Below are 113,410 nucleotides of genomic sequence, written 5' to 3' on the forward strand. Positions count from 1 at the left end.
GCTCTGGGCCAGCGCGGGGAGGGGCATGAATGCGGCGATACAGCAAAGCACCACCATCTGTCGAAGCGCGTAAGTCATACCGGTCCTCCAATCTCGACGGCCGATTCACTGCCGCCAACCTCAAGATGAAGTGATGTTATTCATGTCTTGCTGCTTTGACCGAGGGTCTCTGCCCCCGTGATTTCCCCGGCGTTCAATCCCTTGGAAAAGGAAGGCCGGCACGCAATGCACATCAGAAAAATCGTAACCCTATGGAATTGGACTATAAACGGCAGCGGCGAAAAATTGCAAATGCCAATTGGTAACGATTCCGGAATCCATCAAAACGTCACAGAGGGCATCAGCTCTCGACGATCTCGTCTCTGCCGGGTTGCAGAGCGGCGAGTTCGGCCCAGTCGAGTTCCTGTTCCAGCATGTGAAAGACATCATCGTCAATCTCGTCGGCGCGGCGCATCGCTGCCAATCTTCGGCGTTTCGCGACGATGACGTTGCGGCGCTGCTTGTCGAGCCTGCTGACCTCGCGCGGGTGTTTTCCGTCAGCGGCGATTTGGCGCTCGGAGGTGTAGACGTCGCGCAGGATGCGGGTGGATTTGTCCTCGCCGCCGGCGAGTTCGGCAAGGGCCGCATCGATCAACGTGACGCGGGCTCTGGCGAGGTCGCGGTCCAGGGAGGTGTCCGGGTCGAATTTCAGGTAACGGATCAGTGGCCCGAGCGTCAGGCCCTGGACGATGAGCGTGCCGAGAACGACGGCGAGCGCGCTGAGCAGGATGATATCGCGATCGGGAAAATCGATCGGCAAAGCGAGCGCAGTTGCCAGCGTGACGAGGCCGCGCATGCCGCACCAGCCGGCAAGCAGGCTGGTGGCGAAGGTCGGAACGGCTTGTGTCGTGCGTCCGCGCGCGGCGAGAAAGTTGATGACGCGGTTATAGAAGAGCACCCAGGCCAGGCGGACGACGATGACGGTGACGAAGACCATGGCGGCGAAGGTGATCGCGAAATTCAGGCGGCCGGGATCGAGGTCGAGGACGATCTGGCGGGCCTGCAGGCCCATCAGCAGGAAAGCGAGGACGTTGAGCAGAAAGACCGCGGCTTCCCAGACCGAATAGGAATGAATGCGGTGGCGGGCCGTCTGCCGCTCGGGCATGTAACGGGCGATCACCATCGCATAGACGACGATCGCCAGAATTGCCGAAAGATGCAGCCGCTCGGCGATGATCCACGTGCCGAAAGTGGCGACGAATTCGAGCAAAGTGCCGCCGAGCGTGCCGGCGAGCCTCAGGCCGACGACCATGTAGAGACGGCCCAGGAGATAACCGAGGATGAGGCCGCCAGGCACGGCGAGCGCCAGCTCCGCCAGGGCGCCGGCGAAGAAGGTGGGGCTTGCGGCGGCTGCCACCGCGGCGCTGAAGATCAGCAGCGCGACGGCGTCGTTCAGGAGGCTTTCGCCCTTCAGGATCACATAGGTCTGGCGCGGCAGGGTGAAGCGGTCGAGCATGGCGGTGGCGGCCGCCGCATCCGGCGGCGCGACGATGGCGCCGAGTGCGACGGCTGCGGCAAGCGGCAGGCCGGCCATCGTCACGCTGACGGTAGCGACGGCTGCGGCCGTCACGATCACGGCGATGGCGGCGAGCGAGAACAGCGGCAGCCAGTTGCGTCTCAATGTCCTCGGCGGCAAATCGTAGGCGGCGTCGAAGAGCACGGGCGCGATCAGCAGCGCCAGCGCAAGTTCGGGATCGATCGCGACTTCGGGCGCCCAGGGCACGGCCGCAACGATGACGCCAGCGATCGCCAGCATTGTCGGATAGGGAATCCGGAACTTCCTGGAGAATTGCAGAAAGACGATCGCCACCAGCAGCAGCGTCAGCATGCTTTCGAAGAACGCCATCGAGCTCCCCAATGCGCGCCTCCGGCGGAGGCTGTTCCTGCCACAGAATTAGGGCGGAGCTGGGCTGCGGCTACCGACTGGTGCTCGTAAACGGCGAAAGGAGAAACTGCGGATATGCTTGACCCGGTCTGCGGCATTTTAGCCGCCATTGCTGAATCCGCCGTCCATGCCCTTGTGCAGTGCACATGCTCAATATATCTACCAATATTATAAGGGTGCTTATAAATAACGGTCACAGGTTTTCATGAACGCCACTCCGACCCTCGGTTTCCTTCTCCACGACGTCGCACGGCTGCTGCGCAAGCGGTTCGAGCAGCGCGCGAAGTGCCTTGGGCTGACCCGGTCGCAATGGCAGACGCTTGCCTATCTCTCGAATAACGAAGGTATCCATCAGGGTCGCCTTGCCGAAATCCTCGAAGTCGAGCCGATCACGCTGGTGCGCATTCTCGACAAGCTCGCCGAGCGCGGGCTGATCGAGCGCCGCCAGCACCCGACCGACCGGCGTATCTGGATGCTTTATATGCGCGACGAAGCGCACCCGCTGCTTGCCGAAATGCGCGAGCTCGGCGACACCACCCGCGCGGAAGCGCTGCAAGGTGTTCCGGCCGAGCAGCGCGAGCAGCTTTTCCACATCCTATCCGTAATGAAGACGAACCTGGTTCAGGCATGCCGGAGCCCGGTTGACGAGAATGAGACGAACGATGGCTGATCAATCTCCCCTCCGCGTCGTTGCCGACGCCAATGCCAAGACCGAGACCCCTGTCGAAGAAAACGAAGCGAAACAGCAGGAAACGGTAGCCGAAGCGCCTTCATCCAATTCAGCGCCGGCTGCCGCCGTGGCTGCGCCTGGCGGCAACAAGGTCCGCCGCCGGCGCAGTCTCACGCGGCCGATCCTGTTTGCCCTGCTGCCGGTGGCGCTCGTCGTCGGCGGTTATTATTACGTCAATGGCGGCCAGGTGATGTCGACCGACAATGCTTATATCCAGGCCGACATGGTAGGGCTCACCACCGATGTTTCGGGCATCGTCGACCAGATCAACGTGCATGAGAACGAGGCGGTCAAGGCGGGGCAGGTGCTGTTCAGCCTGCGGTCGGATTCTTTCAAGATCGCGCTTGACGGCGCCAAGGCGCAGCTCGGCGCGCAGCGCAACCAGATCATGAATCTCAAGGCCAGCTATCAGCAGTCGCTTGCCGAGATCACGCAGGCGCAAGCCGATCTGCCCTATTATCAGGATCAGTTTGACCGGCAGCAGAACCTCGTCAACAACGGCAGTGCGACGCAGTCGGCCTATGATGAAGCCAAGCACAATCTGGAAGCCGCGCAGCAGAAGGTTGCCGTCGCCAAGGCGGAAGCTGCAACGACACTCGCCCAGCTCGGCGGCAATGCCGACCAGCCGGCCGAGGAAAACCCGCTCTACCTGCAGGCCAAGTCGCAGGTCGACAGTGCCCGGCGCGAACTCGACCACAGCGTCGTCAAGGCACCGTTCGACGGCATCGTCACCAATGTCAATGCGCTGCAGGTGGGCTCCTACCTGCAGGCTTCGCAGCAGGCCTTCTCGCTTGTTGCCACCGACCGTCTGTGGATCGCCGCCAGCCCGAAGGAAACCGAGCTAACTTATGTCAAGCCCGGCCAGACGGCCGAGATCTATGTCGACACCTATCCCGGCGTGACATGGAAGGGCAAGGTCGAGAGCATCAGCCCGGCCTCCGGCTCCAGCTTCTCGCTGCTGCCGGCGCAGAACACCACCGGCAACTGGGTGAAGGTCGTCCAGCGCATTCCGATGCGCGTCAGCATCGAGGACACTGACGGCAAGCCGCCACTGCGCGTCGGCATGAGCACGGTGCTCGATGTCGAGACCGGCCATGCCCGCGGCCTGCCTGATTTCGTCAACAAGCTTCTGGGCCGGCCTCAGGGCAAGGATCATGAGTAACGCTTCCGCTTCTCCGGCGACGCCGATTGCCAATCGCGGCGCGATTACGGCCTGCGTCATTCTCGCGGTCATCATGCAGGCGCTGGACACGACGATCGCCAATGTGGCGCTGCCCTATATCCAGGGCAGCGTGTCGGCCTCTGCCGACCAGATCAACTGGGTGCTGACCTCCTATATCGTCGCGGCGGCAATCATGACGCCGCCGTCGGGCTTCCTTGCCGCCAAGTTCGGCCGCAAACGCGTGCTGCTCGTCGCCATTGCCGGCTTCGTGGCGGCCTCCGTTCTCTGCGGCCTGGCGCAATCGCTGAACCAGATCGTCGCCTTCCGTCTGCTGCAAGGCCTGTTCGGGGCATCGCTGGTGCCGCTTTCCCAGGGCATCCTCCTCGACATCTATACGGTCGAGGAGCGCGGCTCGGCCATGGCCCTTTTCGGCGTCTCGGTCATGGTCGGGCCGGTGCTTGGGCCTGTCATCGGCGGCTGGCTGACCGACAATATCAGCTGGCGCTGGGTGTTTTATATCAACGTGCCGATCGGCGCGCTGGCCTTCATGGGCATCGTCGTCTTCGTCACCGAGACCAAGAGGGATCTGCTGGCCAAACTGGACTGGTTCGGTTTCGGGATGATGAGCCTCGGCATCGCCGCGCTGCAGCTGTTCCTCGACCGCGGCGAGCAGCTCGACTGGTTCTCTTCCGGTGAGATCATGCTCGAGGCGTTGATCTGCGCCTCAGCCTTTTATCTGCTGATCGTGCATACGCTGACGGCCGAGAAATCCTTCGTGAACCCGAAGTTGTTCCTCGACCAGAACTTCTCGATCAGCATGATCTTCATCTTCGTGGTCGGCATTACCTATCTCGCCTCACTGGCGCTGATGACGCCCTATCTGCAGACGCTGATGGGCTATCCCGTCATCACCGCCGGCATCGTCATGGGGCCGCGTGGGCTCGGCACCATGCTCTGCATGTTCATCGTCGGGCGGATGGTCGGCAAGGTCGATACGCGCGCATTGCTGGCGCTCGGCTTGGGGCTCACCGCATGGGCGATGTACGACATGACCGGCTGGACACCCGACGTCTCGCAATGGACGATCGTCTCGGTCGGCTTCATCCAGGGCGCCGGCCTCGGCTTTCTGTTCGTGCCGCTGACGACGATCGCTTTTTCCACGCTGCCCGCCCATATGCGCGGCGACGGCACCGGTCTCTACAACCTGTCGCGAAACATCGGCTCGGCGGTCGGCATCTCGATCGTCTCGGCGCTGATCGTTGAGAACACGCAGAGCAATCATGAATCGATCGCAGCCTATGTGACGCCGTTCAACCACGCCTTCAATGCGGTGGCCGCGCAGGGACTCAGCCCGGTGACGGCGGCCGGCCGCGCCTCGCTCAACGAGATCATCACGCTGCAAGCGACCATCATCGCCTATATGGATGATTTCAAGCTGCTGATGCTGATGTCGCTTGCGGTCATCCCGCTGGTTCTGCTGCTGCGCAAGCCGAAGGCAGCACCCGCCGTCGACCATAGCGCGGTGATGGAATGATCAGCGAAACGGCTTGCTGAGAAAACGCGATCCCTGAATGCCGAAGCGCCATGGTGCTTCGGCATTTTTTGTGATGCCGATACGTTTTCCCGAGACGATCGGCACCGGTGCGGACGGCGTGATCGCATAGGGCGGGTGATCGAGCAGCCTGTCATTGATCGCGATGTCGATGCCGAGCGCCTGGCAGAGCTTGCCGGGACCGCTGCAGAGCGACGTCAGCGTATCGGTGCCGCGCCGCTCCATCATCTGAGGGATTCCCGTTTCCGGCTCCAGGGCGCGGATGAGTACAGCCGAGCCCGGATGGCAGACGAAATTCAGGCACCAGTACATGCCGTAGATGCGGTAGATATAGACGTTGCCCGGTTTGCCGTACATGGCGCCGTTGCGCTTGGTCGGGCCGCGGTAGCTGTGCGAGGCCTCGTCATCGGGGAAATAGGCTTCGGTCTCGGTGATGCGTCCGCCGACGCCGTCCACGGTCAGATGGCAGCCGAGCAGGTCGCGTGAGACGACGATCGCATCGCGCTCAAAAAACGTCCTGAGGCTTTCGCCGGTGAGCGTGCCGGTGCCGATCGCACCTGATATCGTTCCACCATCGGTCATGGCCGACGCAGATAACATTCAGCGCGCTCGCCGTCATCCCGAAACCGCTTCATGTTTTTCGGCCACGGACATCAGCGGCCGGCATTCGGATCGCGCATCGGGATGGAGGGTGATGTGACCGAGACCGGGTCGCTCGCCGGGAAGGAATCTTCCAGCCCCTCCTCCAACTCTTCTTCGAGCAAAGCGGGATCCTTGCGGCGCGCGCCGTCGCTATGGGCAGGTTCGATTGCGGCGGCAAGCAGGGCTTTGGCCCGCAAGACGGCATTTTCCGAGGTCAACTCAGGCGTGCTCCGCAGCGTCACGGCAATGCTATCTTCGCCTTCGCCGCCGAATTCGACGACGAAGCCGTCTTCCGTCTGGTAGACGGTGATATCACTGAGTGCCATGACCGTTCTCCGAGGGCGCTCACATTAGCAATATGCATTTTAGTGAGATGCATTTTAGTGAAGCGCGTTTTCGGAATTTTGTCGAGCGAAGACCTTCACCAGCCAGTCGATGAAGACGCGCACGCGGGGCGAAAGCTGGCGGTTGCGGGGGTAGAGCAGGGAAACCGGTGTCGGGGTCAGCGGAAAATCCTGCAGTATCTGGACCAGCGTTCCCGCGGCAAGGTCTTCTTCGGCGTGATAGCGCGGGATCTGGATCATGCCGAGGCCCATCCTCGCCGCTGAAATATAGCTTTCGGCGGCGTTGACGGCGACGGTGGCGGGAATGGTGATGTCACGCACCGTGCCGCGGACGGTGAATTCGAGCGGCAGCAGGCTGCCGGTTCCGCTGGAGTGGAAGCCGACCATGCGATGGCCGGCAAGCCGGTCGGGATGCTGCGGCAGGCCGTGGCGGGCAATGTAGGCAGGTGAGGCGAGCGTCACCTCATCGAGCATGGCGACGTGCCGGGCGACCATGTCGCTATCTCCAGGCGTGCCGACGCGCAGCACGCAATCAATGCCTTCACGCACGAGATCGACCAGCCGATCGCCCTCGCTCATGTAGAGTTCGATCTCCGGATAGGTCTCCAGGAAGGACGACAGGCTCGGCAGCACGAAATGGCGGGCGAGCGTGCCGTGCACGTCGACACGCAACATGCCCTTCGGCTTGGCGCCGGCGAAGGCGCCTTCGGCTTCCTCGATATCGGCAAGGATCGACAGGCAGCGTTGGTAATAGGCTTCGCCATCAAGCGTCGGACTGACGTGGCGCGTCGTACGCTGGAGCAGGCGCACGCCGAGACGGGCTTCCAGCCCCTTGACCGCATCGGTGACAGTCGAGCGCGGCAGGCCGGTGTCCTCGGCGGCAAGCGTGAAGCTGCGGCGTTCCACGACACGGCAAAACACGCGCATGGCGTCAAATCTGTCCATCTGTTTGTTCGTTATTCCCGGATAGTAATGCCGAAGAATGCCTGATTATCCGCAAAAGGAAAGGGCGCATCTTCTCCTCATCGAAAACGCTACGGCGCAGAATGAAGGAGAAGGACAATGGCTTCCAACGAAAACAAGGTCGCATTGGTGACCGGCTCATCCCGCGGCATCGGCGCAGCGGTCGCCGAGCGTCTCGCCATGGACGGTTTCACCGTCGTCATCAATTATTCCGGCAATGCCGCTCCGGCCGAGGAACTGGCAAAGAAGATCGAGCAGGCCGGCGGCAAGGCGCTGACGGCGAAAGCCGATGTCAGCGAGGCGCAAGCCGTTCGCCGCATGTTCGATGCCGCGGAAACCGCTTTCGGCGGCGTCGATGTGCTCGTCAACAATGCCGGCATCATGATGCTCTCAGCGCTCGCCGAGGCCGACGACGCCAATTTCGATCGCCAGATCGGCGTCAATCTGAAGGGCACCTTCAATACGTTGCGCGAGGCAGCCAAGCGTCTGCGCGACGGCGGCCGGATCGTCAACTTCTCGACATCCGTCGTCGGCCTGAAGCTCGAAACCTACGGCGTCTATGCCGCGACGAAGGCTGCCGTGGAAACGCTGACGGCGATCATGGCCAAGGAGATGCGTGGCCGCAACATCACCGTCAACGCCGTCGCGCCCGGCCCCGTCGCCACCGACCTTTTCCTCAACGGCAAGTCGGACGAACTCATCGCCCGCACGGCGAAAATGAACCCGCTGGAACGCCTCGGCACAGCGGAAGACATCGCTTCTGCGGTTGCCTTCCTCGCCGGCCCTGATGGTGGCTGGATCAACGGCCAGACGCTACGCGCCAATGGCGGCGTGATCTGACGAAGCCGGCGGCGGCCCGCCGTCATCGCAAATATGTGAATGCGATTGCGGACTTTTCCCTTATAATCCTGCGGGGAGTGCGTATATCTGCTCTATCGCGATAGAGTGGAATTCCCTGCCATTCTCTTTGCGAACCTCCAGAGCCTGCCGCGCCCTTGCTACGGTGCGACAGGCTTGATGTTCAAAGTTGCAGATTGCGGCCCGTCGAAGGTTTCCCCTGCCTTCCGGGCCGTATTTGTCTTGGCGCTCAGACGTCGTTCAGTCTTGCCTCGACCAGAAGTTTCACCAGCCAGTCGACGAAGACGCGGACCTTGTTGCTGAGGTGGCGGTTCGGCGGATAGACCACATAGAGCGGCAGCGGATCGCGGCGCCAGTCCGGCAGCACGCGGACGAGTTCGCCCCTTGCCATCGGCTCGCGCGCCATGAAGATCGGCACCTGCGCGATGCCGAGGCCGGTCAGCGCCGCCGTCAGATAGGTGCGGCTATCGTTGACCGAGGCGATGTAACGCGGACTGGTCTCGATCACCTCGTTGTGCCGGCGGAATTCGAAAGGCAGCGTCCGGTTGTTCTGGGCGCGAAAATAGTTGACGGTGTAATGATCCGCCTCCAGATCCTCGGGCCGCTCGGGCATGCCGAATTTCTGGATGTAGTCCGGAGAAGCGCAGGTGATCATCTCGACTTCGGAGACGCGCCGCGCAATCAGCGACTGGTCGGCCGGCGTGCCGGCGCGTAGCGCGCAATCGACATTTTCTGCAAGATAATCGACCGTGCGGTCGCCGACACCGAGGTCGATGCGGATGTCCGGATAACGCTGATAGAAATCGCAAAGTGCCGGAACGACGATCCAATCGGCGAAAGCGCCGGCCATCTCGACACGCAGCCGTCCGCTCGGCAAGCTCTGCGAATTGGAGAGGCTGCCGTCAAGCTCCTCCAGTTCCGAAATGATCTGGGCGGCGCGTTCGTAATAAAGCGCGCCGTCTGTGGTCACCATGACCCGGCGCGTGGTCCGATTCAAAAGCTTGGTACGCAGATGCGCTTCCAGGCCCTGGATGAGATTGGTCACCGTCGCCTTGGGCATGGCGAGCATGTCGGCGGCGCGGGTGAAATTGCCCGTCTCCACAACACGAATGAAGACGCGCATTGCCGAGAGCTGATCCATCGGTTTCAAATCCGCAGTTTGCGTTGCACCATTGTTCGAGATCTGGAACAGTGTTATCGCGTTATAGCTTCTTATTCCTTGGTTGGAATAACAATATCTTTTTTGTGCAAAATGCAAGCGGCGGACGTTGTCTGCTTGTCGCCGATACAGAAGAGACCGGAAGCATGACGGTGGAATGGAAAGATATGATGCTGGATAAGGTGGCCATCGGCCCCGTTTCCGCACGTATCTACATGGGCGCCGATTATGGCAAGGGCCCGCCGATCGTGCTTTACCTGCACGGCGGCGCTTTTCTCGACAGCGACAAGGCCGCCGACCGGCCGGTGGCGATAAGCCTCGCCAAAGCCGGCGCCATCGTCGTCGACGCTGACTACAGCACGCTGTCCGGCAACATATTTCCGAAGGCGCTGGAAGTTTCCTTCTCAGTTTTTACCTATCTCGCCAATAAACGCGCCGGTCTTGGCGACCGCAAGTCGTTGCTCTTCGTTGCCGGTGAAGAGGCCGGCGGCAATGTCGCTGCCGGCGTCGCGCTGAAGGCACGCGACCAGATGCCGGATGCACTCGACGGCCAGGTGCTGATTTCGCCGCTGCTCGATCCCTTCATGGGTACGTCCTCGATCCGCAAGGCTGAAGCCATCGGCATGCGCCAGCGCTGGACGGAAGGTTGGAGCCACTATCTGAGCGGCGGCGGTTGCCACCCTTATGCGGCGCCTTGCCTCTGTTCGCGTATTTCAGGCGTCGCGCCGGCGCTGATATTTACCGCCGAGGATGATCCTCTGCACGACGAAACGATTGGTTACGGTGTCCGCCTGAAACAGGCTGGCGTCGGTGTGCGCCAGCATGTCCTTCCCGCCGGGACGGGCTGGCCCTCGATTTATGGTGGGAAATCCGAGGGAGTGCCGGACTGGCAGGAAAACGTCAGCCGCCATTTCGGAAGCTTCCTTCGGGAGGTAAGCGTCCAACCGCAATTGCATTGAAGAAGACCTGATATTTCGGCGGCTTAGAGCCGCAAGGAGAGTACTAATGACGTCCAGAAGTAAGCGCTGGGCCCTGATGGGCGCCGGCATAGGGCTTGTTGCGTCCATTTCGGGCGCTGCATTGTTTTTTGAATTGCCGATGAGCACGACCGCTACGGCTGCTTCCGCCCCCGCGCAGGCTCCCGCTGTGCCGGTGACGGTTGCCGTCGTCGCGGCGCGCGACGTGACGGCCTGGGAAAGTTTCTCCGGCCGTCTCGAAGCGGTCGACCGGGTGCAGGTGCGTTCCCGTGTTGCCGGCGCCATCCTTTCGGTGGCGTTCCGCGAAGGGGCGCTGGTCAAGCAGGGCGACCTACTCTTCACCATCGACCCGGCTCCCTACCAGGCGAGCGTGGCGCAGGCGCAAGGCCAGGTCGCTTCGGCCGAGGCCAAGGTCAGCCTGGCGCAGACCGAACTCGATCGCGGCCGCAGGCTTTCCGACAACCGAACCATCTCCCAGAGCGATCTCGATCAGCGCCAGAGCGCGCTGGCCGAGGCTCAGGCGGGGCTGCGTTCGGCGCAGGCCGCCCTGCAGTCGGCCCAGCTCGATCTCGATTACACTCAAGTGCGGGCTCCGGTGTCCGGCCGCATCGGCAAGATCGAGGTGACCGCCGGTAACCTTGTGGCGGCCGGGTCGGCCTCGCCGGCGCTGACGACGCTCGTTTCGGTCGATCCGATCTATGCGAGCTTCAATGCCAGCGAAGAGATGGTGACGCGGGCGCTCGCCCAGCTTCCGCAGACGGACAGCGCCCTGCCTCCGGTCGAAGAGATTCCGGTCGAGGTCGGCACGCTGACCGATACAGGCACGCCGATCAAGGGCAAGCTGCAACTGATCGACAACGAGGTCGATGCATCAAGCGGCACGATCGGCGTTCGCGCCGTCTTCGATAATCCGGGCGGACGTCTCATCCCCGGCCAGTTCGTGCGGGTGCGCATGGGCCAGCCGAAGGCCGAGAACAAGATCGTCATCAGTGACCGCGCCGTCGGCACGGACCAGGACAAGAAGTTCGTCTTCGTCGTCGATGGCGAGAACAAGGTCGCCTATCGGCAGGTCCAGCTCGGCACCGTGGCTGACGGTCAGCGAGTAGTCGATGGCGGCCTGAACGTCGGCGAGAAGATCGTCGTCAACGGTCTGCAGCGCATCCGTCCAGGCGCAGTCGTCGCGCCTCAGATGGAAGAAAAGGTCGCGACCGCGCAGTAAAGACTTTCGCCTTCCCCTGAGGGGGAGGGCCAATACTCGAAATGATACGACCCGCCGGCGGCTCCCAAACCGCCGGAGAGGGACTTTGCATCCATGTTCACCCCGGAGAGGGCTTTGATATGAACATCTCCAGATTCTTTGTCGACCGCCCGGTCTTTGCCGGCGTTCTTTCGGTCCTCATCCTGGTTGCCGGCCTGATCGGCCTGCGCGCGCTGCCGATTTCCGAATATCCGGAGGTCGTGCCGCCGTCGATCGTCGTGCGCGCGACCTATCCCGGCGCCAACCCAAGCGTCATCGCCGAAACGGTGGCGACGCCGCTCGAAGAGCAGATCAACGGCGTCGAAGGCATGCTCTATATGGCCAGCCAGGCGACATCGGACGGCGTGCTCAACGTCACCGTCACCTTCAAGCTCGGCACCGATCCCGATAAGGCGCAGCAGCTTGTGCAGAACCGCGTTTCACAGGCCGAACCGCGCCTGCCGGCGGAAGTCCGTTCGCTCGGCATCACCACAGTCAAGAGCTCACCCAACTTCATCATGGTCGTCAACCTCGTCTCCGACGGGAACAATCACGACATCACCTATCTTCGCAATTACGCGACGCTCAACGTCAAGGATCGGCTCGCCCGCATCGCAGGCGTCGGTCAGGTGCAGGTCTTCGGCGCCGGCGACTATTCCATGCGTGTCTGGATCGACCCGCAGAAGGCAGCCGAGCACAATCTTGCCGCCAGCGACATCAGCAGCGCGATCAGTTCCCAGAACACCCAGGCCGCCGCCGGTATCATCGGCGCATCGCCGAGCCAGCCCGGTGTGGACCTGCAGCTCAACGTCAATGCCCAGGGCCGCCTGCGCACGCCCGAGGAGTTCGGCAACATCATCGTCAAGACGGGCGCCAATGGCGAGATCACCCGCCTTCGCGATGTCGCTCGCATAGAGCTCGGTGCTGCAGACTACACGCTGCGTTCGCTGCTCGACGGCAAGCCGGCCGTCGCCGTCGCCGTTCTTCAGGCGCCGGGTTCGAACGCGATCGAGATCGCGGACAATGTGAACGCGACCATGGATCAGCTGCAGCTCGCCATGCCTGAGGGCGTCAAATACGAGATCGTCTACGATACGACGAAATTCGTGCGGGCTTCGATCGAGAAGGTCATCGACACGCTGCTCGAAGCCATCGCGCTCGTCGTCCTCGTCGTCATCCTGTTCCTGCAGACGTGGCGCGCCTCGATCATCCCGCTGATCGCCGTTCCTGTCTCCATCATCGGCACCTTCGCGGTCATGTATGTCTTCGGCTTCTCCATCAACGCGCTCAGTCTGTTCGGACTGGTGCTTGCGATCGGTATCGTCGTCGACGACGCGATCGTGGTGGTCGAAAACGTCGAGCGCAATATCGAGGAAGGCCTGTCGCCGCGGGCCGCCACCTACAAGGCGATGAGGGAAGTCTCCGGTCCGATCATCGCAATCGCGCTGGTGCTCGTCGCCGTCTTCGTGCCGCTTGCTTTCATCTCCGGTCTGTCGGGTCAGTTCTACCGCCAGTTCGCGTTGACGATCGCGATCTCCACCGTCATCTCGGCCTTCAACTCGCTCACGCTGTCTCCGGCGCTGGCAGCCCTTCTCCTGAAGAGCCATGATCAGCCGAAGGATTGGCTGACGCGGTTCATGGACGCTATCTTCGGCTGGTTTTTCCGGGGCTTCAACCGTGTCTTCGGCGCGGGCTCAAATGCCTACGGCAAGGGCGTTGGCGGGCTGTTGTCGCGCAAGAGCATCGTTATGGTGATCTATCTGGCGTTGGTCGGTGCGACCTACAGCCTGTTCAGCACGGTCCCCGGCGGCTTCGTGCCGTCACAGGACAAGCAGTATCTGATCGGCTTTGCCCAGTTGCCGGATGCCGCAAGCCTCGACCGCACGGAAGACGTCATCAAGCGCATGACCGACATCGCGCTGGCGCAGCCGGGCGTTGCCAATGCGATTGCCTTCCCGGGCCTGTCGATCAACGGCTTCACCAACTCCTCGAATGCCGGCATCGTCTTCGTGACGCTGAAGGACTTCGAAGAGCGCAAGACGCCTGATCTCTCGGGCGGCGCAATCGCCATGGCGCTGAACCAGAAGTTCGGCGTCATCCAGGATGCCTTCATCGCCATGTTCCCGCCGCCGCCGGTCAATGGTCTCGGCACGACGGGCGGTTTCAAGTTGCAGATCGAGGATCGTGCCGGCCTCGGTAACCAGGCGCTCGACGAGGCGACCAAGGCCGTCCTTGCAAAAGCCTATCAGGCGCCTGAGCTCGCCGGACTGTTCTCCAGCTTCCAGATCAACGTGCCGCAGCTCTATGCCGATCTCGACCGTGCCAAGGCCGAGCAGCTCGGGGTTTCCGTCACCGACGTCTTCCAGACGCTGCAGATCTATCTGGGTTCGCTCTATGTGAACGACTTCAACGCCTTCGGCCGCACCTACAGCGTCCGTGTGCAGGCCGATGCGAAATTCCGCGCCCAGCCGGAAGATATCGGCCAGTTGAAGGTCCGGTCGGCATCGGGTGAGATGATCCCGCTTTCGGCCCTCTTGAAGGTGGAGCCGAGCACCGGTCCGGAACGCGCGAACCGCTACAACGGCTTCCTTGCCGCCGATATCAACGGCGGTCCGGCACCGGGCTTCTCGTCGGGTCAGGCGCAGGCGGCAATCGAGAAGATCCTTCACGAGACCCTGCCTGCGGGCATCGACTTCGAATGGACGGATCTGACCTATCAGCAGATCCTGGCCGGCAATTCCAGCATCGTCGTCTTCCCCCTGGCACTGTTGCTCGTCTTCCTCGTGCTGGCCGCCCAGTATGAAAGCCTGACGCTGCCGCTTGCGATCATCATGATTGTGCCGATGGGCGTGCTGGCCGCGCTGACCGGCGTCTGGCTCACCGGTGGAGACAACAACATCTTCACCCAGATCGGTCTCGTGGTGCTTGTCGGTCTATCGGCGAAGAACGCGATCTTGATCGTAGAATTCGCCCGCGAACTGGAATTCGAGGGAAGGACACCGCGGGAGGCCGCGATCGAGGCCAGCCGCCTTCGCCTTCGCCCGATCCTCATGACCTCCCTCGCCTTCATCATGGGTGTCGTGCCGCTCGTCGTCTCCACCGGCGCCGGCGCGGAAATGCGCGCGGCCATGGGTGTTGCGGTCTTCTCGGGCATGATCGGCGTGACCTTCTTCGGCATCTTCATGACGCCGGTGTTCTATGTGCTGCTGCGGCGGCTGACGGGCAACCGTCCGCTCATCCAGCACAAGCCGGACGAACACAAGGAAGAAGAGGCGGAGGTCATCCGGCTCGCGGCGGAATAAACGAAATTCAACCTTCCTTTGTCGAGTAAATCGGGCGGGAACTTCGGTTCTCGCCCGTATCGTTTTCAGGGCATGAGGCCGAAGCGTGCGCGGCCTTCGGACACACCATCCGCATCTAAGGACACGCCACAAAAATGCGTTACGTCCGTCAAAACGGTTGCAACGATGGGCGAGCGGACTATCAAAGACGGACAACAGTTGGGAGGACTGAATGACGAATTCGAGAAAAGGTCATGACGGCAGGCGGATCGCCTTTCTCGGCACCGGCCTGATGGGCGCGCCGATGGCTCGCCGGCTGCTTGGCGCGGGTTTTACCGTCACCGTCTGGAATCGCGATCCCGGCAAGGCCGAGCCGCTTGCGGGAGACGGTGCGGTCTGCGCTAAAACGCCTGATGATGCCGTCTCGGGCGCCAACGTTGTCATCACTATGCTCACCAACGCCGAGGCAGTGAAGGACGTGTTGTTCGACCGCGGAGCGGTCGATGCGATGACGGCTGGCACAACCGTCATCGACATGAGTTCGATCGCCCCGCATTTCGCCCGCGACCATTCGGCGAGGCTTGCCGACCGCGACATCCATCATGTCGATTCGCCGGTATCTGGCGGCGTCGTCGGCGCGGAAGCGGGTACGCTCGCGATCATGGCGGGCGGCGACAAGGACGTGATCGACGAGCTTGCAGATGTCTTTGCGCCGATGGGGCGCGTGACCCGCGTCGGTCCAAGCGGGGCGGGCCAGCTTGCCAAGCTTGCCAACCAGCAGATCGTCGCGGTGACGATCGGCGCCGTCGCCGAAGCGATGATGCTGATCGGAGCGGGCGGCGGCTCGCAGGCGGCCTTTCGGGACGCCATTCGCGGCGGCTTTGCCGAGAGCCGTATCCTTGAGCTGCACGGCAAGCGCATGGTCGAGCGGCAGTTTACGCCAGGCGGTTCGTCCAGCAACCAGCTCAAGGATCTGAACGCCGCCATGGAGACGGCCAAGACCCTGTCGTTGACGCTACCGCTGACTGCGGCGGTACATGCCGAATTCAGCGAATTCGTCGCCAATGGCAATGGCGAAAAGGATCACAGCGGCCTGCTCCTCCATCTCGAAGAGAAGAATGCCCGGCCGGGAGGAAAGAAGTGACAGACAGCCATTCGCCGAAGCGGCGCCTACGTTCGCAGGACTGGTTCGACAATCCCGATCATATCGACATGGCAGCGCTCTATCTCGAGCGCTTCATGAATTACGGCATCACGCCGGAAGAGCTGCGATCCGGCAAGCCGATCATCGGGATTGCCCAGAGCGGCAGTGATCTTACGCCCTGCAACAGGGTGCATATTGAGCTTGCCAAACGCGTGCGCGACGGCATTCGCGATGCCGGCGGCATTCCGATCGAGTTTCCGACACATCCGATCTTCGAGAATTGCAAGCGCCCGACAGCCGCACTCGACCGCAATCTCGCCTATCTCGGCCTCGTCGAAATCCTCTACGGCTATCCGCTCGACGGCGTCGTACTGACCACCGGCTGCGACAAGACCACGCCTTCGGCGATCATGGCGGCTTCGACGGTCGATATTCCGGCGATCGTGCTCTCCGGCGGCCCGATGCTCGACGGCTGGCACGAGGGGGAGCTGGCGGGCTCCGGCACGGTGATCTGGCGGATGCGACGGAAATATGCGGCAGGCGAGATCGATCGGGAGGAGTTCCTGCAGGCGGCGCTCGATTCTGCGCCTTCCGTCGGCCACTGCAATACCATGGGCACCGCTTCGACGATGAATGCGCTGGCCGAGGCGCTCGGCCTTTCGCTGACCGGCTGTGGCGCCATTCCGGCCGCTTACCGCGAACGCGGCCAGATGGCCTACCGCACCGGGCGGCGCGCCGTCGAAATCGTGTTCGAGGATCTGAAGCCGTCGGATATCCTGACGCGCGAGGCTTTCCTGAATGCGATCCGCACCAATTCGGCGATCGGCGGCTCGACCAATGCGCAGCCGCATCTGGCCGCGATGGCGAAGCACGCCGGCGTCGAACTCTATCCCGACGACTGGCAGGTGCATGGTTTCGATATCCCGCTGCTGGCCAATGTTCAGCCGGCGGGCGCCTATCTCGGCGAGCGCTTTCATCGCGCCGGCGGCACGCCGGCGATCATGTGGGAACTGCTGCAGGCCGGAAAGCTCGATGGCAATTGTCGCACGGTAACGGGCAGGACGATGGCCGAAAACCTGGAAGGCAAGGAAGCGCGCGACCGCGAGGTCATCACGCCGTTCGCTGAGCCGCTGAAGGAGCGGGCGGGCTTCCTCGTTCTCAAGGGCAATCTCTTCGATTTCGCGATCATGAAGATGAGCGTTGTCTCGGAGGATTTCCGGAGGCGTTATCTTGAGGAGCCCGGGCGCGAAGGCGTGTTCGAGGGCAAGGCGGTGGTCTTCGACGGTTCCGAGGACTATCATAAGCGCATCAACGATCCCGAACTCGGCATCGACGAAAATACCATCCTCGTCATCCGCGGCGCCGGGCCGATCGGCTGGCCGGGTTCGGCTGAGGTCGTCAACATGCAGCCGCCGGACCATCTGCTGAAGCGCGGCATCCGCAGCCTGCCGACGATCGGCGATGGCCGCCAATCGGGCACGGCGGACAGTCCATCGATCCTCAACGCCTCTCCGGAAAGCGCCGCCGGCGGCGGCCTCGCCTGGCTTCGTACCGGCGATATCATCCGCATCGACTTCAACCACGGGCGCTGCGACATGTTGGTCGAGGACGCCGAGATCGAACGGCGCAAGGGCGATGGCATCCCGCCAGTGCCGGCGGATGCGACGCCGTGGCAGCAGATCTACCGCCGCTCGGTGACGCAATTGTCGGACGGCGCGGTGCTGGAGGGAGCGACGGAATTCCGCCAGATTGCGAAAAACCCGCCGCGGCACAATCACTGACCCGAAGGTGCCGCAGACTGCAAGTCCCTTGATCCAAAAGGGGAAGTCGTAACGAACGATTCACCTAGTCACTAGTTCGGTCATCAGGACAAGGCTTCATTAATGCCGGCTTGAGACCATATTGCCGTTATGCAAGCTTCTAAGGCTGGGACCGCGTTGCCAGAGAAAAAAGCCACACGATCCGAACACGAGTTTCAGGATCTTCTGCGTCGGCTCGAACTCGCTCTCGATGCATCCCGGATCGGTGTCTGGGAGCATAGCATCGAGCAGGGCGGGATCTTGTGGGATGCGCAGATGCATCGTCTCTACGAGACCGGCGAGACCTGCCGGCTGGTGCCGGCATCGCTTTGGTCGAATGCCATCCATCCCGATGATCGCGAGCGGGCCGAACGCGACTTCGAGCAGGCGATCGGGACGCGCGGCGCCTATGACTCACAATTCCGGATCGTATTGCCGAGCGGCGAAATCCGCCATCTACGTTCGCGCGCCCATTTCTATGTTGATGCGGAGGGTCTGCCCTCCTTCATCGGCGCCGAATGGGACGTGACGGCCGACGTCCTGCTCAACGCGGAACTCGCGCGGCAGAAGGTGGTGGCCGAGGCGAGGGCGCTGGCGCTGGAAGAAAGCAATGCGCGCATCGAGCATGTCGCCGATCACGACTATCTCACCGGCTTGCCGAACCGGCGCCTTCTCGATAAGCGGCTGGCGGAACTGCCGGCCGACAAAAGCATCACGACGCTTGGCGTGCTGCATCTCGACCTCGACCAGTTCAAGCAGATCAACGACAGCCACGGTCATGCGGCAGGCGATGCCGTGCTCAGGGCTGCGGCCCTTCGCATCACTGCCGCCATTCCTGCGAATGGCATGGTCGCCCGTGTCGGCGGCGATGAATTCGTCATCGTGCTGGTCAATTTCACCGATCTCACTGAGCTGAAGCAGATCACCGAGGATCTCCAGCGCCGGCTGCGGAAGAAGATCCGCTTCGGCCAGGAGATGTTGCAGTCCGGCGCCTCGATCGGCGTTTCCTGGAGCGGCGACCGGCGGGCGCGCAACCTGCTTGCCGAATCCGACCTGGCGCTCTACCAGGCCAAGAAGCTCGGGCGCAACCGCGCCGAATTCTTCACACGGCAATTGCAGGAGGATCTGCGCTCCAAGCGTCGCCTCGCCGAAGAGCTGAAGCTCGGGCTGGAGCGCGGCGAGATCCTTCCCTATTATCAGGTGCAGCTCGACGCCCGGACGCGGGAGGTCATCGGCTTCGAGGCGCTGGCGCGCTGGAAACATCCCGGAAAGGGCGTGCTCGCCCCCGGCATATTCCTGAAGATCGCCGACGAGCACGGACTTGCGGCGGAGATCGACGCGGCGATCCTCAAAAGCGTTCTCGAAGACCGGCTGTTCTGGCTGTTGCACGGCCTTGCAGTTCCGCGCATCGCCGTCAATATCTCGGCGTCGCGCCTTGCCGATCCGGCGTTGCTCGACAAGCTGAGGAAACTCGATATCCCGCCCGGCGTGATCGTCTTCGAACTGGTCGAAACGATTTTCCTCGACGACAGCGACGAAAAACTGCTCGCTCATATCGGCGACATCAAACAGATGGGCATCGACATCGAGATCGACGACTTCGGATCGGGCCATGCCTCGCTGATTGGTCTCGTCAAGCTGCGGCCGAAGCGGCTGAAGATCGACCGGCAGCTCGTCACCGAGGTCGTCACCTCCGCCGAGCAGCGGCGCGTGGTGGGGTCGATCGTGGAAATCGCCAAGGCACTCGATGTCGAGGTGATCGCCGAGGGTATCGAGACCGAGGCGCATGCCGTCGTGCTGGCGCAGCTCGGCTGCGACGGCCTGCAGGGTTATGCGTTCGGTTATCCCGCACCGGCGGCCGAGACAGACCGTCTTTTCTCATCGATGACGGGCCGAATCGAAAAGCAGAAGGCCGCGATGGGCAGTTGAACGGCCGGTGATCCTTCCGCGGGCGACTGTCGTCGCTCCCGGTTTTTTGCCGCGTCGCGGAAGTGATTTCGGACGGACGCTTCTCTCGTCTTTCAAATTGGCAGGGCGGCATCTTTTCGGCGCGGCTTTTTATTCGCATCGGCTGGAAGATAATTGAGGCCCAAGTAATTTTCTTGAGCTTGCAACGGCATTGTTTCATGGTAATGCGGAAACGAAGCTTTCTGTATTGCATCGAAAAATGATTATACGCGTCGTCAAGTCCATGAGCGCGGCTCTCCATCGTTCGCAGGTGCAATCGGGAGCCGGGGCCTGACAATTGCTTTGCCGTTGCCGGGATGGACTTGCGGGACATTCAATCTGGGAAAGTTGCATGAATTCTGAATTTGCCGTTCGTTCGATGCGGCCCGGCGAACTGGAACTCGTGCTCGAATGGGCGCGTCAGGAAGGCTGGAACCCTGGTCTCGACGATTCGCTTGCATTCAACGAGGCTGATCCGTCGGGATTTTTCGTCGGCTCCATCGGTGAAGTCCCCGTCGGCTCGATCTCAGTCGTCAAATATGGCGATACTTTCGCCTTCCTGGGCCTCTACATCGTCCATCCCGATTTTCGTGGCAAGGGTTACGGCAAGGCGATCTGGGCGGCGGGCATTGCCAGCGCGGGAGACCGCTCGATAGGTCTCGACGGCGTCGCCGCACAGCAGGACAACTACCGCAAGGCCGGCTTCGAACCCGCCTATTCCACCATTCGCTATGGCGGTGTCGCTACTTCCTTGCCTGCCTCGACGCTTGTCGCGCAACCGGTGCTGGATTCACGCCTCGAAGGCCTGCAGCGATATGATTCGTCGATCTTTCCGCAGCCGCGGGATGCCTTTCTCGCCGCCTGGTGCACCGCCCGCAAGGGCCGTCGTTCGGCGGTGGTGCGCAAGAGCCATAAGATCCGCGGTTACGGCACGATCCGCCGCTGCTACGAGGGCTACAAGATCGGCCCGCTCTTTGCCAACGATGCCGATAGCGCCGCGGCGCTGCTTGCCGAATTGATCCCCGAGGCGAAAGGGGCTGCGGTCTTCATCGACATTCCCGCAGAGAACCACGAGGCGGTCGCGCTTGCCGAAGGCATCGGCCTTCAACCGGTATTCGAGACGACACGCATGTATCGCGGACCGGCGCCGGCCATCCCGCTAAAGCACGTCTTCGGCGTGACGACGCTGGAGCTTGGTTAAAGCCTTTCCTGACCAGGAAAAGGTTTTAATCCACGGGTGAGGCGGGCACGGTCGGCGACGAAGCTTTCGGACGGCCCCTTTCGGCGATCGCGATGCCGCCCAAGGTCAGTACCAGTGCGATCACATGGAAAGACTGCAGCCTCTCGCCGATCAGGGCGACGGAAAGCAGCGTTCCGAACACCGGCACGAGATTGATGAAGAGGCCGGCCCGGTTGGCGCCGATTGCCACGACGCCCTTGATATAGAGGATCTGCGCCACCAGCGAGGGGAAGATCGCCGTGTAGAGAGTGATGACCCAGCCCGCCTGGTCCGGCCACTGCGCGGCACCCCGGCCGGCTTCCCAGAGGAGCAGCGGCAGCGAGGTCAGCATGGCGCCGAGCGCCGGGACCGCCATCAGCGTGCGCCAGTCGAGCGGCGGCTTCCAGCGCAGGAAGATCGTGTAGACCGAGTAGGCGGCAATGGCGATCAGCATCAGCCCGTCGCCGCGGTTGAGGCTGAGTTGCAGCAGCGTTGCGAGGTCGCCATGCGCGGCGGTCAGAGCGACGCCAATCAGCGTCATCCCGAAGCCGAGACATTGTGCCAGCGAGATGCCGGTACGGAAGAACATGAAATTCAGCAGGAAGATCAGCATCGGGATGCCGGCCTGCTCGATGGCGACGTTGATCGCTGTCGTATATTGCACGGCCGAATAAAGCATGGCGTTGAAGAGGGTGTAGCCGATGACACCGTAAAAGAGGAGCAGCGGCAGGTTCTTCCTGACTACCGGCCAGTCCTTCCGCAACTGCGGGACTGAAATCAGGGCGATCATCGCCACGGCGAGGAACCAGCGCAGGAAGGTTAGCATCATCGGGCTGATATGCCCGAGCGCGAGTTTGCCGGCGACGGAGTTGCCGCCCCAGCAGAGGGTGGCGATAACGAGGCAGATATAGGCCGTGGCTTGCAAGAGCGTTCTTCCCGTCTTTCCGCGATCGCCGAGCGGCGTTTTGTGACGGGAAATAGCCTGTCGGCTGCTGATTTGTCACGTAAAAAGCCCAATCTACTGTGACAACAGGGTCGCTTTCCAAAAAACAAAGCTTTATAGATGCGCGGGTTTGAGCAGGTGCGCGGTTTCGCGCCGGTAACAGGAAGAGTTGGATGACGAACGTAGTCGTGGTCGGTTCGCAATGGGGTGACGAAGGCAAGGGCAAGATTGTCGACTGGCTTTCGGAGCGTGCGGATATCGTTGTGCGCTATCAGGGCGGACACAATGCCGGCCATACGCTCGTCATCGACGGCACCAGCTATAAGCTCTCGCTGCTGCCGTCCGGCGTCGTGCGCCCGGGCAAGATGGCCGTCATCGGCAACGGCGTCGTCGTCGATCCGCATGCGTTGATCGCCGAGATCGGCCGGCTGGAGGCGCAGGGCGTGACGGTTACGCCTGACAATCTGCGCATTGCAGACAATGCGACGCTCATTCTTTCGCTGCACCGCGAGCTCGACGCGATGCGCGAGGATGCGGCGTCGAACAGCGGCACCAAGATCGGCACGACGCGCCGCGGCATCGGCCCGGCCTATGAAGACAAGGTCGGCCGCCGCGCCATTCGCGTCATGGATCTTGCCGATCTCGAGAGTCTTTCCGGCAAGGTCGACCGTATTCTGACGCATCACAATGCGCTTCGCCGCGGCCTTGGCGTTGCCGAAGTCAGCCACCAGGCGATCATGGACGAACTGACCTCGATCGCCGATCGGGTACTGCCTTTCCGTGATACGGTCTGGCTCTTCCTCGACAAGGAGCGCCGCAAGGGTGCTCGCATCCTTTTTGAAGGCGCGCAGGGCAGCCTGCTCGATATCGATCACGGCACCTATCCCTTCGTGACCTCCTCGAACACGGTGGCCGGCCAGGCGGCAGCCGGTTCCGGCATGGGACCCGGCTCGCTCGGTTACATTCTTGGCATCACCAAGGCCTATACGACGCGCGTCGGCGAAGGCCCGTTCCCGACCGAGCTCACCGACGAAATTGGCCAGTTCTTGGGCGAGAAGGGGCATGAATTTGGTACTGTGACGGGGCGTAAGCGCCGCTGCGGCTGGTTCGACGCCGCACTCGTACGCCAGTCGGTCGCCACCAACGGCATCACGGGCATTGCGCTCACCAAGCTCGACGTGCTCGACGGGCTCGAGGAATTGAAGATCTGCGTCGGCTACATGCTCGACGGCGAACAGATTGATCATCTTCCCGCAAGCCAGGGAGCGCAAGCTAGGGTCGAACCGATCTACGTCACCCTGGAGGGATGGAAGGAATCGACCGTTGGCGCCCGCAGTTGGGCGGATCTGCCGGCACAGGCGATCAAATATGTTCGCCAGGTCGAAGAGCTGATCGGGGCACCCGTCGCGCTCCTTTCCACCAGTCCGGAGCGGGATGACACGATACTTGTGACCGATCCGTTTGAGGATTAAGCTCACGGGTCACTGTGGAGGATGGTTCGGTAGAGTGCCGGACTTCTTGAGAAAGTACTGATGGCGGATTTTATTGCAGTCATTCGGCGGGCCGTCGACGGCCTGGCTGAAAATACCCCCGAGATGCGGGTGAAGGTCTACGAACGTGCCCGTGGCGCAGTGCAGCGGCAGCTCGAGAACATGAAGCCGCGTCCGCCGGAAGCCATGCTGCAACGCCAGCTCGAAAAGCTCGAGGCTGCCATCCGCGAAGTGGAAGGCGAACACTCCGAGGCGATGCCGCTCGAAGAGCCGGTTGCGGCCGTCGCCGCGGCGGAATCCTTCGAAGAACAAGCGGTTCCCGACGAAAGCGAACCGGCGCCCGAGACGGCTGTCGAGGAACCGGTCGACGAAGCCTATGCGGAACCGCAGGCGGCCGAGGCCGCCGACGAGCCTGATCATGTGGAAGCCGCCGCGCCGGAGGAGGCTGAGGAAGAGGCCGCCACGGAGGAGCCTCTTTCCCAGGAAACGCTCGTTTCCCCTGAAACATCCGTTCCGGCGGAAACCACTGTTCCCGCGGAAACCACTGTTTCCGCCGAGACATCGGTTTCGCCTGAAACATCCGGTCCGGCCGAGACATACTGGCATCCCTCGCAGGAGGAGGAAGCGCCGGCCGAGGAATGGCATGCCAGCGAGGCGCGCGACGTCGCTGCCGAAGACGTGCCGGCCGAACATGACGGCTGGGAAGCGCCAGCCTCCGAGCATCGCGACGAGCAAGCCGACGAAGACCGTACCGACGAGCAGCATTCCCTGGAAGCCGACGAGATCGCGGACGAACCAGCGGCGGTGGAAAGCGAGGAGCCGGGGGCCGAGGAGGCTTACGAGCCCGACGAGCCGTTGCCGCCGATCACCCGCGGCATAGACCACGCATCCAACCGCCTGGTGGAGCCGGTCGCCGATTTTGATCGTCCGCATGAGTTCGTCGAGCACAGCCGCGAGGAGCCGTTGCAGGCCGAAGCTGCGGCGCATTTCGACCCCGTCTGGACCGAGCCCGTTGCCGAAACGCCGGCTCCGGCGCCCAAGGATGCGGAGACCGAATGGGCGGAAGAGGAACTCCGGCAATATTCGGAGACGGCGCCGGCGCCGATTACCGCCGATGCCTCGGCGCGCGCCTTCGAGGAGGTGATATCGAGCCTCGAAAAAGTGGCACCCGCCGCCGTCATGCCGGCCGCCAAGGAAAGTTTTTCCTGGGAGACGGCCGCCTTCGACGATCTGCCGCCGATCGAGGCCGGCAACAATAAGAAGACGCCGGTTGCCTCTCATTTCGACGATGTCGATATCTTCGCCGAAGTGCACAACGGCAAGCCGGCGCCTGCTAGCGGCGCGCCGAGCGAGGACTGGCGCGAGGCGAAGGCGCTGCGCGGCTACGACCGCCGCGGCTCTGTCGCCGCTGATGACGATGACGCCAATCCGTCGATGGATATCGATCAGATTGTCGCCTCCAAGCTGCAGGGCAAGAGCTTCCGTATGGAGCCGAAGCGCCGCCGCTTCGGCATCGGCACCGTGATCACGCTCATCTTCGCACTCATCCTGATCGGTGGCGGCGCCTATGCCGGCTGGACGAACAGAGAGGCGCTGGTGGCGATGGTCGACGGGCTCGTCAGCTCGGCACCGTCGCAGGCGACCAGGAACGAGGCGGCAACGCCGCCGGATAGCTCAACGACACCTGCCCAGCCGAGCGCGGTGACGCCAGCCCAGCCAACCACACCAGGAGCGCAAAATACTCCAGCGGCGCCGGCGCAGCCGAACCCGCAGGTAGCGTCAGTGAACAATGACGGCGCTGCGGCCAATTCGAAATTCACCCAGCGGCTGCTGACCGATGGAACCGAGGTCGACAGTGGCCCGGCGACGGTGCCGGGAACGCCGACTGCGGAAGGAAAGTCGGTCGCCGAACAGAATGTCGCGGCAGCCGATACGCCGCCTGCCAGCGCGCAGGGCGATGCGGCACCCGCCGACACGCGGACGCCGAACGGCCCCGTGGCATCGCCGCCGCAGACCGCGCCCGTCGGTTCGTCGCAAAAGATGTTCCTCTATGAGGAGCGCATCGGCCAGAGCTCGCCGACGGCGATCGAGGGATCGGTTGTCTGGAGCGTGCAGCACGAGGCTGGCCAGGATGGCCGGCAGGAGGCGACGGTGCAGGGCAATGTCACGGTTCCCGAGCGCAATCTCTCGGCTCTCGTCACCTTCAAGCGCAATTCCGATCCGTCGCTGCCGGCAAGCCATCTCGTCGAGATCGTCTTCTCGGTGCCGCCGAATTTCGAAGGCGGCAGCATCGACAGCGTCCAGCGCATTTCGATGAAGCGCACGGAGCAGGACCGCGGTGACGCGCTGATCGCGGTTCCGGCCAAGATCACCGACGACTTCCACATGATCGCGCTCAACGACTACCCTGATGCGCGCAAGGCCAATCTCGACCTGATGTCGACCCGCAACTGGATCGATATTCCGATCACCTACCGCAACGGCCGCCGCGCGCTGCTAACGATGGAAAAGGGCGGTGCGGGAACGGACGCCTTCAATACCGCGATCAAGGAATGGACTGCGCTCGGAGATGTGTCGACGAGCCAGTGACGGTTTCCCGATCTTGGCGTGATGCCGAGGCTGCGGACAAAGATGAATGAAAAAGAAAAGGCGGGCCGTAAGGACCCGCCTTCTTCAATTGTATCACGCGACAGGCTTATGCCGTGGCTTCGACGACCCGGACGGCCTTGGCGCGTTCCAGGGCTTCCTTGCGGACGGCGTCCTGCACCTTTTCGAAGGCGCGCACCTCGATCTGGCGAACGCGTTCGCGACTGATGTCGAATTCAGTCGAAAGGTCTTCCAGGGTCACTGGATCCTCGGCGAGGCGGCGAGCCTCGAAGATGCGGCGTTCGCGCTCGTTCAGCACGCTCATCGCCTTCGCCAGCATGCGCCGGCGGGTTTCGAGTTCATCCTGTTCGATCAGCACGTCTTCCTGGCTGTCGTGGTCATCCACCAGCCAATCCTGCCATTGGCCGCCGTCACCTTCGGCTGCCTTGATCGGCGCGTTCAGCGAGGCGTCGCCGGAGAGGCGGCGGTTCATCGAAATAACCTCCTCCTCCGAGACGTTCAGCTTGGTGGCGATCTCCGAGACGTGCTCCGGCTTCAGGTCGCCGTCATCGATTGCCTGGATGCGGCCCTTCAGCCGGCGCAGGTTGAAGAACAGGCGCTTCTGGTTGGCGGTCGTGCCCATCTTCACCAGCGACCACGAACGCAGGATATATTCCTGGATCGAGGCCTTGATCCACCACATCGCGTAGGTGGCGAGGCGGAAGCCGCGCTCGGCATCGAACTTCTTGACGGCCTGCATCAGGCCGACATTGCCTTCGGATACGACTTCGCCGATCGGCAGGCCGTAGCCGCGATAGCCCATCGCGATCTTCGCAACGAGGCGAAGGTGGCTGGTGACGAGCTTGTGGGCAGCATCGCGGTCGCCATGCTCGGCATAACGCTTGGCGAGCATGTATTCCTGCTGCGGCTCCAGCATCGGGAACTTGCGGATTTCGTCGAGGTAACGATTGAGACCGGCTTCACCGGCGGTAATGGACGGCAAGGTATTTCGGGCCATAGTGCACCCTCCTAAAGTGAATTCCGGTTCCCGATGGAAACGCATGCTCGCGTTAAAAAAAGGCAAACCGGGACGTGCGGCTCTACTGCGAGCCCGCACTAAGTCAATATACAGATAAGTGTGGCGAAACAGCGGTTCAAGGTGCCGCTCACGCAGGTGTGAGTTGGGCAGGCGGCATTCGGAGCCCGGCTTTATCGCCGCAGCGCGTCGACCAGTTCGACCATATCATCCGGCAGCGGCACCTCGAAATGCATGATTTCACCGGTGCGCGGATGCTCGAACTGCAGCATGAAGGCATGCAGCGCCTGGCGGCCGAAGCCGTTGACGACCTTGCGGATCTCTTCGGGCAGGAGATTGGCCTTGGTCTTGAAGCCGGCACCGTAAACCGTGTCGCCGAGCAGCGGATGGCCGATATGGGCCATGTGGACACGGATCTGGTGGGTGCGCCCGGTTTCGAGGTGGCACTCGACCAGCGAGGCGAACGCGGTCGCGTCCGGCTTCTCATGGAAGCGCTCGATTACCTGGTAATGCGTGATCGCCTCGTCGGCGTCCTGACTGTCGGGGCGTTTGACGGCGCGGCGCGTGCGGTCGCCGGTGGCGCGGCCAAGCGGCGCGTCGACCGTGCCCGACAGCGTGCGGGGCCGGCCCCAGACGATTGCCTGATAGGCCCGCTCGAGCGGCATGGTGCGGCCATGGTCGGCAAATTGCAGCGACAGGTGGCGATGGGCAATGTCGTTCTTGGCGACGACCATGACGCCTGTCGTGTCCTTGTCGAGACGGTGGACGATGCCAGGGCGGCGCACGCCGCCGATGCCGGAAAGTGTATCGCTGCAATGGTGGATCAGCGCGTTGACCAGCGTCCCCGTCCAGTTGCCGGCGCCGGGATGGACGACGAGACCGGAAGGTTTGGAGATGACGATGACGTCGTCGTCCTCATGGAGGATATCGAGCGGGATGTCCTCGCCCTGCGGCGTCGGGTCTTCCGGCTCGGGCAGCGTGAGTTCGAAACTGTCGCCGGTGCGCACCTTGCGCTGCGGGTCGGTGACGGGTTCGCCGCGCAGAAAAACCTGGCCGTCCTTGATCAGCGCCTTGATGCGGCTGCGCGAAAATTCCTCGCCGACCTGCGCCGTCAGCCAGGCGTCCAACCGGCCTTCGGCAGTTTCATCGGCGGTCAGGACTTTTCTATTGCCGGCTGCTTGTTTAAAGGGGTCGCTCAAGACGCTTCTTCTCCGACGTATTTTTTAGAACGGGACGCACAGATGACAGCAATCGAGCCAGACGACCAGGAAGAGAAGCCCCTTGATCCGGCGATGGAAAATATCCGGCGCAAGATGGTCCGCCTGCAGATCGTTTCCGGCGCCATCATGTTCGTGAGCCTTATGGCGGTCTTCGGCGCGGTTGTCTACAAGGTGATGCACAGCGAGCCGAAGGAGACGGCGTCCGCTGTTACCGCCTCCGGCGTGCCCTCGGATGCGCCGCTTGCGGCAACCGTTTCCCTGCCGCTCGGCTTCAAGGTGCAGTCCACTTCGTTTTCGGCAGGGCAGCTTCTGTTCTACGGCGAAACGGTCGAGGGCAGGAACAAGGCGCTGGTCTACGACCTCAGGACCGGCCGCACCGTCGCCGACGTCACTGTTACGGGCAATTGAGGCCGGCATGGCCGCCGTCCCGATCGACATCGACAGCGCCGACGATCCGCGCGTCGCTGAATTCCGCGAGATCCGCGAGCGCGACCTGACAGGCCGAGAGAACCGCTTCATCGCCGAAGGCACCGTCGTGCTGCGCATGCTCGCCGAGGCGCATGCGGCAGGCCGCGGCTTTCTCGCCGAGAAGATCCTGCTGCTGCGCAACCGCGTCGAAGGCGTCCTGCCCATCCTGGAGCGGTTTCCGGCCGATGTGCCGGTCTATGTCGCCGGGGCGGATGTGCTCGATAGCGTCGTCGGTTTCCATCTGCATCGCGGTGTTCTCGCGCTCGGCCGGCGACAGGACCGTGGGGAGGCGGCACTTCTCGACGCGCTGCCGGAACGGGCGCTGGTGCTCGTCGGCTGCGGCATTTCCAATCACGACAATGCCGGCTCGATGTTCCGCAATGCGGCCGCCTTCCGGGCGGATGCGGTGCTGCTCGACGAAACCTCCTGTGATCCACTCTACCGCAAGGCTCTGCGTGTCTCGGTCGGTTCGGTGCTGAGCGTTCCACACCGCCGCGGCGGCAAGGCGCTCGATGTGCTCGTGGCGCTTGCCGAACGGGGCTTTGCCATCTGGACGCTTTCACCGCACGGCAAGACCGATATCCGCGCCATTCCGGCCTCGACGCGCATGGCGCTCGTCGTCGGCACCGAGGGCGAGGGGTTGCCGGAGGCGCTGCTTGCGCGGTTCCAGAGCGCGCGCATTCCACAGTCGGAGGAACTCGACAGCCTCAATGCCGCGACGGCGACGGGGATTGCGTTGTTTTCGATGGCCTCGGCGATGGGCCGGGTCTAACGCATATCCCTCTCAAATCGGAATCGATTTTCAGGGTTCTGCGTCAAGTCAAACATGATGGTCAAACATGCGCGCCGCGCGTCCTATCGGACGCTCGGGGGATCGGCGAGGATCGCGGCTGCCCTGTCGGCAAGATTGACACGATCGTTGGGTCTCTTTTCCGCACCTTCGACGAGCAGCGCGCGGATCGGCGAGGAGGGACCCTCGTTCAGGGCAGTCAGCGCCACCATATTGGCGGCGATCGAGGCGATCTCCTCGCGGATCGCACCATCGCGTCCGGCTACGGCCTTTGCCTTTTGCAGGCGCTCGGCCAGGGCGGCGCTGCGTTTACGGACATCCTCGCCCATCTCAGCCGTGACGACAGCGGTGTCGAGCGTCGATGTGGTCGTGTCTTCGGCCGTCATTTCCGCCGGCAGCTCCGCGACCATCCCGGCAAGGCCAGCGTCGCGCAGCACCCGGTTGACCTTGCGGATCTCGGCGTTGGCGGTCTTCAACTGCTCCTTCAACCTGGCGATCTCCTGCTGGCGGCGAGCGACCAGGGTTTCCTTTTCGATGGCGGAAGCGCTCTCGCGCGCGGCCTTATCTTCCAGGCGGATCACCATATGCTGCTGCTGCGTCAGTTTCTGTTCGGCATCCTTGGCGCGCTTCTGCAGCAAGCTGACGTCCTGGCGCAGCGTGTCGCGTTCGTCGCGCAGCGCGTTGACGCGGAATTTCAGGCTCTCCGCCTCGGTCTCGCGCGCGGCCAGGTCTATTCGCAGCCCATCGGCCTGTTCACCGAGTTTGCTCAGCCGCGTCCTCATCGTCGCCAGTTCGCTCTCCTTGTTGGCAGCGGACTGCTCGGCAATATGCAGATTGGTCTTCAACTGGCTGATATAGTTCTCGTCCTTGCGCAGATGCGAGCGCTGGTCGGCCGCCTCGACATGCATCTCGCCGATCTGGGCCTGCAATTCGCCGATCTCGGCGGCAAGCCTGCCGGCATCGACGGCGAGGGCGTCGTGGCGAAGCTGGAACGACAGGGATTTCTCGCGCTCACGCAGAAGGTCCTGGGTGGTGCGGGCGTTTTCGGCGGCATAGAGCGCGCGCACCATGTCTTTCTGGGCGCGGACCTCCTGCGGGCTCAGCGGCATCGTCGCTTTCAGCCTGTTCTCCGTATACCAGACGATGCGGCGGTGAACGGCGGGCGAGACCAGAAAGACAAGGAAGGCCGCGGTCAGGAAGCCCAATCCGAACAAGAGAGCATATTCGATCACGGCGCGGCCATCGGTAAGAAGGTTGATACGAGGTCAGCCGCGATGATTAAGCACGCGTGACGCGCATGGCAAGGCCGCCGGTGGGGACGGCGGCAGATTCCAGCGGCTTTGAGGCCTCAGAAGGGGTTCCAGGTCGGCGCCTGGGTGATTTTGAGATAGCCGACATTGACGCCGAGGCGAGCACCGACGCCGGTGCGGATCGGCACGACCAGCACGTCGTTGTTCTTGAGCAGCGTCATGCCGAAGCCGGCGATCACATAGGCCGAGCCGCTGACACCGCCGAAGCGGGCATAGATGCCGTTGACGGAGGGCAGGTCGTAGACCAGCATCATTACGCGTGAGCCCTGGCCGCCGTAATCGAGGCCGAGCGAGGGGCCCTGCCAGTAGAGATTATGTTCGCCGGCGTTCTTGGTGTTCAGCTGGCCTTCGCCATAGGTAAGGCCGGCGATGAAGGCGCCGCCGCCTTCCTGTCCGAGGATATAGCCGTTCGGCAGGCCGTATTTCTGGAAGGCACTCTCGACCACTTTGGCAAGTCCGCCGCTGGCGGAGCCGAAGAAGGAGTGGCCGGCGTCGACGATTTCCTGCATCGTGTACTGGCCGTTGTCCTGGGCGGCAGCCGGCCCGGCAACCATCAGCGAGGAGAAGATGAGGGCCGAAAGTAACCTGCAGAAGCCGATGAATCGGTGCGGAAATTGAGGGCGCATGGTGTCATCCGTTCGTCGTTTGGCTGAGAGCGGGCAACCGCTCGCGGCGATTGGTGCATTTTGCGCCGATGATCTTAACAATCGGTTTACCAAATATGGTGTCATTATGGCACCGAGTACGATCGCAAACTTCGCGCAATTTTGATGAAGCATATTCCGGGCGCAATGAAATTGCCGCCCATCAGGAGACAATGATGTCCAAGAACCCCAATCTCACCCTGTCCGGCCCGGATCTGGCGGCGCTTCTTTGCAGCCGCGTTTGCCACGATGTCATCTCGCCGGTCGGCGCGATCAATAACGGGCTGGAGCTCCTGGATGAAGGCGGCGCCGATGCCGATGCGATGGACCTGATCCGCACCAGCGCGCTCAATGCTTCCGTCCGCCTGAAGTTCGCACGTCTCGCCTTCGGCGCGTCGGGTTCCGTCGGCGCCTCGATCGACACCGGCGAGGCCGAGCGTGCAGCCAAGGATTTCGCCGTCGCCGAAAAGAAGACCGAGGTGATCTGGAACGGACCGCGCGCCATCGTCGCCAAGAACCGTGTCAAGCTGCTGCTCAACCTCTTCCTCGTTGCCTATTCCGCCATTCCGCGCGGCGGCGTGCTCGAGGTAACGCTCGAAAATCCCGAGTTCGATGCGAAGTTCAAGCTCACGTCCAAAGGCAAACTGATGCGCCTGCCGCCGAAGTTCGTCGAGATATCGACCGGCACTATCGAGGAAGCGATCGATGCCCATTCGATCCAGCCCTATTACACCGTGCTTCTGGCGCAGGAGTGCGGAATGACGCTTGATCACAGCGCCAGCGCCGACGAACTGGTGTTCACGGCAGTGGCTGCGGCGGCCTGATTCCGGAGCGCGGACCTGTGTCTGCGCCCCGTCCGGTAACGATTCGTTAGTCTGATGGACCTATTCTCCAGGGTTGTAAGAGGCCTCTTGCTGCGACGAATGCGGGGGCAAAGGAGCGCCCATGCAAAGGTTCATGATCACCGATAATTCGGACATCGTCCGCAAGGTCGGCAAGCGCATTCTCTCCGAACTCGACTTTCTCGTCAGCGAGGCCTCCAACGCCGGCGAGGCGCTGCAGCGCTGCCAGGCGGAGCTGCCGGAATATCTGATCGTCGATTCCGGCATGGAAGGCGCCCTCGACCTCATCGCTGCCATCCGTGCCATGGAGGGCGGCAAAGAGGTCAAGATCTATTACTGCGTCGTCGAGGCGGATCTGAAGAAACTGATGGCGGGCAAACGGGCCGGGGCCACCGACTTCCTGTTGAAGCCGTTCGATCGCAAGATCCTGACCGCCGTTTTCGGAAACCGCGCGATCGCCGCCTGACAGGCAGATCTCTTTCCGCCGATATCGGCATCACTGGAGCATGATGCCGCTTGCAAGCGGTTTCGGCGACCCCACGTTATTTCCTTGATCGAAATACAGAGGATTTCAGGCCGATCCAGCCTGAGATCATGTGCTGCGAGGCGGATTCTTATTGCTATTACCGTAGGCAGAAACGAAAAATCCCGCCGAAAAGGCGGGATCTTCGTTTATCCGATAAGGGGGATCGGAAAAAATATCAGGCGGTTTCGGCGTATTCGGCACCATCCGGCTCGCGAAGAACGTAACCACGGCCCCAGACGGTCTCGATGTAGTTGGCGCCGCCGGCAGCGTTGGCGAGCTTCTTGCGGAGCTTGCAGATGAAGACGTCGATGATCTTCAGTTCCGGCTCGTCCATGCCGCCGTAGAGGTGGTTCAGGAACATTTCCTTGGTGAGGGTGGTGCCCTTGCGGAGCGAAAGCAGCTCCAGCATCTGATATTCCTTGCCCGTCAGGTGGACGCGCTGGCCGCCGACTTCGACCGTCTTGGCATCGAGGTTGACGATCAACTCGCCGGTCATGATGACCGACTGGGCGTGTCCCTTGGAGCGGCGGACGATGGCGTGGATGCGGGCGACGAGCTCGTCCTTGTGGAACGGCTTGGTCATGTAGTCGTCAGCGCCGAAACCGAGGCCGCGAACCTTGTCTTCGATGCCGGCCATGCCCGACAGAATAAGGATGGGCGTCTTGACCTTGGACAGCCGGAGAGTGCGAAGCACTTCATATCCGGACATGTCGGGCAGGTTCAGATCGAGAAGGATGATATCATAATCATACAGCTTGCCCAGATCGACGCCTTCTTCACCGAGATCGGTGGTATAAACATTAAAACTCTCTGATTTAAGCATCAACTCGATGCTCTGCGCCGTCGCGCTGTCATCCTCGATTAGAAGTACCCGCATAATTATCCCCTTTACCGCCGCCGAAAGGTGGTCTGGCCCCCTACACGATACCGAACACGCTACGTGATTTGAAAGCTGCCACGAAATGGTTAACAAATTCTAATTCACTCTGGCAAGGAGTATCGAATTTATTAAACAATTTTTCCATTTCTCTGTTTTCCAATAGGAATCTCAAAAAGGTGCTCCTCAACTTTAACATTAGGAAACAGCGCTAAGTGATTCATCCGACTCGCCAATGAAAAGGTTCGAACTTCATGCCTCGGCATTTACCGACCCTTAAATCATAGGGCCTATCATTAACGATGCCCGTAAACGAAAGGTTACCAGCGGTAGGTATTTGTTAATATCGCGGGAAATTTTTTAGCAAACCGTGTCAAAGCGGCGCGCAGGGCGGTTTCAAGTTGAGCCGGGGTCTCGCATCACGGGAGTAATGCGTATGAAGTCGCGAGAAAGTCTCGTTCGCCTGAAGGAATTTCAGGTGAACGAAAAACGACGTCAGTTGCAGCAGTTGCAGATGATGATGTCCGAATTCGAACGGATGACGAAGGATCTGGAGAGCCAGATCGTCGTCGAGGAAAAGAAGTCCGGTATTTCCGACCCGAATCACTTTGCTTATCCGACCTTCGCCAAGGCCGCGCGTCAGCGGGCCGACAACCTGCAGGTTTCGATCAAGGAACTGAAGATGCAGGAAGAGACGCTGGAAATGGCGCTCGAGGAGATGCAAGCGGAATATGCAAGGGCCACAGCGCTGGAAGAGCGTGACGGCGGCGCCAGAGCAAGGGCGTAAGAGAAACGGCTGGGTGCCGGCTTCGGCGCCCTGGGATCGCCACTGAGAAGCCATGTATGATGGGCGCGCTGTCCGTTATACATGGCTTTTGGTGTTTGCCTTATGGCGTCGCTCCCACCGGAAACGAGATTCGTCCCCCGCAGGGACGATTTATTTTATGCGTGTCCTTGTCCCAAACCCGCTGTGCGTTTTTGGGCGACATGCATTAATTCACGACATCCTTCCATTCCGGATGGCGTTGCGCCTGCGCCTTGAAGAACGGGCAGAGCGGGATGATCTTCCAGCCGCCGCTGCGGGCTGCCTCCACGGCGTGGAGCGCCAGCGCCTGGCCGACACCTTTACCGCGCAGCGAATCGGGAACGGCCGTGTGATCGATGATGACCAGCTTCGGCGATGTGCGTGAATAGGTCATTTCCGCCTCGTGCCCTTCGACCTCGGCCGCATAGCGGCCGCCGGAGACGCCTTCCTCACTTCGAATGTCCATTGTCTTTCCTCATAACCGATATTGTCGTAGCGGACCGTGACATGGCGGCGCGGTCGTGCCAAGCCGTGGAGGCAATACAGGCAGGAGACAGAGTGTTCATGCAAAATGTCGGATCGATGAGAGGTTCAGGGCAATGAATGCGCTTTCGATGGCTCGCCCCGTGCTTCTCGTGGCTGCGCCGTTCTTCCTGGCGCTCGGCCTCGTCTTGCCGCTGGTCCGTTTCGAGGCGCTGTATTTCTTCGACGAAACGCCGTCGCTCATCGAAATCATCGTCTCGCTCTGGCAAGGCGGGGACGGGCTACTGGCGGCAATCGTCGCCCTGGTTTCGATCCTGCTCCCGTTTCTGAAGATGATCGGCATCACCGTGGAGGCGATGGGGATCACCGCAGAAGCGACGGCCGCCGGAAGTGGGGCCGGCAGCCTGTTCTATCGTCGCGTCGTACCGCATCTGTCCAAGTGGTCGATGATGGATGCGCTGCTCGTCGCGATCGTCATTGCGGCGGAAGACGACGGGGCTGGCGGATGCCTTCACGCAGCCCGGCCTCTGGTGCTACGCGGCCTCGTCAATGATTTCGGGCCTTCTTCATTCCCTCATGGGAGATGCGTCCGGCCCGAAATAAATGTCGTCGATGCTGGGGTGTGATCAGTGACGATATTGCTGAATGCGCGTGGTGCGCAGGCCGGCAAGACCGTGGCTGTTGATCGACGACTGCCAGGACAGGAATTCTTCGACCGTGAGCGTGTAACGCTCGCAGGCCTCTTCCAAGCTCAACAAGCCACCGCGGACAGCCGCGACAACCTCTGCCTTCCGGCGAATCACCCAGCGCCGCGTATTGGGCGGCGGAAGATCCGCGATCGTCAGGGGGCTGCCATCGGGGCCGATGACATATTTTACTCGGGGACGTATCATTTCGGTCATTGGACTCTCTACACAACGCAAGACCACGAGCCCCACTCTAGCGTGCCACATTTAAAAATTGCCTAAACCCATCGTAAGACTTTGATAACAAATTTAGACGCCCGCCCTGGCTGGTGATGTAGGGCGGCTGCCTGCCGCTAGGTCAATTTGTAGCGCCTGCATGGGAGCCATGCGGAATAAATATTAGCTGATTTCCCGGGACGATCTTATAAGGGGCGGCAGCATAAGAATGAGCGCAAGACTTCGTCTCCGTTCTTCCCGCTGTATCAGTCCAGTTCGTGTTTTTGATGCTTCGTATCCTCGGGATGCGGGCAGAAACCGTCTTTGCTGATGCCCCGGCGCGAAGTTTTCGCCGCCGGCAGCGAGTTCGAGCCGAAGCTGGCCATACGAGGATATGAAGTTGAAAGAGACGGGAGCGCGCAGTCGGCGACTGCGCTGAGGGTGTTGCATTTTCGCCTTCGCAGGCCGATGGCGCCGGGGTTTCGGCCGACGACGGCAAGGAACAGCTCGACGCGATGGCGAAGCTTGCGGGCTTCGATTTCTATCTGCTCTCGGCTTTCCCGCGGGGCGACCGCACAGCTTTCACCGAAAACCGGTTGATCAGCAATTGGCCGCAAAGCCTTGTCGGCTTTTACGAGGCTGCCGATCTCTTCTATTGCAGTAGACTGGTGACCGCGATGAAGCGGACAATCGTGCCGATCTTCTGCGAGGAGGGGTCGTTTGCGGGCAGCGCCGCCAATCAGGAAAACCGCAAACTCAACGCGCTCTTTCAAATGCACGGGATGAAGAATACCTTCGCCTTCACGCTGCACGACGCTGACCTGAAACAATACATCTTCGCCTTCTCAGGCGGCTGTCCTATGCCCACGCGAGAGCAGGCGATGGCGCTGCTCGACGGCTCCATGGAGGATGGCCCGTTAGAGTCGCTCACCCGGCGCGAAATCGAATGCCTGCGACGCTGCCTGATTCCTTAAATCGGAATCGATTTAGAGCCTTTCCTGGTCAGCTTGAAGCATTCTGTTGGCTCAAACGGAGTCGGATGGTCGACCGGCCGGCGCGCGTCGTAGCCAAGCTCTACGGCCAAGCCGGCCGGTCGATCAGCCGGCCCGTTTCAGCCAACCCGAAGGGCCGGGCATCTTTCCGCCAGGACAAAGGCGATCGGCTCGGACGTACCAAGAGGTATGCCCTTCGCCAATCGCCTTTGCCCTGACGAAAACCTGCTCCGGCAGAATGCTTCAATCTAACCCGGAAAGGCTCTAAGGAATCAGGCAGCAATTCAAAGTGCTACAGCGTCCTTTGCGCGTCTAAAAAGACGCGCAGCGCTGTAGTCGGCGGCCGGCAAGAGCAGCGACGAGATCGCGATCATTCTCGATCTCTCGGCAATACGGTGGTGGGTTATCTGAAGGGCGCGATGCGCAAGCTCGATTCGGTCAGCCGCATGCAGGCGGTCGCCGGAGCATTCCGGTACCGGCTGCTCTGAGGCAGCCGGCCCTTCTCACAAAGCTAAAGCTGGGAAGCATGTAGCGCAAAATGTGCATCGCTTTTTGTGCGACATGCGCAAAAACAAAGACTAAAGCGCGAGCAGCGAATCTGAAAGATCGCGACGCGCTTTAGAAGCCTTTTCCGCGGGTCAGCTCCGACACGATGGTTCCGAAAATGATGCGCATGTCCATCAAGATCGAAAAATTCCCGACGTAGTAGAGATCGCTGGCGATACGGGCGCGCGCCTTGGCCGGACGATCGGTCGGACCGCGCAGGCCGCGCATCTGGGCAAGACCCGTCATGCCGGGGCGCATCGCATGGCGCTGATGGTATTCCGGTACGAGCTCTTCGTAGAGCACGCCGCCGGCGCGCATGCCGATCGCATGGCAGCGCGGGCCGACGACCGACATGTGGCCCAGCAGTACGTTCAGCAGTTGCGGCAACTCATCGACATTCGTGCGGCGCAGAATGGCACCGACGCGAGTGACGCGCGGATCGTTCATCACCGTCTGGGCAACGCCGGAGACGTCGCAGAGGTCGGTGCGCATGGAACGGAACTTGTAGACCTTGATGGCCTTGCAGTTCTTGCCCCAGCGGGTCTGCTTGAAGAGCACCGGCCCTGGGCTGTCGATCTTGATCAGCAGGGCGACGAACAGAAGGAAAGGGGCGAGGACGAGGAGGGCGCTCAACGACGAAACAATGTCGAACGCCCGCTTCAGGACCAAATCCACCAACGGCGCCTGCGGCGCATCGCTGTGGATAACAGGGGTCTGAATCTTCAGGCTCGGCTGCTGGCGGCGGCTCGGCCGGAAGGACTCTGTCGAAATGCTGTTGTTTAATTCCGTGATGCTCAAGGATCGTACTCTGTTGTCTTCGAGGGGGCGCGGCGGCAATAGGCGATCAATGGTTAACCCTGTCACCAGGGCTGCACTTAGGTCTTGGTAACCCTACTAAAACGGAAAAATGCGACAATTGTGTAATGGTGTCCAGAGAAATATCGCATCGCAACAAATCTTTCGCATCTGCGTTAAGTTGAGGCAAACTCATGATATTTCGTTAATAGTTGGAATTTCGTCAAGGTTTTTAGGACTTTGGCGAGGGTTTGCGCGGGCTGGCGACGCGCCGTTTCGGCACGTGACCCAGGTCTCTTAACTGTATTTCTTAAGGGAACACGAGGCGAAATTTCTCTGATGAAGATATCGATCATCCTAGAAGCCGTGTCAAAATGTGACAGAATCAAGGCAGGCTTGGTGAAGCGATAGCGTCTGGAAAAGATGCAGACGACGAGTTTACGGCCAGAATCAGTTGGTGAGACCCGATCGCGCGAATCACTCCACAGCTCGAAATGGACATGCTTCCAGACACGCAGGGGGGGAGGTTATTTGGCGGGCAAAGAGACGGCCCGCTCAGGGGGGCGTTTGTCGGAGATCGCGGATTGGCGGCGAGGCAAAGGATTGCGCGGCCTGCCGGTATTCAGCGATATCCGCGGGTGATCACGCCGGTTCGAGGACGCGTTTCCTGCCACCCCAGGAGATGAAGTTCGGGTTGGCGAAGTCGAAATCGGCCGCCGTTCCCGTCTTGCCGTAGGTCAGCGGCATTCCGTCCAGCGTCACTGTCGAACCGCCGGCGGCACGCAGCACCGCATCACCGGCCGCGGTGTCCCATTCCATCGTGCGGGTGAAACGCGGATAGACGTCGGCCTTGCCTTCGGCGAGCAGGCAGAACTTCAGAGAGGAACCGATATTGGTGCATTTGAAGATCGCGTGGTCGGCGAGGAAGCTCCCGGTCTCCGGGCTGTTGTGGCGAAGGCTTGCAAGCGCCAGCCTGTCGTCCGGCTGTTCGCGCACCGTGATTGCGCTGCGTGCGCCAACCGTGAAATCGTCCATGACGACGAGCCTTTCGGCGTGGCCGCGTTCTCCAGAGAAAGCAAGCCCCAGCGCCGGCGCATAGACGATGCCGGCCACCGGGGCGCCGTTCTCGATATAGGCGATGTTGACGGTGAATTCCTGCCGTCCGTCGACGAATTCACGGGTGCCGTCGAGAGGGTCGACCAGGAAGAAGCCTCGCCCGGCAATGTCGGGCACTTTTCCGGCGGCGACCGATTCTTCCGCCACGACTGGTATTTCGGGATAATCTCTGGCGAGATGAGCGAGGATGATGCGTTCGGCCTCCTCGTCGGCGACCGTGACCGGACTTGCATCCGCCTTCATGGCGACAGGGAAGCCTTCGCGCAAGACCGTGATGATGGCCTTGCCGGCTTCGAGCGCCGCCTTTTCAAATGTCCTCAGCATTGTCCTTTTGCCGTTCGCCACGCGGCGAGCACCCCGCTGTCGCTCGTCCGCAAACCATCCCTGTCACAACCAGATACGCAAGTTAATATGGTGTTCCCCGTCGTGCTCCGCATCCCTCAATACGCAGCCTGATGATGCTACCATAAGTTTTCAGCCTTGTCAGACGAAGATGCGGCATCGCTGGTGAAATGGCATTCGTCAAAGGGGCTGCCTTGGGGTCTGAATTTGCTCCATCTTCCAATTCTGTGGAATAGCTTACGCAGCAAGCAGTGCAGGAAATCGACGGCGATATCTCCGGATGGTTAACCCAGTTGTAGTTTCTGGCTAAAAATAGGCCCCGCTCTGCCGTTTTTCTGTGGATTTTGGTTCAAAACGCGCCATTTAGGCCTGTTCTGACAAGAATCTGTCGGAGTAAATCCTTTTTGTCTTCACATTTCCAACGAAACCGCTATGCATTCGGCCTATGAGGTTCCCTGAAACGGGGAACCAAAGAACCAAAAAGAGATGCAGCATGTTTCGCTCGCATCCAGGGGAAAACGACATATGGAGTATTTCGTCCAGCAGCTCTTAAACGGGCTGACGCTCGGATCCATCTATGGCCTTGTGGCTATTGGCTATACGATGGTTTACGGCATTATCGGCATGATCAATTTCGCCCATGGCGACATCTTCATGCTCGGTGGCTTCGCCGCTCTTATCGTCTTCCTCGTCCTCACATCCATCTTCGCAGGTCTCCCGGTGGCCGTTCTGCTGCTGGTGATGCTTGTCGTTGCGATGCTGATGACGAGTTTGTGGAATTGGACGATCGAGCGCGTGGCATACCGGCCCCTGCGCGGGTCCTTCCGCCTGGCGCCGCTGATTACTGCGATCGGCATGTCGATCACGCTGTCCAACTTCATCCAGGTGACGCAGGGTCCACGCAACAAGCCGATCCCGCCGATGGTGAGCTCGGTCTACCAGTTCGGCAACATCTCGGTGTCGCTGAAGCAGATCATCATCATCGTGATCACCGCAGTGCTGCTGACGATCTTCTGGTACATCGTCAATCGTACGGCACTCGGCCGTGCCCAGCGCGCCACTGAGCAGGATCGCAAGATGGCCGCGCTGCTCGGCGTCAACGTCGACCAGACGATCTCCATCACTTTCGTTATGGGTGCGGCACTCGCAGCGGTCGCCGGCACGATGTACCTGATGTATTATGGCGTTGCCTCGTTTAACGACGGCTTCACGCCTGGTGTGAAGGCCTTCACGGCAGCCGTTCTCGGCGGTATCGGTTCGTTGCCCGGCGCCGTCTTCGGCGGCCTCCTTATCGGCCTTATCGAGTCGCTGTGGTCGGCATACTTCACCATCGCCTACAAGGACGTCGCGACCTTTGCGATCCTGGCTTTCGTGTTGATCTTCAAGCCGACCGGCATCCTCGGGCGGCCGGAAGTCGAGAAGGTATAACGTCATGGCAAACACCGAAAATTCTGCAGGCAAGCCCGATGCCGGACTTGTCCGCAAAGGCCTTACCGAAGCTCTTTTCGCCGCCGTCCTGTCGTTCGGCATGTTCGTTCTCTATGTCGGCCTCAAGACCGACCAGAACATCAGCAATGAGTTGATCATCGTCCAGCGCTGGGGCCTGCTTGCGATCTTCGTCGCGGTCGCTGCCATCGGCCGCTTCGCCATGGTCGTTTTCATCAGGCCGAATATCGACCGCCGCAAGCTCAGCAAGGCGCGCGAGGGCGAACTCGATATCTCGACAGAGAAGAGCTTCTTCCACCGGCATTTCCTGAAGATCGCGCTGATCGCGCTGCTGCTTTATCCCATGGTGGTGGTGGCGATCAAAGGCCCTCAGGGCTCGCTGACATATGTCGACAATTTCGGCATTCAGATCCTGATCTATGTGATGCTCGCCTGGGGGCTGAACATCGTCGTCGGCCTTGCCGGCCTGCTCGACCTTGGCTATGTCGCCTTCTATGCCGTCGGCGCCTATTCCTACGCACTGCTTTCGAGCTATTTCGGCCTGTCCTTCTGGTTGCTGCTGCCGCTTTCGGGCATTTTCGCCGCACTCTGGGGCGTCATTCTCGGCTTCCCGGTGCTGCGCCTGCGCGGCGATTACCTTGCCATCGTGACGCTTGCCTTCGGTGAAATCATTCGTCTCGTCCTCATCAACTGGACTGAAGTGACGAAGGGCACCTTCGGTATCTCAAGTATCCCGAAGGCAACACTCTTCGGCATTCCCTTCGATGCGACGGCCGGCGGCTTTGCTAAACTCTTTAACCTGCCGATCTCCTCGGCCTATTACAAAATCTTCCTGTTCTATTTGATCCTGGCGCTCTGCATGCTGACGGCCTATGTCACCATCCGGCTGCGCCGCATGCCGATCGGACGCGCCTGGGAAGCTTTGCGTGAAGACGAGATCGCCTGCCGTTCGCTCGGCATCAACACGGTGACGACCAAGCTCACCGCCTTTGCGACGGGCGCGATGTTTGCCGGTTTCGCCGGCTCGTTCTTCGCCGCCCGCCAGGGCTTCGTCTCGCCGGAATCCTTCGTCTTCCTGGAATCGGCCGTCATTCTCGCCATTGTTGTCCTTGGCGGCATGGGGTCGTTGACCGGCATCGCGATCGCCGCCATCGTCATGGTCGGCGGCACCGAGTTGCTGCGCGAGATGAGCTTCCTAAAACTCATCTTCGGACCAGATTTTACGCCGGAACTTTACCGCATGTTGATCTTCGGCCTCGCCATGGTCGTCGTCATGCTGTTCAAGCCGCGCGGCTTCGTCGGCTCGCGTGAGCCGACAGCCTTCCTCAGAGAGCGCAAGGCGATATCCGGAAACTTCATCAAGGAGGGCCATGGTTGATGAGCCCCGTGACGACGAATACGATGTCTGACGACACTCTTCTCAAGGTCGAACACCTGTCGATGAAGTTCGGCGGCCTGATGGCCATCAACGACTTCTCCTTCGAAGCCAAGCGTGGCGATATCACCGCGCTGATCGGGCCGAACGGCGCCGGCAAGACCACCGTCTTCAACTGCATCACCGGCTTCTACAAGCCGACGATGGGCATGATCACGTTCAACCAGAAGAGCGGCAAGCAATACCTGCTGGAGCGCCTGCCGGACTTCCGCATCACCAGGGAAGCCAAGGTCGCGCGTACCTTCCAGAACATCCGGCTGTTCTCCGGCCTGACCGTTCTGGAAAACCTGCTGGTTGCCCAGCACAACAAGCTGATGAAGGCATCGGGTTATACAATCCTCGGCCTTATCGGTGTCGGCCCCTATAGGCGGGAAGCGGCCGAGGCGATCGAGCTTGCCCGTTTCTGGCTTGAGAAGGCCGACCTGATCGACCGCGCCGACGACCCCGCCGGCGATCTGCCCTACGGCGCCCAGCGGCGTCTCGAAATCGCCCGCGCCATGTGCACCGGCCCGGAGCTGCTTTGCCTGGATGAACCGGCTGCCGGCCTCAACCCACGGGAATCGGCAACGCTCAACGCGCTGCTGAAGAGCATTCGCGCCGAAACCGGGACGTCGATCCTGCTGATCGAGCACGACATGTCTGTGGTCATGGAAATCTCCGACCACGTCGTCGTCCTCGAATATGGTCAGAAGATTTCCGATGGCACACCGGATCACGTGAAGAACGATCCGCGGGTCATCGCGGCCTATCTCGGTGTCGAGGATGAAGAAGTGGAAGAGGTGATCGCAGCCGTCGAGCAGCTCGAAGGAGGCGCAAACTGATGGGCGATGAAGTAATGACGGGTCAACCGCTCCTTCAGGTGAATGGCGTCGAAACCTATTACGGCAATATCCGGGCGCTGGCTGGGGTCGATGTCCACGTCAACAAGGGCGAGATCGTCAGCCTGATCGGCGCCAACGGCGCCGGCAAGTCGACACTGATGATGACGATCTGCGGCAGCCCGCAGGCCCGCACCGGTTCGGTGGTCTTTGAGGGCCGCGACATCACCCGCATGCCGACGCATGAAATCGCCCGTCTGCGCATTGCACAGTCGCCGGAAGGCCGCCGCATCTTCCCGCGTATGACGGTTCTGGAAAATCTTCAGATGGGCGCTGGCCTCGACAATCTGAAACACTTCGCCGAAGACGTCGAGAAGATCTTCACGCTCTTCCCGCGTCTCAAGGAACGTCACGCCCAGCGGGGTGGAACACTTTCGGGCGGCGAGCAGCAGATGCTGTCGATCGGCCGCGCGCTGATGGCGCGCCCGAAGCTGCTTCTTCTCGACGAACCCTCGCTCGGTCTTGCGCCGCTGATCGTCAAGGGCATCTTCGAGGCGATCAGGAAGCTCAACGAGGCGGAGGGGCTGACCGTTTTCCTCGTCGAGCAGAACGCGTTCGCCGCCCTCAGGCTTTCTCACCGCGCCTACGTGATGGTGAACGGCAAGGTGACGATGAGCGGTTCCGGCAAGGAGCTTCTTGCCAATCCCGAGGTCCGCGCCGCCTATCTCGAAGGCGGAAGACACTAGGTCGAAAGGAGAGTTTGACATGCAGGGACTTTTCTTCGAAGCGGATGCCGGCCCCCTTGTGGCAATCCGTGTCATCGTCTTGCTCTTAGGCTTCTGGACGGCCTGGCGCGCCGGCAAAGCGGTTGCCGAGGGCTGGAGCGATTATCCGCTGGTCATCGTCTATACATTTCTGCTCGCCTGGGCGATGCAGTTCCTGCATCATGCCCTGTTCAATGGGCCGATGCTCAACGCCTTCTACTATATTCTCGACTTCGTGACGCTGCTGGTGTTCTCGACGGCCGGCTTCCGCTACCGCCGCACCAATCAGATGGTTAACAACTATTACTGGCTGTACGAGAAAACTTCCGCGTTTTCGTGGAAGGACAAACATTGACAGTCCGTTGAAACTAGGCATGAATTGCCTTCCGAGTGGAACAGCTTTCCTGGCGCAGTCAATGGTGGGTAGTGCGCTGGGCCTTGGACCGGAACCCGCCCAAAAATTGGGAGTAATAATATGAAGAAGTCTCTTCTGTCGGCAGTGGCTCTGACGGCGATGGTCGCCTTCAGCGGCAACGCGTGGGCCGACGTTCTCATCGCTGTCGCTGGTCCGCTGACTGGCCCGAACGCCGCGTTCGGCGCTCAGCTCCAGAAGGGTGCTGAACAGGCAGCCGCCGACATCAACGCGGCTGGCGGCATCAACGGCGAGCAGATCAAGATCGAGCTCGGCGACGACGTCTCCGACCCGAAGCAGGGCATTTCGGTCGCCAACAAGTTCGCTGCTGACGGCGTCAAGTTTGTCATCGGCCACTTCAACTCGGGCGTTTCGATCCCGGCTTCGGAAGTCTATGCCGAAAACGGCATCCTCGAAATCACCCCGGCCGCGACGAACCCGACCTTCACGGAGCGGGGCCTCTGGAACACGTTCCGCACCTGCGGCCGTGACGACCAGCAGGGTGCCATCGCCGGCAAATATCTTGCCGATCACTTCAAGGACGCCAAGATCGCTGTCGTTCACGACAAGACCCCCTACGGTCAGGGCCTTGCCGACGAAACCAAGAAGGCTATGAATGCCGCTGGCGTCACGGAGGTCATATACGAAGGCATCAACGTCGGCGACAAGGACTTCTCGGCCCTCATCGCCAAGATGAAGGAAGCCGGCGTCTCGATCATCTATTGGGGTGGTCTGCACACCGAAGCCGGTCTCATCATCCGCCAGGCGGCCGACCAGGGCCTGAAGGCCACGCTGGTTTCGGGCGATGGTATCGTTTCGAACGAACTGGCCTCGATCGCTGGTGACGCCGTCGCCGGTACGCTGAACACCTTCGGCCCCGATCCGACGGCGAACCCTGCGAACAAGGAACTCGTCGAAAAGTTCAAGGCCGCTGGTTTCAATCCGGAAGCCTACACGCTCTATTCCTACGCTGCGATGCAGACGATCGCTGGGGCCGCCAAGGCTGCCGGTTCGCTGGATCCTGAGGCCGTTGCCAAGGCCATGAAGGAAAAGGGCCCGTTCCCGACCGTTCTCGGCGACATTTCGTTCGACGAAAAGGGCGACCCGAAGATTCCTGGCTACATCATGTATGAATGGAAGAAGGGTCCGGACGGCAAGTACAGCTACTTCCCGCAGAGCATGTAAGCCTCGCTTCCCTTTACGGGACATGATTATCGAAGCCCGGTTCCGACCGGGCTTCTTTCTTTTGGCGGGTGTTTCAATTCCGGCCTGGCTACCGTACCGCAATCGCTCATCGATCGATCCCACGAAGACGGCACGTTACGGCGCCCGACTTCGGCACCGAAAAACGGCACGATCCGTGTGGGGCGGGGCTTGACGTCTACGAGGCGGAACCTGATGTACGCTGGGACGGATGGAGACCGTCATGGTGCCGCCGCATCTCGGCAGCGCCACGGAAGAGATGCGGATGGCCATGGGCATGAAGGTGGTCGAGAACGTGACGGCGTTTTTCGAGGGCAGGGATGTGCCAGATCGGGTGGCTTAGCCAGCCGCCATCACCTCTTACATCTCGTACAGCACGTGCGTGGCCTTCACGGCGGCCGAGGCGCGGTTCTCGACGCCGAGCTTCACGTAAATCTGTTCGAGGTGTTTGTTCACCGTCCGCGCCGACAGTCCCAATATTTCGCCGATGTCGCGGTTGGCCTTGCCCTTGGCGATCCAGAGCAGCACTTCGGATTCGCGCTGGGTGAGCGAGAAGCGCTGGCGCAGCACCTCGTCGTCGCTGCGCTGACTGGCGGCGGTGAGGCGGAAGAGATATTCGTCAGGGCCGATTGCGCCGAGGAAGGCGAGCTGCAACGCTGCCTGGCCGGCATGGGCGATCGAGATGATGCCGTCGCGCACCGCGGCGACGCGGTCGCGCATCCAGCCGCCGATATGGCGGACGACGATTTCCATGCCGTCGTCGCTGCCCATGGCGGCATTGACCAGCCGTGTCGCTTGCGGGGTTGACCAGTGGATGGCGCCGTCGCCCTTGACTGCCAGCAGATGGCGGCCGGCTGCGTCCAGGGCGATGCGGGCGCTCTGGGCCGAGCGAGCGTTGCGCAGATGGACGCGGATGCGGGCGCGCAGTTCATCGATGTTGATCGGTTTGCTGAGATAATCGACGCCGCCGGATTCCAGCGCGTGCACGACATGCTCGGTCTCGGTCAGGCCGGTCATGAAGACGACAGGCACCTGCGCTACCGCGGCATTCGCCTTCAGCCGGCGGCAGGTCTCGAAGCCATCCATACCCGGCATCACCGCGTCGAGCAGGATAAGATCGGGCGTGATGCGCTCGACGATACCAAGTGCCGCCGTGCCCGATGTGGCGATCAGCACGGAGAAGCCGGATTGTTCGAGCGCGTCGGTCATGAAGCCGAGGGCTTCGGCGGAGTCGTCGACGAGCAGAACGATGTCGCGGGGGAGGGCCGGCTCAGCCAATGGATTCCACCTTTTCGTCGAAGTCGTGCAGGAAGGTCATGAAGCCGGCGAGATCGAAGGCGGCGACATAGGCGCGAAGTTCCTCCGTGAATGGCTGATTTGCCTCCACCTTGGCAAGGTCCGAAAGCTTGGCTTCTATGCCTCTGATATAGCCGATCTCGCCGAGCCGCAGCAATTCCTGCACATGGGCAGCACCTGGGCTCAGCATCGGCGCTTCGATCTTGACAGCAACGGCTGGCGTGGCATCGGCATAGATCCATGTCACGCCGAGATGCAGGGCGAGCTTGTCGCGCAGCTGGCGGATGTCGACCGGCTTGCCGATCGCGTCATTGTGGCTGTCGTCGCTGTCGCTGAGAACGGCCGCATCACCGATATTGGCCGACAGCATCAGCACCGGCGCCGTCTGGCCGGCCTCACGCAGACGCGAGACGAGCTGCCAGCCGTTCATGCCGGGCATCAGAATATCGACGAGGAAGAGGTCCGGCATGATGCCCTCGATCAGCGTCAGACATTCGCCGCCGCCTGCCGCCGTCAGCACGATGAAATCGAGCGGCGCCAGGATCTCGCGCATCATCTCGCGGTGGTCCTCGTTATCGTCGACGACGACGACCGTGCGGCGCGGGCCGTCATAACCGACAACGCGCTTCTCCTGTGGCGCGGCGGCCACGGCACGCATGACGGCGGACAGCATCAGCCGGACGCGGAAGGTCGAGCCTTCGTCCTTTATGCTCGAAACCGAAATCTCGCCTCCAAGCGTATTGGTCAAAAGCCGGGTGATGGTGAGGCCGAGGCCGAGCCCCGGCATCGGCCGCACGCTTTCGGCCTCACCGCGCTGGAAGGGTTCGTAGATACGGGGCAGGTCTTTCTCCGTGATGCCTCGGCCGGTATCGGCAACGGTGAAGGTCGCGACCTGGCTGCGATAGCCGACATCGAAGGTGACGCTGCCTTCGTCAGTGAACTTGATGGCATTGGAGAGCAGGTTGACCAGGATCTGGCGCAGGCGCTTTTCGTCGGTGCGGACGAATTGCGGCAAGGCCGGCGCGCGCTCATGGATGAAGGCAAGCCCCTTTGCCTGCGCCTGCGGGCGGAACATATCGACGATCTGGTCGAGGAAATCCTGGATGTTGATCTCGTTGGAATAGACCTGCAGGCGGCCGGCCTCGATCTTGGAAATATCGAGCAGGCCGTCGATCAGCCCGGAGAGGTGTTCGGCGCTGCGGCGGATGACCTTGATCGAGGATTGGCGCGGCGCCGGGATGGTCTCGTCGCGTTCGAGGATCTGGGCGTAGCCGAGCACGGCGTTCAGCGGCGTGCGTAATTCATGGCTGAGCCCGACGACGTAGCGGCTCTTGGCGCGGTTGGCGGCCTCGGCTGTTTCCTTGGCGTTCTGCAAGGCGGCGTCGGTCTTTTTGTGGGCGGCGATTTCCTTGAGCAGCAGCGTGTTCTGGCGTGATGATTCCTCCTCGGCAACGACGCGGCTGTCATGGGCGAGCACATAGAACCAGCAGACGACGCCTGAGATCACCGAGAAGACGAAGAAGACGATGAGGATGGTGCGATTGACGACCTCACCCGTCTCGGGCGAGGCAGAGGCGACCTGATGGGCGATCATCGCCAGGATTGCACCGATGGCGGTCAATGCCAGCACGACGGCGATGCCGTAGCGGCCAAGGCGCGTCGTCAGCTTCCCCAGAATGGCTTCCGGCAGCAGCGCCTTGGCGACGGTGCCGACCTGCGCGTTGAAACGGGCGGCCGGCTTGCACATGTCGTGGCAGCGGCTGTCGAGCGAGCAGCAGAGCGAGCAGATCGGCGCGGCGTAGGCCGGGCACCAGGCCATATCCTCCGGCTCGAAGGGATGCTCGCAGACCGAGCAGGTGATGTTCGTCAGGTTCTTCCAGCTCTGGCGCGGCTTGCGGGCGAGATAGAACTTGCCTTTCGTTGCCCAGGCGATGACAGGCGAGGCGACCAGCGCGATGACGAGGGTGATATAGGGCGCGAGCGAGGCGGCGATCTCGCCAAAGGCGCCGAAATGGGCAATCAGCGACACCGTCGCCGACAGCGTCATGGCGCCAAGGCCGACCGGGTTGATGTCGTAGAGGTGGGCGCGCTTGAACTCGATGCCGGGGGGAGCCAGCCCCAGCGGCTTGTTGATGAAGAGATCGGCGGAGATCGTGCAGAGCCAGGCCATGGCGATGATCGAGAAGATGCCGAGCGTCTCCTCCAGCAGCAGGTAGATGCCGAGTTCCATCAAAAGCAGGGCGATCGCCACGTTGAACACCAGCCAGATGACGCGGCCGGGATGGCTGTGGGTCAGCCGCGAGAAGAAGTTCGACCAGGCGAGCGAACCGGCATAGGCGTTCATCACGTTGATCTTCAGCTGCGAGACGACGACGAAGGCGGCCATCAACAGCAACGCGCCATTATGCCAGGGGACCATGTAGCCGAAGGCGGTCAGATACATCTGCGCCGGGTCGGCGGCGCGATCGAGGGGGACGCCCGAGGTGAAGGTCAGCACGACCAGGAAGGAGCCGGCAAGCAACTTCGGCGCGCCGATGATGACCCAGCCGGGGCCGGCGAGAAAGATCGCCAGGCGGTGGCGCCACTTGCGCTGCGGGTCCGGCGGCAGGAAGCGCAGGAAGTCGGCCTGTTCGCCGATCTGCGACATCAGCGCCAGGATGACGGCGGAGGCCGCGCCGAACTCCACCAAATCGAATTCGGCGATGGTGCCGGGTGGGCCGGAGGCATGGCGGATGCCGGCAAAGGCGCGCCAGAGATCGAATTTTTCCCAGTCCAGCAGGGCGATGAAGATGAAGGGCAGGATATTCAGCACGATCCAGAAGGGCTGGGTCATCAGCTGGAACTTGCTGATCAGCCGTACGCCGTGCGTTACCAGGGGGATCACCATGACGGCGCTGATGATGTAGCCGATCCAGAGCGGGATGCCGAGGGTGAGCTCCAAGGCCCCGGACATGATCGAAGCCTCGATGGCAAACAGCATGAAGGTGAAGCTCGCATAAATCAGCGAGGTGATGGTCGAGCCGATATAGCCGAAGCCCGCGCCGCGCGTCAGCAGATCGATGTCGACGCCGTGGCGAATGGCGTAGCGGCTGATCGGCAGGCCGATCGCCAGCATCGCGATCGAGGCGACGATAATGGCGTAAAAGGCGTTGGTGGTGCCGTAGGAGAGGGTGATTGCGCCGCCGATCGCCTCCAGCGCCAGGAAGGAGATTGCGCCGATCGCCGTCTGTGAGATGCGCTGCGAGGAGAAATGGCGAGCGCTCTTGGCAGTGAAGCGCAGCGCGTAATCTTCCAGCGTCTGGTTGGCGACCCAGCGATTGTATTCGCGTCTTACCGGAATGATGCGTTGGCGCGCTGCCATGTCTTCCTTTCCGGCATTCCGGTTGGGCTCATCGTCTCTCCGGCAGTTTTGGCGGGATGGTTGGGAAAGGCAAGAGGCAGGCACCGACTGGTTCACAGAATGGCAATATTTTTGCAATTGATCTGTCACATGAGAGCTCTAACTCTCCCGGCGTTCGTTCAACCATTTCGGGTATCACCATGTCTGTTTTAAGCCTTTGCCGCCTGGGCACCGCCCTCGTCTGCCTCCTTTCGATCGTGCCATCGCTTGCCAGCGCCGAGCAGTCCACGGCGGCGAAAGCGCCTTATGCGCAGGCCGGAAAGACCAACAAACGCGGTGACGCCTGCTTCTCGACGGCGGACACCAACGTGGCCGTTCACCTTCTCTCCGGCTTCCTCGAAATCTGGACCCCGCGCACGCCTTTCGTCGATGCGGGTGTCGAAGCCCCGGCCAAGGACAATTGCCCGGCGGTCGCCAGGACGGATTGGGATGGTATTCCCGCCAGCAAGACCGACGGCCATATCGTCAACCAGGCCGTCCATAACGCCAACATTGCCTATGTCGTCAATGCGACGCGGGCGCGGACGGCCGACCAGGCGGTCGCCGCCTATCTCGATGATCGGCGCGGCAAGAATGCCAGCATCGTCGATGGCCTCGGTCCGCTGACGGCTGCCTGGAAGGCCGGATCGAAGCAGACCACCACGATCACCGCGGTGGCGGCCGACGCGACGACGGTCAAATATGACGACAAGGGCAATAATCGCGGTGCCGGCAGCAAGCCGGACACGGAAAACAAGACCGATGCCAATCCCGAGATGGGCCTTGCAATCGACTTCATCAACGCCGCGAGCGGTGACGGCTCGACGGAACCTGCCAAGCGCTACTTCAAATACGCCCGTCCCTACCGCTGGAGCCAGGACGTATCGGTCGTCCCGACGCTGGAGCCGGCCAAGAGCGGTAAGGCGGCGGAGGACGGCGGTTTCCCGAGCGGGCATACGGCGGAAGCCTGGCGGGATGGGCTCGCCATGGCCTATCTCGTGCCGCAGCGCTTTCAGGAAATGATCACGCGCGCCAGCGAGTTGGGTGAAGACCGCATCCTCGCCGGCATGCATTCTCCTCTCGACGTGATGAGCGGCCGCATGCTCGGCACGGCTACGGTCGTCTACAACCTGAACAAGGCCGAGAATGCGGCGCTGAAGAGCGATGCTTACGCCCAAGTGCAGGCATGGCTCGTCGCCAAATCCGGCGTTGCGGATGCGGGCGCGCTCGAGGTTGCCGCCCATGCGGCACCGCTGGCTGCAGACCGTTTCGCCGATCATGACGCCAATCGCGCTTACGTGCTGCAGCGCCTGAGCTACGGCCTGCCGACGATTCATGCGACCGATCAGCCGGCGCGTGTGCCGCAGGGCGCCGAAGCGCTTCTCGAAACGCGTCTGCCCTATCTGGACGGCGTGCAGCGCCGCGACGTGCTGAAAACGACGGAGATCGCCTCAGGCTACCCGCTCCTCGACGATGCGGAAGGTTGCGGTCGTCTCAACCTGTTTGCAGCCGCCGACGGGTACGGCGCGTTCGAACAGGACGTAACGGTGACGATGGACGCGGCAAAGGGCGGTTTCAATGCGATCGATACATGGCGGAACGACATCACCGGCAAGGGCAGGCTGGTAAAGCGCGGCGAAGGCATCCTCGGGCTATCGGGCGCGAACAGCTATGCCGGCGGCACCGTGCTGGAAGAGGGCGCGCTGGTGGCCCTGTCGCCGTCGGCCTTCGGTCTTGGCGGGCTGACGGTTAACGGTGGTTCGCTCGTTCTGGCGACCGACAGGCCGCTGACCGTGAGCGGCGATTATCAGCAGCTCGCCAATGCCGCGGCGAAGCCGGCGCTCGGCGCGAACGGCGGAGGCACGCTGGTCGTCGAGGGCAAGGCGGCGCTTGCCGGCGACCTTAACGTGACGTTTGTCGATGGCTATGTCCTGACGCCCGGAACCAAGATCGAAATCCTGAAGGCGAGTGCCGTGACCGGCACCTTCGGCAAGTTCACCGTCTCCGGCCACAAGGCGAGCCTCTCCTACGGCCCGACATCAGTCACCTTGACGATCGACGGATAATTCCTCCGAGAAAATCGACAGGGCATCTCCCGCGGTGGGGGGATGCCACCTTTCTCCCGGCCTGCTGCCTGTTTGACCCCCGCGCCTACGTCAATCGACGTATGTGTTTTCGCGCTGCAGCACCCGATAGTTCTTTAAGCAACAGTTAATCTCCGTTTCCGGTCTGTTGCGGAACAAGAAGAGGGGAGTTCAACCAGATGAAGCTCAAATCCACTATTACGGGCGCAGCGCTCGGCGCCGTCATGGCGGCGTCGGCCGCCTTTAGCGGTGCAGTTGCCGCCGATGACACGATCAAGGTCGGCATTCTGCACTCGCTCTCCGGCACCATGGCCATCTCCGAGACCACGCTCAAGGACGCCATGCTGATGCTCATCGACGAGCAGAACAAGAAGGGCGGCCTTCTCGGCAAGAAGCTTGAGGCCGTCGTCGTCGACCCGGCTTCCGACTGGCCGCTGTTTGCCGAAAAGGCACGTGAGCTGATCCAGAAGGACAAGGTTGCCGCCGTCTTCGGTTGCTGGACGTCCTCGTCGCGCAAGTCCGTTCTGCCGGTTTTCGAAGAGACCAACTCGATCCTCTTCTACCCGGTCCAGTATGAAGGCGAAGAGTCCTCGCGCAACATCTTCTACACCGGCGCTGCTCCGAACCAGCAGGCCATTCCTGCTGTCGACTACCTGATGGAAAAAGAAGGCGTCAAGCGCTTCGTTCTCGAAGGTACGGACTACGTCTATCCGCGCACGACCAACAAGATTCTCGAGGCATACCTGATTTCGAAGGGTATTCCGAAAGAAGACATCATGACCAACTACACGCCGTTCGGCTTCTCCGACTGGCAGACCGAAGTTTCCAAGATCAAGGAATTCGGTTCGGCCGGCAAGAAGACCGCCGTCGTCTCTACGATCAACGGCGATGCCAACGTTCCGTTCTACAAGGAACTGGGCAACAAGGGCATCAAGGCAACCGACATCCCCGTCGTCGCCTTCTCGGTCGGCGAAGAAGAGCTTGCCGGCCTCGACACCAAGCCGCTCGTCGGCCATCTCGCTGCCTGGAACTACTTCGAATCGGTCGAAAGCTCGGCCAACAAGAAGTTCATCAAGGACTGGCACGCTTTCACCAAGAACGACAAGCGCGTGACGAACGACCCGATGGAAGCTGCGTATATCGGCTTCAACGCATGGGTTAAGGCCGTCCAGGCTGCCGGCACGACCGATACCGACAAGGTCCTCGACACCATTATCGGCGTCAGCGTTCCGAACCTCTCGGGCGGCTATGCGACCGTCATGCCGAACCACCACATCACCAAGCCGGTGCTGATCGGTGAAATCCAGGCCGACGGCCAGTTCGAAATCGTCCAGCAGACACCTGCCGTCGTCGGCGACGAATGGTCAGATTTTCTGCCTGACTCCAAGGATCTGATCTCCGATTGGCGCAAGCCGATGTCCTGCGGCAACTTCAACGTCGCTACGGGCAAGTGCGGTGGCAAGGGCTCCTGAGTACGACCCCGATCCGATGATTGCATGAAGGATTCCGTCCGGGTTTGATCCCGGGCGGAAGCTCCGTCCCAGCGATTGCGCCGCGAGGCCAACACTATCAAGGGCGAGAAAGCCGATGTATCGCGCCATAAAGATTTTCCTCATCACGGTTTGCCTGACATTTTCGGGCTTGGCATTTTCGGGCGTGATGATCTCGAGCGAAGTCCAGGCCCAGGACGATATCCACGTGCTCATCGACGCGCTCGGCGTCGGCGATTTCCCGGAACGCGAAGCGGCCATCAAGGCGCTGGTCGCTTCCAAGGATCCGCATGTCAGCCAGATCCTGCAGCAGTTGAGCGACGGCCTTCTCTACGTCAATTCCGATGGCGGCCCGGTTCTCCTCCAGGGCGGTACCGATGACGAACCGACTTATTCCGATCCGATCACCGGCGAAACCGCTGCCGATGTCGATCCGGATCTGATGACGAAGGTCAAGATCAACAACGCGCTTCGCGGCGTCATCGGCGCCGCCACCAGCCAGTTGACGCTGATGAGCCCGGACCGTTCCGCGCGGCTTGCCGCGGCGCAGGGCCTTCTCAAAGATACCGATCCCGCCAATCTCGACCTGCTGAACTCGGCGCTTGCAGCCGAAAAGGATGCTGAGATCAAGAATACGATGGAAGCGGCGCGCGCAGTGCTGCTGCTCAAGACGGATGCGAGCGTCGAAGACAAGAAGGCTGCGATCGATACGATCGCGGCGCGCGGCAATCGCGATGCGCTGACCATCCTCACGACCACACTCGAAACCGCGCCTGACGACTTGAAGCCGGCGATCCAGGCGGATATCAGCTCCATCAATCGCAGCCTGGCGCTGTGGGATATCGTCCAGAACATCTGGTACGGATTTTCTCTCGGCTCGGTGCTGCTGCTTGCCGCGATCGGCCTTGCCATCACCTTCGGCGTCATGGGCGTTATCAACATGGCGCATGGCGAAATGGTGATGATCGGCGCCTACACCACCTATGTGGTGCAGGAATACATTACCTCCGCCTTTCCTGAACTTGCCGATTATTCGCTGGCCTTTGCCGTGCCTGCGGCCTTCGTCTTTACCGGCTTCGTCGGTCTGGTGATCGAGCGCGCCGTCATCCGCTATCTCTACGGCCGGCCGCTCGAAACGCTGCTCGCCACCTGGGGCGTGTCGCTCATCCTGCAGCAGGCGGTGCGCAGCAGCTTCGGCCCGACCAACCGCGAGGTCCGCAATCCGACCTGGATGTCCGGCGTCTTCGATCTCGGCGGGCTCTCCATCACCTGGAACCGACTGTGGATCATCGTCTTTTCGATGGTGGTCTTTGTGGCGCTGCTCCTGCTGCTCAAACGGTCCGCCTTCGGCCTGCAGATGCGTGCCGTTACGCAGAACCGGCGCATGGCGTCGTCGATGGGCATCCGCACCGGCTGGGTCGATGCCTTCACCTTCGCGCTCGGCTCGGGCATTGCCGGCATTGCCGGCGTGGCGCTCAGCCAGATCGACAATGTCTCGCCGAACCTCGGTCAATCCTACATCATCGACAGCTTCATGGTCGTCGTCTTCGGCGGTGTCGGCAATCTCTGGGGCACGCTGGTCGGTGCACTCTCGCTCGGCGTCGTCAACAAGTTCCTCGAGCCCTTCGCCGGTGCCGTGCTCGGCAAGATCCTGGTGCTCGTCCTCATCATTCTCTTCATCCAGAAGCGTCCCCGCGGGCTCTTCGCACTCAAAGGAAGGGCGGTGGAAGCATGATAACGGCCTTCCTTCTCCGATCACTCGATCGCAAGATCGTCATTGCCATCGCCCTCCTGCTTCTGGTCGCCGTCCTTGTGCCGGTCCTGAACCTGATGACGGGGCCGAGCAATCCGCTGCACGTGCCGACTTATATCATGTCGCTGTTCGGCAAGTATCTGACCTATGCGCTGCTGGCGCTGGCGCTTGATCTCGTCTGGGGCTTCTGCGGCATCCTCTCCCTCGGCCACGGTGCCTTCTTTGCGCTCGGCGGCTATGCGATGGGCATGTATCTGATGCGCCAGATCGGCACGCGCGGCAGCTACGGAGATCCTGTTCTGCCCGACTTCATGGTGTTCCTGAACTGGAAGGATCTGCCCTGGTTCTGGTTCGGCTTCAACCATTTCTGGTTTGCGGCGCTGATGGTGCTCGTCGTGCCCGGCCTGCTCGCCTTCGTCTTCGGCTGGTTTGCCTTCCGCTCACGCGTCAACGGCGTCTATCTCTCGATCATCACCCAGGCGATGACCTATGCGCTGCTGCTGGCCTTCTTCCGCAACGACATGGGCTTCGGCGGCAATAACGGCCTTACCGATTTCAAGGACATTATCGGTTTCAACGTCCAGGCTGACGGCACGCGTGCAGTCCTCTTTGCGGCAACTGCGATCTTCCTTGCTCTGTCGCTGCTACTCGCCTCGGCGATCGTGCGCTCGAAGTTCGGCAAGGTGCTGGTCGGCGTGCGCGATGCCGAAAGCCGCACGCGCTTCCTCGGTTACCGCGTCGAGCACTTCAAGCTCTTCACCTTCGTCGTCTCGGCGATGATGGCTGGTATTGCCGGTGCGCTCTACGTGCCGCAGGTCGGCATTATCAATCCCGGCGAATTCGCGCCTGCCAATTCGATTGAAGTCGTCATCTGGACGGCGGTGGGCGGGCGGGCGACGCTGATCGGACCGATCATCGGCGCGATCCTCGTCAACGGCGGCAAGACGATCTTCACCGGCCTCTTCCCGGAGTTCTGGCTGTTTGCGCTCGGTGGCCTCTTCGTTGCCGTCACGCTGTTTCTGCCCAAGGGTGTCGTCGGCACGATTGCGCAATATCTCGGCAAGCGGAAGGTCGTCTCCAAGGCGGCACCACCGGCGGCTGAGGAAGACGGTATCGAGCCGAAAATCCAGGCAGCGGAGTGAGCGCCATGATCCCCGACGTCAAACCCACCAGCGTGCTTTATCTCAACGGCGTCTCGGTTTCCTTCGACGGCTTCAAGGCGCTGAATTCGCTGTCGATCGTCATCGAACCCGGCGAGCTTCGCGCCATCATCGGCCCGAACGGCGCCGGCAAGACGACGATGATGGATATCATCACCGGCAAGACCAGGCCCGATGAGGGTGAGGTGTTCTTCAACGGCACGATCGATCTTACCAAGAAGGACGAGGCCGATATCGCCCAGCTCGGCATCGGCCGCAAGTTCCAGAAGCCGACAGTCTTCGAAAGCCATACGGTGTGGGACAATCTGGAGCTGGCGCTGAACCGCCGTCGTAGCGTGTTCTCGACACTGTTCTACCGGCTTTCGGGCGAGGACAAGACGCGCATCGACGAGATCCTCGAAACGGTGCGGCTGACGCATCGCCGCGACGAATTCGCCGCCAATCTCTCGCACGGGCAGAAGCAATGGCTGGAGATCGGCATGCTGCTGGCGCAGGAGCCGAAGCTCCTGCTCGTCGACGAGCCGGTGGCCGGCATGACGGATGCGGAGACGGCGGAAACTGCGATCCTGCTCAAGGATATCGCCAAAACCCGGTCTGTCGTCGTCGTCGAACATGACATGGGCTTCATCCGAGACCTCGGCGTCAAGGTGACCTGCCTTGCTGAGGGATCGGTGCTGGCCGAAGGGTCGATCGATTTTGTGAGTTCGGATCCGAAGGTCATCGAGAACTATTTGGGGCGGTGAGCGTCGCGTTTGCCGGATGCCCCTCACCCTCACCCTTTCCCCGTAAACGGGGCGAGGGGACGTGCCATGCGAGAGGTGGACGAGGGACGGACAGGTCGCGGCATATTCCCTTCTCCCCGCAAGCGGGGAGAAGGTGGCGGCAGCCGGATGAGGGGCAGCGGCCTGCTCCGACAGCAGTTTGATTTAAAGGGAAACCGATGCTGACAGTCGAAAACGCAAACCTCCACTACGGCGCCGCTCAGGCGCTGCGCGGCATCTCGATCAAAGCGGAGATGGGCAAGATCACCTGCGTGCTGGGGCGTAACGGCGTGGGGAAGAGTTCTCTTCTGCGCGCCGTTACCGGCCAGCATCCGCTGTCGGCCGGTACCGTCACCTTCAACGATACCAAGCTCAACGGCTTGCCGCCCTTTGCCCGCGCCAAGCAGGGCATCGGCTATGTGCCGCAGGGGCGCGAAATCTTCCCGCTGCTCACCGTCAAGGAAAATCTCGAAACCGGCTTTGCTCCGCTTGGCCGCCGCGACCGCAACATCCCCGATGACATCTTCAGTCTCTTCCCGGTGCTGAAGTCGATGTTGTCACGTCGCGGCGGCGATCTTTCTGGCGGGCAGCAGCAGCAGCTGGCGATCGGGCGCGCCATGGTGACACGGCCGAGGATTCTCGTGCTCGACGAGCCGACCGAGGGCATTCAGCCATCGATCATCAAGGATATCGGCCGGGCGATCCGCTATCTGCGCGACTCTACAGGCATGGCGATCCTGCTCGTCGAGCAATATCTCGATTTCTGCCGCGAGCTTGCCGACTATGTCTACATCATGGATCGCGGCGAAATCGTGCATGAAGGGCTTGCCGAGACGTTGGATACGCCGGAGGCCCGCCGCCACCTGACTGTCTGACCGGCAGATGCCGCATTTTGCAGCAGAGGGCGCGGCGCCTGGGAAACCTTCCGCCGCCGGCAAAGGTCTGCTCGGGGCGGCATAGGAATTGCTTGCTTTCTGCTATCCGCGCGCTTGAATGAAAACCAGGGGCGCGGCCGAAAGGGACGATATGACGATCGCGGCGGCAGGCACGAGACCGCAAAGAGCGGAAGGGCGCGGGCATCTGGCGGCAAAGCTGTTCGATGGCCGCACGCGCATCCGTGAACTCTATCAGGAGGGGGCGGCGAAAATCCGCCTGCCCGATACCTTCGACGCCTCCATGGAAGCCGTCATCATCAATACTGCTGGCGGTTTGACGGGCGGCGATCGGATGGATTGGAGCGTGGATGCCGGCCCCGGCACGCGCATCGACGTCACCACTCAGGCTTGCGAGAAGATCTACAAGGCATCGGCCGGCATCGCCGAGGTGGCGACCAGCATCAAGGTCGGAGCCCAAGCCCGCGTCGACTGGCTGCCGCAGGAAACGATCCTCTTCGACCGGGCCGCACTTTTCCGCCGGCTGGATGTCGATCTTGACGAGAGCGCCGAATTTCTGGCCGTCGAAGCCGTGCTGCTCGGCCGCAAGGCGATGGGTGAGGCGGTGGTATCGGGGCTGTTCCGCGATCGCTGGCGGATCCGCCGCTCGGGTCAACTGATCCACGCCGAAGAACTCAGGCTTTCCGAAGGTGTGGCGGCACTGGCGGCGCGGCAGGCCGTGCTCGGCGGACAGGTGGCCTTTGCGACGTTGCTTTATGCCGGGCCGCTTTCAGAAGCCTATCTTAGCAAAGTCCGGCCGCTGGTCGAAGGATCGATGGGCGGTGCGAGCGCTTGGAATGGCAAGCTCGTCGTTCGCCTAGCAGCGGCCGACGGCTTCTCGCTCAGAAAAATCCTGATCCCGGTCATTTCCGCCTTGCGCAATGGTGCGCCTGTGCCGAAAGTCTGGAATCTATGAACGTAAGCATTCGGTCAAGCAGATGGACAAGCGATGAACCTCACTCCGAGAGAAAAAGACAAGCTGTTGATTTCGATGGCGGCGATGGTGGCGCGGCGGCGACTGGAGCGTGGCGTCAAGTTGAATTACCCCGAAGCGATCGCGCTGATCAGCGACTTCGTCGTCGAAGGCGCCCGCGATGGCCGCCCGGTTGCCGAGCTGATGGAAGCTGGCGCCCATGTGATCGGCCGCTCCCAGGTGATGGAGGGCATTGCCGAGATGATCCACGACGTGCAGGTGGAGGCAACGTTCCCGGATGGAACCAAGCTCGTCACCGTGCACGAGCCGATCCGGTGAGGAGATAGGGATGCTCGAGCTCAGGCCCAATTGCGAATGCTGCGACAAGGATCTGCCGCCTGATAGCACTGAGGCACGGATCTGCACCTATGAATGTACCTTCTGTGCCGATTGCGTGGACGGCGTGTTGAAGGGTGTCTGCCCGAACTGCGGCGGCAATCTCGTCGCGAGGCCTATTCGGCCGGCGGCGATGCTTGTCAAAAATCCAGCGTCGACGAAGCGTGTGCTGAAAGCCGAGGGTTGCGCGCCCAAGGCGGCTTAAGGAGGACGAGATGATTCCAGGCGAAATCATTGCCGCAAGCGGCGACATCGAACTGAATGCCGGCGCGCCGACGGTGACGCTGGAGGTTTCCAATACAGGCGATCGGCCGGTGCAGGTCGGCAGCCACTATCATTTCGCCGAGACCAATGCGGGACTTTCCTTCGATCGCGCGGCGGCGCATGGCAAGCGGCTCGATATTCCGGCAGGGACGGCGGTGCGCTTCGAGCCGGGGCAGACGCGCTCGGTGACGCTGATCCCGCTTTCCGGCAAGCGCGAGGTTTACGGCTTCCGGCAGCTGGTGATGGGCAAGCTTTAAGAACAATAATCTGGAGGAATGCATGCGCTTGAATATCTGCCTCGTCGGGGCGGCGATGCTGCTGACGGCAGGTGCTGCCTCTGCTGAGGATATCGATTGCAACAGTCCCAAGACGCAATCGGACATGACGTCTTGCGAGGCGGCGCGTCATGAGGCCGCCGACAAGGCTTTGAATGCGCAATACAAGAAAACCCGCGCCGTCCTGGCAGCGATCGACAAGGACCTGGATGGCGACATGAAGGGCGCGGAGCAGGCGCTGGTCAAGGCGCAGCGCGCCTGGATCGATTATCGCGATGCCGAATGCGACGCCTTCGGCTTTCAGGCCCGCGGCGGCACGATGGAGCCGATGCTGGTTGCCGGATGTCTCGCCAACATTACGGATAAACGCACGAAAGAGCTGAAAGAGCTCGAAGATACGATGAGCAACTAGGGTGATCAGGAAAATCATGATCGTCGGCAATGGCGACATCGGAGAGGCAGAGGCTGGTGTCATCGATGCCGCCGATTTCGTCATCCGATTCAATGATTGCCGCTCCTATGGGGCCGGCGGCAGCCGCACGGATGCCGTTGCGGTCTGCAATACCGGCAGGCCGGCAAAGGCGATGCTCGGTTCGCGTGAGTGGCGCGCTCATCCGGGCGTGGTGTCGGCTGGCGAAATCTGGAGCGTGCGCGACCCGGAAAAATTCGCCGCGATGCGGGCGCCGCTTGCCGTCTCGCATCCGGAACTCGACGATTTCTGCGACGACTATACCGCTGAGTTCAGCGCCTTCTGCGCAGACACCGGCAAGACGCACGTCATCATCGACAAGTCGATTCACGATGCCGTCGATGCAGCGATTTCGGCTTTTGATCCTCAGCCATACGTGGTGCCGAGCAGCGGCATGATCGTGATCGGCGAGGTGCTGGAGAGACGTGACGAGGCCGAGGTGACGCTCGCTGGCTTCGGCCATGTCGGCTGGGAATGGCATCCGTTCGCCGCCGAGCGGCAGCTGGTGGACCGGTATATCGACGAGGGGCGGCTTCGGCGGCTTGGGACAAACATTGCGGCATCCGGCAAAACGCCTTACATTTTGAACAAAAGGTAAGGAGACTTGTTATGGCGACATCGGCAAAGGTCACATCGAAAAATCAGATCACGCTGCCTGCAGGGTTGCGCAAGTCGTTGGACATTCATGCCGGCGACCGGATCGATTTCGTCGCGAATTCCTACGGCGTTTTCGAAGTTCGTGTGCTGAGAGAAAGTCTTGCCGACTTGATAGGAGTTCTGAAGAGCGACGAACCGGTTTCGGGCGATGACATTGAAAAATGGATCGCAGAGGCGCGCGGTGCAATGGCGACGGGATCATGGAATGCTGGGGATTGATACGAATATCCTGCTCAGGATCTTTCTCACCGATCTTTCCGAGGGGGACCACACGCCGGACCAGTTCGCCCTGGTTCGCGCTGCCGTTGTGGGGAGCCGCGAACCGTTCTTCGTCAACCATGTGGTCGTTGTCGAGACGATCTGGGTGCTTCGGCAGAAGCTGAAATACAGCAAGGAGGTCATTGCCGGGGTCATGACAAGGCTGCTGCACATGTCAAATGTAATGGTCCAGGACGCTGCGACCGTAGAGGCATCGTTGAGCAGCTTCATCGCATTTCCGGGCGATTTTTCCGACCATCTCATCGGCGAAATCAACAAGCGAAACGGCTGCCGCACGACCCTGACTTTCGACCGGGCCGCATCGAAATCTCCCAATTTTTCGGAACTCCAGAGGTAGAACCAGAATATGCCCTACAAGATCTCGCGCGCCGCCTATGCCGGCATGTTCGGACCGACCACCGGCGACAAGGTACGCCTTGCCGATACGGAGCTTTTCATCGAGATCGAGAAGGATTTCACCATCTATGGCGAGGAGGTGAAGTTCGGCGGCGGCAAGGTGATCCGCGACGGCATGGGACAGAGCCAGGTGACGCGGGCGGATGGCGCGGTCGATACGGTCATCACCAATGCGGTGATCGTCGATCATTCGGGCATCTACAAAGCCGATATCGGCCTCAAGGATGGGCGCATCGTCGCGATCGGCAAGGCGGGTAATCCCGACATGCAGCCGGGTGTCAACATCATCGTCGGCCCGGGCACGGAGGCGATCGCCGCCGAAGGCAATATCGTCACCGCTGGCGGCATGGACAGCCATATCCATTTCATCGCACCGCAGCAGATCGAGGAAGCGCTGATGAGCGGCATGACCTGCATGCTTGGCGGCGGCACCGGTCCGGCACACGGCACGCTCGCCACCACCTGCACGCCCGGTCCCTGGCATCTCGCGCGCATGATCGAAGCGGCCGACGCCTTCCCGATGAACCTCGCCTTTGCCGGCAAGGGCAATGCCTCGCTGCCGGGGGCGCTGACCGAAATGGTGCTGGCGGGCGCCACCTCGCTGAAGCTGCACGAGGATTGGGGCACGACACCAGGCGCCATCGACTGCTGCCTGTCGGTTGCCGACGAATACGACGTGCAGGTGATGATCCACACCGATACGCTGAACGAAAGCGGCTTCGTCGAGGATACGATCGGCGCCATCAAGGGCCGCACCATCCATGCCTTCCACACGGAAGGAGCAGGCGGCGGGCATGCGCCTGATATCATCAAGATCTGCGGCCAGCCGAACGTCATCCCGTCGTCGACCAATCCGACGCGTCCCTATACGGTCAATACCATCGCCGAGCATCTCGACATGCTGATGGTCTGCCACCATTTGTCGCCGTCGATCCCCGAAGATATCGCTTTTGCCGAAAGCAGGATCCGCAAGGAAACGATCGCCGCCGAAGACATCCTGCACGACATCGGCGCCTTCTCGATCATCTCGTCCGACAGCCAGGCCATGGGCCGGGTCGGCGAGGTGGCGATCCGCACCTGGCAGACGGCCGATAAGATGAAGCGCCAGCGCGGCCGGCTGGAGGAGGAAAAGGGCGACAACGACAATTTCCGCGTCCGCCGCTATATCGCCAAATATACGATCAACCCGGCGATCGCCCATGGTCTCAGCCGTGAAATCGGCTCGGTCGAAGTCGGCAAGCGCGCCGACCTCGTGCTGTGGAATCCTGCCTTCTTCGGCGTGAAGCCCGATATGGTGCTGCTCGGGGGCTCGATCGCGGCCGCGCCGATGGGCGATCCGAACGCCTCGATCCCGACGCCGCAACCGGTGCACTACCGGCCGATGTTTGCCTCCTATGGCAAGAGCCTCACCAATTCCTCCGTCACCTTCGTCAGCCAGGCCTCGCTCGATGCCGGCCTGAAGGGCCGGCTCGGCGTCGCCAAGGAACTGGTCGCGGTGAAGAATACGCGCGGCGGCATCTCCAAGGCATCGATGATCCACAACGACCTGACACCCGAGATCGAGGTCGATCCGGAAACCTACGAGGTCAGGGCGAACGGTGAGCTGCTGACATGCGAGCCGGCGACGGTGCTGCCGATGGCGCAGCGCTATTTCCTGTTCTAGGCCCACGTCCGATGTGTGATGGACGGCTGCGATGAGGACAGGTATCCGCTGGTTGTTGCGGATCGTATTCCTGCTCGTCCTTTCGGCGGTCTGCGGGACCCTTATTCCCCGGCCGCTGATTGCGCCGGTCAAGGCGTCATCTGCCGCAGTGACGCATCGGGTTCTGCTGCTGTCAGGCCCGATCCATACCGATATTGCCATTCCGCTCGACGCGGAAACGCGGGCTGCCTTTTCCTTCCTCGACAATACCGATTTTCCGCTCGGCCATCCGAGCGCGGAGTGGCTCATTATCGGCTGGGGCGGTCGTGCCTTCTATCTGGAAACGCCCACATGGGCGGAGCTGAAGCCGCTGCCGGTGTTGCGCGCGCTGACGATCGACCGTTCAGTGCTGCATGTGGACCTTGCTGGCCCTATCACCGAGCCGCAGCCCACCGTTACGGCATTCAATGTCAGTGAGGATCAATTAGCGCAGCTGCGCGACTTTATCTCCGAGAGCTTCGTCCGCGACGCGGGCGCGGTGGTGCCGATTCCGGGTGTGGGTTACGGCGAGATCGACCGGTTCTTCGAGGCCAGGGGATACTTCAACGCCCTCTTCGGCTGCAACACCTGGACTGCCGCTGCCCTGCGCTCGGCTGGGCTTCGAACAGGCATATGGAACCCGCTTCCACAAGCATTGCGATTGTCTGTTTCTGTCTACAATTGAAGCAGCCGTCGAGCCGGTCCGCTCTTAAAGTGAATTGTGAATAGCGCTCTCCATCTGGTTGTAAAAATCGGTGGAAAAACCGGTATTTTCTTCAGCTAAACCATTCTGGAGCGGCCGCGTCTGGAAGCTTTATAAATCCCTTTTATATCAATTATTTAACTGTCTCTCTGCGCTGTTCGATTCAGGGATTGGAAAGCTGCATCCTTTGCTAGAAAAAATCTGTCCACCAAAACGTCCAAAACCGTTCGAATTTTAACGAGTCAATTAAGACACCCGCAGCAATTGGGCTCTTATCAATGCCTGGAAACGCCGAGCAGGAAGGTTGATTCTCATGAGAAACTGGATTTCGCTGCAGGCCGATTTCGGCGATCTTCAATACCGCAGGAACGTCTATGTCTTCGCCCTGAAGATGGCTTTTCTTGCCGTTATTCTCTCAGGAGTCATTATCGCATTGACGATGCCGTCGCTCGATCTTCTCGGGCTTCTACCGGTGACGCTCGCCCATGCAATCGGCTTCAGCGCGGTCTTTTCCTGGCTGATCGGCGGTACCGTTTCCGGCATGCTGTCGCTGTTTGCCGGCTTTGCCATGCGCGATCTCGCGCTCTCGCGGGCGGAATTCGAAAAGCTCAGCCGCACGGATACGCTTTCCGGACTGCTCAACCGGCGCGCCTTTGCCGAGGCGCTTGAGAATATCGATGGCAACGCGTCCCTAGTGATTTTTGACGTCGATCGTTTCAAGACGATCAATGACCGCTTCGGCCATGGCTGCGGCGATGCCGTTATCGTCGCCGTTTCGGGCATGCTCACATCCGCCTTCGATGAGGTGTCCGTCGTCGCACGGCTGGGTGGGGAGGAGTTTGGTGTGATCCTATCCGGCGAGCCGCTGGAGGCACGGATGGAGCGTATTGAAGGTGTCCGGGCCCGGATCGCCGGCGGCGCCATCAAGGCCGAGGGGCACGATATCCGCATCACCGTTTCCGGCGGCATTGCCGATCTCGTCGCCGGGCGCAACAAGCAGGCGGTTTATGCCTCCGCCGACCGGGCGCTCTATCTCGCCAAGGCGCTCGGGCGCAATCGGGTCGTACATGAACGGGAAGGTCTTCATCACGCCTGGCACGGGCTCGTCGAGAACGGCGTCGACGGCGAGAACAGAGGCCCGGAGAGCGACAATGTGATGCAGGCTTACGGAATATAAAAGCCGAAGCCGGACGAAAGGCCATTGGTGCTTGCATCGGGAAGAGCTATTTTGCATGGTCGTCCTCTCAGAAAAACGGACATGTCATGCAGCGCGTCATCTCCTATCTTCCCGCCGGAACCCCTTCCTCCCACCCAATCGCCCACGTCAAGCTGCCGCATGATCTGCGCCATCTGCGCCGCAAGCTGCTGCATCTGGAAAATGGTGAGATGGTCATGCTCGATCTCAAGGATCCGGTGCTTTTCGCCAATGGCGACCTGCTGGTGCGCGACGACGGCGAACTGATCGAGATCCTCGCCGCCGACGAGAAACTCTTCGAAATCCGCGGTCGCGACCGCACCCATCTGGTCGAGCTCGCCTGGCATCTCGGCAACCGGCATCTTGCCGCGCAGATCGAGGAAGACCGCATCGTCATCCTCCGCGATCATGTCATCCGCGCCATGCTGCAGGGCCTCGGCGCCGTCGTCCTCGAGATCGACGAGCCGTTCCAGCCGGCGCGCGGCGCCTATCATTCCCAAGGCGGGCATTCGCATGGGCATGACCACGATCACAATCATGACCACGGGCATGATCACGGCCATGACCACGATCACGAACATGGCTACGAGCATGAGCATGAGCACCGCCACGATCGCGGTCATGATCATGACCACAAGCACGACTGAGTCTTGATGACCAGGGATCGCGAGCTGCAGGCATTGCTGCGCCTGACGGCATGGCTCTCGCCGGCCTTTCCTATCGGCAGCTTTGCCTATTCGGGCGGGCTGGAGCGGGCGGTGGCCGACGGGCTCGTTACGGATGCGACCTCGCTTGCGGCCTGGATCGGCACGCTGGTCGGGAATGGGTCGGCCTGGAACGATGCGGTGCTTCTGGCCGAAAGCCACAGGCAACAGGCAGAACCCGCACGCCTTGCCGAAGTCGCTGCACTCGCCGAGGCGCTGGCCGGATCACGCGAGCGGCATCAGGAAACGATGTTGCTCGGTGAGGCTTTCCTCGCAGCGGCGCGGGCCTGGCCCGACGGGGTGTTCGAGCGGCTACCTGACAGGGTCGCGTATCCCATTGCGGTCGGGGCGGTGACGGGCGCCCATGGCATAGGGCCCGAGAAGGCGCTCGCCGCCTTCCTGCATGCCTATGTCTCACAAGCGGTTTCATCAGGTATCCGCCTCGGTGTCGCCGGGCAACGGGATGGCCTCGCCGTTCTTGCCGGTCTGGAAGACCGTATCGCGGAGGTCGCCCGGCGGGCGGCAGCCTCGACGCTCGACGATCTGGGTTCGGCGACAGTGCAGGCCGATATTGCCAGCCTGCGCCACGAGACGCAGGCGACACGGCTGTTCCGTTCGTGATTGTCCGAAATTATCGCTGCGGCTGCGTCATTTGACGGTGGCGCGGGCGGGCGGCTTCGTTATCATCGGGGTTCGATTGGAGTAAGGCACATGAAATCGAGAAACGGTCCTTTGCGTGTCGGCATTGGCGGGCCGGTCGGCTCGGGCAAGACGGCGCTGACCGAAAAGCTCTGCAAGGCGATGCGCGACGATTATTCCGTCGCCGTCGTCACCAACGATATCTACACGACCGAGGATGCCGAGGCGCTGGTGCGGATGCAGGCATTGACTTCGGACCGCATCGTCGGTGTCGAGACGGGCGGCTGCCCGCATACCGCCATCCGCGAGGATGCGACAATCAATTTGCAGGCGATCGCCGGCCTCAACCAGCGGATCCCCGATCTGGACGTCGTCTTCATCGAATCCGGCGGCGACAATCTGGCTGCGACCTTTTCGCCCGATCTTGCCGATATCACCATCTATGTCATCTCCGTCTGCCAAGGCGAGGAAATCCCGCGCAAGGGAGGCCCCGGCATCACCCGGTCGGACCTGCTCGTCATCAACAAGAAGGATCTGGCGCCTTATGTCGGCGCCGATCTCGAGGTCATGGACCGGGATGCAACCCGCATGCGTGCGAGCCGCCCCTTCGTCTTCTCCGACATGAAGCGCGGCGACGGCGTCAGCTCGATCGTCAGCTTCCTCAGGGAGCAGGGCGGGCTTTAAAGCGGGATGGTTTTGGCGATCAGATCTGCCGCAGCACTTTGACGTCGCGGACGGCGATTGCCCGGCCGCGCACCGTGACACCCTTCGTCTTCAGCGCCGAGAAGGCGCGCGAAAGCGCCTCCGGTGCGAGGCCGAGTTTGCGGGCAAGCAGATTTTTCGGAAAGGGCAGCCGCAGCGAAGCGGTCGCACCGTTCTCGATGCAATGGGTCAGCAGATAGTTAGCCACGCGCTGCGGCGCGGTCTGCATGCGGTCGCTTGCCAGGGATTCCATCGTCGAGATCAGATGCAGCGACAGGCTGCGCATGATCGCCTTGCCGATCCGCGGCTGCTCATCGAGCAACAGCCGGACCTTGGCGATATGAAAGCACGCCAGCACGGCATGATCCATCGCCTGCGCGCCGTAACGATAGGTTTCGTCGGCGTGGATCAGGCATTCGGCGAAACTGTCGCCGGGCTCGCAGATGCGGATATCGGCCTGCCTGCCGTCGCCCTTGTGACGATAGAGCCTGACATAACCGCTGAGCATGCAATAGAAATAGGCCGCCTTGTCGCCCTCCTCGAAGAGAACGGCGTGCGGGTCGCAGAGGAGAACGGTGGCGCAGGCGCGCAGGGCTTCAGCCTCGTCGTGGTCGAGCCCGGCCATGAAGTCAGCCTTGGCGAGCACAGCGGCCTCATGGCCGTCGAATGTCGGCGTTCTGTTCATCTCCCGGTCCCCTGATATGGCGGTCTTTTCAATTCCTTATGCCTGCCGGGCAAAATACGGGAAGGAGACGGCGATGGAATTGATTTTGGTCAACCGTCAGAGATGAATGAAAAAAAGCGAAACGTGCCGGGAGATCGCTCCCGGCCCGTTCAATTCCTCGGCTTTGCTTATTCAGCCGCGAAGGGCGGCAGGCGCAGCACGTTGGTGTCGTTGCCATTGGCGGTCTTGCGTTTGCTTTCCGGCTTTTCGATCGCGGTCAGGCGCTCCTCCAGCGAGTCGATGTCGCCGCGGTTCTCCCGGGTGACGCGGGTGAGATCCTCGCGCGACAGCGGCAGTTCCTCGTCGTCCTTCCTGCCGACCAGGCGGCCGAAAGCCCAGCCGAGCAGGCGGGAGAGGTCGTCCATGATCAGGAAGAAGGAGGGCACGACGACGAGCGAGAGCACTGTCGAAACGATGATGCCGCCGATCACCGCGATCGCCATCGGCGCGCGGAATGAGCCGCCTTCGCCGACACCGAGAGCGGAAGGCAGCATGCCTGCCGACATGGCGATCGAGGTCATGATGATCGGCCGGGCGCGTTTGCGGCCGGCTTCGACCATGGCCTCGACGCGGGCCATGCCTTGATGGCGCATCTCGATCGCGAAATCGACGAGCAGGATGGCGTTCTTGGTGACGATACCCATCAGCATCAGGATGCCGATCATGACGGGCATCGACAGCGGATTGTTGGTGAGGATCAGGCCGGCCGCGACACCGCCGATGGCGAGCGGCAGCGAGAACAGGATGGTGAAGGGCTGGATCACGTCCTTGAAGAGCAGGATCAGCACCGTCAGCACCAGCAGCAGGCCCATCAACATGGCGTTGACGAAACTCTGCTGCATCTCGGTCTGCACCTTGGTGTCGCCGCTTTCTGCAAGACGCACGGAAGCCGGAATATTGGCCCCATTGACTATCTCGCGGAAGCGGGCGGACGCTGTGTCGAGTGCGACGCCCTGGGGCAGATCCGAACCGATCGAGACGACGCGGTAGCGGTTGTTGCGCTTGATCGAGCTTACGCCTTCCGAATAGTCGATATTGGCGACGCTCGCGAGCGGAACGGTGCCACCGTTGGCGGTCTGGATCTTCAATGTCCTGATGGCCGCGAGATCGCGACGCATGTCGACTGCGGCCTGGACCCGGATCGGGATCTGGCGATCGTCGAGCGAGATCTTGGCTAGGGCGGCATCGACATCGCCGATGGTGGCGACGCGGATCGTCTCGGAGATCTGCTGCGGCGTGATGCCGAGGCGGGCGGCTTCATCCATGCGCGGATGAACCTGCAGTTCCGGACGGGGCAGCGAGCCGTCGGCGCTGACATTGGCAAGCAGCGGATCGGCGCGGAGTTTGGATTCCAGAATACCGACGGCGTCGTTCAGGTCCTTGTCGTTCTTGGAGAGGAAGTTGAAGGAGAGGTCGCGTTCGCCACGGTCATTGAGCTTCAGGATACGGACATCGGGAATGTCGCGTAGCTTGACGAAAACTTCCTTTTCAATATCCCATTGCGGGCGTTCACGGCCGTGGACTTCCACTTTCGGCAGCATCGGGCCGACGACCGGTATGTCGCCGAGCACGTCGTTGACCACCTTCTTGACGAGCGATTGATCGAGCTTGTGAAGCGCGAGCGTGATGGTCGCACGGCGCAGTTCGAGATCGCCCTTCGGCGACGCGCCGCCGAGGACGAAGACGCTTTCGACGCCGTTGATGTCCTTGACCCTGTCATAGATCGCATCCGTCGTCTTCTCGGTATCGTCGAGCCGTGCATTGGGCGGCAGCTCGACGGAGAGAACGATGCGTGAGGCATCTTCCGGCGGCAGGAAGCTGCCGGGAACCTGCATCAGCAGCAGAACAGAGCCGGCCAGGAAAGCGAATGCGACAATCAGCGTGGCATAACGCGTGTACCAGCGGCCGGTCGTGCCACGTATGAGACGCGTGTATCCCCGCATCAGCAGGCCATCATTGTCGTGATGGTCTTCCATGCCGTCTTCGGCGCGCATGAGATAGGCGGCCATCATCGGGGTGATGAGGCGCGCGACCATCAGCGAGAAGAAGACCGAGAAGGCGACGGTCAGGCCGAACTGGATGAAGTACTGGCCCGGAATACCCGGCATGAAGGAAACGGGCACGAAGACGGCGATGATCGTGAAGGTGGTGGCGATGACGGCAAGACCGATTTCATCGGCCGCTTCGATCGCCGCCCGATAGGGCGTCTTGCCCATCTTGATGTGGCGGGCGATGTTTTCGATTTCCACGATCGCATCGTCGACAAGAATGCCGGTCGCAAGCGTCAGCGCGAGGAAGCTGACGAGGTTCAGCGAGAAGCCCATCATGTCCATGATCCAGAAGGTCGGGATCGCGGACAAGGGTAGGGCGATTGCCGAAATCAGCGTCGCACGCCAGTTCCTGAGGAACAGGAAGACGACGATGACGGCGAGCAGCGCACCTTCGAGCAGCGTATGAATGGCGGCTTCGTAGTTGCCGTAGGTGAAATAGACCGAATCATCGATCAGTTCGATCTTCACATTCGGGTTTTCGGCTCGCACCTTGTCGAGATTCTGCGCCACGGTTTCGGCGACGCTGACTTCGCTGGCGCCCTTCGAGCGGAAAACGCCGAAGGTAACGACCGGCGTAGCGTTGAATCTCGAGAAGGATTTCGGCTCCTCATAGGTGTCCTTGATAACGCCGAGATCGGATAGTTTGACGAAGCGGCCGTTCGGCAGGCCAATGGTCGTATTGGCGAGGTCAGCGACGTTGCGGGCGTCGCCGAGAACACGGATGGCCTGTTCGCTGCCCGCCACCTGGCCGCGGCCCGAACCGAGGTCGATGTTGGTGCCGCGCAGCTGCTGGTTCACGCTCGCGGCAGTGATGCCGTAGGCATTGAGCTTGTCAGGGGTGAGTTCGATACGCACTTCGCGCTCTGCGCCGCCGTAACGGTCGACGCGGCCGATGCCGGCCTGTCCTTGCAGCGAACGCTTGATCGTGTCGTCGACGAACCAGGAAAGTTCTTCCAGCGACATGGCAGGCGAGGAAACGGCGAAGGTCTGGATCGCCTGTCCCTCGACATCGACCTTGGAGACGATCGGTGCTTCGGCCGTTGCCGGCAGGTCGCTGCGAATGCGGTCGATCGCATCCTTGGTGTCCTGGACAGCCTGCTCCGTCGGCACTTCCATCCGGAACATGACGTTGGTCTGCGAGCTGCCGTCGGTCACCGTCGACTGGATTTCGTCGATGCCGGTGATGGAGGCGACCGCGTCTTCGATCTCCTTTGTAACCTGCATTTCGAGCTCAGCCGGCGAAGCGCCGCTCTGCGTCACGCTGATCGAAACGAGCGGCACGTCGATGTTTGGAAAGCGCGTGATCGGCAGCGTATTGAAGGACTGCATGCCGATGAACATCAACAGGCAGAAGGTCAGGAGCGGCGCGATCGGATTTCGAATGGACCAGGCTGAAAAATTCATCGGATGGTCTCTTTAGTTGGAAGCCGGGGGCTGTTCACGCACCGGTGTGATGTGGTCGCCGTCGCGAACGTAGGCGCCCGCCTTGGCCACGACCTCGTCGCCGGTCTTCAATCCTTCTATGATCTCGACATAGGCACCGTCCTGGATGCCGGTCTCGATCTTGGCGAATTTCACCACACCATCCTCGACCTTGCGGGCGGAGGAGCCTTCATTGCCGGTGAGCACTGCGGTCAGGGGAAGCGCTACGCCTTCAGTCTCGCGGACGATGATCTCGGCGCTGCCGTACATGCCGGAACGCGCCTTGCTGTCATCGTCGATGGAGATATGAACGAGGCCGAGGCGGGTGACGGGATCGACGGTCGGCGAAACCAGACGCACGGCGCCGGAAAGTCTCTCGCGGCTACCGGAAAGCGAAATCGTCGCCTTCTGGCCAGCCATCACCCTGACGATATCGCTTTCGGCGATTTCGGCGACAAGCTCGATATCGCCGTTGCGGATAAGCGTGAACATCGGGTCGCTGGTGCCGGCAGCAATGGCGCCGACCTTGGCGTTCTTTGCCGAGATCGTGCCGGCGACCGGCGTCTTCACATCGGTGCGCGCCAGCTTCAAATCCGCATCTGCGATCTGGCTGTCGAAGACCTTGAGATCGGCTTCGGCGACCTCGATCGCCTGTTCGGCAGAGACGACACGGGCGTTGGCGGCGGCGGCAGTCGCATCGGCCTGTTCGACCTGGGCGGTGGAAACGGTACCCTTCTTGACCATTTCCTGAGCGCGAGCCTGCTGCTGCCTCGCCTGTTCGGCATTGGCCTGTGCCTCAATGAGTTGGGCGCGCAGTTGGGCGAGGCTTGCCTCGCCTTTGGCCCTCGTCGCCATCATCTGGCTCTTCTCCAGCACCAGCGCGTCATCGTTGAGCGTCGCCAGCGTGCTTTCGGCCTGAACCTTGTCGCCGACATCGGCTTTCAATGTTCGGATCGAGAGGCCTTCGACCTGCGGCTGGATATAGACTTCCTCGACGGGCTTGACCGTTCCTGTGCCGATGACACGGTCGACGAGGGTGCGGTTCACCGCCGTGGTGACGACGATCGCCGGCAGGTTCTGCTGCGGCTTTGCGACCGGCGTTTCCTGCGAAAAAGCGGTGGATGCAGCAAGTGCCGCTGCAAAAAGAGTAGAGGCGCCTAGAATTCCAATTGGCTTGCGTGCCATGCGTCTTCGTCCAATCTTATGATAAGGTTGGCCGAACTCGAGCGTCTGCCACTCAGCGCGCGATCAGGCCACTGCCCTTCCTGCATTCTCAGAGGTATCCGCCGATCCTTTGCCGTCTTCATCCCTCGCCGGCAAATTCGGCTTGTAGGTGGTATCGATTTGCTCGATCTACAAGTCCGGCAGAAAACAATTCCCCATTTGGCGATAATAATTACCATTCCGACGTCAATCAATCACCGCAAGGTTATGTCAACATTACGAAGATTGATCGCGTCTTATCTCTAAGACGTTTGACGCCCGATAAATGCGACAGTTGCAAGGCATTTTTCTCGGTTGGGCCGAAATAGACAAAACGCGCGGGAAATCTCCCGCGCGTTTTGCTTCGCAATCTCGCCGAATTATTTGGAAGCGGCGTCGGTGATGTCGTGCGTCCAGGCGCCCGACGGCTCCTTGCTGATGATCTTCTGATCGAGCAGCGCCTTTGCCGTGCGGGCATAGAGCGCCTCGTCCAGCTTGCCGGAGCTGTCGCCGACCAGCTTGGCGACTTCGCCCATCATGCGCTTCTGATGGTTCTCGTCCTGGCCGCCATTGTCCGTGACGATCTCGGCGGCTTCTTCGGGATTCTCGGTGGCATATTTCCAGCCCTTCATCGAAGCGCGGACGAACTTGACCATCTTCTCCTTGAAGGCCGGGTCTTTCAGCTTGTCTTCCATCGCATAGAGGCCGTCTTCGAGAAGGTCGTTGCCCATTTCAGTGTAGTTGAAGACCGTCAGTTCTTCCGGCTTGAAGCCGGCATCGATCGCCTGCCAGTATTCGTTATAGGTCATGACGGAGATGCAGTCGGCCTGCTTCTGGACGAGCGGCTGCACATCGAAGCTCTGCTTCAGCACTGTGACGCCGTTCGGCCCGCCTTCGGTCGACAGGCCGAGCTTGTTCATCCAGGCGAAGAAGGGATACTCGTTGCCGAAGAACCAGACGCCGAGCGTGTGGCCCTTGAAGTCGGCTTCGGTCTTGACCGGGCCGTCCTTGCGGCAGACCATTTCCAGACCCGACTTCTGAAAGGGCTGGGCGATGTTGACGAGCGGAACACCCTTTTCGCGGGCAACCAGAGCGCCGCCCATCCAGTCGACGATAACATCGGCCCCGCCGCCGGCGATCACCTGCTCGGGGGCGATATCGGGGCCGCCCGGCTTAATGTCGACGTCGAGGCCTTCTTCCTTGTAGAAGCCCTTGTCCTTAGCGACGTAATAGCCGCCGAACTGGCTCTGCGTGACCCATTTCAGCTGCAGCACCACCTTGTCGGCGGCCATCGCATGGGCTGCTGCAAGCGACATCGCGCTCGCCATCATTGCAACCATCAACTTTCTCATTTTCTTATCCTTACCCTCTGAAGTTATGCCCGGACCCGTTTCTGGAGTCCGCGCGCGCCTAGCCACCACGGATAGACGGATGCCAGAACGTCACCGCCCGTTCGGTCAGGGCGATGATGCCATAGAAGATCGAGCCGGCCAGCGCCGCGACGGCGATTTCCGCCCAGACCATGTCGACATTCATGCGGCCGATCTCGGTGGAGATGCGGAAGCCCATGCCGACGATCGGCGTCCCGAAGAATTCCGCAACGATGGCACCAATCAGCGCCAGCGTCGAGTTGATCTTCAGTGCGTTGAAAATGAAGGGCATTGCTGCCGGAAGCCTGAGTTTCAGCAGCGTCTGCCAATATCCGGAGGCATAGGTGCGCATCAGGTCGCGCTCCATGCTGCCGGAGGCGGCAAGGCCGGCGACGGTATTCACCAGCATCGGGAAGAAGGTCATGATGATGACGACCGCGGCTTTCGACGGCCAGTCGAAGCCGAACCACATGACCATGACAGGGGCGACACCGATGATCGGCAGGGCCGAAACCATGTTGCCGATCGGCAGAAGGCCGCGGCGCAGGAAGGCGATGCGGTCGGCGAGCACCGCGACGACGAAGCCACTGAGGCAGCCGACGATATAACCGATCAGCACCGCCTTGAAGATCGTCTGCCTGACGTCGGCGCCGAGGATGGGCAGCGACGCCATGAAGCGCGCGCCGATGGCGCTCGGCGGCGGCAGCAGGATGAAGGGGACGCCAGCGCCACGCGTGACCGCTTCCCAGAGAATGAGGATCCAGGCGCCGAAGATCGCCGGGATCAGGAGCTGGAGCGCCGACTTGCCGAAAGTGGTGACGGGCTGCAGTTTCGACAGTTCGGTGACGCATCGCCAGGCAAGCAGCCAGCAGGCAAAGAGCAGCAGGAAGAAAGCCCGCGTCGCCGTTCCCTCGTTGCCGGAAAGAGCCGAAAGCAGCATCCAGGCGGCGCCATGCGCGCCGATAAACAGCACGGTGGCCCGATAGGCCGGCGGCTGCGGTGCGAATGACAGCAGGGCAGCCGCGATGACGATGGTGAAAATGAGGCTTGCCGTGCCGTCGGTAAGGGATCGCGCTGCGCCCTCGGCCAGGAGCGGCAGGGCCGTCAGCGCCCCGACGCAGAGGAGGAGCGCGACCACGGCCTGCCAGGAGAAGGTCATATGTCTCATGCCGGCCTCCCGCCCATGGCGCGGTCGACGATCTTCGCTGCAACGCCGACAATCGCAACCAGGATGCCCGCCAGCAGCGATCCGGCGACGAGGGCGGCCCAGATATCGATGGTCTGGCTGTAATAGGAGCCGGCGAGCAGCTTCGAGCCGATGCCGGCAACGGCACCCGTCGGCAGCTCGCCGACGATGGCGCCGACGAGGCTGGCGGCGATCGCCACCTTCATCGAGGTGAAGAGGAATGGGATCGAGGCTGGAACGCGCAGCTTCCAAAAAGTCTGCATCGGGCTGGCATAGTAGGTGCGCATCAGGTCGAGATGCATGATTTCAGGCGAACGCAACCCCTTCACCATGCCGACGGCGACCGGGAAGAAGGAGAGGTAGGTGGAGATCAGCGCCTTGGAGACGAGGCGGGAGGCGTCGGAATCGAGGTTCAACAGATGCGCAATGGCATTATCGCCGGTCAGTACGTTGTAGGAGATGATAACGATCATCGGCGCGATGGCGAGGATCGGTATGGTCTGGCTCGCCACCAGCCAGGGCATTAGCGAGCGGTCCATGGCGCGGTTGTGGACGATCAGCACGGCGAGAAGGATGCCGAGCAGCATGCCGAAGCCGAAGCCGAGCAGGGTGGAGGAGAGCGTTACCCAACTATGATAGACGAGGCTGCGGTTGCTCGAAAGGCTGCGCAGAAAGGTGTTCTCGTAGACGTTCTGCGCCACCTGATGCGGTGCCGGCAGAATAGGCTTCGGCTGCGCCAGCGTCTTGCCGATGAATTCGAAGGTCGTCGGTGTGGCGCCGGCGCGGCCGTCCATGTCGCGCTGGAACGGCGCGTTCATCAGGATGGCGGCGACATACCAGATGACGACGAGGGCCAGCAGGATGGTGGTGACGGGGACGATCTTGTCCTTGAAGGTGTCGGGTTTCAAAAGAGGCGCCCCCATGTATTGGCATGGAGTGTGCTGCCACCCCCCTCTGTCCTGCCGGACATCTCCCCCACAAGGGGGGAGATCGGCAGGAGGATAGCGCGTCGCTCCCAGTCGACTCTATAGCGAACGGAACGGCGATCTTTGTTTGGGGAAGCCGGCGCGGCATATCGATCTCCCCCCTTGTGGGGGAGATGCCCGGCAGGGCAGAGGGGGGTGGCCCCAGGGTGCACGCTCCCGCTCCTCATGCGTGGCCCGTCCTCAGCCCTTCGCGGACGCGATGGGCGATTCCCAGGAACTCCGGGGTTTCGCGGATGTCGAGCGGGCGCTCGGCCGGCAGGGTCGAGTCGATCACGTCGGTCACGCGGCCCGGGCGCGGAGACATCACCACGATCTTGGTCGAGAGGTAGACCGCCTCGGGGATGGAATGGGTGACGAAGCAGATCGTCTTGTTGGTGCGGGTCCAGAGTTTCAGCAGCTCTTCGTTCAGATGGTCGCGGACGATCTCGTCCAGGGCGCCGAAGGGCTCATCCATCAACAGCAGGTCGGCGTCGAAGGCGAGCGCACGGGCGATCGAGGCGCGCTGCTGCATGCCGCCGGAAAGCTGCCAGGGGAATTTCGTCTCGAAGCCCGAAAGACTGACCAGATCGAGCGCTTCGGCGATGCGCCGCGTCCGGTCGGCGCCGGAATAGCCCATGATCTCTAAGGGCAGGGCGATGTTGTTTTCGATGGTGCGCCAGGGATAGAGCGCCGGTGCCTGGAAGACATAGCCGTAGGCGCGGGCCTTGCGAGCCTCTTCCGGCGTCATGCCGTTGATCGAGATCTCCCCCGAGGTGCTCTTTTCGAGATCGGCGATGACACGCAGGAACGTGGTCTTGCCGCAGCCCGAGGGGCCGATGAAAGAGACGAAATCGCCCTTGCGGACATCGAGATTGACATTGCTCAGTGCACGCACCGGGCCGTCATTGGCCTGGTAGGTGAGACAGAGATCCTTGGCGGATACGACGGAGGGTGTTTGCATCAATGCGACCAGTCTTGTTTTCGCCGCGGAAAAGCGGTTTGCGTGCTATCATTACCGCCGGTTTTATCGACGACACACTCCATGGAGGATGAGGATGGACGTGACATCAAAGCCCACCTGCCACATCGTTCGCCCCAACCATGCCTATGACGGCAAGCAGGGGCTCAGCTATTTCCAGGGGGTCGCGGCCGAGACGGTCGGCGCCAAGGGCATCTGCATGCACCTCCTGACGATCCCGCCCGGTGTACGCGCCAAGGCGCATCTGCACGAGGCGCACGAGACGGCGATCTACATGCTCTCCGGCGAGGCCCATACCTGGTACGGAGACCGGCTGGAGCATCACGTCATCGTCCATGCCGGCGAACTTTTCTATATCCCGGCCGGCGTGCCGCACCTGCCGGCAAACCTCAGCAGCACGCCGTGCACGGCGATCATCGCCCGCACCGATCCGAACGAGCAGGAAAGCGTCGTGCTTCTGCCGGAGTTGGACGCTTTGGTGCCGGCGTGAGGTCATTGGCATAGAGGCAGCGGTCCCCGGTTGATGGCCGTATCGTCATGCGCCATCGTCATACGCCGCTTGCCGGAATGCCGCTACGCGTCACCTTGCGCGGCGCGGTGATGTCCTTCCACTGTGAAAGCGCCTTGCTGACAGCCGTGACCGGCTCGCGCCTGACGAATTCGCCGTGGCCCTCGCGGGTCTTGATGGTGTTTTCCTCGATTGCGACAACGCCGCGCGTCAGCGTATAGCGCGGCAGGCCGGTCACTTCCTTGCCTTCGAAGACGTTGTAGTCGATCGCCGACTGCTGGGCCTTGGACGAGATGGTCTTGGAACGTTGCGCGTCCCACACGACGATGTCGGCATCGGCGCCGACAAGGATCGCGCCCTTCTTCGGATAGATGTTGAGGATCTTGGCTATGTTGGTCGAGGTGACGGCGACGAATTCGTTCATCGTCAGCCGGCCAGTGTTGACGCCATGGGTCCAGAGCATCGGCATGCGGTCTTCGAGGCCGCCGGTGCCGTTCGGGATCTTGGTGAAGTCGCCGAGCCCGAAGCGCTTCTGCGCCGTGGTGAAGGCGCAATGGTCGGTGGCGACCACCTGCAGCGAACCGGAGGCAAGCCCTGCCCAAAGCGAGTCCTGATGCTGCTTGTTGCGGAATGGCGGCGACATCACCCGGCGGGCCGCGTGATCCCAGTCGGGATTGGAATATTCGCTCTCGTCGAGCGTCAGGTGCTGGATCAGCGGTTCGCCATAGACGCGCATGCCTTTGGCACGGGCGCGGCGGATCGCCTCGTGCGCCTGTTCGCAGGAGGTGTGGACGATATAGACCGGGCAGCCGGCCATGTCGGCGATCATGATGGCGCGGTTGGTGGCCTCACCTTCCACTTCGGCGGGCCGGGAATAAGCATGCGCCTCGGGGCCGTTATTGCCCTCGGCGAGCAGCTTTGCCGACATCGAGGCGACGACGTCGCCGTTTTCGGCGTGCACCAGCGGCAGGGCGCCGAGTTCGGCGCAGCGCTGGAAGGAGGCGAACATCTCATCATCGTCGACCATCAGCGCGCCCTTGTAGGCCATGAAGTGCTTGAAGGTGTTGATGCCCTTGTCGCGGACGATGGTCTCCATCTCCTTGAAGACCTGCTCGCTCCACCAGGTGACCGCCATGTGGAAGGAATAATCGCAGTTGGCGCGAGTCGATTTGTTGTCCCACATGGTCAGCGCCTCGAGCAGCGACTGGCCGGGGGCGGGCAGGGCGAAATCGACCACCATGGTCGTGCCGCCGGAAAGGGCGGCGCGCGTACCGCTCTCGAAATCGTCGGAAGAATAGGTGCCCATGAAGGGCATTTCGAGGTGGGTGTGCGGATCGATGCCGCCCGGCATGACATAACAGCCGGTGGCATCCAGCGTCTCGTCGCCCGAGAGGTTCGGACCAATCTCGACGATCTTGCCGCCGTCGATTTTCACGTCAGCCTTATAGGTCAGGTCGGCGGTGACGATGGTGCCGTTCTTGATGACTGTGGTCATGGCTGCTGTTCCTTTCCCTGCGATCTTATTGACTTACGGCTCCACTGCCATCGTGGGCGTGCCGTTTCTAAAGAGCGCCGCACCCTTGGCGATAAGGCTGTAGACGGCCTCCTCACTCAACTCATTCGGCTTGTCGCGCTTCTCTTCGTAATACCAGTCGGGCTGCTCAAGGACGTCAATGCCACCCACCGACAAGGACCAAATGCCATCGCATTCGCGAAAGTAAAAATCCTTGCCGTCGATCAGCCCGGTTGACTGTACGGGTTGGCTGTCCTTGGGACGTTCGATCAGTATGCCAGGCGTGGAAGGGCCAAGTTCGATGCGAACGACACCGGGCCCAGGCCCATAGATATAGTAGGTTTGGTGGAGCGCATCTGGGTCGCGGTCATCTGACTTGGCCAGCTGAACACCAGAAGGTTTATATCGCCAAAAGCTCGATATTTGCGGAAGCTTGATCCGCTCGCCTGCCGTGTTGATGCCAATGTAGAAGATCTGCACGCCAGGGATGTCGTCCCACGGACCTTCGTTCACTGGCGTCACATTGGCGGTGGCCCACGCGAGGTCATCGGCAGTTCGCTGAGTTTCGAACTTAAAGATATCAGGATAATCGAGATAAGTGGTCGGCAAATCTGATGCCATCACACCACGATCTCCGCCGTCTCGACCACCGCATGGAACAGCACATCGGCTCCCGCCATCGCCCATTCCTTTGAGATCTCTTCCGCCTCATTGTGCGAGAGGCCGCCGACGCATGGGCACATGACCATCGTTGCCGGCGCGACCTTGGCGGCCCAGCAGGCGTCGTGGCCGGCGCCGGAGATGATGTTCATGTGGCTGTAGCCGAGCCGCTCGGCGGCGTCGCGCACCGACGTGACCAGTTTCGGATCGAAGGTGATCGGCTCGAAATGGCCGATCGCCTCGATGGAACAGCCGACACCGAGTGCGTCGGTGATCTCAGGCGCTTTCGCCTCGATCTTTGCCCGCATGCGGTCGAGTTTCTCCTTGTCGGGCGAGCGGATGTCGACGGTGAAGACGACCTTGCCCGGCAGCACGTTGCGGGAGTTTGGCGAGAAAAATACCTGGCCGACGCCGCCGACGGCGCCCGGCTGTTCGCCCATCGCCACGTCCTGGACCATTTCCAGAATGCGGGCCATGGCGAGACCGGCATTGACGCGCAGGTTCATCGGCGTCGAGCCGGTATGGGCTTCCTTGCCGGTCAGCGTGAATTCCAGCCACCAGAGGCCCTGGCAATGGGTGACGACGCCGATCTGCTTTTCCTCGGCTTCGAGGATCGGTCCCTGCTCGATGTGATATTCGAAATAGGCGTGCATCTTGCGGGCGCCGACCTCTTCGTCGCCAACCCAGCCGATGCGCTTCAGTTCGTCGCCGAACAGATTGCCCTCGGGGTCCCTGCGATTATAGGCAAAATCCAGGCTGTGCACGCCGGCGAAGACGCCTGACGCCAGCATGGCAGGGGCAAAACGCGCGCCTTCCTCGTTGGTCCAGTTGGTGACGACGATCGGATGTTTGGTCTTGATGCCGAGATCGTTCATGGTGCGCACGACTTCGAGGGCTGCGAGCACGCCGAGCACACCGTCATATTTGCCGCCGGTCGGCTGGGTGTCGAGATGCGAGCCGACATAGACCGGCAAGGCATCGGGATCGGTACCGGGGCGGCTGGCGAACATCGTGCCCATCCGGTCGACACCCGTGGTCAAACCGGCATCGTCACACCATTTTTTGAAAAGGCTGCGGCCTTGCGCATCGGCATCCGTCAGTGTCTGGCGGTTGTTGCCGCCGGCTATGCCGGGGCCGATTTTTGCCATGTCCATGAGACTGTCCCAGAGACGGTCGCCATTGACGCGCATGTTCTCGCCTGGTGCTGCCACCATTTCGTATGCCCTCACCTGTTTGCGGCAGTCATGCAAAGGTCATGCCCGCCTGTTCCCGTGGTCCTTTCCCGCGCTCCCTTATTGGTTTTGTCGAGGCGCCGGAAAATCGTCAGTTGCCTTTGCTTTGCATCTGGCGGATAATTTGACCGATTGGTAAACATTACAACTTCCACCGCCGGGCTCAAGACGAAAATCACGAAAATTGCCGATAAAAATACGGGCAGTTGCTCAAGAAAGCGGCGGGGAACGTTTCCGGTCTAAACTTGAGCGAAGAAGTTGAATTTCAAGGGGAAATAACAGCCTGTGACCATACCGAGAGCAGCGAAAACCCTGAGGCGGACGCGAATCCAGGAGGAGAAGGAAGAGCAGATCCTGGAAGCGGCCCTCGACGTGTTTTCGGCAAGCGGCTTTCGCGGCTCGACCATTGACCAGATCGCCGAAGTGGCGGGCATGTCGAAACCCAACCTGCTCTATTATTTCCGCACCAAGGAAGCCATGCACCGGGCGCTGATCGACCGGGTGCTCTACACCTGGCTGGAGCCGTTGCGGGCCTTCGACGCCGAAGGCAATCCGGAGGCGGAAATCCGCAGCTACATCCGCCGCAAGCTGGAGATGGCCCGCGATTTTCCGCGCGAGAGCCGGCTTTTCGCCAACGAGGTGCTGCAGGGCGCGCCGCATATCGAGGACGAGCTGAAGGGACCGCTGAAGGAATTGGTCGACGAGAAGGCGGAGGTCATCCGCGCCTGGGCGAAATCAGGCAAGATCGTCAAATGCGATCCCTATCACCTGATCTTCTCCATCTGGTCGACAACGCAGCATTACGCGGATTTCGACGTTCAGGTGCGTGCCGTGCTGGGGCAGGAACATTCGGGCGAAGGGCGCTTCGAGGATGCGGCGCGGTTTCTGGAACAGCTCTTCATCGGCGGCCTGCGACCGGATCCCCTGGAGGCGTGAGGCTCTTATCCTCTCCGCGAGAGCGGAACCCGGGCAAGAATATCCGTCATGCCCTCCATCGTATAAGGCTTCTGTAGCACGGGCGCGTCCGAGTGGCTGTTGGCCTGGGCGATGCCCTCCCCATAGCCCGTGGCAAAAACGAAGGGCACGCCTTCGGCAGCCAGCCGGTCGGCAATTCCGAAACTCGTCTCATCGCCAAGATTGACATCGAGAAGCGCCAGATCGAAGGACTGGCCTGCCAGAATTTCCATCGCCTCAGTGACACTTGGCGCCGTAGCCACGTCGGCGCCCAGGCGGCGCAGGATGTCCTCGCCATCCATGGCGATGATCAGATTGTTTTCCACCAGCAGCACGTTCAGGCCGAAAAGCGGCTGATCGTCGGGATTGGTCTTGGGTTCGGTCGTTCCGAGCGGAGCCGGATTTGATCGTTCGCTCGTGGGGCCGACGACATGTCGCGCGGGGATGGAGAAATCGGCCTCGAGCCCATCCTTGGCGTAGCGGACCTCGGCTTTGCCGCCAAGGTCATAGGGGATCGAGCGGCGGATGATCGTCGAACCGAAGCCATGGCGTTTGGGTTCGACGACGGGTGGACCATTCTTTTCGCGCCAGCTAATGCGCAGATTGCCCTCGTCGTCGCGATGCCAGCCGAGTTGGACGGTGCCGCTGCCAATTCCGGAAAGGCTGCCATATTTGGCGCTATTGGTCATCAGCTCATGGAAAACAAGGGCGGCGGTGGAAAAGGCCTGCGGTTCCAGCAGCACATCCTCGCCGCTCATCTGGATGCGTTGCGCGTTTTTCCCGAGATAGGCGGCGGTCTCTGCGAGCAGCAATTGCCGAAGCGAAGCGGGCGCCCAGTGATCGCGGGTGATCTGGTCATGGGCGCGGGCGAGTGACTGGATGCGGCCCTCGAGCTGGCGAATGTAGTCGCCAAGGCCGACCGACGTTGCCTGCGACTGCCGGATAATGCCGGTGATGAGGCTCAATATGTTGCGGACGCGGTGGTTCAGCTCGGCAATCAGCAGTTCCTGGCGCTCGTTTGCCGTCTGGCGCGCCATGCTGACCTCGTCGGTGAGGCGCAACACCACTTCGATCAGTGTGACGCGGATGGTTTCGGCGACACGGCGCTCGGCGTCCGTGAAAGGAAGGGAGCGGCCGCGCACCAGTTCCGACCAGGCTTCGAAACTCTTGCGCGGCGTCAGCCTCGGGCCGTTCGGCCCGTATTCCACCGGCTTGTGTGGGTCGCCGCCCCAGCGGACGGTGCGCACCAATTCCTGACGGAAAAGCACGACATAATCGCGCGGCGAACGCGAGATCGGGATGGCGAGCATGCCTGCCACCGCATCGTCGACCTCAAGGTCCGGATAGGTTTCTGAGAGCCTGTCCACGGCATAGATTCGGCCGGCAGCGCTACGGTTGAGGTGGCGGACGAGGGCTGCGAAACTTCTCTCATTCGGCCCGATGCCGGCGAGTGCCAGCCGGCCGTTGATCCAGACGCCGATCCCGTCAGCAGGAATGGCATCGGCGAGCGCCTCAATCAGCCAGGCCGGATCGTCGAGCAGGCTCGCATTGTCTGCCACGGAGGTGAGAAGCCGGTCGGCGATGCGGCGCGCCTTGGTCTCGTAGTCGAGAGCCAGCCGCCGTTCGCGGCTTTCAAGACGCGACGCAAACATCTGACCGAAGAGTTCGGCAGTGGAGCGGCTTTGGGCCGAAGGCAGACGCGGGCCGTAATGATGGCAGGCAAATAGGCCCCAGAGCTTACCGTCCACGACGATCGATATGGAGAGCGAAGCGCCGACGCCCATGTTTTTCAGATATTCGATGTGGATCGGCGAAACAGAACGCAATACCGACATGGAGAGGTCGAGCGGCTGGCCGTGCTCGTCGCGTTGCGGCAGGATCGGGACCGGGACGGCGTCGACATCGGCAATGATGCGGAACAGGTTGCGCAGATAAAGCGCGCGCGCCTGCACCGGAATGTCGGAAGCCGGATAGTGCAGCCCGAGAAACGAGCCGATGCCGGCCCGGGCGGCTTCCGCCACCACTTCGCCGGAACCGCCTTCGTCGAAACGATAAACCATGACCCGATCGAAGCCAGTCAAGGCGCGCGCCTGTCTTGCACCTTCGCGGAAGAAAGCCTCCAGTGTTTCCGTGTGGTCGAGGCGGGACATCATGCTGCGCATGGAGAGCGAAGCGGCGTCGTGCCGGTCATCCTGGCAGCGCTCGCCTTCGATGATGACCTCACCTCCGTTCAGGTGCAGGGCAATGTCGAACCTGTTTTGATCGGGCATCAGGGCAATGCCGAAAATGCGCTCGGCGACGTCGGGACCGCGCAGCGTGGTAAGCTTGTTGCGGACGGCGTGGAGTGCTTCGGGTGTGATCAGCGAAACAACGGGACGGCCGATCGCGTCGGCCTGCGCAACATCGAGAAACTCCACCAGATTTGCGGAGGCGCGGGTGACAATCCAGTCTGAGGATATCGCCAGGAGAAAGCCGAAAGGTTGAACCGATCCAAGCTGGTGGATCGGTTCACGGTCGCAGTTGGTGAGATCGACAGGTTCGTGCGTGCCGCTCATGGCACGGTTTCCAGCGTGAGTTGCCCCGCTTTTAGGAAGAGATCGAAGACATTGCGAGCGGCCGTGACGGCAGCGCCGGGATCGTCCACCTTGCTCGCGTCAAGACGATCCATGAAGAGCCGCATGGCGCCCTTCGGGCCTTGGGGGGTCAGGTAGCTGCTGGGCAAATGATCAGGCACGGCCTTGGCGAGCAGCGCGCCGCCGAGCTTGGAGCCTTCCAGGACATAGGCAGCACCCCAGACCGCTGCTTCGCAATGCAAGGCGGGTTGAGGAAGGGGCGCGGGCAATCGATCGCCGAGTTCCCTAATGTCGGCAGCGAGCAGGTGAGCGCGCCTTCGTTCCGACCAGTTGGGCAGCAGGCGAGCGATCCCGGCTTCCTCAAGCGCATGTTCGACTGATGGTACGACCTGGGCATGCGCGCGCAGGAATGCCTTGTAATCCTGGGTGCGTGAGAGATTGAAACTGCCGAAGAGAGCGTCGACCGCGGCGTGGCAATCTGCAGTTTGTGCGCGGAGAGCGCTGCGAAGTGACATGCTGACCGTGTTCCGAGTGATATGGCGGTCGTCCACAACGGACGGTGAACTATCGGATATACTGCTGCATCGGGTGATTTCCAGGGAAACGTATAGGAATTACATGGGTTTCTCGTCGCTCGCAGACGCGTGGCGAGCGCTTCAGCCCATCATTGCCGGCAGTCCTGCGGCGAGCGTATCGATCGCGAGCCGCACCTTCGGCAGCATGACCGGAGAGCGCAGCCAAACGGCATGGGCATCGAAGACATTGGCCGGTTCCTGCTTCAACACCTGAATGAGCCGGCCTGCCAGCACCTCCTCGCGGACCAGCCAGCAGGGGAGCCAGGCAAGTCCGCGCCCGACGACGGCCGCATCGGAAATCGAAGCAAGGTCGTCGAGCCGCAGCCGCGCCTTTGGCGGCATCCGCCGCCCGGGATCGGCTGCAGTCGGAAAGATCCAGCCCTTGTCATCATCGCCCCGCCTATAGACGATGCCCTCATGCCGGGGAATATCGAAGACGGTCTGAGGCGAACCATGTTTTTCCAGATAGGCGGGCGATGCGCAGACGGTCATGCGCTGGCGGGCGATCGCCCGGGCCATCAGATCCGGATTGTCCTTCAGCGGCCCGTTGCGGATGACAAGATCGAAGCCGTCCTCGAGCAGGTCGACGATACGGTCGTTGAAGGAAAGGTCGAGTTCGAGGTTCGGATGTTCATCGAGCAGGCGTGCCAGGATCGGGGTGATGCAATGGCGGCCGAAAAGCACCGGCATCGAGATGCGCAGGCGGCCGCGCACATCACGCCGGCCGGATTCCAGCATCGCTTCCCCGAGGCGGATTTCCTCGACCGCCCGCAGGCAGCGCTCGTAGAAGAAGCGGCCTTCCTCGGTGAGGCTCTGCATGCGTGTCGTACGGTTGAAAAGCCGCACGCCGAGACGCTGTTCCAGACGTGCGATCGTCTTGCCGACCGCCGAACGCGTGAGGTGAAGCCGCTCGGCGGCGGCCGAAAAGCCACCTGCCTCGACGGCTTCGACAAAGATCGAGATACCCTTCAGCTGTTCCATTTGTTTCCTCTTTGGAACCATTCTGGAGAATAAATATCGCAACTGGTGCGAAATATTCAACGATATGTTTTGCGCTCCCTGCAATGGACAAGGAGCAAGACAATGCAGACAACACGGCAATGGCAGATCGACGCGGTAGGGCCGGAGCGCCAGCTGACGATCGGGGAGCGGAGGCTCGAACCGGTTTCGGGAAACAGGGTTCTGGTCCGGACGGAAGCCGTCTCGCTCAATTTCCGCGATCGGTTGCTGATGGAGAGCGGCATGGGGTTGCCGCTGCAATTTCCCTTCGTGCCAGCTTCGGACATGGCAGGGGTCGTCGAGGCAGTCGGACCCGATGTCAGCCGTTTCAAGCCGGGCGATCGGGTCATCTCGACGTTTTCGCCCGACTGGATTGACGGACGCGGCTTGGGCGATGCGCGCACGCCACCTTACAAGACGCGCGGCGGCTTCTATCCCGGCGTCCTCTCGCAATACACCGTGCTATCGGAGGAATGGTATTCACGCGCGCCTGATACGCTCGATGCGGCGCAGGCGAGCACCTTGCCCTGCGCCGGACTGACTGCCTGGTTCGCCCTGATCGAACGCGGCGGTCTGAAAGCCGGCGACAAGGTGCTAGTACAAGGCACCGGCGGGGTGGCGCTCTTCGGTCTGCAGATCGCCAAGGCGCATGGCGCGGAGGTCTTCATCACATCAGGCAGCGCCGAGAAGCTCGAGCGCGCCGTTGCTCTCGGCGCCGATCATACGATCAACCGCCATGAGGGCGACTGGGTGGAACAACTTTATCAGTTGACCGGCGGCTATGGCGCCGATCACGTGCTTGAGATCGTCGGCGGCCCACATCTCGGCCAGGCGCTGAAGGCGGTGGCGATCAATGGCCGCATTTCCGTTATCGGCGTGTTCGAGGGATTCGAGGTTTCCGGCCCGGCCGGCCCATTCCTGCTCAAGGCGCCAGTCGTGCAGGGCATTTCGGTCGGCCATCGCCGTGCGCTTGAAAATCTGGTGCGGGCAATCGACCAGACCGGGCTGAAGCCTGTGATCGACAAGCGTTATGCCTTCGACGAATTCCCTGAGGCGCTCGATCACCTCTATCGCGGGCCTTTCGGCAAGGTGGTCGTCGAGTTCTGACTGCCGCGATTTTCCCGTCTCCCCGCTGCAATAATTGCAGGGGAGACGGGAGGCCCTCATGCGGCAGCAGGGACGCCCTGTTCGAAGGCGAAGCCTTCATCGGCCCAGCCGGTCATTCCGCCGATCATCAGCTTGGTCTGAAGCCCGAGATTGGCGAGGCGGAAGGCAGCCTTGTCGGCGCCGTTGCAGTGCGGGCCGGCGCAATAGACGACGAAGAGTGTATCGCTTGCCCATGTCGACATGCGGTGCGCCGTCATCTTGCCGTGCGGCAGGTTGATGGCTCCGGGAATGTGGGACTCTGCGAAGAGCTGCGGCGAGCGCACGTCGAGGAGAACGAAATCGACTTTGCCGGCCGCAAAGGCGGCATGCACGTCGGAGCAATCGGATTCGAAAGCGAGCTTGGCGGCAAAGTGAGCGACGGCGGCATGCGGAGCTGCAGCAGGTATTTGGGAAATGGGGCTTGGCATCGGTTTTCCTTTTTCTGAAGTTGCCGCCTGGTATTGCCGATGCTAAAGCTTTGCGAAATTGGCCATCATGACCGACAGCGTAAAGATCATGCCAAATTCATTGCCGCCGCAGACGAAAGGACCGCTGGTCGCCGCACTTGCCTATGACGGGCTCTGCACCTTCGAATTCGGCATCGCCTACGAGGTCTTCGGCCTGCCACGGCCGGAAATGGGCGAAGGCTGGTATCGCTTCTCGGTTTGCGGCATCGAACCGGGTCCGCTTCGCGCTGCGGGAGGGCTGACGGTGGCAGTCGACAAGGGACTGGAAGTGCTTGACGAAGCGGACCTGATCGTCGTGCCGGGTTGGCGGTCGATCGATGCCGCCGTTCCTGAGCCGCTGGTTTCAGCGCTCAAGGCCGCGCATGAACGCGGCGCAAGGATCATGTCACTTTGCTCAGGTGTTGCCGTTCTTGCCGGGTCGGGTCTGCTAACGAACCGCAGGGCGACGACGCATTGGCGTTATGTCGCCTCGATCGCCGCGCGTTATCCCGACATCGCACTCGACGCCGACGTTCTCTACATGGACGAAGGCAGCCTGCTGACGGCGGCGGGCAGTGCTGCCGGCATCGATCTCTGCCTGCATGTGGTGCGCGGCGATTTCGGTTCGGAGGCCGCAAACAGCGTCGCCCGCCGTCTGGTCGTGCCGCCACACCGCGAAGGCGGACAGGCGCAGTTCATTCACGCGCCGGTTCCCGAGGAACGCGAGGGTATCCGCTTGGGGCCGCTGATCGAATGGATGCGCGAAAGCCTTTCCGAGGACCAGCCAATCAGCCTGCTTGCGAAAAGAGCGGGCATGAGCATGCGCACCTTCCAGCGGCGCTTCGAAGCGACGACGGGCCTCAGCGTCGGCGAATGGCTGCTGAAGGAGCGGCTGCGTCATGCCCGCGATCTGATGGAGAAGGAACTTGCCGTTTCGCTCGATGACATCGCCGCTGCCAGCGGCTTTGGAACACTGGCAACCATGCGGCATCATTTTCGCAGGCGGCTCGGGACAAGCCCTCATGCCTATCGAAAATCATTCGGTGGCTAAGGCATCCTTTGCCTGCATTTAACCTAGCTAGAGCCTTTCCGGGTTAGATTGAAGCATTCTGTTGGCTCAAACGGAGTCGGATGGTCGACCGGCCGGCGCGCGTCGTAGCCAAGTTCTACGGCCAAGCCGGCCGATCGATCAGCCGGCCCGTTTCAGCCAACCCGAAGGGCCGGGCATCTTTCCGCCAGGGCAAAGGCGATCGGCTCGGACGTACCTAGGGGTATGCCCTTCGCCAATCGCCTCTGCCCTGACGAAAACCTGCTCCGGCAGAATGCTGCAATCTAACCCGGAAAGGCTCTAAATGGCCGCTCTCGATCGCATCTCGAGAGGGCGCGTGGTGATGAGCGACATCTCAGCACGCTCCGAGACAGCAAGAGTTGCCTGAAAAGGCGCGATGTTCGCTGGCCGGGAACTTCAATGGCGCCGGGTTGTTTGCGCAGAAAGTGGTAAATCGGAAGGACGCTTCGACTATGACAACCAATCTCAAGGATGCTGTCGTCGTCATTACCGGCGCATCGAGTGGTATCGGCCAAGCCGCAGCCGAGGCATTCGCCAGGCAGGGGAGCAGGCTGGTGCTCGCGTCGCGCAACGGTGCCGCGCTGGAAAAAGTGGCAGAGGGCTGCCGCCTCCTTGGCGGCGAGGTCACTTCAGTTGTTGCGGATGTCACCGACCCCGATGCCGTCAAGGCTCTTGCCTCGAAAGCTGCCTCGTTCGGCAAGATAGATGTCTGGGTCAGCAATGTCGGAGTCGGCGCGGTTGGTCGGTTCGAGGAGACGCCCATTGAAGCGCATGAGCAGGTCATCCGCGCGAACTTGCTGGGACATATCAACGACGCACACGCGGTTCTGCCGGTGTTTCTGCGCCAGGGGAGAGGCGTCTTCATCAATATGATTTCGCTCGGCGGTTTTGCAGCGGCGCCGTTCGCCACAGCCTACAGCGCCAGCAAGTTCGGGCTTCGCGGATTTTCCGAGGCCTTACGGGCGGAGGTGGCGGATAAGCCTCGCATTCATATCTGTGATATTTACCCCGCCTTCGTCGATACGCCCGGCCTGATGCATGGCGCCAACTATGTCGGCCGGAAGGTCTCCGCGCCGCCGCCGCTGATCGATGCTCGGCGCGTTGCCGAAGCCATAGTCCAGGTGGCAAAACATCCGCGAGCAACGACCACCGTTGGCGCCGTAACTAACGCAACACGTCTCGCTCACTTGCTGGCGCCAAACCTGACGGCGCGTTTGCTCGGCCGCTTCATGGCGGCCTATTTCAACCGCGCATCACCTGTCGCGAAAAGTGACGGTAATCTCTATCGGCCTTCCCAGGACACGGCACATATCGATGGCGGTTTACGTTCGCGCTCGCGGTCATCGCTGCCGGCGCCTCTGATGCTGGGCCTTGCAGCCCTTGCTTCCTTCGCGATCGGCGCGGCCATAGCATCGAGGGGCAGCCGGCGCCAGCCTCTTTCTCTGCCCCGGCGCTTGCGATAGCCGAGAAGATCCCAGCCTCGAGCACAGCAAAAGCCAAGCAACTGTGATCGGATACTAGCTTCACCTAGAGCATGATGCCGAAAACTATGAGCGGTTTTCGGGCGACATCATGCTCTAACTCTTGAATTGAGAACAGGATTCAGATTTTAGGCCGACCCGGCCTAAAGTCATCCTGTTCTAGACGCTATGGCGAAGGCCTCGTATGGGCTGAGTTCAATGGTCTCGTTGATCATGTTCACCGGTTCATAATTGCAGATGAGACATTCTCCGTTCATGCCGAGCTCCGATGGCAAACTCAGCGCAATGTGCCGTGGGGTGAAGTTGGCGACGACGATCATCCGAGTCCTGTCGAATGTACGGGTATAGACGAAGACATCAGGGTGTTGGTCGAGCCAGGATCGGTATTCCCCGTATACGATGACAGGGCACGTCTTCCGGAGAGCGATCAATTTGCGATAGTGGTTCCAGATCGAGCTCTCGTCCCTAATGGCCGCTTCAGCGTTGACCTTCGGATAATTGGGATTGACTTCGATCCAGGGCACGCCGGTCGAGAAACCGCCATAAGGGGCCGCGCTCCATTGCATCGGTGTGCGGGCGTTATCGCGGCCGTTCTCGTTTGCTCCGCGAATAAACTCTTCTGGGGAAAGGCCGGCCTCCACGTGCAGCCTGTGCATGTTGAGGGTTTCGATGTCCCGGTACTGTTCGATGGAGGTGAACGGGACGTTCGTCATGCCGATCTCCTCACCCTGATAGATGAAAGGCGTGCCTTTCAGGAGATGCAGCACGGTCGCCAGCATCTTGGCGGACTCCACGTGATAGCCGGTGACATCGCCGTAGCGCGAGACGGCGCGTGGCAGATCGTGATTGCCCCAGAAGAGCGAATTCCACCCATCTTCGGACAAGGCAAGCTGCCACTTGCTGAGGACCGTCTTGAGATTGACAAGGTCGAGCGGTTTCGGGCGCCATTTCCCATAGACCGTGTCCCATTGCTGGATGACGTGCTCGAACTGGAAGATCATCGACAGTTCTTGGCGGTCACGCCCGGAATAGAGGAGGGCCGCGCCGGGAGTGGCGCTCCAGGCTTCACCAACCGTAAGAATGTCGCGGCTGCCAAACGTCCTGGCATTCATCTCCTGCAAATAGTCGTGCAGATGCGGTCCGTCCTTGATGAGCTCCCGGTCCACCTGCTTGCCGATGTAATCAATGACATCCATACGGAAGCCGGCAATGCCGCGCTCGAGCCACCAGTTCATCATGTCATAGATTTCCGCCCGTACCCTCCCGTTCTCCCAATTGAGGTCCGGCTGACGGCGGGAAAACATATGCAGGTAATATTCGCCTGTTGCGGGGTCCAGCGTCCACGCCGGCCCGCCGAAGGAGGATTTCAAGCCGTTCGGCGGTCCTCCGCCCGGCGCAGGCTTTCGCCAGATGTAGAAGTCGCGGAATGGGTTGTCCGAACCCTGACGGGATTGAAGAAACCACGGATGCTCATCGGAGGTGTGGTTCACGACGAGGTCGAGCATGATGCCGATTCCTCGATCTTTTGCCTCCGCCACCAACTGGTCGAAATCTGCGAGCGTGCCAAACTCGGAGGCGATGTCCCGATAGTCGGATATGTCGTAACCATTGTCGTCCATCGGCGACTTGTAGATCGGCGACAGCCAGATGATGTCGATCCCGAGCTTTTTGAGATAATCGAGCTTTGAGGTGATGCCGGGGAGATCGCCGATGCCATCGCCGTTCGAGTCGCAGAAGCTGCGCGGATAGACCTGGTAGACAGTTGCGGTATGCCACCATTTCGGTTGGAGAGGTGATCGCTCGGGACTTGCCAGCGGTGTCGTGGAGTGATCCATCGGAGGCTTTCCCATCTGTTCGGGATATTGGGAAAACACCGGTGATGTCTGCAGGTTCCACCGGCGCAGACCTTCCTTCCGCTTCCCCCGGCACCCGTGGACTTGGCGCAATCCGAGGAACCCCCTCGTTCCGGAACCGTTAGAAGGGGTGGCAACAGAGATTATCGGGAGACCGTCGCGGTGCCGAACCGAAGCAGCAGCTGGTATGAGGAGGCAGTGATCTACAGCATCGATGTCGAGAAATTCGCCGATGGAAATGGCGACGGCATTGGCGACTTCGTGGGCCTGACTGAAAAGCTGACCTACCTTTCAGAACTCGGAATCACATGCATCTGGCTCCTGCCGTTTTATCGCAGTCCGGATCGCGATAATGGTTATGACGTCAGCGATTTCTATTCGATCAACCCAAAGGTCGGAACGCTTGACGACTTCCTGACATTTCTGCACAGCGCCGGTGAGCATGGGATTCGGGTGATCATCGATCTTGTCGTCAATCATACATCCGATCAGCATCCCTGGTTCCAGGCCGCCAGGCGGGACGACGAGACGCGCTACCGCAGTTATTATGTCTGGAGCGCCGATCCTCCGCCTGTCGCTTCCGGGGCCAAGTCGATTTTTCCGGGCGAAGTGGACAGCCTCTGGACCTATGACGAAGTGGCGAGGGCCTATTATTTCCATAGTTTCTATGAGTTTCAGCCTGAACTGAACGCTGCTAATCCGCGGGTTCGCGAAGAGATCTTGCGCATCGTCGACTACTGGATCGCGTTCGGGGTCAGCGGGTTCAGGCTTGACGCCGCGCCGCTTATCATTGCCGATAAAGGACTTGAGCATGCCAATCCTCGTGATCCACATGGTATCCTAAGGGAGATCGGCAGCTATCTACAAAGCAGGCGGCCGGGTGGTGTGCTCCTTGGTGAAGTCAATCTTCCGCCGGAGGCTTCCGATGCCTATTTTGGAGAAGGAGACCAACTCCAGCTTCTGCTCAACTTCATGCTCGCCTGCTATCTCTTCGCAGGCTTCGCTGGGGAAGACGCGGCCTCGATCAATCAGGGACTGAGCCTGCTTCCGGAGCCACCGCCCGGTTGCGCGTGGGTCAATTTCCTGCGCAATCTCGACGAGCTCGATTTTTCCCGGGTTCCTGCGGATTTGAAGAAGAACGTCTTCGACGCCTTGGCGCCGAAGGAAGAGATGCAGGCATTCGGCCGCGGCATCCGCCGTCGCGTTGCGCCCATGTTGAACGGCGACCAACGACGAACCGAACTCGCCTTCAGCATCATCTTTTCGCTGAGCGGGCCACCGCTTATCGTCTACGGCGACGAGATCGGTATCGGCGAGGACCTTTCCCAGCCCGGACGCAATGCAGTGAGGGTACCGATGCAATGGTCGGCGGAAAGGAATGCCGGTTTCTCCGGTGCCAACGCCGGAAAACTGTGTCAGCCGATCGTCGCCGAGGGGCCGTTTTCCTACAAAAAAGTCAATGTTGCCGACCAATCCAACGATCCAAATTCCCTGTTGAACGGGATCAGGCGCTTTATTTCTCTTCGCAGGAACCAACCGATCTTCACGAAGGGGCGGCTGGTGAGATTGAGCGCCGAGGATCCGGCTGTTTTAGTCCACGGCTTTGAAGACGCCGGGTCGCTTCTGTTGCTCGTTCACAACCTTGCTGGCCGGCGTATTAAGACGGAAATCAATTTTGGCGGAATGCAGCCTGGGAAGTTTCGAGATCTGATCGGCGAGGTGGAGTACGCTGGCGCCATCCAGCCACGCCTGGAACTCGATCCCTATGCCTATCACTGGTTTATTTCCGAGGGTAACGGATCATGACGCTCATCGGTTATCACGCGTCCCATGAACAATTTTCGCCAAGCGAGCTTCTCGGATATGTGCAGGCTGCGGAAGCTGCGGGTTTCGGTGCCGTGATGTCGTCCGATCACCTGACGCCGTGGAGTGAGAGGCAGGGTCAGTCGGGCTTCGCTTGGGCTTGGTTAGGGGCGGCGCTCCAGGCCACGCGATCTATTCCCTTCGGTATCATAACAGTCCCTATGGGCTGGCGTTATCATCCAGCGATTACCGCACAGGCCGGCGCGACGATCGCGGAAATGTTTTCGGGACGGTTGCCGTGGATAGCGGTGGGCAGCGGGCAGGCCATGAATGAACACGTCATCGGTGAACGCTGGCCTTCCAAGGCCGAAAGAAATGAACGGCTGCAGGCGGCGGTAGAGATCATGCGGGACTTGTGGTTGGGGAAGCTTGTCAGTCGGGCAGAGCCCATCAAAGTCGATCAAGCCCGCGTCCATACTCTCCCTGATGAGGTCCCGCGCATTGTTGCCGGCGCTCTTTCGCCAGAAACGGCCGAGTGGGCGGGAGGCTGGGCGGATGCGCTTATCACCATCAATCAGCCGCCCGACAAGCTCGGCAAAGTCGTCGACGCCTTCCGGCGTGGCGGCGGGCAGCAAAAGCCGCTCTACTTACAAACGCATATTTCCTATGCCGGCTCCGAAGAGGAAGCCAGAGCAAGCGCTTTCGAGCAGTGGCGAAGCAACGCAATTTCTGCTGCGATCTCGGAAACCCTTCGTTTGCCCGAGGAGTTCGATGAGGCGTGTCTGAAGGTGCGGCCGGAAGATATGGATGAGCATGTGCGCATCTCGGCCGATCCGCAACAGCATGTCGAGTGGCTAAAAGCCGATGTCGAGATGGGATTTGAAGAAATCTACATTCACAATGTGGGGCGCAATCAGCGCGAGTTCATCGAAGCCTTCGGACGCGAGGTCCTGCCCGCCTTCAGGACTGGCACACCGGTTGCGGCATCGAGCTCCCTAGGGGAATAACTTGAAGGGCCGGCCAGGGGATTAGCTGATGAGGATCTCAACAAATGCGGCTGATTTCGCACTCGCCGCCCCAGTTGTCCAAAGGAGGTATCATGTTCAAGAAATACGCCTACGCCTGGATCACCGTCGGCTTCTTTCTATTTTCGCTCACCGGCCATTGGTTATTTGGTTGGTTTGCTTTTGTCGGCGAGCAGCAGAACCACGGTCAGGTGCCTGATGTTATTGCCTATCTCATGAGATGGGCAGAGACACCTTTGAAAATTGGCAGTCCGAATTCCTGCAATTGCTCTGGCAGGTCGTCGGTCTTGCCTACTTTCTCTATATCGGATCTCCGTCTTCGAAGGAAAACGATGACCGTACCGAAGCGAAGCTGGACGCTCTGATCAGATTAAATGCCGGAGAGAAGGCTGATGCGATCATTGCCGAAATCGACAAGCACTTCATGAGAACCGGCGGACATGCGGGACCGTACGCCCACGACTTGGAAACGCGCAGAGGCCCACAGAGGATCGGCGACGCCACTTAGCGGTTCAGCTTTTCATGGAAGCGCAGGACCGCTCTAACCTTTTGTTTTCGCGCAATTCCGGACAGAAAACCGCTTCGCACTTTTCCTGGAATTGCTCTGGGCAGGCTCAGGCGGACCACGAAGCTGCCGCATCCTTGCAGCCGGACCCGCCGAGAGAGGCGCGAACCGTGCTGCGTGGTGACGGATTGCGGAGGACAGCAGTCATGCGCGCCAAGGAAATCGAAAGCGGCCACGGCTCTTCCTGCGCAAAGTCTTTAAAGCACCTCACGGAGGTACGCTAGCGCACGGAAACAACTCTCTCCGGACCACGTTCGATCTACGGCAGTCAGGAGGATTCGTGCCACACGATGAACAGATATTGGCGATCGCCAGCGCGCTTGAACGCCGGCAGGCCATTTTGTTCGTTGGGGCAGGAATATCGATGAGCGTCGGTTTGCCGTCATGGACCTGCCTCATCGACCACATGTTGACGGACCTCGGCCTGCCTTCCTCGTTCGCCGCCGCCCACGGCACGACCTACCAGGAAATTGCCGAATATTACCGGTTGAAGCACGGTTCATTGTCTCAATTGGTCGAATGGATGAAATGCGAGTGGCAGATTTTGCCGGAGCAACTGAGGACATCGGAGTTGCATCGGCTCATCGTCGAATTGGATTTTCCTCTCGTTTACACCACTAATTACGATGCAAATCTCGAAATGTCCTATGAGACGTTCGGGCGGCCATTCACGCGGATCACAAGCGCGAAAGACATGGCGACCGCGCCGGTCGGCAAAACTCAAATCGTCAAATACCACGGCGATTTCTCCGATCCGGACACACTGGTGCTGACAGAGTCGGATTACTTCGATCGCCTGTCCTTTGATGCTCCTTTGGACATTAAATTCAGGAGCGATGCCTTCGCCTCGACATTGCTGTTTATCGGCTACAGCATGTCCGATCTGAACATTCGCTTTTTGCTCCATCACCTGTGGTCGACATGGCGGCGAACCGGACTAGACCGACACCGGCCGCCGCTGTTTCTCTTCATGCACGAGCCGACCGAAGTTCAGGTGCATGTTCTGAAGAGGTGGGGCGTTACTGTCCTCAGCGGCGATGGCGAGAGTTCAGGCGACTCCCTCTCTCATTTTCTCGAACGTCTGCTTCAACGACGAAACGCGAAGGCCCGCAGTTAGGTGCCGGGGTCCCCGGCTCGCAAGATGCCGGCTTGCCAGTCCTCTATAGGCATTGCTGAGGCGTTTTGCCGATTCTGGAGTTTTAGTGGGGCGAGGACCAGGGCAATATCCCCGTTCAATACCCAACGCTTCCGAAAATCACACGGGCGGCGTCCGCTGCCACCGTAGGCGGCATCTTCACTCGACCAAGAGAGATGCCATTGGTGAGCTTCTGGTGGAGCGAAAAGCGGATCCGGCAGACTATCGATCACGAGGTCATTGCCGAAGTTGATCAACAATATTCTTTCGTCCGACGGTTTCCCCGCGAAGAACCTCAGGAGGAAGGCGGAGCTGGACAAAATATTACCGTCCATTTGGCCGTCACGAGCGCAGGCTTGGCGAGAAAATGCCTTGTTTGTCTGACGTAGATTCAGCAGGTCGCGATGAAGCAGCACGAGCGCCGCGTTCCTCTCCCATTCAGCCCAATCGAGCTTCACCTTCTCAAACGTCGTGCGAGCACACGGATCCGCCAACTGTCTAATGAGCTCTTCATCCCTCAGGTTCGGGAATTGGCTGATGAAACTGCGCCGCCCCTGCCGGACGATGTCGGCGATTTCCCCTTGGTGATCTGCGAAATAATAGAACGGAGAAGAGGAACCAAATTCTTGCCCCTGAAAAAGCATGGGCGTTTGCGGCCCCAGCAGTTGGAGCGCCGTCAGAGCCCGAAGGCGGGCTGGCGATGTTATCTGGCCGATCCTGGCGCCTGTGCCGGAATTGGCGACCTGGTCGTGATTCTGGAGGAAGTGTACGAAATTCCACGGCTTGAGGTCGAGCCCAGCCGTTCCACGCGGTTTATCCTGCCAATCATATCGCTGCCCCTGAAACAGGCAGCCATATTTGGCGGCAGAAACGAGCTCCTGGGCCGTACCGCGGTGATCATGATAATAGGCTTCGCTGCGGCCGGTTAGCGCCACCGTCGCGGAGCGGTGGAAATCGTCATTCCATAAGGCGTCCAGCCCATGCCCTCCCACATCAGCCGGCCGCACCATGTTGGTTTGTTGCGGCTCATTTTCGCTCACGAGGTAGATCTGCCGCTGTCCCGCTGCTGCCCGAGCCTCCCTCGCAATGACGGTGATGATGTGTTCGTGGCTCGAATCGAACAAGGCCTGCGTGGCGTCGATACGCAGTCCATCAAAGTGGAATTCATCGATCCAGTAGGCCGCATTCTTCGCGACATATTCGCGAACGCCACGGCTGTTCGGACCGTCGAAGTTGATCGACTTGCCCCATTCGTTCGAGTAACGCTCTGTGAAATAGTCTGGCGTGAATTCGCAAAAACGCTCACCCTTACCGAAGTGATTGTAGACGACGTCGAGGATCACCCCAATGCCGATCCGGTGGGCTTCGTCGACGAAACCGCGCACATCATCCGGTGTTCCATAGAGCCGGGTCGGAGCGTAGAGCAAGGTGCCGTCGTAACCCCAGCCGAATTCGCCTTCAAACTCATTTATCGGCATTACTTCGAGGCAGTTGATGCCGATAGCGCGAAGTCTTTCCAGCTTTTCCCGGGCTGCCGCAAAGGTACCTTCCCTTGTGAAGGTGCCGATGTGCATCTCATAGAGAGCAGCTCCGAAGGCGGGCATTCCTTGCCAATCGTGATCACTCCACTGGTACCGCGCCGGGTCCACGACGACTGATGGCCCCGATGGGCCATCCGGCTGAAAACGCGAGGCAGGATCGGCAAGAAGATCATCCGCATCTCCAAAGTGAAATTGATATCGCGTCCCTGCATCCAGGCCGGGCAGATGGAGGCAGAAGTAGCCGCCGTCCTCCGCCGTCATCTGATGTTGGGAATTTCCCTCGATCACGAGGAAACAGCGTTCTCTGGCAGGGGCCCATAGCCTGAACGAAACGCCGCCGGCATCAACCTCCGCTCCGATCGGGAGGCGTCGGCGCGAACGGGGACGCATCGTTTCCGACTTTTCGCTGCTTGAGTGGTCCTGCATGGCTCTCTCGTGGAATCGCCTGCGCTAACTTCGGCAGCCTTATGATTTTCCCGTAATCGCCTTTCGCCACCTTTGGAGCCGCCCATCAAGCCCGAAACTTGCATTGCGGTACAGGGCAATACCGCGAACCGAGCTTGTCCGCGGCATTGCAAGTCCTCACTCCGCCGCCTGACGCGCCATCGGGTTGTTCGGGTGCGTAGTCCAGTTGGCATAGTTCGGGTCGACGACCCGGCCGGTGCGTTTGTCGAGGGTGCCGGCGGGAAGCTGTTCCATGGTGATGCAGTTCTCGACCGGGCAGACGCTGACACAGAGATTGCAGCCGACGCATTCCTCGTCCATCACCTCGAAATGGCGAGCGCCATCGACGAAGTTGGTGATCGCCTGGTGCGAGGTGTCCTCGCAGGCGATGTAGCAACGGCCGCATTTGATGCAGGCGTCCTGATCGATCTTCGCCTTGGCGATGTAGTTGAGATTTAGATACTGCCAGTCGGTGACATTTGGGACGGCGCGGCCGGTAATGTCGTCGAGGTCGCGGTGGCCCTTCTCGTCCATCCAGTCGGAGAGGCCAGTGATCATCTCCTGGACGATCTTGAAACCGTAGGTCATCGCCGCCGTGCAGACCTGGACGTTGCCGGCGCCGAGCACGAGGAATTCGGCAGCGTCCCGCCAGGTGGTGATGCCGCCGATGCCCGAGATGGGCAGGCCGTAGGTTTCCGGATCGCGGGCGATCTCGGCCACCATGTTGAGCGCGATCGGCTTTACCGCCGGGCCGCAATAACCACCATGGCTGCCCTTGCCGCCGACCGTCGGGTTGGGGGCGAAGTTATCGAGATCGACGGAGACGATCGAATTGATCGTGTTGATCAGCGACACGGCATCGGTGCCGCCGGCCTTGGCGGCGCGGGCCGGGCGGCGAATATCGCTAATGTTGGGCGTCAGCTTGGTGATGACCGGCATGCGGGTGTACTGCTTGCACCAGCGCACGACCATCTCGATATACTCAGGCACCTGGCCGACCGCCGAACCCATGCCACGTTCGGACATGCCGTGGGGACAGCCGAAATTGAGCTCGATGCCGTCGGCGCCGGTCTCTTCAACCAAGGGCAGGATTGCCTTCCAGGCCTCTTCCTCACAGGGCACCATGATCGAGGCGATCAGCGCCCGGTCCGGCCAGTTCATCTTCACCTGCTTCATTTCCCGCAGGTTGGTATAGAGGTCGCGGTCGGTGATGAGTTCGATATTGTTCAAACCGAGCAGGCGGCGGTCGGCGCCCCAGATCGCACCGTAGCGTGGGCCGTTGACGTTGACGACGGGCGGGCCTTCCTCGCCCAGCGTTTTCCAGACCACACCGCCCCAGCCGGCCTTGAAGGCGCGCTCGACATTGTAGGCCTTATCGGTCGGTGGCGCAGACGCCAGCCAGAAGGGGTTCGGGGATTTGATGCCGACGAAATTATTACGGAGATCAGCCATTGTTCATTCTCCCCTTCAAGCGACGGCGACAGCCGGAGCGGCTGCTGCAGTGAGGGCACGATGGATGGATTCAGCCGCGTCGCGACCGTGGGCGACCGCCGAAACCGTGAGATCGTCACCGCCGAAGACGCAGTCGCCGCCTGCCCAGACGCCGTCGAGCGAGGTATGGCCTTCGCCATCGACAGCGATGCGGCCGGATTCCATGCGCAGCGAACCGAGACCGGAGGCGTCAAAGCTCTGGCCGATCGCCTTGAAGATCTGGTCGGCGGCAATCACACCGGTTTCGCCGGTGCCGACGAGGCGGCCATCGAGGATTTTGGTATATTCCACTTCGATCGCGGCGACTTTGCCGTCCTGCGACAGGATCGATTTCGGCGCCAGCCAGTGGCGGATGATGACGCCCTTGGAGCTTGCCAGATCCTGTTCGAATTCGGAGGCGTTCATGTGCTCCTTGCCACGACGGTAACAGATCGTCACCTCCTCGGCGCCGAGCAGCTTTGCCTGCACGGCAGCGTCGATCGCTGTCATGCCGCCGCCAAGGACGACGACGCGGCGGCCGATGGCGATGTCGCTTCTGTCTTCGGCCTGGCGGAGTGCGGCGATGAAATCGACGGCGTCGTCGACGCCTGCAAGGTTTTCGCCCTCGATGCGCAGCGCGTTGACGCCGGCAAGCCCGATACCGAGGAAGACGCCGTCATATTGCGCCTGCAGATCGGAAAGCGAGAAATCGCGGCCGATACGCTGCGCATGCCGAACCTCGATGCCGCCGATCGAAAGGACGTAATCGACTTCCTTCTGGGCGAAGTCGTCGACGGTCTTGTAAGTGGCGATCCCGTATTCGTTGAGACCGCCGGATTTTTCCCTGGCATCATAGATGACGACGGAATGGCCGTTCACTGCCAGGCGATGGGCGGCGGCAAGGCCGGCCGGGCCTGCGCCGACGACGGCGATCGTCTTTCCGCTCGGTTCGGCTCTGGCATAGAACTGCCGGCCCGCCTGCATGGCGGCATCGGTCGCATAACGCTGCAGGCGGCCGATTTCGACCGGCCGCTCTTCAGCTGTGTTGCGCACACAGGCCTGTTCACAGAGTTCTTCGGTGGGACAGACGCGGGCGCACATGCCGCCGAGGATGTTCTGGTCGAAGATCGTCTTTGCCGAGCCGATTGGATTGCCGGTCGAAATCTGGCGGATGAACAGCGGAATGTCGATCGAGGTGGGACAGGCCGTCATGCATGGCGCGTCATAACAGAAATAACAGCGGTCAGCGGCGACCAGCGCCTCATGATTATCGAGGCGCGGATGAAGATCGGAAAAATTAGCCTCATACTCGGCGGGCGAAAGCCGGCCGGGATGAATCCCGGTTTCCAGTCGTTCCATTGAAGTTCCCTCATTATTGGTAAACGGCCTGTGAGGGAAAGCGTAACTCAGGTTTAAAAATTTATCAAACGGTAAAATTTTGACGATTTTTGCGTGTAATCCCGCAAGCAATCCACTGTTTTTGCTGGAAGAATTTAATCCGTCTGCATCGGTGAAACGGCCGAGCGCGCGACGAGGGAAGGGCATCCGAAAAAAGATTCAAAAAAGCCGAATTTTTTTTGGAGGGCAGGGAACCAAAGTTTGATGTCGCCGTTATTGCGATATCCGGATGGTGATCGCATCGACCCAACATGCGCGCCCCCAACCCACTATCCGGACGTACTCACGGTCCCCTCCCGGTGAGTGAAGACAGCCGGTGCGCCGCCCTCGCACCGGCTGTTTTTCCGTTTAAGGCCGTCTCCAGGGCTTTCACACTCGCTTGAAGATCTCGAATTCGGTTTCCGGAATGGTCAGACGGTACTCGATGCGGCCGGGAACGAGGTTCAACTCCGCCTTGCCGTTGACCGACGAAGGCACGACACGCTCCAGCACTGTGCGGCCGAAGCTGTTGTCGCTGAATTCGTGGACTTCTGCCTGATCATGCAGAACTTCCGCCCAGGCGACTTCGATCGCCTTCCGGTCGTTGATCATGGCTTCGCGGCAATTCAGCGTGATGGAGGCGGCGCCGCCTGATATCGCGCCGAAGGAGGCAGAGTTGACGATGAGTTCGTGGAGGGCAAGCCCGAGATGCACGGCGGCATTCGGCGTCAGGTGAGCGTTGATGCCATAGATCGGCATGGAGCCGGCCGTCTCCGGCCAATAAGGAGCAAACTGCTTTTCGGCGAGTTCAAAGAGATAGGCGCCGCGCCAGCTCGAATCCGTAATCAGGTCCTGCGAGTTGGAAAGCGATTGCAGCCGTCCGCGGAATTTGAGGAGGAAGCTGTCGAGAGAGAGCGTGTTGCGGGCCGTCTGGGTGGCAATGCCCTGAATTATGGCGAGAAGGTTCTTCGAGCGGTGTGAGAGTTCGCGGAGCAGCGATTTCAGAACTTTTTCGCGATGCCGGCTTTCGGTGACTTCAGCCATGACGGACAGAAGTCCATGTTCGCCGCGTCCGCCGGTGCGCTGGATCTTCAGTTCATAAGTGCGCCGTTCGCCGTCGACGTCGACCTCGACTTCGGCATTGTTGGGGATGCCGGTTTCCAGCACCTTCTGCTTCAGCGCCGTCAGATATCGGCCGTGCGCATCGCCAAAGAGGACAGCATCGCTGCTGCCGGGCGCAAAGAGTGCTGCAAAATGCGGAGGCAGATTTTCGGCGTAGAAAATCGAAAGTCGGGCGTCCTGGCAGAGGATCGAAATCCCGGCGCTGCCGAGCGCGCGTTCCATCATTGCGGCTTTGCCTTCGAAGGTAAAAGGCATGCCGGACAATGGTTCAGTCGTATTCACTCGGCCGCCTTTCCTTGTGACATCTTGAACGTCGCTGAAGGGAGCGCCCTTCCAGACACCGCCTGCCAACTCTAGAACAAAGCGCTGCAAAAACCGTTAAAGCCACCGGAGCGTCCCGGTAGCACCGGAACGCCTGCTTTGGCGATTTGGTTCCGAAGGCCGGAAAATTGCGTCTCAGGCGGCTACTCTGGTCGATTCATTGAAAAAAAGAGCTTGGCTGATCAATGCCTTGACCATGTCGGGATTGAACGGCTTGGTGACAAGGAAAGTCGGTTCCGGGCGCTCGCCGGTCAGAAGCCGTTCCGGGAAGGCGGTGATGAAGATCACCGGCACGCTCGACGTCTTGAGGATGTCGTTGACTGCGTCGATACCGGAGCTGCCGTCGGCAAGCTGGATGTCGGCCAACACCATGCTCGGCTTGGTCTTATTGTAGAGCGCCACGGCCTCGGCATGCGTACGGGCAATGCCGGTGACGCGATGGCCGAGGCTCTCGACCATCTGCTCGATATCCATGGCGATCAGCGGTTCGTCCTCGATGATCATGATATCGGTTGCGACCTGACGGGAAATCTCCTGCGACGCGACGTCGAGCAGCTTCATGACATCCTGTTCTTCAGTTTCCAGGATTTCGGCGATTTCTGCGACGCGGAAATTCTCCACGGAGGCGAGCAGGAAGGCCTGCCGGGCGCGTGGGGAAACCTTGGAAAGGTTCAGCGTGGCGCGTTGCTCCCAGGCATAGGGCGAGGTCGGCTCTGGAATCTGGACGGCGGTGGAACCAAACAGTTGCGTGAACAGTTTGTAGAGTGCGACCCGGTCATTCGCCGTATCCGGGAAAATCGACAGATCGGCGATAATGGCTTCGAGAACGGCGGCGACATAGGCGTCGCCCGAAGTCTGAGTGCCGGTAAGGGCGCGGGAATAGCGACGCAGATAAGGAAGGTGCGGCGCAATCCGAGTAGAAAGTGTCATTAATGGGCTCCTGCATACAGGCCGGCATTGGCTTCAATGAGCGGTTAACGCCGCCTTGATAAAAAAGTTCCGGAACGGCAGGAACTTTTTTCGTTGCGCCGCATTATTCCAGCCGACGAAGAAAGGGCGTAGCGTTTTGACCCATGCAACAGCAAATGCCAGCGACATCGACAATCAAACGTTCGATGTCGATGGTTGAAATCGTTTTTGAACCCATCCACGCCCCTCGAACAGACAACCGGCGAGAAGACGAATTGATGACTCCACGCAAGAAAGAAGCAGCCGATCAGCGACAGCTGGAGCTGCGGGCAAGCGACATCCTAGACCCGAACAATCAGATAGGCGTCAGGCTGCGGTCCCTCTATGCGGCTGCACAGGATGAGGCGATTCCCGATCGTTTTCTCGACCTTCTCGAAAAGCTCGACCATGCTGAAATGATGGCTTCTGCCAAGATGGCCGAATAGGATCGTCGCATGGAAGACAAATCGCAACCCAGCTTCAAGCGGGAACTGCTGGCGGCACTCCCAAGTCTTCGCGCCTTCGCGATCTCGCTCATCGGGCGGCACGATCGTGCCGACGATCTCGTCCAGGACACCATCATGAAAGCCTGGGCCAAACAGGATCATTTCGAGATGGGCACCAATATGAAGGCCTGGCTCTTTACGATCCTGCGCAACGAACTCTACAGCCAGATGCGCAAGAGCGGCCGCGAAGTGCAGGACAGCGACGGGCTGTTCACCGAATCGATGGCGATGCACCCCTCGCAATATGGCGCGCTCGATCTGCAGGACTTCAAGAAGGCGCTCGACCAGCTGCCGCCGGATCAACGCGAGGCGATCATCCTCGTCGGCGCCTCGGGTTTTTCCTACGAGGAGGCGGCCGAAATCTGCGGCTGCGCCGTGGGCACCATCAAGAGCCGCGTCAACCGGGCCCGCCAGCGGCTGCAGGAGTTGCTGCAGATCTCAGGCGAGGCTGATTTCGGCCCCGACGCCACCTCGGCGCCGCTGACATCGAAGGCTTTCGCGTTCTGACAAGAGTTATATTTGAGAGGAAAGCCGGCCGCCCCTCTGGGCGCCGGCTTTTTTGCCGGGTCGGGAGCGGATACATGTTGCGGCGGCGGATTGTTTCGCGGGGGCACCACCTCTCCACCCTCATTCCTGTGCTTGTCACAGGAATCCAGTGCGCCCAAGTCCTTGGGGCGCGAAAGACTTTTCCGCTTGCGGTTTGAGTTCATTCACGGCGCGGACGCGCCGTGGCTGGATTCCTATGACGAGCACAGGAATGAGGGAGAGTGAGGTGAGCGTCCTGCCTAATTTTCCGCTAGTAGGTGAGGGCGAAAGTATTCACTCTCTCCATTTTCGTAGCGAGTACGCACAGAGCGAGTCCCTCAATCAATCCTCGCGCTTCGAGCCCACCAGATTGGCCGCGACGATTGCTGCCAGAACACCGGCGGTCAGGAGCGGCTGGGCGCGGATAAGACCAAGCCCGACCGTTGCCAGAGATTCGAGCGCCGCACGGCGTTCGCGGGTGCGGCGTGCTTCCCGGGCGTTGATGATCGACATCGTCACCAGGGCGATGATGGCGATCAGCAGCGCGCAGGCGGCCAGGAAGAGGGCAGCGCCGACCGGGCCGTAGATGCCGGCGAGCCAGATGGCGCCGGCGGTGACAGCCAGCGCGTAGGCGGTGAGAAGGAAGAGCACGGCAAGCGCAATGAAGATGCCGTTGCGCTTGGCGCGCGCAACGGTCCGGTGCACGCTTGCGCCCGTCAGCAGGCTGAGGATCGGTAAGAGCATCGCGCTTCCTCAGCGCCGGGCGAGGAAGGCGATGGCAAGGCCGAAAGCGGCCGCAGCGCCGATGGTTGCTAAGGGATGCTTGCGCACGGTCTCGCGCATTTCCGTCGCTCCACGCTCGTAGCCGTGCTGCAGTTCGCGCAGCAGATCCTCGCTGCGGCCGAGCAGTTCCTCATAACCGGCACCGGCCTGGCTGCGGATTTTTTCGCCCTGATGGCGTGAGCTCTTGCCGACGAGGCGCGTCAGTTCCGCGAGTTCGTTGCGCAGCGCCTCGATCTGCTCCTCGATGCCGGATTCCAAATTGTGGAAGGTGCCGTTGCGGCGGCTGCGGCCGGACTGGAAGATAGAATAGCTCATGGCTGTCTCCATTGGCTGGGGCGCGCGCAAGCCCGCCTATTTCGCACGAGGGTCACCACCGTCCGTTGCATGAATGATATCGCCCGGCATTGACCCAGATCACTGCCGACAACGTGCCGGGCGATCAAAAGTTCCGCTCGCGCAGTGCTCAGGGGCGGGAAATGGCGCTGTGGGCGAGCACAAAGGGCGTGCCGTCGGCCGGCACCTGGTTGATGCGCAGCGCGCAGCCGAACACCGAGAGCATCGTTTCGTTCGTCAGCACTTCGCCGATGCTGCCGGCGGCGGCGAGGCGGCCGGATTTCATCAGCACGATGCGGTCGGCAAAGAGCGCCGTCAGGTTGAGATCGTGCATGACGGCGATGACGCCGCCGCCGCGTTGGCAGAAATTGCGGGCGAGCGTCATGATGGTCAACTGGTGGCTGATGTCGAGGCTCGAGACCGGCTCGTCGAGCAGCAGCCAGCAGGACTTGCCGTCGACGACAGGCTCGGCGATCTGGCAGAGCACGCGGGCAAGCTGCACACGCTGCTGCTCGCCTCCGGAGAGTTCCTGATAGAAACGGCCTTCGAAGCCGGTCAAATCGACGGAGGAAAGCGCTGCCGCCGCCGTCTGCTCGGCCTTGTCGGGATGCAGGTTGAGACCTGACGTCAGGCCCATGCGGACGATCTCGCGCACGGTAAAGGGAAAGGAGATGGTGCTTGCCTGTGGCAGCACGCCACGAATGGCGGCAAGCTGCCAGGGTTTCAGCCCCTTCACCTCGCCGGCGCCGATGCGCACCGAGCCGCCATAGGCAAGTTCGCCGGAGATGGCTTTCATCGTCGTCGTCTTGCCGGAGCCGTTCGGCCCGGCAATCGCCGTCAGTTCGCCGGCTCTTGCGGTGAAGGAGACGTCGCTGATGATGGTTTTGCCGGAAAGGCGCACGGAGACGCCGGAAACTTCGATCATCGCAATATCACTCACAGGGGTCACTCACAGGGCAAGGCGCGAACGCTGCCGCAGCAGGATCCACAGGAAGAACGGCCCGCCGACCGCCGCGGTGATGATGCCGATTGGCAGCTCGGCCGGGGCAACCAGGGTGCGGGCCAGGACATCCGCGAAGATCAGCAGAGAGCCGCCGAGAAGAGCTGCGGCCGGCAGCAGGAAACGATGGTCGGGGCCGATCGCCATGCGCAGGATATGCGGCACGACGATCCCGACGAAACCGATGCCGCCGCTGACTGCGACGGACGCGCCGGTCGCCGCAGCGACGCCGACGATCGCGACATTCTTCAGCCGCTGCACCGGAACGCCCATATGAAAGGCGGCCGCCTCGCCGAGCGTGATGGCATTGAGGCCGCGCGCCATGAAGGGCAGAGCGGTGAAGGACAAGAGGATGATCGGGCTGGCGGCGGCGATCTTCGTCCATGTGGCGCCGGCAAGCGAGCCCATGCTCCAGAAGGTCAGGTCGCGCAGCTGCTGGTCGTTGGCCATGTAGATCAGCAGTCCCGTGATGGCGAGGGCGAGTGCGCCAAGCGCGATGCCGGCAAGCAGCATCGTCGCCACCGAGGTCTGTCCGTGACGGGTGGCGATCCTGTAGAGCAGCAGCGTCGTGACGAGGCCGCCGCCGAAGGCCGCCGTCGGCAGAGCGTAGATACCGAGAAGCGCCTCGAGCGGAGCTGCGAGGCCGCCGCCGAGCACGATCATCGCGACCGCGCCGAGGCTTGCGCCGGAGGAGACGCCGACGAGGCCGGGATCGGCCAGCGGATTGCGGAACAGGCCCTGCATCACCGTGCCGGAAACGGCCAGTGAAGCGCCGATCAGGAAACCCAGGATCGCCCTGGGCAGGCGGATATCGAAGATGATGATCCGGTCACGCGTGCTGAGCGCCGCCTCGGAGCCGGCCATGTTGCTGATGACGTCGAGGATCGAGGCATCCGAGGCGCCTGTTGTCACCGAAAACAGCATCGAAAAGACCGAGCCGACGACGAGCAGCGCGATCGCCAGCAAGGCGAGCCGCGTCCTGTCGCCCGCCTGCCTGATTTCGCGGATGTCCGCCATCGGGAATCGTCGCCTTCGTTCCACCATGGCTTGCGGCAGGGCCATGATCAGCCCCCGTAGATCGCCGTGTTGAGCTCACGCGCGGCGGCTGCGGTGCGCGGGCCGAAGCCGAGCAGGTAGATGCCATCCATTCGGATGATCGCTTTTTTCTCGCCTGCCGGCGTCAGTGCGATCGCCGGCTGAGCCAGCAGGTCCTCGTTCTTGGTGCCGGCGCCGTCGCCGCGATTCATCATCAGGATGATGTCGGGCTTGGCTTCGATGATCGCCTCGTCCGTCAACGGCTTGTAGCCGGGGAATGCGCCGACGGCGTTGATGGCGCCGGCGAGCTTGACGATGCCATCGGCGGCCGTGCCGGTGCCCGATGCCATGATCCGGCCGTTCTGGGCGCTGAGGATGAAGAGAACGCGCTTGCGCTCGGCCTCCGGGCGCTTCTCGGCATCGGCGATCGCCGCGTCGAGGTCAGCCGCGACCTTTTCTTCAAGCGCCTTCGCCTTGTCGGGCACGCCCAGCAGCGTGCCGACACGGTCGATCTTGGCGATGATGCCGTCGCGGGTAAAGGCACTCGGCACGGTCTCGAAGGGCACGCTGGCATTCTTCAGCACAGCCAGCGCTTCCTGCGGGCCTGAACCTTCGACGGCGATGATCGCCGTCGGGTTCATGGCGAGGATGCCTTCCGGTGAGAGCGCGCGCATGTAACCGACGTTCGGCAGCTTCAGCGCCGCCTCCGGATAGATGCTCGTCGTGTCCCGGGCGATGAGCCGGCTTTCCTCGCCGAGCGCATAGACGATCTCGGTGATGTCGCCGCCGACCGAAACCAGGCGCGACGTGTCGAGCTTCTTTTCCTCGGCGTGGGCGGCGCGGATGAAGGCGAAGCCTTCGACGGTCGGCGCCGTCGGGATCAGCGGCAGCGCCATGATGGCCGCCGTCAGGGCCAGTTCCCAAGGACGGATCCGGCGCAGATTGTTACGCATCGTCATCGTAGCGATCCTTATGCGGCCACACTTGCTGCCCGCGGCAGGTTTTCCATGATCTCGCGCCACTCGGCCCGTTCGTCGGAACCTTCCTTCCGCTTGCCGAAGAACTGGATGATCATCTCGCCTTCGGCATTGTAAGCCTCCAGCGAGGTGACGTGGCCGTCCGTGGTCGGCTTGCGTACGGCCCAGGTCTCGGCGATGTGATCCTGGCGCAGATGCAGGTGAAAGGTCGGGTCCATGATATTGATCCACGGCCCCATCGGCTGCACGTTGAAGATCGGGCCGGAATGGATCTGGACGATGCCGTTATTGGCGACGAAGCACATGATCGGCAGGCCGGATTTCACCGAGGCATGCATCATGTCTGCCGTCGCGCTGTTGTCGAGCTTCCAGGCATAGTCGTCGCCGACGGTGCGCACGGCCGCCTGGCGGCCGATCTTCAGGCGCTTCAGCATGCCGAAGAACTCATGCGTATCGGTGAGCTTGCTCCAGTTGTCGCGCAGCTCGTCGCGGTTGACGTCGGCGGTCTCATCGACGGCATTTGAGGTCTCAGCCTCGACAAATTTCTGCGACTGGTCTTCCAGCTTCAACTCGGCGACGATCGCGTGATAGGCCTCGACATTCGAGCTCGGGCGCAAGTGCACCTTGTGCACGGCGTTGCCGGCCTTGTCGAAATATTGCAGGCTGAGGCGCTCTTGATCGCCATCCTTCTTGGATACGGCGAAACCATGCTCCCAGCGGCTCGGGAAGATGCGCAGATCGATATTCTCGCCGAGAACGATCGCGGCCTGCGCGCCGCTCTTGATGTTTTCGAAGACACCGATCTTCTCGTGAACGGCACTTTCGTTGCGCGACAGCGCCATTACTTCGCCGAGGCCGGCCACGTGCTCGAGAAGCTTCAGCGCACTGCCATCGATTCGGGTCACGCTGATGCCGGTTTCGGCGGCGACGAGGGCTGCCTCTGAAATCTTCAACTGGGCGGCGATATCACGCTCGCGCATTTTCGGATTCTCGGCGCGAAACGCACGGATTTCGGCTGGCGCCGGTCTTGTCTGTTCGGTCATGTCCTACCCTACTTATTGAGAATGAGCTTGCCCTGACGGGTGATCTTCAGGCGATAGACCAAGCCGTCATGTCTTATCATGATCTCGTTCGTGCCGCGGAAAAGATCCGCGCTTTCGACGATCCGGTGCTGCGCCGCAGGCTCGCTCTGCAGCGACACGTGCTTAAAGTTATCTGGCTTTTCAACCATCATTTCGGTTGGCAATTCCATGAGGCCGGTGATCAGCGGTCCCCGGTTGTGATGACAATTATCTTGACTTTCATACTCATAGTTTTTTAAAGACGCAATAGGAGACTATTGCAGTCAAGTTTTTGAGATTGCTGATATGAGGCCGCCTGGCGGCGGTTCGCGACAATGGCGGAGAAGATGATGACGGTTAGGTTTGCGGCTGTTGCAGCCGGCATGGTGATGGCGGTTTCAAGCATATGCCAGGCGCAGGACGCGGCAACCGCCAAACTGGATGTCGAACTCAACGCTCTGGCGCCATCGCAAAAGGGCTGCATGATGACTTTCGTCGCCGAGAACAATCTCCAGACCCCGATCAACAAGATCTCCTTCGAACTCGCCTTTTTCAACGACAAGAATGCCGTCGACCGCATCACCGTGCTCGACTTCCGCGATCTGCCGCAGGGCAAGAAGCGCGTGCGCCAGTTCGATATGCCGAATGTGAAGTGCGAGACGGTCACCGGCATCATCATCAACGACACGCCGGTCTGCGACGGTCCGGCCGCCGGCGAATGCATGAAGGGTCTCGTCACCCGCTCTCAGATTTCGATTCCCTTTGAGGGCTAAGAATACGCCGGGAATGAATCCCGGCGGGCATGTCCAGACTGTCCGAGGCATACAAATGGCAATTTCAGCGAAGTCCAGATCGAGACCGGTGCTCATCGTGGGGGAGGGTGCTGACACTAGCCTGAACGACAACATTCCCGGCATGCACCCCGGCCACGAGCTTTCCGACCTGCGCAACGCGCAGCGCCAGCCGGCCGGCGAGCAGGCCATCCACTACGCACGTCTGACACAGATATCTTCCTTCCCTGATCATCCGGAAACGGCCCCGGCAACGTCCGCTAATCCGCCGCCGATGGATGCGGCAGTGGAGAAGCAGGAAGATGAAAAGGCGCCGGTACGGCGACGGCTGGCGCTGACCTGCATCTGCTCGCTGGTCTTTCACGCGACACTGGCGGCTGTGCTGCTGGTTGCTTTCCCCAAGGCTTCGGAGGAGGCAATCGAAGAAGCCGGTCAGGCGATGAGCGTCGTCATGTATGGCGATTCCGATATCGACCAGGCTGCGGCCGGCGAGACCGAAACGACCATCCAGCAGCAAATCATTCCCGAAGAAGTGCAGCCTGACACGATCCAGCCGACGCAAACGGCGGAAGTTCAACCGGAAACCGTGCAGCCGACCGAAGTCGCCCCTGTCGAGACGCAGGATCCCATTCAGCAGGCTCCTGCGCCGGAAGTGACGCGTGTTTCGCCGGAAACGGCTGCGGCTGTCGAACCTGAGATCCTGGTGTCCGAAGTGCCGGCGGAGGAGTCCGTCGCGCAGCCGATGTCGACGGTCGTTCCCGAACAGCAGCAGGTGCCGGTCGATACGGTTTCGCCTGGGGTACAGCCGACTGCGGTCGAACCGACCGAAGTGCAGCCCGCGGAAACCCAGCCGGAAGTCGCGGAGACCCCGCAAGAGGTGAAGCCTGTCGAAACCGCCGAAGTCCAGCCGGAGCCGGTACAGCCTGAGGAAGTTGTCACGCCGACACCGAAGCCCAAGGTGACGACGCAGGAAAAGCCGAAACCGGTCGAGAAGAAGCGGCCGCCGCAAAAGGCAGCGGGCAGGAATGGCGAGCAGCAACAGAATTCGGAGCGCGGCATTACCGAAGGCGATCCGTCAGCCCAGTCAGACCGTAATTCGCAAGCCGCCAGCAATAATAACGGGGTAGGCACAGCTGCCCGCGCCAACTATGGCGGAAAGGTTCGTGCACGCATCCGGCGCGCCCTTCGCGAGCCGAAGAATGTTAGTGGGACGGCCGGAGTGAGGCTGACCATCGCTGGAAGCGGTAATCTTGTCTCTGCTGTCATCTCCAGAAGCTCGGGCGTTCCGGAGATCGATCAGGCGGCTGCCGACGCTGTGCGGCGTGCATCACCCTTCAGTCCGCCTCCAGGCGGAATCTCGATGAGTTTCACGCAGGTCTTCGAGATCGAGAGGAAATAAATATGACAAAAGCAATCAACTTTATACTTTACTCTAAAAATCAAGTTTAATAAGGTCCACCCGCACACGCAGGAATCGTGTGACGATCAACGAGCGAACGGGTGGCATATGGCTCGCAAGGGCAAGAAGGGTTCGAACCGGGAGGTCCGCGATAACGCGGGCGAGGACGCTGGTCAGGCATCCCTCGGGCGATCCAAACTGGATGGCCGCAGTTTCCTCTATGTCGGTGGCCGCGACTGTCAGGTGGCGCATCTTCGCCAAATCGCCAGCAATTTCGGCGCTGAGCTCATCCATCATGATGGCGGTCTGCGCGAAGCGGTTTCCCGCATCGATACTCTGCTTCCCTCGGTCGACTGCGTCTTCTGCCCAATCGACTGTATCAGCCACGATGCCTGCCTGCGTGTGAAGACAGGCTGTAAGAAGTTCAGCAAGACCTTCATCCCGCTTCGCAACGGCAGTAAGTCCAGCCTGGAGCGTGCGCTG

The 113,410-nt window shown here is 61.2% G+C and carries 104 protein-coding genes and 3 pseudogenes (1 of these 107 cut by a window edge); 63 read left to right on the top strand and 44 right to left on the bottom strand.

Annotated elements, in window-relative coordinates; translation table 11 throughout:
- Positions 1–340 precede the first annotated feature (340 nt).
- Complete coding sequence (locus HFO71_RS00005; protein WP_017961786.1) at positions 341–1,885, bottom strand: cation:proton antiporter; 1,545 nt, start codon at positions 1,883–1,885, stop codon at positions 341–343.
- A 244-nt stretch (positions 1,886–2,129) separates the two neighbouring features.
- On the opposite strand from HFO71_RS00005, the gene HFO71_RS00010 reads away from it, so the two are divergent.
- Genes HFO71_RS00010 through HFO71_RS00020 form a run of 3 tightly spaced genes read left to right on the top strand, consistent with a single transcriptional unit; the run spans position 2,130 to position 5,350 of the window.
- Positions 2,130–2,594, top strand: a complete 465-nt coding sequence (locus HFO71_RS00010) for a MarR family winged helix-turn-helix transcriptional regulator (protein WP_221969801.1) — start codon at positions 2,130–2,132, stop codon at positions 2,592–2,594.
- Entirely contained in the window at positions 2,587–3,816 is a 1,230-nt protein-coding gene (locus tag HFO71_RS00015; RefSeq protein WP_221969803.1) for an HlyD family secretion protein, read from the top strand. The genes HFO71_RS00010 and HFO71_RS00015 overlap by 8 nt, the downstream gene beginning before the upstream one ends.
- The gene (locus HFO71_RS00020) at positions 3,809–5,350 is read left to right on the top strand and encodes a DHA2 family efflux MFS transporter permease subunit (RefSeq protein ID WP_027663832.1); all 1,542 of its coding nucleotides are present in this window, start codon (positions 3,809–3,811) and stop codon (positions 5,348–5,350) included. The genes HFO71_RS00015 and HFO71_RS00020 overlap by 8 nt, the downstream gene beginning before the upstream one ends.
- Here the strand turns inward: HFO71_RS00020 and HFO71_RS00025 are convergent, their stop codons facing one another.
- Genes HFO71_RS00025 through HFO71_RS00035 form a run of 3 tightly spaced genes read right to left on the bottom strand, consistent with a single transcriptional unit; the run spans position 5,351 to position 7,299 of the window.
- The gene (locus HFO71_RS00025; RefSeq protein ID WP_221969805.1) at positions 5,351–5,968 is read right to left on the bottom strand and encodes a DNA-3-methyladenine glycosylase; all 618 of its coding nucleotides are present in this window, start codon (positions 5,966–5,968) and stop codon (positions 5,351–5,353) included.
- 53 nt (positions 5,969–6,021) lie between these two features.
- Positions 6,022–6,336, bottom strand: coding sequence for a hypothetical protein (locus HFO71_RS00030; protein ID WP_077979126.1), 315 nt, complete (start codon positions 6,334–6,336; stop codon positions 6,022–6,024).
- A 54-nt stretch (positions 6,337–6,390) separates the two neighbouring features.
- Positions 6,391–7,299: a LysR family transcriptional regulator gene (locus HFO71_RS00035; protein WP_168343755.1), complete on the bottom strand. Its 909-nt coding sequence runs from the start codon at positions 7,297–7,299 to the stop codon at positions 6,391–6,393.
- Between the two features lie 117 nt (positions 7,300–7,416).
- On the opposite strand from HFO71_RS00035, the gene HFO71_RS00040 reads away from it, so the two are divergent.
- The gene (locus tag HFO71_RS00040) at positions 7,417–8,157 is read left to right on the top strand and encodes an SDR family oxidoreductase (protein WP_221969807.1); all 741 of its coding nucleotides are present in this window, start codon (positions 7,417–7,419) and stop codon (positions 8,155–8,157) included.
- 247 nt (positions 8,158–8,404) lie between these two features.
- On the opposite strand, the gene HFO71_RS00045 is transcribed toward HFO71_RS00040, so the two are convergent.
- On the bottom strand, positions 8,405–9,316 hold the full coding sequence (locus HFO71_RS00045; protein WP_221969809.1) for a LysR family transcriptional regulator: 912 nt from the start codon (positions 9,314–9,316) through the stop codon (positions 8,405–8,407).
- 164 nt (positions 9,317–9,480) lie between these two features.
- Here HFO71_RS00045 and HFO71_RS00050 point away from each other — a divergent pair, with 164 nt between their 5' ends.
- The 7 genes from HFO71_RS00050 to HFO71_RS00080 all read left to right on the top strand — a co-directional run bounded on the left by HFO71_RS00050 (position 9,481) and on the right by HFO71_RS00080 (position 20,920).
- Positions 9,481–10,293 carry an alpha/beta hydrolase fold domain-containing protein gene (locus HFO71_RS00050; protein WP_025395717.1) on the top strand — a complete coding sequence of 271 codons (813 nt, stop codon included), beginning with the start codon at positions 9,481–9,483 and terminating at the stop codon, positions 10,291–10,293.
- Between the two features lie 46 nt (positions 10,294–10,339).
- Positions 10,340–11,530, top strand: coding sequence for an efflux RND transporter periplasmic adaptor subunit (locus tag HFO71_RS00055; RefSeq protein WP_221969811.1), 1,191 nt, complete (start codon positions 10,340–10,342; stop codon positions 11,528–11,530).
- Between the two features lie 119 nt (positions 11,531–11,649).
- Positions 11,650–14,850 carry an efflux RND transporter permease subunit gene (locus HFO71_RS00060; protein WP_221987408.1) on the top strand — a complete coding sequence of 1,067 codons (3,201 nt, stop codon included), beginning with the start codon at positions 11,650–11,652 and terminating at the stop codon, positions 14,848–14,850.
- A 211-nt stretch (positions 14,851–15,061) separates the two neighbouring features.
- On the top strand, positions 15,062–15,973 hold the full coding sequence (locus HFO71_RS00065) for an NAD(P)-dependent oxidoreductase (protein WP_221987409.1): 912 nt from the start codon (positions 15,062–15,064) through the stop codon (positions 15,971–15,973).
- Entirely contained in the window at positions 15,970–17,754 is a 1,785-nt protein-coding gene (locus HFO71_RS00070) for an IlvD/Edd family dehydratase (RefSeq protein WP_131639750.1), read from the top strand. The genes HFO71_RS00065 and HFO71_RS00070 overlap by 4 nt, the downstream gene beginning before the upstream one ends.
- Before the next feature lie 129 nt (positions 17,755–17,883).
- Positions 17,884–19,701, top strand: coding sequence for a putative bifunctional diguanylate cyclase/phosphodiesterase (locus tag HFO71_RS00075; RefSeq protein ID WP_131707811.1), 1,818 nt, complete (start codon positions 17,884–17,886; stop codon positions 19,699–19,701).
- A 370-nt stretch (positions 19,702–20,071) separates the two neighbouring features.
- A complete protein-coding gene (locus HFO71_RS00080) occupies positions 20,072–20,920 on the top strand; it encodes a GNAT family N-acetyltransferase (protein WP_132613846.1) in 849 nt (282 codons plus the stop codon).
- A 25-nt stretch (positions 20,921–20,945) separates the two neighbouring features.
- Here HFO71_RS00080 and HFO71_RS00085 read toward each other — a convergent pair whose 3' ends face one another.
- Positions 20,946–21,863, bottom strand: coding sequence for a DMT family transporter (locus HFO71_RS00085; protein WP_131639747.1), 918 nt, complete (start codon positions 21,861–21,863; stop codon positions 20,946–20,948).
- 191 nt (positions 21,864–22,054) lie between these two features.
- Here HFO71_RS00085 and HFO71_RS00090 point away from each other — a divergent pair, with 191 nt between their 5' ends.
- Positions 22,055–23,353, top strand: coding sequence for an adenylosuccinate synthase (locus HFO71_RS00090; protein WP_017961768.1), 1,299 nt, complete (start codon positions 22,055–22,057; stop codon positions 23,351–23,353).
- A 60-nt stretch (positions 23,354–23,413) separates the two neighbouring features.
- On the top strand, positions 23,414–25,960 hold the full coding sequence (locus HFO71_RS00095) for a RodZ family helix-turn-helix domain-containing protein (protein ID WP_221987410.1): 2,547 nt from the start codon (positions 23,414–23,416) through the stop codon (positions 25,958–25,960).
- A gap of 106 nt (positions 25,961–26,066) precedes the next feature.
- Here HFO71_RS00095 and rpoH read toward each other — a convergent pair whose 3' ends face one another.
- The gene (gene rpoH / locus HFO71_RS00100; protein ID WP_017961766.1) at positions 26,067–26,975 is read right to left on the bottom strand and encodes an RNA polymerase sigma factor RpoH; all 909 of its coding nucleotides are present in this window, start codon (positions 26,973–26,975) and stop codon (positions 26,067–26,069) included.
- A gap of 191 nt (positions 26,976–27,166) precedes the next feature.
- The gene (locus tag HFO71_RS00105; protein ID WP_017961765.1) at positions 27,167–28,192 is read right to left on the bottom strand and encodes an RluA family pseudouridine synthase; all 1,026 of its coding nucleotides are present in this window, start codon (positions 28,190–28,192) and stop codon (positions 27,167–27,169) included.
- Between the two features lie 42 nt (positions 28,193–28,234).
- On the opposite strand from HFO71_RS00105, the gene HFO71_RS00110 reads away from it, so the two are divergent.
- Positions 28,235–28,621 carry a hypothetical protein gene (locus tag HFO71_RS00110; RefSeq protein ID WP_221969818.1) on the top strand — a complete coding sequence of 129 codons (387 nt, stop codon included), beginning with the start codon at positions 28,235–28,237 and terminating at the stop codon, positions 28,619–28,621.
- Between the two features lie 7 nt (positions 28,622–28,628).
- On the top strand, positions 28,629–29,453 hold the full coding sequence (locus HFO71_RS00115; RefSeq protein WP_131665219.1) for a TrmH family RNA methyltransferase: 825 nt from the start codon (positions 28,629–28,631) through the stop codon (positions 29,451–29,453).
- A gap of 83 nt (positions 29,454–29,536) precedes the next feature.
- On the opposite strand, the gene HFO71_RS00120 is transcribed toward HFO71_RS00115, so the two are convergent.
- Together HFO71_RS00120 and HFO71_RS00125 are read right to left on the bottom strand one after the other, a co-directional pair.
- Entirely contained in the window at positions 29,537–30,703 is a 1,167-nt protein-coding gene (locus HFO71_RS00120; RefSeq protein WP_168284850.1) for a coiled-coil domain-containing protein, read from the bottom strand.
- Positions 30,704–30,819: 116 nt separating this feature from the next.
- Positions 30,820–31,407 carry a DUF1134 domain-containing protein gene (locus HFO71_RS00125; protein ID WP_003542368.1) on the bottom strand — a complete coding sequence of 196 codons (588 nt, stop codon included), beginning with the start codon at positions 31,405–31,407 and terminating at the stop codon, positions 30,820–30,822.
- A gap of 194 nt (positions 31,408–31,601) precedes the next feature.
- Between HFO71_RS00125 and chpT the strand changes: the two genes are divergently transcribed.
- Together chpT and HFO71_RS00135 are read left to right on the top strand one after the other, a co-directional pair.
- Positions 31,602–32,249: a histidine phosphotransferase ChpT gene (gene chpT / locus HFO71_RS00130; RefSeq protein WP_003542366.1), complete on the top strand. Its 648-nt coding sequence runs from the start codon at positions 31,602–31,604 to the stop codon at positions 32,247–32,249.
- Between the two features lie 121 nt (positions 32,250–32,370).
- On the top strand, positions 32,371–32,733 hold the full coding sequence (locus HFO71_RS00135; RefSeq protein WP_003542364.1) for a response regulator: 363 nt from the start codon (positions 32,371–32,373) through the stop codon (positions 32,731–32,733).
- Between the two features lie 235 nt (positions 32,734–32,968).
- Here the strand turns inward: HFO71_RS00135 and ctrA are convergent, their stop codons facing one another.
- Positions 32,969–33,670, bottom strand: coding sequence for a response regulator transcription factor CtrA (gene ctrA, locus HFO71_RS00140; RefSeq protein ID WP_003542362.1), 702 nt, complete (start codon positions 33,668–33,670; stop codon positions 32,969–32,971).
- A gap of 436 nt (positions 33,671–34,106) precedes the next feature.
- Between ctrA and HFO71_RS00145 the strand changes: the two genes are divergently transcribed.
- On the top strand, positions 34,107–34,457 hold the full coding sequence (locus HFO71_RS00145) for a hypothetical protein (RefSeq protein ID WP_003542353.1): 351 nt from the start codon (positions 34,107–34,109) through the stop codon (positions 34,455–34,457).
- Positions 34,458–34,662: 205 nt separating this feature from the next.
- Here HFO71_RS00145 and HFO71_RS00150 read toward each other — a convergent pair whose 3' ends face one another.
- Positions 34,663–34,941 carry a GNAT family N-acetyltransferase gene (locus HFO71_RS00150; RefSeq protein WP_221952561.1) on the bottom strand — a complete coding sequence of 93 codons (279 nt, stop codon included), beginning with the start codon at positions 34,939–34,941 and terminating at the stop codon, positions 34,663–34,665.
- A gap of 55 nt (positions 34,942–34,996) precedes the next feature.
- Between HFO71_RS00150 and HFO71_RS00155 the strand changes: the two are divergent.
- Positions 34,997–35,561, top strand: a pseudogene (locus tag HFO71_RS00155) (paraquat-inducible protein A).
- 23 nt (positions 35,562–35,584) lie between these two features.
- Here the strand turns inward: HFO71_RS00155 and sciP are convergent.
- Positions 35,585–35,860, bottom strand: a complete 276-nt coding sequence (gene sciP / locus HFO71_RS00160; RefSeq protein ID WP_007533628.1) for a CtrA inhibitor SciP — start codon at positions 35,858–35,860, stop codon at positions 35,585–35,587.
- A gap of 515 nt (positions 35,861–36,375) precedes the next feature.
- Between sciP and HFO71_RS00165 the strand changes: the two genes are divergently transcribed.
- Both HFO71_RS00165 and HFO71_RS00170 read left to right on the top strand, forming a co-directional pair.
- Positions 36,376–36,834: an autoinducer binding domain-containing protein gene (locus HFO71_RS00165; protein WP_245006847.1), complete on the top strand. Its 459-nt coding sequence runs from the start codon at positions 36,376–36,378 to the stop codon at positions 36,832–36,834.
- Positions 36,835–37,188: 354 nt separating this feature from the next.
- Positions 37,189–37,340 (top strand): annotated as a pseudogene (locus tag HFO71_RS00170) (LuxR C-terminal-related transcriptional regulator); the annotation flags it as partial.
- A 130-nt stretch (positions 37,341–37,470) separates the two neighbouring features.
- On the opposite strand, the gene HFO71_RS00175 reads toward HFO71_RS00170, so the two are convergent.
- Both HFO71_RS00175 and cysQ read right to left on the bottom strand, forming a co-directional pair.
- Entirely contained in the window at positions 37,471–38,196 is a 726-nt protein-coding gene (locus HFO71_RS00175; RefSeq protein ID WP_026265403.1) for a sugar transferase, read from the bottom strand.
- Between the two features lie 639 nt (positions 38,197–38,835).
- A complete protein-coding gene (gene cysQ, locus HFO71_RS00180; protein WP_025395698.1) occupies positions 38,836–39,633 on the bottom strand; it encodes a 3'(2'),5'-bisphosphate nucleotidase CysQ in 798 nt (265 codons plus the stop codon).
- 543 nt (positions 39,634–40,176) lie between these two features.
- Between cysQ and HFO71_RS00185 the strand changes: the two genes are divergently transcribed.
- The 7 genes and pseudogenes from HFO71_RS00185 to HFO71_RS00215 all read left to right on the top strand — a co-directional run.
- Positions 40,177–41,079 carry a branched-chain amino acid ABC transporter permease gene (locus HFO71_RS00185; RefSeq protein WP_003542342.1) on the top strand — a complete coding sequence of 301 codons (903 nt, stop codon included), beginning with the start codon at positions 40,177–40,179 and terminating at the stop codon, positions 41,077–41,079.
- A gap of 4 nt (positions 41,080–41,083) precedes the next feature.
- Positions 41,084–42,475, top strand: coding sequence for a high-affinity branched-chain amino acid ABC transporter permease LivM (gene livM / locus HFO71_RS00190; protein WP_132613838.1), 1,392 nt, complete (start codon positions 41,084–41,086; stop codon positions 42,473–42,475).
- Entirely contained in the window at positions 42,475–43,353 is an 879-nt protein-coding gene (locus HFO71_RS00195; protein ID WP_003542337.1) for an ABC transporter ATP-binding protein, read from the top strand. Before livM ends, HFO71_RS00195 begins: the two co-directional genes overlap by 1 nt.
- On the top strand, positions 43,353–44,096 hold the full coding sequence (locus HFO71_RS00200; RefSeq protein WP_003542336.1) for an ABC transporter ATP-binding protein: 744 nt from the start codon (positions 43,353–43,355) through the stop codon (positions 44,094–44,096). The genes HFO71_RS00195 and HFO71_RS00200 overlap by 1 nt, the downstream gene beginning before the upstream one ends.
- A gap of 19 nt (positions 44,097–44,115) precedes the next feature.
- The gene (locus HFO71_RS00205; protein ID WP_017961754.1) at positions 44,116–44,469 is read left to right on the top strand and encodes a DUF6867 family protein; all 354 of its coding nucleotides are present in this window, start codon (positions 44,116–44,118) and stop codon (positions 44,467–44,469) included.
- Positions 44,470–44,589: 120 nt separating this feature from the next.
- The gene (locus HFO71_RS00210; protein ID WP_131619555.1) at positions 44,590–45,711 is read left to right on the top strand and encodes a branched-chain amino acid ABC transporter substrate-binding protein; all 1,122 of its coding nucleotides are present in this window, start codon (positions 44,590–44,592) and stop codon (positions 45,709–45,711) included.
- Between the two features lie 150 nt (positions 45,712–45,861).
- A pseudogene (locus HFO71_RS00215) lies at positions 45,862–46,072 on the top strand (D-glycerate dehydrogenase); the annotation flags it as partial.
- A 17-nt stretch (positions 46,073–46,089) separates the two neighbouring features.
- On the opposite strand, the gene HFO71_RS00220 reads toward HFO71_RS00215, so the two are convergent.
- On the bottom strand, positions 46,090–47,007 hold the full coding sequence (locus tag HFO71_RS00220) for a response regulator transcription factor (RefSeq protein WP_132613836.1): 918 nt from the start codon (positions 47,005–47,007) through the stop codon (positions 46,090–46,092).
- Complete coding sequence (locus HFO71_RS00225; RefSeq protein ID WP_132613834.1) at positions 47,000–50,386, bottom strand: hybrid sensor histidine kinase/response regulator; 3,387 nt, start codon at positions 50,384–50,386, stop codon at positions 47,000–47,002. Before HFO71_RS00225 ends, HFO71_RS00220 begins: the two co-directional genes overlap by 8 nt.
- A 179-nt stretch (positions 50,387–50,565) precedes the next feature.
- On the opposite strand from HFO71_RS00225, the gene HFO71_RS00230 reads away from it, so the two are divergent.
- From HFO71_RS00230 to ureG, 20 genes are all read left to right on the top strand, one after another.
- A complete protein-coding gene (locus HFO71_RS00230) occupies positions 50,566–52,470 on the top strand; it encodes an acid phosphatase (RefSeq protein WP_221987411.1) in 1,905 nt (634 codons plus the stop codon).
- 197 nt (positions 52,471–52,667) lie between these two features.
- Entirely contained in the window at positions 52,668–53,960 is a 1,293-nt protein-coding gene (urtA, locus tag HFO71_RS00235; protein WP_132613830.1) for an urea ABC transporter substrate-binding protein, read from the top strand.
- A gap of 115 nt (positions 53,961–54,075) precedes the next feature.
- On the top strand, positions 54,076–55,713 hold the full coding sequence (gene urtB / locus HFO71_RS00240; protein WP_221987412.1) for an urea ABC transporter permease subunit UrtB: 1,638 nt from the start codon (positions 54,076–54,078) through the stop codon (positions 55,711–55,713).
- Positions 55,710–56,873, top strand: coding sequence for an urea ABC transporter permease subunit UrtC (gene urtC / locus HFO71_RS00245; protein WP_132613826.1), 1,164 nt, complete (start codon positions 55,710–55,712; stop codon positions 56,871–56,873). Before urtB ends, urtC begins: the two co-directional genes overlap by 4 nt.
- A 5-nt stretch (positions 56,874–56,878) precedes the next feature.
- Positions 56,879–57,634 carry an urea ABC transporter ATP-binding protein UrtD gene (urtD, locus tag HFO71_RS00250; protein ID WP_077979103.1) on the top strand — a complete coding sequence of 252 codons (756 nt, stop codon included), beginning with the start codon at positions 56,879–56,881 and terminating at the stop codon, positions 57,632–57,634.
- A 197-nt stretch (positions 57,635–57,831) separates the two neighbouring features.
- Complete coding sequence (gene urtE / locus HFO71_RS00255; RefSeq protein ID WP_003542323.1) at positions 57,832–58,527, top strand: urea ABC transporter ATP-binding subunit UrtE; 696 nt, start codon at positions 57,832–57,834, stop codon at positions 58,525–58,527.
- A gap of 151 nt (positions 58,528–58,678) precedes the next feature.
- A complete protein-coding gene (locus tag HFO71_RS00260) occupies positions 58,679–59,500 on the top strand; it encodes an urease accessory protein UreD (RefSeq protein WP_077979269.1) in 822 nt (273 codons plus the stop codon).
- A 33-nt stretch (positions 59,501–59,533) separates the two neighbouring features.
- A complete protein-coding gene (locus HFO71_RS00265) occupies positions 59,534–59,836 on the top strand; it encodes an urease subunit gamma (protein ID WP_003542318.1) in 303 nt (100 codons plus the stop codon).
- 10 nt (positions 59,837–59,846) lie between these two features.
- Positions 59,847–60,098 (top strand): DUF1272 domain-containing protein, encoded by a 252-nt coding sequence (locus HFO71_RS00270; protein ID WP_077979102.1) that lies wholly within the window; start codon positions 59,847–59,849, stop codon positions 60,096–60,098.
- A gap of 10 nt (positions 60,099–60,108) precedes the next feature.
- Positions 60,109–60,414 carry an urease subunit beta gene (locus HFO71_RS00275; RefSeq protein WP_003542314.1) on the top strand — a complete coding sequence of 102 codons (306 nt, stop codon included), beginning with the start codon at positions 60,109–60,111 and terminating at the stop codon, positions 60,412–60,414.
- A 22-nt stretch (positions 60,415–60,436) separates the two neighbouring features.
- Positions 60,437–60,844, top strand: a complete 408-nt coding sequence (locus HFO71_RS00280; RefSeq protein WP_168273131.1) for a lysozyme inhibitor LprI family protein — start codon at positions 60,437–60,439, stop codon at positions 60,842–60,844.
- 16 nt (positions 60,845–60,860) lie between these two features.
- On the top strand, positions 60,861–61,499 hold the full coding sequence (locus HFO71_RS00285; RefSeq protein ID WP_131639770.1) for a Urease operon accessory protein: 639 nt from the start codon (positions 60,861–60,863) through the stop codon (positions 61,497–61,499).
- Between the two features lie 11 nt (positions 61,500–61,510).
- Complete coding sequence (locus tag HFO71_RS00290; RefSeq protein WP_077979100.1) at positions 61,511–61,777, top strand: AbrB/MazE/SpoVT family DNA-binding domain-containing protein; 267 nt, start codon at positions 61,511–61,513, stop codon at positions 61,775–61,777.
- Positions 61,764–62,174: a PIN domain-containing protein gene (locus HFO71_RS00295; RefSeq protein ID WP_077979099.1), complete on the top strand. Its 411-nt coding sequence runs from the start codon at positions 61,764–61,766 to the stop codon at positions 62,172–62,174. Before HFO71_RS00290 ends, HFO71_RS00295 begins: the two co-directional genes overlap by 14 nt.
- Before the next feature lie 9 nt (positions 62,175–62,183).
- Complete coding sequence (gene ureC, locus HFO71_RS00300; RefSeq protein ID WP_221987413.1) at positions 62,184–63,896, top strand: urease subunit alpha; 1,713 nt, start codon at positions 62,184–62,186, stop codon at positions 63,894–63,896.
- A 31-nt stretch (positions 63,897–63,927) separates the two neighbouring features.
- Positions 63,928–64,599 (top strand): TIGR02117 family protein, encoded by a 672-nt coding sequence (locus tag HFO71_RS00305; RefSeq protein WP_131665211.1) that lies wholly within the window; start codon positions 63,928–63,930, stop codon positions 64,597–64,599.
- Between the two features lie 331 nt (positions 64,600–64,930).
- Positions 64,931–65,794: a GGDEF domain-containing protein gene (locus HFO71_RS00310; protein ID WP_221987414.1), complete on the top strand. Its 864-nt coding sequence runs from the start codon at positions 64,931–64,933 to the stop codon at positions 65,792–65,794.
- Between the two features lie 86 nt (positions 65,795–65,880).
- The gene (gene ureE / locus HFO71_RS00315; RefSeq protein ID WP_221987415.1) at positions 65,881–66,459 is read left to right on the top strand and encodes an urease accessory protein UreE; all 579 of its coding nucleotides are present in this window, start codon (positions 65,881–65,883) and stop codon (positions 66,457–66,459) included.
- A gap of 6 nt (positions 66,460–66,465) precedes the next feature.
- Positions 66,466–67,137, top strand: a complete 672-nt coding sequence (locus tag HFO71_RS00320; RefSeq protein ID WP_017961736.1) for an urease accessory protein UreF — start codon at positions 66,466–66,468, stop codon at positions 67,135–67,137.
- A gap of 90 nt (positions 67,138–67,227) precedes the next feature.
- A complete protein-coding gene (ureG, locus tag HFO71_RS00325) occupies positions 67,228–67,839 on the top strand; it encodes an urease accessory protein UreG (RefSeq protein ID WP_003542294.1) in 612 nt (203 codons plus the stop codon).
- Between the two features lie 19 nt (positions 67,840–67,858).
- Here ureG and HFO71_RS00330 read toward each other — a convergent pair whose 3' ends face one another.
- From HFO71_RS00330 to HFO71_RS00360, 7 genes are all read right to left on the bottom strand, one after another.
- Positions 67,859–68,542, bottom strand: coding sequence for a Crp/Fnr family transcriptional regulator (locus HFO71_RS00330; protein WP_221987417.1), 684 nt, complete (start codon positions 68,540–68,542; stop codon positions 67,859–67,861).
- A 167-nt stretch (positions 68,543–68,709) separates the two neighbouring features.
- Positions 68,710–72,036, bottom strand: a complete 3,327-nt coding sequence (locus HFO71_RS00335; RefSeq protein WP_221987419.1) for an efflux RND transporter permease subunit — start codon at positions 72,034–72,036, stop codon at positions 68,710–68,712.
- A gap of 12 nt (positions 72,037–72,048) precedes the next feature.
- Positions 72,049–73,239 (bottom strand): efflux RND transporter periplasmic adaptor subunit, encoded by a 1,191-nt coding sequence (locus HFO71_RS00340; protein ID WP_131639733.1) that lies wholly within the window; start codon positions 73,237–73,239, stop codon positions 72,049–72,051.
- A 398-nt stretch (positions 73,240–73,637) separates the two neighbouring features.
- Complete coding sequence (locus HFO71_RS00345; RefSeq protein WP_221987421.1) at positions 73,638–74,609, bottom strand: ABC transporter substrate-binding protein; 972 nt, start codon at positions 74,607–74,609, stop codon at positions 73,638–73,640.
- Between the two features lie 58 nt (positions 74,610–74,667).
- Positions 74,668–75,795 (bottom strand): ABC transporter permease, encoded by a 1,128-nt coding sequence (locus HFO71_RS00350; protein ID WP_132613810.1) that lies wholly within the window; start codon positions 75,793–75,795, stop codon positions 74,668–74,670.
- The gene (locus tag HFO71_RS00355; RefSeq protein WP_025395676.1) at positions 75,792–76,721 is read right to left on the bottom strand and encodes an ABC transporter permease; all 930 of its coding nucleotides are present in this window, start codon (positions 76,719–76,721) and stop codon (positions 75,792–75,794) included. The genes HFO71_RS00350 and HFO71_RS00355 overlap by 4 nt, the downstream gene beginning before the upstream one ends.
- 241 nt (positions 76,722–76,962) lie before the next feature.
- Positions 76,963–77,739, bottom strand: a complete 777-nt coding sequence (locus HFO71_RS00360; protein ID WP_221987422.1) for an ABC transporter ATP-binding protein — start codon at positions 77,737–77,739, stop codon at positions 76,963–76,965.
- A gap of 94 nt (positions 77,740–77,833) precedes the next feature.
- Between HFO71_RS00360 and HFO71_RS00365 the strand changes: the two genes are divergently transcribed.
- Complete coding sequence (locus HFO71_RS00365) at positions 77,834–78,247, top strand: cupin domain-containing protein (RefSeq protein WP_003542280.1); 414 nt, start codon at positions 77,834–77,836, stop codon at positions 78,245–78,247.
- A gap of 58 nt (positions 78,248–78,305) precedes the next feature.
- Here HFO71_RS00365 and hydA read toward each other — a convergent pair whose 3' ends face one another.
- Genes hydA through HFO71_RS00380 form a run of 3 tightly spaced genes read right to left on the bottom strand, consistent with a single transcriptional unit; the run spans position 78,306 to position 81,652 of the window.
- On the bottom strand, positions 78,306–79,760 hold the full coding sequence (gene hydA / locus HFO71_RS00370) for a dihydropyrimidinase (RefSeq protein WP_131665203.1): 1,455 nt from the start codon (positions 79,758–79,760) through the stop codon (positions 78,306–78,308).
- Between the two features lie 33 nt (positions 79,761–79,793).
- Entirely contained in the window at positions 79,794–80,399 is a 606-nt protein-coding gene (locus tag HFO71_RS00375) for a hypothetical protein (protein ID WP_168284610.1), read from the bottom strand.
- Positions 80,399–81,652: a Zn-dependent hydrolase gene (locus HFO71_RS00380; RefSeq protein ID WP_221987424.1), complete on the bottom strand. Its 1,254-nt coding sequence runs from the start codon at positions 81,650–81,652 to the stop codon at positions 80,399–80,401. The genes HFO71_RS00375 and HFO71_RS00380 overlap by 1 nt, the downstream gene beginning before the upstream one ends.
- 303 nt (positions 81,653–81,955) lie before the next feature.
- Between HFO71_RS00380 and HFO71_RS00385 the strand changes: the two genes are divergently transcribed.
- On the top strand, positions 81,956–82,606 hold the full coding sequence (locus HFO71_RS00385) for a TetR family transcriptional regulator C-terminal domain-containing protein (RefSeq protein WP_077979084.1): 651 nt from the start codon (positions 81,956–81,958) through the stop codon (positions 82,604–82,606).
- A gap of 5 nt (positions 82,607–82,611) precedes the next feature.
- Here HFO71_RS00385 and HFO71_RS00390 read toward each other — a convergent pair whose 3' ends face one another.
- The 3 genes from HFO71_RS00390 to HFO71_RS00400 form a co-directional block, all read right to left on the bottom strand.
- Positions 82,612–85,179 (bottom strand): HWE histidine kinase domain-containing protein, encoded by a 2,568-nt coding sequence (locus HFO71_RS00390; RefSeq protein ID WP_221987426.1) that lies wholly within the window; start codon positions 85,177–85,179, stop codon positions 82,612–82,614.
- Positions 85,176–85,712 (bottom strand): biliverdin-producing heme oxygenase, encoded by a 537-nt coding sequence (locus HFO71_RS00395; RefSeq protein WP_077979082.1) that lies wholly within the window; start codon positions 85,710–85,712, stop codon positions 85,176–85,178. The genes HFO71_RS00390 and HFO71_RS00395 overlap by 4 nt, the downstream gene beginning before the upstream one ends.
- 141 nt (positions 85,713–85,853) lie before the next feature.
- The gene (locus tag HFO71_RS00400; RefSeq protein ID WP_221987428.1) at positions 85,854–86,753 is read right to left on the bottom strand and encodes a LysR family transcriptional regulator; all 900 of its coding nucleotides are present in this window, start codon (positions 86,751–86,753) and stop codon (positions 85,854–85,856) included.
- 102 nt (positions 86,754–86,855) lie between these two features.
- On the opposite strand from HFO71_RS00400, the gene HFO71_RS00405 reads away from it, so the two are divergent.
- Complete coding sequence (locus tag HFO71_RS00405; RefSeq protein WP_025395667.1) at positions 86,856–87,878, top strand: zinc-dependent alcohol dehydrogenase family protein; 1,023 nt, start codon at positions 86,856–86,858, stop codon at positions 87,876–87,878.
- 56 nt (positions 87,879–87,934) lie between these two features.
- On the opposite strand, the gene HFO71_RS00410 is transcribed toward HFO71_RS00405, so the two are convergent.
- Positions 87,935–88,345, bottom strand: a complete 411-nt coding sequence (locus tag HFO71_RS00410) for a rhodanese-like domain-containing protein (RefSeq protein WP_221987429.1) — start codon at positions 88,343–88,345, stop codon at positions 87,935–87,937.
- 67 nt (positions 88,346–88,412) lie between these two features.
- On the opposite strand from HFO71_RS00410, the gene ftrA reads away from it, so the two are divergent.
- Positions 88,413–89,414, top strand: coding sequence for a transcriptional regulator FtrA (gene ftrA / locus HFO71_RS00415; RefSeq protein WP_077979080.1), 1,002 nt, complete (start codon positions 88,413–88,415; stop codon positions 89,412–89,414).
- Positions 89,415–89,884: 470 nt separating this feature from the next.
- The gene (locus HFO71_RS00420) at positions 89,885–90,895 is read left to right on the top strand and encodes an SDR family oxidoreductase (RefSeq protein ID WP_221987688.1); all 1,011 of its coding nucleotides are present in this window, start codon (positions 89,885–89,887) and stop codon (positions 90,893–90,895) included.
- A gap of 167 nt (positions 90,896–91,062) precedes the next feature.
- Here the strand turns inward: HFO71_RS00420 and HFO71_RS00425 are convergent, their stop codons facing one another.
- Positions 91,063–92,748: a glycoside hydrolase family 13 protein gene (locus HFO71_RS00425; protein ID WP_221987430.1), complete on the bottom strand. Its 1,686-nt coding sequence runs from the start codon at positions 92,746–92,748 to the stop codon at positions 91,063–91,065.
- 180 nt (positions 92,749–92,928) lie between these two features.
- Here HFO71_RS00425 and HFO71_RS00430 point away from each other — a divergent pair, with 180 nt between their 5' ends.
- From HFO71_RS00430 to HFO71_RS00445, 5 genes are all read left to right on the top strand, one after another.
- The gene (locus tag HFO71_RS00430; protein ID WP_221987431.1) at positions 92,929–94,572 is read left to right on the top strand and encodes an alpha-amylase family protein; all 1,644 of its coding nucleotides are present in this window, start codon (positions 92,929–92,931) and stop codon (positions 94,570–94,572) included.
- Positions 94,569–95,576 (top strand): TIGR03885 family FMN-dependent LLM class oxidoreductase, encoded by a 1,008-nt coding sequence (locus HFO71_RS00435; RefSeq protein WP_131639720.1) that lies wholly within the window; start codon positions 94,569–94,571, stop codon positions 95,574–95,576. Before HFO71_RS00430 ends, HFO71_RS00435 begins: the two co-directional genes overlap by 4 nt.
- A 92-nt stretch (positions 95,577–95,668) precedes the next feature.
- On the top strand, positions 95,669–95,959 hold the full coding sequence (locus HFO71_RS00440; RefSeq protein WP_245006849.1) for a hypothetical protein: 291 nt from the start codon (positions 95,669–95,671) through the stop codon (positions 95,957–95,959).
- Positions 95,854–96,102: a hypothetical protein gene (locus tag HFO71_RS36280; RefSeq protein WP_338150476.1), complete on the top strand. Its 249-nt coding sequence runs from the start codon at positions 95,854–95,856 to the stop codon at positions 96,100–96,102. Before HFO71_RS00440 ends, HFO71_RS36280 begins: the two co-directional genes overlap by 106 nt.
- A 337-nt stretch (positions 96,103–96,439) precedes the next feature.
- On the top strand, positions 96,440–97,276 hold the full coding sequence (locus tag HFO71_RS00445; RefSeq protein WP_025395659.1) for an SIR2 family protein: 837 nt from the start codon (positions 96,440–96,442) through the stop codon (positions 97,274–97,276).
- Here HFO71_RS00445 and treZ read toward each other — a convergent pair.
- The 5 genes from treZ to HFO71_RS00470 form a co-directional block, all read right to left on the bottom strand.
- A complete protein-coding gene (gene treZ, locus HFO71_RS00450; protein WP_221987432.1) occupies positions 97,273–99,261 on the bottom strand; it encodes a malto-oligosyltrehalose trehalohydrolase in 1,989 nt (662 codons plus the stop codon). The two genes, HFO71_RS00445 and treZ, sit on opposite strands and share 4 nt — an antisense overlap.
- Before the next feature lie 156 nt (positions 99,262–99,417).
- Positions 99,418–100,731, bottom strand: coding sequence for an NAD-dependent dihydropyrimidine dehydrogenase subunit PreA (gene preA / locus HFO71_RS00455; RefSeq protein ID WP_025395657.1), 1,314 nt, complete (start codon positions 100,729–100,731; stop codon positions 99,418–99,420).
- A gap of 15 nt (positions 100,732–100,746) precedes the next feature.
- Positions 100,747–102,108: an NAD(P)-dependent oxidoreductase gene (locus tag HFO71_RS00460; protein WP_077979073.1), complete on the bottom strand. Its 1,362-nt coding sequence runs from the start codon at positions 102,106–102,108 to the stop codon at positions 100,747–100,749.
- 408 nt (positions 102,109–102,516) lie between these two features.
- A complete protein-coding gene (locus HFO71_RS00465) occupies positions 102,517–103,512 on the bottom strand; it encodes a sensor histidine kinase (RefSeq protein ID WP_170268491.1) in 996 nt (331 codons plus the stop codon).
- Between the two features lie 192 nt (positions 103,513–103,704).
- On the bottom strand, positions 103,705–104,499 hold the full coding sequence (locus HFO71_RS00470) for a response regulator (RefSeq protein WP_017961711.1): 795 nt from the start codon (positions 104,497–104,499) through the stop codon (positions 103,705–103,707).
- Positions 104,500–104,756: 257 nt separating this feature from the next.
- On the opposite strand from HFO71_RS00470, the gene HFO71_RS00475 reads away from it, so the two are divergent.
- The gene (locus HFO71_RS00475) at positions 104,757–104,963 is read left to right on the top strand and encodes a NepR family anti-sigma factor (protein ID WP_221987690.1); all 207 of its coding nucleotides are present in this window, start codon (positions 104,757–104,759) and stop codon (positions 104,961–104,963) included.
- 9 nt (positions 104,964–104,972) lie between these two features.
- Positions 104,973–105,530 carry an RNA polymerase sigma factor gene (locus HFO71_RS00480; RefSeq protein ID WP_003542247.1) on the top strand — a complete coding sequence of 186 codons (558 nt, stop codon included), beginning with the start codon at positions 104,973–104,975 and terminating at the stop codon, positions 105,528–105,530.
- A 360-nt stretch (positions 105,531–105,890) separates the two neighbouring features.
- Here HFO71_RS00480 and HFO71_RS00485 read toward each other — a convergent pair whose 3' ends face one another.
- From HFO71_RS00485 to hemP, 7 genes are all read right to left on the bottom strand, one after another.
- Entirely contained in the window at positions 105,891–106,292 is a 402-nt protein-coding gene (locus tag HFO71_RS00485; RefSeq protein ID WP_131665196.1) for a hypothetical protein, read from the bottom strand.
- A gap of 9 nt (positions 106,293–106,301) precedes the next feature.
- Positions 106,302–106,646 carry a DUF883 family protein gene (locus HFO71_RS00490; RefSeq protein WP_131665195.1) on the bottom strand — a complete coding sequence of 115 codons (345 nt, stop codon included), beginning with the start codon at positions 106,644–106,646 and terminating at the stop codon, positions 106,302–106,304.
- A gap of 148 nt (positions 106,647–106,794) precedes the next feature.
- Complete coding sequence (locus tag HFO71_RS00495; protein WP_168257473.1) at positions 106,795–107,589, bottom strand: heme ABC transporter ATP-binding protein; 795 nt, start codon at positions 107,587–107,589, stop codon at positions 106,795–106,797.
- Between the two features lie 24 nt (positions 107,590–107,613).
- Entirely contained in the window at positions 107,614–108,726 is a 1,113-nt protein-coding gene (locus HFO71_RS00500; protein ID WP_025395652.1) for a FecCD family ABC transporter permease, read from the bottom strand.
- A gap of 2 nt (positions 108,727–108,728) precedes the next feature.
- Positions 108,729–109,658, bottom strand: coding sequence for a heme/hemin ABC transporter substrate-binding protein (locus HFO71_RS00505; RefSeq protein WP_077979069.1), 930 nt, complete (start codon positions 109,656–109,658; stop codon positions 108,729–108,731).
- Positions 109,659–109,669: 11 nt separating this feature from the next.
- Complete coding sequence (locus tag HFO71_RS00510) at positions 109,670–110,719, bottom strand: hemin-degrading factor (protein WP_221987433.1); 1,050 nt, start codon at positions 110,717–110,719, stop codon at positions 109,670–109,672.
- An 8-nt stretch (positions 110,720–110,727) separates the two neighbouring features.
- Complete coding sequence (hemP, locus tag HFO71_RS00515) at positions 110,728–110,910, bottom strand: hemin uptake protein HemP (protein ID WP_065282542.1); 183 nt, start codon at positions 110,908–110,910, stop codon at positions 110,728–110,730.
- 177 nt (positions 110,911–111,087) lie between these two features.
- On the opposite strand from hemP, the gene HFO71_RS00520 reads away from it, so the two are divergent.
- The 3 genes from HFO71_RS00520 to HFO71_RS00530 form a co-directional block, all read left to right on the top strand.
- Positions 111,088–111,510: a hypothetical protein gene (locus tag HFO71_RS00520; protein ID WP_221987434.1), complete on the top strand. Its 423-nt coding sequence runs from the start codon at positions 111,088–111,090 to the stop codon at positions 111,508–111,510.
- A gap of 55 nt (positions 111,511–111,565) precedes the next feature.
- Positions 111,566–112,927 (top strand): TonB family protein, encoded by a 1,362-nt coding sequence (locus tag HFO71_RS00525; RefSeq protein WP_221987435.1) that lies wholly within the window; start codon positions 111,566–111,568, stop codon positions 112,925–112,927.
- Between the two features lie 108 nt (positions 112,928–113,035).
- On the top strand, positions 113,036–113,410 hold the 5' portion of the coding sequence (locus HFO71_RS00530) for a DUF2325 domain-containing protein (protein WP_131639714.1). 33 nt of this gene lie beyond the right edge of the window; only the first 375 of its 408 coding nucleotides appear in the window; the start codon lies at positions 113,036–113,038; its stop codon lies beyond the right edge, outside the window.

Source organism: Rhizobium laguerreae (assembly GCF_019778565.1).
GTDB classification, from domain to species: Bacteria; Pseudomonadota; Alphaproteobacteria; order Rhizobiales; family Rhizobiaceae; genus Rhizobium; species Rhizobium laguerreae.

Bases quoted from the DNA above. Each gene is read 5' to 3' on its own strand.
- HFO71_RS00005 (WP_017961786.1), bottom strand. From the start codon at position 1,885: ATGGCGTTCTTCGAAAGCATGCTGACGCTGCTGCTGGTGGCGATCGTC.
- HFO71_RS00010 (WP_221969801.1), top strand. From the start codon at position 2,130: ATGAACGCCACTCCGACCCTCGGTTTCCTTCTCCACGACGTCGCACGG.
- HFO71_RS00015 (WP_221969803.1), top strand. From the start codon at position 2,587: ATGGCTGATCAATCTCCCCTCCGCGTCGTTGCCGACGCCAATGCCAAG.
- HFO71_RS00020 (WP_027663832.1), top strand. From the start codon at position 3,809: ATGAGTAACGCTTCCGCTTCTCCGGCGACGCCGATTGCCAATCGCGGC.
- HFO71_RS00025 (WP_221969805.1), bottom strand. From the start codon at position 5,968: ATGTTATCTGCGTCGGCCATGACCGATGGTGGAACGATATCAGGTGCG.
- HFO71_RS00030 (WP_077979126.1), bottom strand. From the start codon at position 6,336: ATGGCACTCAGTGATATCACCGTCTACCAGACGGAAGACGGCTTCGTC.
- HFO71_RS00035 (WP_168343755.1), bottom strand. From the start codon at position 7,299: ATGGACAGATTTGACGCCATGCGCGTGTTTTGCCGTGTCGTGGAACGC.
- HFO71_RS00040 (WP_221969807.1), top strand. From the start codon at position 7,417: ATGGCTTCCAACGAAAACAAGGTCGCATTGGTGACCGGCTCATCCCGC.
- HFO71_RS00045 (WP_221969809.1), bottom strand. From the start codon at position 9,316: ATGGATCAGCTCTCGGCAATGCGCGTCTTCATTCGTGTTGTGGAGACG.
- HFO71_RS00050 (WP_025395717.1), top strand. From the start codon at position 9,481: ATGACGGTGGAATGGAAAGATATGATGCTGGATAAGGTGGCCATCGGC.
- HFO71_RS00055 (WP_221969811.1), top strand. From the start codon at position 10,340: ATGACGTCCAGAAGTAAGCGCTGGGCCCTGATGGGCGCCGGCATAGGG.
- HFO71_RS00060 (WP_221987408.1), top strand. From the start codon at position 11,650: ATGAACATCTCCAGATTCTTTGTCGACCGCCCGGTCTTTGCCGGCGTT.
- HFO71_RS00065 (WP_221987409.1), top strand. From the start codon at position 15,062: ATGACGAATTCGAGAAAAGGTCATGACGGCAGGCGGATCGCCTTTCTC.
- HFO71_RS00075 (WP_131707811.1), top strand. From the start codon at position 17,884: ATGCAAGCTTCTAAGGCTGGGACCGCGTTGCCAGAGAAAAAAGCCACA.
- HFO71_RS00080 (WP_132613846.1), top strand. From the start codon at position 20,072: ATGAATTCTGAATTTGCCGTTCGTTCGATGCGGCCCGGCGAACTGGAA.
- HFO71_RS00090 (WP_017961768.1), top strand. From the start codon at position 22,055: ATGACGAACGTAGTCGTGGTCGGTTCGCAATGGGGTGACGAAGGCAAG.
- HFO71_RS00095 (WP_221987410.1), top strand. From the start codon at position 23,414: ATGGCGGATTTTATTGCAGTCATTCGGCGGGCCGTCGACGGCCTGGCT.
- rpoH (WP_017961766.1), bottom strand. From the start codon at position 26,975: ATGGCCCGAAATACCTTGCCGTCCATTACCGCCGGTGAAGCCGGTCTC.
- HFO71_RS00110 (WP_221969818.1), top strand. From the start codon at position 28,235: ATGACAGCAATCGAGCCAGACGACCAGGAAGAGAAGCCCCTTGATCCG.
- HFO71_RS00115 (WP_131665219.1), top strand. From the start codon at position 28,629: ATGGCCGCCGTCCCGATCGACATCGACAGCGCCGACGATCCGCGCGTC.
- HFO71_RS00125 (WP_003542368.1), bottom strand. From the start codon at position 31,407: ATGCGCCCTCAATTTCCGCACCGATTCATCGGCTTCTGCAGGTTACTT.
- chpT (WP_003542366.1), top strand. From the start codon at position 31,602: ATGTCCAAGAACCCCAATCTCACCCTGTCCGGCCCGGATCTGGCGGCG.
- HFO71_RS00135 (WP_003542364.1), top strand. From the start codon at position 32,371: ATGCAAAGGTTCATGATCACCGATAATTCGGACATCGTCCGCAAGGTC.
- ctrA (WP_003542362.1), bottom strand. From the start codon at position 33,670: ATGCGGGTACTTCTAATCGAGGATGACAGCGCGACGGCGCAGAGCATC.
- HFO71_RS00145 (WP_003542353.1), top strand. From the start codon at position 34,107: ATGAAGTCGCGAGAAAGTCTCGTTCGCCTGAAGGAATTTCAGGTGAAC.
- HFO71_RS00150 (WP_221952561.1), bottom strand. From the start codon at position 34,941: ATGGACATTCGAAGTGAGGAAGGCGTCTCCGGCGGCCGCTATGCGGCC.
- sciP (WP_007533628.1), bottom strand. From the start codon at position 35,860: ATGACCGAAATGATACGTCCCCGAGTAAAATATGTCATCGGCCCCGAT.
- HFO71_RS00165 (WP_245006847.1), top strand. From the start codon at position 36,376: ATGGCGAAGCTTGCGGGCTTCGATTTCTATCTGCTCTCGGCTTTCCCG.
- cysQ (WP_025395698.1), bottom strand. From the start codon at position 39,633: ATGCTGAGGACATTTGAAAAGGCGGCGCTCGAAGCCGGCAAGGCCATC.
- HFO71_RS00185 (WP_003542342.1), top strand. From the start codon at position 40,177: ATGGAGTATTTCGTCCAGCAGCTCTTAAACGGGCTGACGCTCGGATCC.
- livM (WP_132613838.1), top strand. From the start codon at position 41,084: ATGGCAAACACCGAAAATTCTGCAGGCAAGCCCGATGCCGGACTTGTC.
- HFO71_RS00195 (WP_003542337.1), top strand. From the start codon at position 42,475: ATGAGCCCCGTGACGACGAATACGATGTCTGACGACACTCTTCTCAAG.
- HFO71_RS00200 (WP_003542336.1), top strand. From the start codon at position 43,353: ATGGGCGATGAAGTAATGACGGGTCAACCGCTCCTTCAGGTGAATGGC.
- HFO71_RS00205 (WP_017961754.1), top strand. From the start codon at position 44,116: ATGCAGGGACTTTTCTTCGAAGCGGATGCCGGCCCCCTTGTGGCAATC.
- HFO71_RS00210 (WP_131619555.1), top strand. From the start codon at position 44,590: ATGAAGAAGTCTCTTCTGTCGGCAGTGGCTCTGACGGCGATGGTCGCC.
- HFO71_RS00225 (WP_132613834.1), bottom strand. From the start codon at position 50,386: ATGGCAGCGCGCCAACGCATCATTCCGGTAAGACGCGAATACAATCGC.
- HFO71_RS00230 (WP_221987411.1), top strand. From the start codon at position 50,566: ATGTCTGTTTTAAGCCTTTGCCGCCTGGGCACCGCCCTCGTCTGCCTC.
- urtA (WP_132613830.1), top strand. From the start codon at position 52,668: ATGAAGCTCAAATCCACTATTACGGGCGCAGCGCTCGGCGCCGTCATG.
- urtB (WP_221987412.1), top strand. From the start codon at position 54,076: ATGTATCGCGCCATAAAGATTTTCCTCATCACGGTTTGCCTGACATTT.
- urtC (WP_132613826.1), top strand. From the start codon at position 55,710: ATGATAACGGCCTTCCTTCTCCGATCACTCGATCGCAAGATCGTCATT.
- urtD (WP_077979103.1), top strand. From the start codon at position 56,879: ATGATCCCCGACGTCAAACCCACCAGCGTGCTTTATCTCAACGGCGTC.
- urtE (WP_003542323.1), top strand. From the start codon at position 57,832: ATGCTGACAGTCGAAAACGCAAACCTCCACTACGGCGCCGCTCAGGCG.
- HFO71_RS00260 (WP_077979269.1), top strand. From the start codon at position 58,679: ATGACGATCGCGGCGGCAGGCACGAGACCGCAAAGAGCGGAAGGGCGC.
- HFO71_RS00265 (WP_003542318.1), top strand. From the start codon at position 59,534: ATGAACCTCACTCCGAGAGAAAAAGACAAGCTGTTGATTTCGATGGCG.
- HFO71_RS00270 (WP_077979102.1), top strand. From the start codon at position 59,847: ATGCTCGAGCTCAGGCCCAATTGCGAATGCTGCGACAAGGATCTGCCG.
- HFO71_RS00275 (WP_003542314.1), top strand. From the start codon at position 60,109: ATGATTCCAGGCGAAATCATTGCCGCAAGCGGCGACATCGAACTGAAT.
- HFO71_RS00280 (WP_168273131.1), top strand. From the start codon at position 60,437: ATGCGCTTGAATATCTGCCTCGTCGGGGCGGCGATGCTGCTGACGGCA.
- HFO71_RS00285 (WP_131639770.1), top strand. From the start codon at position 60,861: ATGATCGTCGGCAATGGCGACATCGGAGAGGCAGAGGCTGGTGTCATC.
- HFO71_RS00290 (WP_077979100.1), top strand. From the start codon at position 61,511: ATGGCGACATCGGCAAAGGTCACATCGAAAAATCAGATCACGCTGCCT.
- HFO71_RS00295 (WP_077979099.1), top strand. From the start codon at position 61,764: ATGCTGGGGATTGATACGAATATCCTGCTCAGGATCTTTCTCACCGAT.
- ureC (WP_221987413.1), top strand. From the start codon at position 62,184: ATGCCCTACAAGATCTCGCGCGCCGCCTATGCCGGCATGTTCGGACCG.
- HFO71_RS00305 (WP_131665211.1), top strand. From the start codon at position 63,928: ATGAGGACAGGTATCCGCTGGTTGTTGCGGATCGTATTCCTGCTCGTC.
- HFO71_RS00310 (WP_221987414.1), top strand. From the start codon at position 64,931: ATGAGAAACTGGATTTCGCTGCAGGCCGATTTCGGCGATCTTCAATAC.
- ureE (WP_221987415.1), top strand. From the start codon at position 65,881: ATGCAGCGCGTCATCTCCTATCTTCCCGCCGGAACCCCTTCCTCCCAC.
- HFO71_RS00320 (WP_017961736.1), top strand. From the start codon at position 66,466: ATGACCAGGGATCGCGAGCTGCAGGCATTGCTGCGCCTGACGGCATGG.
- ureG (WP_003542294.1), top strand. From the start codon at position 67,228: ATGAAATCGAGAAACGGTCCTTTGCGTGTCGGCATTGGCGGGCCGGTC.
- HFO71_RS00330 (WP_221987417.1), bottom strand. From the start codon at position 68,542: ATGAACAGAACGCCGACATTCGACGGCCATGAGGCCGCTGTGCTCGCC.
- HFO71_RS00335 (WP_221987419.1), bottom strand. From the start codon at position 72,036: ATGAATTTTTCAGCCTGGTCCATTCGAAATCCGATCGCGCCGCTCCTG.
- HFO71_RS00340 (WP_131639733.1), bottom strand. From the start codon at position 73,239: ATGGCACGCAAGCCAATTGGAATTCTAGGCGCCTCTACTCTTTTTGCA.
- HFO71_RS00345 (WP_221987421.1), bottom strand. From the start codon at position 74,609: ATGAGAAAGTTGATGGTTGCAATGATGGCGAGCGCGATGTCGCTTGCA.
- HFO71_RS00350 (WP_132613810.1), bottom strand. From the start codon at position 75,795: ATGAGACATATGACCTTCTCCTGGCAGGCCGTGGTCGCGCTCCTCCTC.
- HFO71_RS00360 (WP_221987422.1), bottom strand. From the start codon at position 77,739: ATGCAAACACCCTCCGTCGTATCCGCCAAGGATCTCTGTCTCACCTAC.
- HFO71_RS00365 (WP_003542280.1), top strand. From the start codon at position 77,834: ATGGACGTGACATCAAAGCCCACCTGCCACATCGTTCGCCCCAACCAT.
- hydA (WP_131665203.1), bottom strand. From the start codon at position 79,760: ATGACCACAGTCATCAAGAACGGCACCATCGTCACCGCCGACCTGACC.
- HFO71_RS00375 (WP_168284610.1), bottom strand. From the start codon at position 80,399: ATGGCATCAGATTTGCCGACCACTTATCTCGATTATCCTGATATCTTT.
- HFO71_RS00380 (WP_221987424.1), bottom strand. From the start codon at position 81,652: ATGGTGGCAGCACCAGGCGAGAACATGCGCGTCAATGGCGACCGTCTC.
- HFO71_RS00390 (WP_221987426.1), bottom strand. From the start codon at position 85,179: ATGAGCGGCACGCACGAACCTGTCGATCTCACCAACTGCGACCGTGAA.
- HFO71_RS00395 (WP_077979082.1), bottom strand. From the start codon at position 85,712: ATGTCACTTCGCAGCGCTCTCCGCGCACAAACTGCAGATTGCCACGCC.
- HFO71_RS00400 (WP_221987428.1), bottom strand. From the start codon at position 86,753: ATGGAACAGCTGAAGGGTATCTCGATCTTTGTCGAAGCCGTCGAGGCA.
- HFO71_RS00405 (WP_025395667.1), top strand. From the start codon at position 86,856: ATGCAGACAACACGGCAATGGCAGATCGACGCGGTAGGGCCGGAGCGC.
- HFO71_RS00410 (WP_221987429.1), bottom strand. From the start codon at position 88,345: ATGCCAAGCCCCATTTCCCAAATACCTGCTGCAGCTCCGCATGCCGCC.
- ftrA (WP_077979080.1), top strand. From the start codon at position 88,413: ATGACCGACAGCGTAAAGATCATGCCAAATTCATTGCCGCCGCAGACG.
- HFO71_RS00420 (WP_221987688.1), top strand. From the start codon at position 89,885: ATGACAACCAATCTCAAGGATGCTGTCGTCGTCATTACCGGCGCATCG.
- HFO71_RS00425 (WP_221987430.1), bottom strand. From the start codon at position 92,748: ATGGATCACTCCACGACACCGCTGGCAAGTCCCGAGCGATCACCTCTC.
- HFO71_RS00435 (WP_131639720.1), top strand. From the start codon at position 94,569: ATGACGCTCATCGGTTATCACGCGTCCCATGAACAATTTTCGCCAAGC.
- HFO71_RS00440 (WP_245006849.1), top strand. From the start codon at position 95,669: ATGTTCAAGAAATACGCCTACGCCTGGATCACCGTCGGCTTCTTTCTA.
- treZ (WP_221987432.1), bottom strand. From the start codon at position 99,261: ATGCAGGACCACTCAAGCAGCGAAAAGTCGGAAACGATGCGTCCCCGT.
- preA (WP_025395657.1), bottom strand. From the start codon at position 100,731: ATGGCTGATCTCCGTAATAATTTCGTCGGCATCAAATCCCCGAACCCC.
- HFO71_RS00460 (WP_077979073.1), bottom strand. From the start codon at position 102,108: ATGGAACGACTGGAAACCGGGATTCATCCCGGCCGGCTTTCGCCCGCC.
- HFO71_RS00470 (WP_017961711.1), bottom strand. From the start codon at position 104,499: ATGACACTTTCTACTCGGATTGCGCCGCACCTTCCTTATCTGCGTCGC.
- HFO71_RS00475 (WP_221987690.1), top strand. From the start codon at position 104,757: ATGACTCCACGCAAGAAAGAAGCAGCCGATCAGCGACAGCTGGAGCTG.
- HFO71_RS00480 (WP_003542247.1), top strand. From the start codon at position 104,973: ATGGAAGACAAATCGCAACCCAGCTTCAAGCGGGAACTGCTGGCGGCA.
- HFO71_RS00485 (WP_131665196.1), bottom strand. From the start codon at position 106,292: ATGCTCTTACCGATCCTCAGCCTGCTGACGGGCGCAAGCGTGCACCGG.
- HFO71_RS00490 (WP_131665195.1), bottom strand. From the start codon at position 106,646: ATGAGCTATTCTATCTTCCAGTCCGGCCGCAGCCGCCGCAACGGCACC.
- HFO71_RS00495 (WP_168257473.1), bottom strand. From the start codon at position 107,589: ATGATCGAAGTTTCCGGCGTCTCCGTGCGCCTTTCCGGCAAAACCATC.
- HFO71_RS00500 (WP_025395652.1), bottom strand. From the start codon at position 108,726: ATGGCCCTGCCGCAAGCCATGGTGGAACGAAGGCGACGATTCCCGATG.
- HFO71_RS00505 (WP_077979069.1), bottom strand. From the start codon at position 109,658: ATGACGATGCGTAACAATCTGCGCCGGATCCGTCCTTGGGAACTGGCC.
- HFO71_RS00510 (WP_221987433.1), bottom strand. From the start codon at position 110,719: ATGACCGAACAGACAAGACCGGCGCCAGCCGAAATCCGTGCGTTTCGC.
- hemP (WP_065282542.1), bottom strand. From the start codon at position 110,910: ATGATGGTTGAAAAGCCAGATAACTTTAAGCACGTGTCGCTGCAGAGC.
- HFO71_RS00520 (WP_221987434.1), top strand. From the start codon at position 111,088: ATGACGGTTAGGTTTGCGGCTGTTGCAGCCGGCATGGTGATGGCGGTT.
- HFO71_RS00525 (WP_221987435.1), top strand. From the start codon at position 111,566: ATGGCAATTTCAGCGAAGTCCAGATCGAGACCGGTGCTCATCGTGGGG.